Source organism: Streptomyces sp. NPDC057565 (genome assembly GCF_042801455.1).
Taxonomy (GTDB): Bacteria; Actinomycetota; Actinomycetes; order Streptomycetales; family Streptomycetaceae; genus Streptomyces; species Streptomyces yanii.
On record NZ_JBHVFU010000038.1, the window covers coordinates 1428 to 86015 of the forward strand.

Below are 84588 nucleotides of genomic sequence, written 5' to 3' on the forward strand. Positions count from 1 at the left end.
CTTTGTTTTTTTTCCTGCCCCTCTCTCTCGCGGCTGCGTCCCGCGGGGGCCCCCCGGATTGGGCCGGGGGGGGGGCCCGGCCCGGGCCGTCCCCGCCCACCGGCACAATCGCCTCATCCCACCGGCGAGAAGTCCCGCGCCCCGATGAACTCCGGGCGCCTCGCCGGCGCCGCGAACGGTTCCTCGGCGGCGTTCTCCACACTGTTGAAGACGATGAAGACATTGCTGCGCGGGTACGGGGTGATGTTGTCCCCCGAGCCGTGCATGCAGTTGCAGTCGAACCAGGTCGCCGAACCGGCCGGACCCGTGAAGAGCCGGATGCCGTGCCGGTCGGCCATCCTGGTCAGCGCCTGGTCGGACGGGGTGCCGGCATCCTGCATCCTCAGCGACTTCTTGTAGTTGTCCTTCGGTGTCCTGCCCGCGCACCCGAGGAACGACTTGTGCGAACCGGGCATGATCATCAGCCCGCCGTTGGTGTCGTGATTCTCGGTCAGCGCGATCGACACGGACACCGCCCGCATGTGCGGCAGACCGTCCTCGGCGTGCCAGGTCTCGAAGTCCGAGTGCCAGTAGAACCCCGAAGCGCCGAAGCCCGGCTTGACGTTGATCCGCGACTGGTGGACGTACACGTCCGAGCCGAGGATCTGGCGGGCCCGGCCCACCACCCGCTCGTCGCTGACCAGTCGGGCGAAGACCTCGCTGATCCGGTGGACCTCGAAGACCGAGCGGATGTCCTGCGACGTCGGCTCGATGACCGAGCGTTCGTCGGCCCGGATCGCGGGATCGGCGATCAGCCGGTCGAGCTCGGCCCGGTAGCCGTCGACCTCGGCGGGCGTGATCAGCTCGTCGACGGTGAGGAAGCCGTCACGCTCGAAGCCCTGCAGGTCCTTCACGGCGACCGGGCCCGGGGTGCCGGGCGCCGACCAGATGACCGGGTCCTGGCGGGGCGTGATCAGCTCGGCGGAACCCCGGGTGGGATAGAGGTCGGCGCGTACATCGGTGGTCATCGTTCAGCCCTCCTCGGTCAGCAGGGGATAGACGCCGTTCTCGTCGTGGTCCTCCCGTCCGGTGACGGGAGGGTTGAAGACGCAGACGCAGCGGAAGTCGGTCTTCGGGCGCAGCGTGTGATGCTCGTGCCCGTTCAACAGATACATCGTGCCGGGGGAGATCCAGTGCTTCTCGCCGGTCTCGTCGTTGGTGAGCTCGGCCTCGCCCTCGGTGCACAACACGGCCTCGATGTGGTTCGCGTACCACATCGACGTCTCCGTGCCCGCGTACAGCACGGTTTCGTGGAGCGAGAAGCCCACCTTCTCCTTGGCGAGCACGATGCGCTTGCTCTCCCAGGTGCCGGAGGCGGCCTTCACATGCCGGTCGGTGTTCTCGATGTCACTGAACGATCGGACGATCACGGTGAGTCGGTGCCTTTCTCTTCTTTTCTCTTCGGTGTCTCTGCGCGCCGGGGTGTCACGCGGTTTCGCGGACGCTGCGGGCCAGCGTGCGCAGGCCTTCGTCCAGTTCCTCGGGGGTGACGGTCAGGGCCGGCAGCAGCTTCACGACCTCGCTCTGCGGGCCGGAGGTCTCCACAAGCAGCCCCAGCTCGAAGGCGCGGGCGCAGACCGCGGCGGCGCGCGACGCGTCGGTGAACTCCAGCCCCCAGACCAGGCCGCGGCCGCGGAACCGGGCGCCGAGCGGGGCGTGTTCGGCGCAGATCGCCAGCAGTGCCTGCTCGATCTGTTCGCCGCGGGCCAGGGTCTGCTTCTCCATCTGGCCGTCCGCCCAGTAGGCGTCGAGAGCGGCGGCGGCGGTGACGAACGCGGGATTGTTGCCGCGGAAGGTGCCGTTGTGCTCGCCCGGTCCCCAGACGTCCAGCTCCGGGCGGAACAGGCAGAGCGACATGGGCAGTCCGTAACCACTGATGGACTTCGACAGGGTGACGATGTCCGGCGTGATGCCGGCCTCCTCGAAGGAGAAGAACGCGCCCGTACGGCCGCAGCCCATCTGGATGTCGTCGACGATCAGCAGCATGTCGCGGCGGTGGCACAGATCGGCCAGCGACCGCAGCCACTCGGGCCGCGCCACATTGATGCCGCCCTCGCCCTGCACCGTCTCGACGATCACGGCGGCGGGCTGGTTGAGACCCGACCCCTGGTCCTCGAGGAGCCGCTCGAACCAGAGGAAGTCCGGGACCTGGCCGTCGAGATAGTTGTCGAACGGCATCGGCGTGCCGTGCACCAGCGGGATACCGGCCCCGGCCCGCTTGAAGGCGTTGCCGGTGACGGCGAGCGAGCCGAGCGACATGCCGTGGAAGGCGTTGGTGAACGAGACGACCGACTCGCGTCCCTTCACCTTGCGGGCCAGCTTCAGCGCGGCCTCGACCGCGTTGGTGCCGGTCGGGCCGGGGAACATCACCTTGTACGGAAGGTCGCGCGGGCGCAGCACCACGTTCTGGAAGGTCTCCAGGAAGGAGCGTTTCGCGGTGGTCGCCATGTCGAGGCCGTGGGTAATGCCGTCGCGCTCGATGTAGTCGATCAACGCACGCTTCAGCACCGGGTTGTTGTGGCCGTAGTTGAGGGATCCGGCACCGGCGAAGAAGTCGAGGTACGTGTGGCCGTCCTCGTCGGTCAGCCGGGAGCCCTGTGCACGGTCGAACACGGCGGGCCAGCCGCGGCAGTAGCTCCGCACCTCCGACTCCAGGGTCTCGAAGACGCTCAGGGCGGGCGGGGTGATGGTCACAGGGGATCTCCTGCTTGAGGGGGGTGGGAGGGCGGCGCTGCGGTCTTCGCCGCGCTCAGGCGTGGAACGGACCGATGCGGTAGAGCACTTCCGGCAGGTGCGTTCCCTCGGGGAACAGCCCGCCGTCGAACAGCACTTCGCGCTCCAGAGCCACGTCATGGCGGAGTGCGTAGGAGGTGAACAGCCGGTCGGACGCGGTGTTGTCCGGGGTGACGGTGGTCTCGACGGAGGCCAGGCCCTGCGCTGCGGCGACCCGCGCGGTCAGCGAGTCCAGCAGCTTGGCGGCCAGCCCGGTCCCGCGGTGGCCGTGGTCGACGGCCACCTGCCAGACGACGAGCGTCTCGGGGCGGTCGGGCCGGATGTATCCCGTCACGAAGGCGACCGGTTCGCCGGTCTCGTCGCGGGCGACCACGGAGGTCGCGGCGAAGTCACGGCACCACAGCAGATAGCTGTACGAGGAGTTGAGGTCCAGGACCTCGGAGTCACGGGCGATACGCCAGATCGCGGCTCCGTCCTCCACTCGCGGGGTGTCGATGGTGAGGAATTCGCTTCGGGCACGTGCAAAATCTGCTGGTGCGGCGGTCATGCGAATTGAATTTACCCAGCAAATTCTGAAATTGCATCGACGCAGAGGGTTGGGTGGAACGGGCCCGTGTGTTATCACGCGGGCGCGTGCCCCGGCGCGAAGCGGTGAAGATTTCTGTCGGTATGTCCGTCATTTATCCGGCAAATCTTCCCCGGATGTGGAGTCGGTCACAGAGTCGTAACTCCCGGGAGACGTGGTCGAATTGTGTCGATCAGTGCTGCCGAAACTTCAGGGTTTAGGGTGCGGGGAAGCGGGCAAAAGAATGCGGGGAGCTGCTCTTGATTAACAGCTCCCCGCATTGATGAATTCGTGACGGTCAGCCGCCGGATCCCCGATGACTGACCCTCCTGAATTTATTCGCTCGGCCAGGTTTCCGTAACGGCCCTGCGGGCAGCTTCGAAGTCGACCGGCCGGCCCTCGTCGGCCAGCGCCGCCCCCAGAGCCGCGAGCGAGGACTGCACCGCGCCCCGCGTCGCGTCCACACCGTAGTGATTGACCCGGATCATCTCCTTGGACAGTGCCCCGCCGCCCGCGATCAGCGGCAGCGACGGGTCGGCCGCAAGTGCCTTGGCGACCAGCCCGGCGGCGTCGATCCCCGCCGGGGCGCGCAGCGTCGTGGCGACCGGCGCCGCGTCCCGCGCCTCGTGCACGTACGGCGCCAGCCCGCCGCTGAGCGCCACCGCGCCCGCCCGCGTCGCCGCGGCGGCCGCCGCGTGCCGGGCCATCAGAGCCTCCAGCCCCTCCGCCTCGATCCGCTCCACGCACGCCTCGAGCGCCAGCATCTCCAGCTGCGCGGGGGCGTGCAGGAGAGCCTTGCGGCCGCCGTCGATCCAGCGCTCCTTCCAGTCCAGGAGCGAGAGGTACGAGTGGCGGGGGGCCTCGGGGTTGGCGGCGATCCGTTCCCAGGCGCGCCCGCTCACCGACACCGCCGACACCCCGGCCGGGCCGCCCATCGCCTTCTGCGCGCCGATCACGCACAGGTCGACGCCCCACAGGTCCGGCAGCAGCGGCTCGGCGCCCACCGAGGCGACGGCGTCGAGCATGAACAGCGCCCCGTGCGCCCGGACGACCTCACCGATCTCCGCGACCGGGTTGGTGTTGCCGGTCGCCGCCTCCGCGTGGACCAGCGAGACGAAGTCGATCTCCGGGTGCGCGGCGAGCGCCTGCGCGACCTGGTCGGCGGTGACCGCCGTGTGGAACGGCACCGCCAGATCGATGACATTGGCACCGCAGTCGCGCAGCCAGTTCCCGAAGGTCTGCCCGTACGGCCCCGTGACCACGTTCAGTGCGGTCGAACCGGGCCGGGCACCGCCCCGGATGCAGCCTTCGAGGGGAAGCAGCGCCTCGCCCTGCATGATGACGACGTCCTGCTCGGTGGCGAGGAGACCGGCCACCCGGCGTTCGATGGCGGCGAAGTGCGCGGCGGTGAGCGGGGCGAGGTCGAGGAAGGGGTGCGTCACGGTGGTGCTCTCTTCGGATCGGGTCGGCCTGCGGTTCGGCGTACGAACAGCGCTTCCGTCGAGAGTACCGAGGCCGTCATCGGCCGCCTCGTACAGTGCTGCCATGAGTGATCACACGGTGCAGCCCGTGCTGCATGTGAAGGGGCGGGTACTCGTCGGTCCCGACGACGTACGGGACGAGCTGTGGGCCGTCGACGGGCGGATCTCGTACGAGCGGCCGCCCGGCGCGGACGCGGCGGAGACCGTCACCGGCTGGGTGCTGCCGGGCCTCGTGGACGCCCACTGCCACGTGGGGCTCGATCACCACGGCCCGGTCGACGCCGCCACGAGCGAGAAGCAGGCGCTCACCGACCGGGAGGCCGGCACGCTGCTCATCAGGGATGCCGGATCGCCCTCCGACACCCGGTGGATCGACGACCGCGAGGACCTTCCCAAGATCGTCCGGGCCGGACGCCATATCGCCAGGACCCGCCGGTACATCCGGAACTACGCCCATGAGATCGAGCCGGGCGACCTCGTCGCATACGTCGCGCAGGAGGCGCGGCGCGGCGACGGCTGGGTCAAGCTGGTCGGCGACTGGATCGACCGGGACGCCGGTGACCTGACCGCCTGCTGGCCGCGCGGCGAGGTCGAGGCGGCCATCGCCGAGGCGCACCGGCTCGGCGCCCGGGTCACCGCGCACTGCTTCGCCGAGGCCGCTCTCGTCGATCTCGTCGAGGCCGGGATCGACTGCATCGAGCATGCGACGGGCCTGACCGAGGACACCATCCCGCTCTTCGCCGAGCGCGGTGTCGCGATCGTCCCGACGCTGGTCAACATCGCCACGTTCCCGGACCTCGCGGCCGGCGGCGAGGCCAAGTTCCCGCGCTGGTCGGCGCATATGCGGCGGCTGTACGAGCGTCGCTACGACACCGTGCGCGCGGCGTACGACGCGGGCGTGCCGGTCTACGTCGGCACCGACGCGGGCGGCTCGCTGGCCCATGGTCTGGTGGCGGCGGAGGTCGCCGAACTGGTCGCGGCGGGCATCCCGCCCCGCGAGGCGCTCTCGGCGACCGCCTGGGGTGCGCGCGCCTGGCTCGGGCGGCCGGGTCTTGAGGAGGGCGCCGCGGCGGATCTGGTGGTGTACGAGGAGGACCCGCGGGCGGATGTACGGGTGCTGGCGGCGCCGCGCCATGTGGTGCTGAACGGCCGTGTGATCGGCTGACGCCGCCGCGGTGCCGCGTTGACAGTCAGTGACCGAACGGAGCTCGCGTTCGTTGAAGCAACTCGGCACACACCCCGACGCGGTCGGTCGGCTCCTCGCAAACGCTCGGCTGATCGGGTGACTCCGAGGGCCGTACATGCCGAGATAATCGAATGCAGACACGGAGAACCCCCTTTGGGGTGAACTCGCCACAGGCAACTGCCAGTTCACCCTCTGTACGTAAAGATTCACGGAGTCGAGGCCACCGGTGCCCGCGATGTCCCCCCTTGGACGGCGCCGGTGGCTCCATGTCTCTTGTGGGGGTTCCACCATCTTGAACAGCAATACCTTCCGACTCGCCGCACTGGCGGCTGCCGCCGCGCCCGTCGCCCTGCTGGTTGCCGCCCCGGCGCACGCCACCGGCTCCACCACGACCACCGGCGAAGGGAAGGCGAGCGCGGTCGTGCTCCGCACCGCACTCGACGTCTCACTCCTGAACAAGACGGTCGACGTGCCGCTGAGGGCCACACTCAACGAGGTGCACGCACCGGCGAGCGCCGAGGAGACCGCGCTCAGCGTGCGGCTCGACGGCGTGGCGCACGGCCGCCCGGTCGACGTGCTGCGTGCCGACGTGGCCACGGCGGACGCGACCGTCGACAAGCACAGGGCCGAGGGCTACAGCAACCTGGCGAAGGCCCGCGTCCATGTGCCCGGACTGCCGCTGCTCGCGGTCGTCGAGGTCGAGAAGGCCACCTCGAAGGCGGTCTGCGAAGTGGGTCACGAGCCCGTTGCCGAATCGAATGTGCTGGGCCATGTCAGGGTCCTCGGCCGGAAGGTCACGCTGACGGCGGGCGGCACGACCCGGGTGGCGGTGCCCGGCGTCGGCGAGGTCGTCCTCGACCTGTCGAAGACGCAGACCACGTCGCGCACCGCCGCGGCGACCGCGCTGCAGCTGAAGGTGTCGGTCAACCCGTTCAAGCTCAATGTCGCCGACGTCCAGGGCGAGGTCACGCTCGTCGAGGCGACCTGTGAGACCCCGAAGGCGGCCGCTCCCAGCGCCGAGCCCACCGAGCCGGCGGGAGGCAACTCCGGCGGCGAGGTGAAGCCGCAGACCGGGACCGGCCACGCCCCGGCAGCGGTCGACACGAGCCTCGCGGAGACCGGTGGCAGCTCCACGACGCCGTACCTCGCGGGCGGAGCGGCGTTCCTGCTTGCGCTGGGTGCGGCCGCGACCGTCGTGGCACGCAGGCGCGCCCAGGACTGACGCCGACCGGCCCGAGGGGCGGGACCGGGGGAAATCAGGGGGCATGGGGGAGCGGCGCTCACACAGGGGGGAGCGCCGCTTCCCGTCAGCGGTTCCTGGGGGAGGCGAGCACCTGGAGCGCCTGATCGAGTGCCTGCAGAAAGCGGTTGGTCGTCACGCGGTCGCGCACGGCGAGCCGCAGCCACTGCGGACCGAGCCCCGGGAACGTATCGCCGCGCCGCGCCGCGAACCCCAGCGCCCGCAGCCGCTCCCGCACCTCCGCAGCCCGCTCCAGCCGCACCAGCACGAACGGCCCTTCGGCGGGTTCCGCCACCCGCACTTCGGCGAACTCCATGAGCCCGGCGATCAGATGGGCCCGGTCCACCGCGATACGGTCCGCCGCGGCCGCCGCCTCCACCAGCGCCCGCGGCTCCATGCACGCCTCGGCCGCCGCCAGCGCGGGGGATGACACCGGCCACAGCGGCTGCGCCTCCTGGAGCGTGCCGATGGTCTCCGGGGACGCCAGCACGTAGCCGATCCGCAGCCCCGCCAGCCCCCATGTCTTGGTGAGGCTGCGCAGTACGACGAGGCCCGGGACGTCCGTACGTCCGCACAGCGCCTCGCGCTCGCCCGGCACCGCGTCCATGAACGCCTCGTCGACCACCAACGTCCGCCCGGGGCGTGCCAGTTTTTCCAGCGTGGCCGCCGGATGCAGGATCGACGTCGGGTTGGTCGGATTGCCGACCACCACCAGATCCGCCTCCTCGGGCACGGCCGCCGGATCCAGCCGGAAACCGTCCTCCGCGCGCAGCAGTACCCGCCCCACCGTGTGCCCGGCCGCGCGCAACGCAGCCTCGGGCTCGGTGAACTGGGGGTGCACGACGACCGGCCGCCGGGCCGGCAGCGCCCGCGCGATCAGCACGAACGCCTCCGCCGCACCCGCCGTCAGCAGGACCCGATCCGACGGCAGCCCGTGCCGTTCCGCGACCGCGGCCCGTGCACGGTCCCCGTCCGGGTAGGCGGCGAGCGTGGAGAGGGACTCGGTTATTCGCTCCTTCAGCCAGGCCGGGGGCGTATCGGTACGTACGTTGACGGCGAGATCGGTCAGATCCCGGCCGCGGACCTCCACGTCGCCGTGGTGCCGCAGATCGTGCTGTCCGTCCGCGCGGTTGACATCGGGTCTCTCAGTAGGAGTGTGCATGACTTCCAGAGGGTGTGGGGGGCGGGCTCATGACGATGGGGATGGAGCGACGGCAGGACGACTATGTGCCCGGTACCGCACTCGACGCAACGGTCGGATCCGGACGCGCGTGCGAAGCCCGCCGGGCCACCGCACAGGTCACCCTCCCCACCCGCCCCGCGGGGTTCGACTTCCGCTTCGGTACGAGGAGTTCGTCGGCGCGGACGAGAGCCGCCGCCTCCGCGACCGACGCCGAACCGACCGCGGCGAGCACGGTGCCCGACGGGTTCGGTACGGCGACCGCGGCGAGTTCCTGCGCGCTGTACCCGCGTACGGGAACGCCCAGCCGCGCCGCCGCTCCGACGATCCCCGGCTCCTCGGTCTTCGAGTCGAGGGTCGCCAACTCCACGACGCCGTGGGGCGACAGCCCCGCCTCGTGCAGTACGGACGAGACGAGCTCCAGCACTTCACCGGCCGGCGCGCCCCGGCCCGCGCCGATCCCGACGACGAGCAGAACCATGGGGCGAGATCCTTCCGGGAACCGGAGCGGGACAAGGAGCAGCTCCGGGACGCGCGGACCGCGGTCGATCGGCCGGCAGGAGCCCATGGCGGTGTTTGTCGCGCTCGGCGCGTTCCTGATGACCCTGGTGGGCGGTTGGGTCGCCCGGCGCGTCACCGCCCGCCGCCACCTGGTGCTCGGCCTCGCGGGCGCACTGATGCTCGGCGTCGTCGGCCTCGGCCTGCTGCCGGAGGCGGTCGAGGCCGCGGGTGAGCGCGTATTCGGCGTCCGGGCGGCTCTGCTCCTGTTCGCCGGCGGCCTTCTCCTCGCCCACCTGGTGGAGCGCCTCCTCGTCGTACGCCAGGCGGCACACGGCGCGATCGAATCCAGCTCCGCAGCGCCCGGCGCTTCCACGAGGGGTGGTGGCGCACTGCTGTACCTCGCCGCCGCCGAGATCCTTCCGGAGGCACACCACGCCCACCCGGCCCGCTCCACACTCCTGTGCACCGTGGCGGGGGTCGCCTTCATCCGGCCGGCGGTGGGCATCGCGGACCGACGGCGTCACCCCGCGGCCCTCTCGACGAACCGCCGCGCGACGCCCGGCGCCGAGGCCCAGTGCGTATGCAGATAGCTGGCATGGACGCCCTGCTGCACGAAGCCCTCCACGCGCCGTTCCGGCAGATGCATGCCCCAGGCGGGGGAGGCACCGGCGCCCGGCTCCAGCACCGTGCGGTGGAACTCGTGCCCACGCAGCCGTGTGCCGACCGCGGCCAGCGGACTGTCGGTGAGTGCCACGGCCTCCCGGTAGCCGAGTGTCAGCCGCTTCGACATCCGGCCGTCGGCGTCGAGCACCCCGCACATCGGCAGTCCGTCGAGCGAACGCGAGAGATAGAGCAGCCCGGCACACTCGGCGGCAAGGGGAGCCCCGGCGGCGGCGAGATCGGCAACGGCCTTGCGGAGCGGTTCGTTGGCGGACAGCTCGGGGGCGTACACCTCCGGGAACCCCCCACCGATGACGAGCCCACGGGTGCCCTCGGGCAGGGCTTCGTCCCGCAACGGGTCGAACGTCACGACGTCGGCCCCGGCGGCGGTGAGGAGCTCGCTGTGCTCGGCGTAGGAGAACGTGAAGGCGGGTCCTCCGGCCACGGCGACGACCGGCCGGCCACGATCCGGCCCGCCCGGGCCACCGTCCAGCCGTTCCGGGCCACCCTCACCGTCGGCGTCCCTGCCTCCGCCCGCCTCCCGCACGGCCCCCGCCGGATCCCACGCCCCCGAGACGGCCGGAGTCCGCGGTGCCGACCGAGCCAACGCCATCAGCGCATCCAGGTCACACCCGCTCCGGACCTGCGCCCCCATCGCCGCGACAGCGGCGACCGCGTCGCCCCGTCGCTCGGCCACCGGCACCAGCCCCAGATGGCGCGAGGGCGTGGCCACCTGCTCGGCCCGCCGCAGCACCCCCATCACCGGCACACCGGACTCCTCCAGCGCCTCCCGGAGCAACATCTCGTGCCGGTCCGAGCCGACCTTGTTGAGGATCACCCCGCTGATCCGTACCTGCGGATCCCACGAGGCGAAGCCATGCACCAGCGCCGCCACCGACCGCGACTGCGACGACGCATCCACGACCAGCACCACCGGAGCCTGCAGCAGCTTCGCGACATGGGCGGTCGACGCCAGCTCGCCCCGTCCGGAGGCCCCGTCGTACAGCCCCATCACGCCCTCGACGATCGCCAGGTCGCACCCAAGGGCCCCGTGCGCGAACAGCGGAGCGACCAGCTCGGGCCCGCACATGTACGCGTCGAGGTTGCGCCCCGCCCGCCCGGTGGCCAGCGAGTGATAGCCGGGGTCGATGTAGTCGGGCCCGACCTTGTGCGGCGACACGGCGAGGCCGCGCTCCGCGAAGGCCGCCATCAGTCCCGTCGCCACGGTGGTCTTGCCGCTGCCGGAGGCCGGCGCGGCAATCACCAGTCGCGGAATGGTCACCACTCGATGCCCCTCTGGCCCTTCTGGCCGGCGTCCATCGGGTGCTTCACCTTGGACATGTCGGTCACCAGGTCGGCGGCCTCGACGAGCTTCTCCGGGGCGTTGCGCCCGGTGATCACCACATGCTGCGTCCCCGGACGGTTGCGCATCACCTCGACCACCTCGTCGGTGTCGATCCAGCCCCAGTGCATCGGGTACGCGAACTCGTCGAGGACGTACAGCTTGTACGTCTCGGCGGCCAGGTCGCGCTTGACCTGCTCCCAGCCCTCGCGGGCCTTCTGCTCGTTGTCCGCGTTGTCGCCGTGCAGGCCGCGCTGGACCCACGACCAGCCCTCGCCCATCTTGTGCCAGGCGACCGTGCCGCCCTCACCGCTCGCGCCGAGGACCTTCAGCGCGTTCTCCTCCCCGACCTTCCACTTCGCCGACTTGACGAACTGGAACACCCCGATCGGCCAGCCCTGGTTCCAGGCGCGCAGCGCGAGCCCGAACGCGGCCGTCGACTTGCCCTTGCCGATACCGGTATGGACGAAGAGCAGCGGACGGTTGCGGCGCTGGCGCGTCGTCAGCCCGTCGTCCGGCACCGTGGTCGGCTGTCCCTGCGGCATTAAGCGGCCCTCCTGTTGGATCCGTTGGTTCCCTGAACGTCCCTGACGAGCCCGGCGATCGAGTCGGCCCGCAACTCGTCGAGCGTGACGGCGGTGCCCCCGAGATCGCGCGCCAGGGAGCCGGCCAGCCCGAGCCGCACGACCCCCGACTCGCAGTCCACGACGACGGACGCCGTGCCCTCGGCCTCGTGCAGCCGCGCGGCGCGCGCCGCCAGGGCCACCGGCTCCGGACCTCCGGTCGCCCGGCCGTCCGTCACCACGACCAGCAGTGGCCGCCGCGACGGATCGCGCAGCCGCTCCACCCGCAGTACGTCATGTGCCTTCAGCAGCCCGGCCGCGAGGGGAGTGCGCCCACCGGTCGGCAGCGTCTCCAGCCGCGCGGCGGCCGCGTCCACGGACGAGGTGGGCGGCAGTGCCACGTCGGCGCCCCTGCCGCGGAAGGTGACCAGACCGACCTTGTCCCGCCGCTGGTACGCGTCCAGCAGCAGCGACAGCACCGCACCCTTCACGGCGCCCATCCGCTGCCGGGCGGCCATCGACCCGGACGCGTCCACGACGAAGAGAACGAGGTTCCCCTCGCGTCCCTCCCTGGTCGCCTGCCGCAGATCATCCCGCCGCACCACCAAACCCCGGCCCGACCGCCCGCGCGCACGCTGGTGCGGGGCGGCAGCCTGTACGGTCGCGGCGAGATGCAGTTTGGTCAGGGCCCCCTCGGGCCGCCGCGCCCCGGTCGTACGCCCGTGTTCGGTACGCGCCCGGGAACGCCGCCCCGCCGCGCCCTCGCCGAGACCCGGCACGCTCAGCATCTTCGCGCGGAACGGCTCGGCGGCACGCACGGGCTGCTGCTCGCCACCGTCGGCCGGCCGCCCCTGCGAGGGAAGTCCGGGCGTGTCGCCGTTCCCCGCCTCGGGCTGCGGCGGCGTGTCGGGCCCGTCCCCCCGCGGGGGACGCCCACCCCCACCCGGCCCGTCCGGATCGGGATCGTCCCCGCCTCCGTCCCCGTCACCGCTGTTCTGCTCCAGAGTGTCGTCGAGCTTGTCCTCGTCGAGACCGGGCGCGTCGAACGGATTGCGGCGGCGCCGGTGGGGGAGCGCGAGCAGGGCGGCCTGCCGGACGTCCTCGGCGAGCACGTCGGTACGCCCCGCCCACGCGGCCAGCGCGGTCGAGGTGCGGGCCATCACGATGTCGGCGCGCATCCCGTCGACCTCGAAGGCCGCACAGGTGGCGGCGATCTGCCGCAACGCACGGTCCCCGAGCACCACATGAGGAAGAAGCGCCCGCGCCGCGGCGATCCGCTCCCGCAACTCCCCTTCCTCCTGGGCCCACCGGGCGGCGAACCCGGCCGGATCGTCGTCGTACGCGAGCCGCCGCCGTACGACCTCGACCCGTTGATCGGTGTCGCGTGACGCGGAGACCTCGACGGTCAGCCCGAACCGGTCGAGCAACTGCGGCCGCAGCTCGCCCTCTTCGGGGTTCATCGTTCCGACGAGCAGGAACCGCGCGGCATGCCGTACGGAGACGCCTTCGCGTTCCACGTACGAGGCACCCATGGCCGCCGCGTCCAGCAGCAGATCCACCAGGTGGTCATGGAGCAGGTTGACCTCGTCGACGTACAGGATTCCGCGATGCGCATCGGCGAGCAGCCCCGGCTCGAACGCCTTGACCCCCTCGGCGAGCGCCCGCTCGATGTCGAGCGCCCCGACGAGCCGGTCCTCGGAGGCGCCCACCGGCAGCTCCACGGTCCGCGCCGCACGCGACACGCCGCCCCCGGCCTCGTGGGGACCATCGGGACACGCCGGATCGGGTGACACCGGGTCACACGAGAACCGGCAGCCGGAGACGACATCGACCTCGGGCATGAGCGCGGCGAGCGCCCGCACGGCGGTGGACTTGGCGGTCCCCTTCTCCCCACGCACGAGCACACCGCCGACGGCGGGCGATACGGCGTTCAGCAACAATCCGAGTCGCAGATCGTCCTGCCCGACGATGGCAGTAAAGGGATACGGGGTACTCACAGAGCCTCCTTGACGACGTCATCCATCCGCGGGCCGCATTCCAGCCCGTCAGGCGTTCGAGGACCGGGGCCCGGGGCGGAGCCCCGGTTGGGGGAAGGGGCGGGGCGGGGAGGAAAGCCCGCCGCAGGCGTTCCCCTCACGCCGACCCCCCAGCCACCCCAGCCCCACGGCCCCCACGGGCCGCCGGCACCTCAGGCGCCCCAGGGCCCACAAAGGGCAGTCCCTCCGGCACCCCCGCCTCGATCAACCGCATCAACGCCCCCGTGTCCGCGTGCTCCTCGATCAGATCCCCCAGCCGATCCAGCTGCTCCTCCCGCAACGCCCCGAAACTCGTGTCCGGTGCGGCCACGAACCGCCGTCCCGCCGCCCGCGCGACCTCCCCCAGGAACCGCCGCCGGAACGCATCGCTCTCCAGCGACCCGTGCCAGTGCGTCCCCCACACCGTGCCGACCCGGCACCCGTCCAGGAACGGCTCGCCGCCCCGCACATCGGCGACCCCGTGGTGGATCTCGTACCCCTCCACCGGCTCCCCGAGCGCCGTACCGACCGGCCGGGCGAGGGTCTTCTCGCGGTCGAACCGGATCCGCACCGGCAGCAGTCCGAGCCCGTCGACCCGCCCCGCCCGCGACTCCACCTCGTCCTCGATCCGCTCCGCGAGCACCTGGAACCCGCCACAGATGCCGAGCACCGGACGCCCCTGCGCCGCCCGCCGCAGCAGCGCGTCGGCCAGCCCCCGTTCCCGCAGCCAGGCCAGCGCCTTCACCGTCCCGCGCGTGCCGGGCACGATCACCAGATCCGCGTCGGCCAGCTCCTCCGCCCGGTCCACGAACCGGACCACGACACCCGGTTCGGCGGCCAGTGCGTCCACATCGGTGAAGTTCGACATCAGCGGTACGGCGCACACCGCGACCCGCAGCACGTCCTCGCCGTGCGGCGGCGCGACGACCGACTCGCGTACGGCCCCGCGCAGCGAGACCCGCAGTCCGTCCTCCTCGTCGATGCCCAGGCCGTGGGCGAACGGCAGCACTCCGTACGTCCGTCGCCCGGTCAGCCCGTGCAGCATGTCGAGACCCGGCTCCAGGAGCGACACGTCGCCGCGGAACTTGTTGACCAGATAGCCGGCGATCAGCGCCTGGTCCTCGGCGCCGAGCAGTGCCGTCGTGCCGAAGAACGAGGCGAAGACGCCACCGCGGTCGATGTCGCCGACGACGACGACGGGGAACCGCGCGGCCCGCGCGATCCCCATGTTCACGATGTCGGTGCGCCGCAGATTGATCTCGGCCGGGCTGCCCGCCCCCTCGCAGATCACTGCGTCATAGGTGCCCCGAAGCTGCTCCAGGCAGTCCACGACCGTACCGAGGAGGGATTCCTGTCGCCCCCCGTGGTAACCGCGCGCGCTCATCTCGCCCACCGGCCTGCCCATCAGGACGACCTGACTGGACCGGTCGCTGCCGGGCTTGAGCAGTACCGGGTTCATCAGCGCGGTCGGTTCCACCCGCGCGGCCTGCGCCTGCATCGCCTGCGCTCGCCCGATCTCCGCACCCTCGCGGGTCACGAACGAGTTCAGCGACATGTTCTGCGCCTTGAACGGCGCGACCTTCACGCCCTGGCGCACCAGCCACCGGCAGATGCCTGCGGTGACGACGCTCTTGCCCGCGTCCGACGTGGTTCCGGCGACCAGCAGTCCGCCGCTCATTTCCCGCTCCGTCCCGCGGCCGGACGCCGCCCCGAGGGCGACCACCGTCCCGCGATCAGCCGGCCCGCCGCGCACACGCCGAGGGCCAGCACCCCCACCCGGCGCGACAGCCGCACCGCGCGCTCGATGTCCCCGGTCTCCACCGCACGGCCGGTCGCGCCGTTCAGTACCGGCCGGTGCTCGACACGTCCGCCGTACGCGAGGGTCCCGCCGAGCCGTACGCCGAGCGCCCCCGCGAACGAGGCCTCCACCGGACCCGCGTTGGGGCTCGGATGCCTGCCCGCGTCCGCCCGCCAGGCCCGCAACGCTCGACGTGGCTGCCCCCCGGCAACCACGGCGAGCACGGCGGTGAGCCGGGCGCCGGGCCAGCCCGCGACGTCGTCCAGGCGGGCCGAGGCCCAGCCGTAGCGCAGATGGCGGGGCGACTTGTGCCCGACCATCGCGTCGAGGGTGTTGACGGCGCGGAAGGCGACGAGTCCGGGTACGCCACCCAGCGCGCCCCACACCAGCGCGCCGACCACCGCGTCCGAGGTGTTCTCGGCCACGGACTCCACCACGGCGCGCGCGATCTGCGGCCCGTCGAGGGAGTGCGGGTCGCGCCCGCACAGATGGGGGAGCCGCTCCCGGGCCAGCTCGATGTCACCGGCGGCGAGCGCGCCACCGATGGCGCGCGCCTCGCGACCCAGCGAGGTGCCGCCGACGACGGACCAGGTGGCGGCCGCGGCCAGGGCGACGGAGGCGGCGGGATGACGGCGTACGGCACGGGCGGCCAGCGCGGCTCCACCCGCGGCGCCTCCGGCGCAGACCAGGGTGTGCAGGGCGCCCCACCCGCGGTGGTCGCGCCACAGGCGCCGTTCGACGCCTGCCGCGGCCCGCCCGAATGCGGCGACCGGATGCCCCCGGCGGGGATCACCGAGCAGCAGATCGCCGATCAGACCGGCGGCGGCGCCGTACGCGAAGATGCGGTCGGCTCGCACGGCTCAACCGGCCGAACTGCCTCGAAGGACCTTCGTACAGCCGGCTCCTGGTGGGAGCGGCACAGAAACGGCGGACGCACGGCAGCCGGGCATGGCGATATGTCCTCACTCAGGGTCCGCGCCCTGGTTCGACGTGACCGGCGGCGAGAGTCTCCTGGCTCCCGGATCCGCAGTTCCCCCGGCCTTCCAGCCCGCATGCGCGAGCCGTGACTTCCGGTGTGGGGGACTGCTCCCCGGTGACAGTGGCGGGACCGCGCCGGATTCGCACCGGCTTCCTCTGCTGTCGCCGTAAATGGCTCCGGCAGTCCACCACGCTGCGCGAACGCCCGTCAACCTGGCGTTGACCTGCGGCGGTGCAGTGTGCGCAGACGCACATCGGGCCGGACACACGTGAGGTGTGTCCGGCCCGACGGGGGAGCGCGGGAAGGGGCTCAGGCGACGATCAGATAGATCCCGTACGCGACCGCGGCCGCGCAGAGCCCGAAGCAGAGGTACGCACCCGCACGGGCGAGCACCAGGGAGCCTCCGGTGGAGCCGCCCTGCGCGGCCGGTTCGGCCTGCTTGGAGAGTCCGACGATGCCCAGGGTGAAGAGGCCCACCAGTGCGACGGTGACGACGAGCGAGACGCCGAAAACGGAGCCGAGAGCTGCCCAGTCGATGTTCATGGTGATCTGTCCTTACACCGTGGCGGGCCGCGCCGGATCGGCGGCGACGGTTCCGGGCTGGGCCGGGATGGTGGTCTTGAGGTCCGTGGTCGTGTCCACTGCCGTGGCGACCGCGGCCGCCCCGGCGGGCGGCGGGGTGACGGCCGCGATGGCGGTGGTGATGACACCCGCCGGCTCGGCGTCCTCGCCGTCGGGCGCGACATCGTCGTGCCCGACCGGCTTGCGCCGGGACACCAGCCAGATCGCTCCGGAGCCCGCGACGAGCAGGACGGCGACGACGGTGACACCCCAGGTGCCCTGCTTGGTGAGGAACTCCGCGCCCGCGCCGACCAGACCCGCGGCCGGCAGGGTCAGACCCCAGGCGACGAACATCCGGGTGGCGGTGGACCAGCGGACCACACCGCCCCGGCGGCCGAGCCCCGCACCCATCACGGCGCCGGAGCAGGACTGGGTGGTGGAGAGGGAGAAGCCGAGGTGCGAGGAGGCCAGGATGACTGTGGCCGCACTGGTCTGGGCGGCGAAGCCCTGCGGCGGCTTGAGCTCGGTGAGGCCGCTGCCCATGGTGCGGATGATGCGCCAGCCACCCAGATAGGTGCCGAGTGCGATGGCCAGACCGGCGGAGACGATGACCCAGACCGGCGGGTTCGAGCCGGGGGACAGGACCCCACCGGTGACCAGGGCCAGGGTGATGATGCCCATGGTCTTCTGCGCGTCGTTGGTGCCGTGGGCGAGCGAGACCAGTCCGGCCGAGGCGATCTGGCCGGCCCGGTAGCCCTTGGCGGTGGCCTTCTCCTGGGCGTCGTTACGGATCCCGCCGCCGATCCGGTAGGTCAGCCTGGTCGCCAGCAGTGCGGCGAGACCGGCGACGACCGGGGCGGCGACCGCGGGAAGCAGCACCTTGGTGACGACGGTGCCGCCGTCGACCGAGGACCAGCCCGCCGACATCACCGCGGCACCGATCAGGCCGCCGAAGAGTGCGTGGGACGAACTGGACGGCAGCCCGACCAACCAGGTCAGCAGATTCCACAGAATGGCGCCGACGAGGGCCGCGAAGATGACTTCTGTCCGTAGCCCGTCCTCGTTGATGATCCCGCCGGAGATCGTTTTGGCGACCTCCACCGACAGGAACGCGCCGACGAGGTTGAGAGCGGCGGACATGGCCACCGCTGTCTTGGGTTTGAGGGCACCGGTCGAGATGGTGGTCGCCATCGCGTTCGCGGTGTCATGGAAACCGTTCGTGAAATCGAACACTAGAGCTGTCACGATCACAATCGCGAGTAGCAGCGTGATGTGTTCCATTTACCCAGGCAATCGTTCGACGTCATTGGCACGTGGAACGTAGGCAACCTGGGTGAACGGAAGATGAACTGAGTGGGGCCCTGTGGTGACCCAAAACGGAGTTGAGTCGTTCTCTTTGTCGGACCACCGACAGCCGATGCGGGGCGCAGCGCCTGCCGTGGCCGGATTTCGCCTCTCCCGCCCCGCGTTGCGCCCCGCGATCCGAGGCCGGGAAACCCTCGAAAAGAGATGTGGGTCACCCGGGGTCCCCTATCGCGACGGCCCCGCTGACAGGATTCCCCCATGAGGGATCATCACGAGGGCGCACACGACGGCCATAACGGCCATAACGGGCACGACGCGAACGATGCGCGCGACGCGATCGAGCAGGCCTGGAACGGTGTCGTCGCCACCGCCCGCAGGACCGCGACGGAGGGCCTTGTCGTCGGCACCTCGGGCAATGTGTCGGCGCGGGTCGGCGACCTCGTCCTGGTCACGCCGAGCGGTGTGCCGTACGACCGGCTCGGCCCCGGCGACACCGTGGCCGTCGACCTCCACGGCAACCAGGTGCTCGGCGTCCTTGCCCCGACCAGCGAACTCCCGCTCCACCTGGCGGTCTACCGCCACACCGACGCCGCCGCCGTCGTGCACACCCACGCCGTGCACGCCACGGCCGTCTCCACCCTCGTCCCCGAGGTCCCGCTGGTGCACTACGCCGCCGCCATGCTCGGCGGCCCCGTCCGTACCGCGGCCTATGCGCGCTACGGAACGCAGGAGCTGGCCGACCACATGCTGGCCGCCCTGCGCGACCGCACGGGCTGTCTGCTCCGCAACCACGGAACGGTCACCTACGGATCCACCCTCGACCAGGCCTACGACCGCACCGCCCAGCTGGAATGGATGTGCAGGCTCTGGCTCACCGCGAGCTCGGTACCCGGCCACACCCCGTCCCTGCTCTCCCTCGCTCAGCTGCGCGACGTGCAGGACGCCCTGAAGGGGTACGGACAACCCGGCTGACCGGGAGCGGGCGGCCCGGTGAGCCACCGGACGGCCCCCGTCCACTGGCCGGGCACGGCACACCCCCCGACACTGAAGCAGTGCGCCCGGCTACAGCGACGGCAGCGGCCGTCACCACCATCCTCGGCGTCGGCGCGGCAGCGGTCGTGGCCGGCCGGTACGCCAGCGACGTCGCCCTGAGGGCGCCGTCCGGACGTCCGCTCCCTGCCGACCGGAAACTCACCGTGCACGCCACGGCGGCCGGGCAGGTCACACTGACCCGCTCCTTCGCCGCGCTCCGGCCCGGTACGTACGGACTGGTGGGCGACGGCGTCCAGGCCGTCGTCGGCCCGGTCATCGAGCAGGCGCCGCACGCCGCCGACACAGTCGTACGCAGACTGGAACGCGTCAACGACGGCAGCCTGGAACCCGGCGCCCAGGTCCGGATCACCCCCGCGCTGTACAGCGGCGACCCCGGCACGGCACTCGGCCTCGACCACAGGGACGTCGAGATCCCCGGTGAGCTCGGCATCCTGCCCGCCTGGTTCGTGCCCGGCCCCCGGGACACCTGGGTCATCACCGTGCACGGCCTCGGCACCACCCGCGAACACCCCATGAACATCATGGAGTTCCTGCACCGGCTGCGGCTGCCGGTCCTCGGCCTGGCCTACCGCGGCGACCCCGGAGCCCCGCGCTCCCCGGACGGACTCGCCCACCTCGGCGAGTCCGAATGGCGCGACCTGGACGCGGCCGTCCGCTTCGCCATGCGGTACGGCGCGGAGAAGGTCGTCCTGCACGGCTGGTCCACCGGCGCCTCCATGGCGCTGCACGCGGCCGTCAACTCCGCGCTCCGCGAGCGGATCTGCGGCCTCGTCCTGGACTCCCCGGTGCTCGACTGGGCCGCCACCCTGCGCGCCCTGGCCACCGCCCGCGGCGTCCCGGCCCCGCTGCTGCCGCTCGCCCTGCGCGCCGCCCAGGGCCAGACCGGTCTGCGCGGCTCCCGGCTCCTCGACACCTCCCTCCCGCAGGCCCTGCGCGCCCCGACGCTGATCTTCCACGGCCCCGACGACACCCTGGCCCCCTGGCAGCCGAGCCGGGAGCTCGCCGAGCGCCGTCCCGACCTGGTCGCCCTGCATCCCGTACCGCAGGCTCCGCATGCGGCGATGTGGAATGCCGATCCGGCCCGTTACGAAGAGGCGCTGCGGCGCTTCCTGACCCCGCTGATGTGAGCTGATGCGAGGGATCGGCCGGTTGGTACCGGTCGGGCCCGCAGCCCCCTTCCGCCGCGAATCCGGGTTCCGTTTGGGCTTTCGGGCCGTCAGAGGCAAGACTGCTCCCCGTGACGTCCCGTACCCCGCGCGACTCCAGGCTGCGACTTGTCCGCCCGCGACCTCTTGCCACCGCCCGCAAGGCCGTGACCACCCGGCGCACCAGGCCGGCCCCCCGCCCGCCCGAGGGCACCCCGCCCCGTGCGGAACTGGCCCGCCAGGCCAGGGCCGCGCTCGCCGACGCCGTACGGATCGCCCGCTGGGCCGCCGACAGCGCGAGCCCCGGCACGGCCCCGCTCGCCGCCCACGCTCTCGAACGGGCTGCGACCGCACTGGAATTGTCCCCGGCACAGGTCCGCTCCGGCTGGGACCGGGCCCGCCTGGCCGGCCTCGTCGAACTCCACGGCGAGACCGCACGCCCCGGCTGGCGGCTGCGCGCCTGGGATCGTGACGACTCCGCCGTGCTCCGTGGCTGGGTGGCGCTCTTCGACGCCTGGTCGCTCGTCCACCCGGCGCCCGAGGGCATCGAGTCCACCGCGGTCGCCGAGGCCGTCGAGGCCGTACCCCAGGTGCTCTCCCTCCTGCAGCTCTCGGCGGGCCCGGTCACCGTGCCCGCCCTCCTCGATCTCCTCGGCCAGCGCGTCGCCGAACTCCACGAGGAACGGTGCGAGGTGCCCTACGGGCCGGAGGCACCGGCGGAACCCGCTCCCACCGCGCACCCCGCCGCCCTGGTCGCGCTGCTCCTCGACTGGGCACTGGAGGGACTGGCCGCCGTCGGCGCACTCACGCTCGGCGTCGGCCATGCCACCCTCACCCCGCTCGGCAACTGGGCGGTCTGGGTCAAGCTGGAACAGATCTGCGTCGCCGCCCAGAGCCCGGCCGGGAACATCGAGCAGTCCGCCGCCGACATGCTGCTCGGCTGCGCCCGGCTCACCCCCGGACCGGCCCGCGCCGAATACCGCGCCTGGCTGGCCGCCCGCCCCGTCGGCAGCGCCGTCGCCGAACTGCTCGCCGTCGCCCGCGGCGAGGACGCACTGCTGCGCGGACTCGCCTTCGAGGCGCTCCGGGTCGTCGGCGCCCCCGCCGAGCCAGTGGTGCGCTCCGTCGTCACCGACCCCTCACTGCGCCCGTACGCGCTGCTCTGGCTGGCGGAGTACGACGGAACCGACCCCGAGGACGCCCAGGAGGTCCTCAGCCGCGAGGAAGCCACCTGGCTCTGGGTCGACACCGCGGCGGCCGTCGCCGACCACGGCGAGACGGCGCTGCTGGTCCGTCATCTCGACTCCGCCGTCCAGGGCACGGTGCCTGCGCTGCTGGACGAGGTCCGGGCCGTCGGCCACCCGCGCACCGTCCAGGTGCTGGTGGCGCTGGCTGCCGCGCATCCGGACCCCGCACTGGCCAAGGCCGTCCGCCGGGCCGCCTTCCAGGTGCACACAGGCGGCGCGTAGGAATCAGGGGGAGCGCCCGGGGACGCGCACGCGGTCAGTCCGCGGACCCGGGGGCGTACGTCCCGAAGCTCCACACATTGCCCTCCGCGTCACGCGCCATGTAGTCGCGCGACCCGTAGTCCTGGTCCGTGGGCGGCATCAGGATCTCCACCCCGTACTCCACGGCGCGCGCATGGTGCGCATCGACCTCGTCCACCACGACGTACACCCCGCTCGGTCCCGCATCCGCCATCGCCTTGGCGAAGGTCCCCCCGCGCCCCTTGGAGCCCAGCATCACCCTGCCGTTGCCGCAGGACAGCTCCGCGTGCAGCACCGTGCCCTTCTCGCCCTCGTACACCGCTTCCTCGGTGAACCCCAGCCCCTCCGTCAGCGTCCTGATCGCGGCCTTCGCGTCGTCGTACAGAATCGTCGGGTAGATCGTCGGAACCCCGGCCGGTGCGCCCGCCATGGCGCTCACCTCTTTCCACTCTCCATTGTGATCCGCGTCTCAGTCTTCCCTCGGTCACCGGCCGTGGCCGGCACACCGGAAGGTGTTGCAGTCGGCCATGTCGCCGCTGCGGAAGCCGGTGGTGAACCACTGCTGCCGCTGCGCCGCCGAGCCGTGCGTCCAGGACCGTCCTCGCGTCCCCGTAGCGAGCGCCCGGGCGGGCGAGCTCCGGGCGCCAGAAGTCCTGCACGCTGTTGACCACGGCGACGGTGCGGCAGTCGTCCCTGGTGTTCGCGTCCTGACCGGTCCGGCAGCTCTGCTCGACCTGCGCCGCCGACGACGCGGTCGCCGTCGTACCCGAGTCGCCCGACGAAGGCCCGGTTGGTCCGGGCCGACACCGAAGAGCAGCCCCGGGATCAGGGCGGTGAGACCGGCGACAGCGCCGCCCACCGTCGCCTTTCCCGCGGGGATCCGGCTGCCGCGTACGTCACCGACCTCGGAGGTGTCCAGATCGGCGTCGTCGTCGAACTGCATGGGGCCACCACTTCTCCGATCCGGCCGCGGCTGCCTCACCGCACTGCGCCGAGTATCGGATAGTTCACACCGCTATGCCTGTTCTGGTGGCCGGATGGAGGCAGGGGGCGGCGTCGGAGGGCATCCTGGGCGAGTGATCGGCAAATGCCGTAGGAGCATGCGGAAAAGCAGTTGCACACCGCCAGTAGAATGGCCCGTATGGCAATTCTCCTTGTGCATGAGTAGCGGCGTCGAGTCGAGACTCTGAAGTCGTCCCGTCCGCCGTCCATCACCGCCCTGGAGTTTTTCCGTGATCACCGCTTCCGGTATCGAGCTGCGTGCCGGCGCCCGCATCCTCATCGAGTCCGCCAGCTTCCGTATCGCCAAGGGCGACCGCATCGGCCTCGTCGGCCGCAACGGAGCGGGCAAGACCACCCTCACCAAGTGCCTCGCCGGCGAGGGCGCACCGGCCGGCGGCACCATCGCCCGCTCCGGTGAGGTCGGCTACCTCCCGCAGGACCCGCGCACCGGTGATCTCGACGTCCTCGCCCGCGACCGCATCCTGTCCGCCCGTGGTCTCGACGAGATCCTGCGCAAGATGCGTGAGAACGAGGATCGGATGGCGAACGGCAAGGGCGCCACCCGCGAGAAGGCGATGAAGAAGTACGAGCGGCTGGAGACGGAGTTCCTCACCAAGGGCGGTTACGCCGCCGAGGCCGAGGCCGCCACCATCGCCGCCGCGCTCAGCCTGCCCGACCGCGTGCTCGGACAGCCGCTCCACACGCTCTCCGGCGGTCAGCGCCGCCGTGTCGAGCTGGCCCGCATCCTGTTCTCGGACGCCGACACCCTGCTCCTCGACGAGCCGACGAACCACCTCGACGCCGACTCCATCGTCTGGCTGCGCGACTACCTGAAGAGCTACCGCGGCGGCTTCGTCGTGATCTCCCACGATGTCGACCTCGTCGAGACGGTCGTCAACAAGGTCTTCTACCTCGACGCCAACCGCTCGCAGATCGACATCTACAACATGGGCTGGAAGCTCTACCAGCAGCAGCGCGAGGCCGACGAGAAGCGCCGCAAGCGTGAGCGCCAGAACGCCGAGAAGAAGGCGGCTGCGCTCAACTCGCAGGCCGACAAGATGCGCGCCAAGGCGACCAAGACCGTCGCCGCGCAGAACATGGCCAAGCGCGCCGAGCGGCTGCTCTCCGGCCTGGAGGCCGTCCGGGTCTCGGACAAGGTCGCCAAGCTGCGCTTCCCCGAGCCCTCGCCGTGCGGCAAGACCCCTCTGATGGCGGAGGGGCTGTCCAAGTCCTACGGTTCGCTCGAAATCTTCACCGACGTGGACCTCGCCATCGACAAGGGCTCCCGCGTGGTCATCCTCGGCCTCAACGGTGCGGGCAAGACCACCCTGCTCCGGCTCCTCGGCGGTGCCGAGAAGCCCGACACCGGCGAGGTGATCGAGGGCCACGGGCTCAAGCTCGGCTACTACGCCCAGGAGCACGAGACCCTCGACCCGGAGCGCACGGTCCTGGAGAACATGCGCTCCGCCGCCCCGGATCTCGACCTCGTCGAGGTCCGCAAGACGCTGGGCTCGTTCCTCTTCTCCGGTGACGACGTCGACAAGCCGGCCGGCGTGCTCTCCGGCGGGGAGAAGACCCGTCTGGCGCTCGCGACCCTGGTGGTCTCCTCCGCCAACGTGCTGCTCCTCGACGAGCCGACGAACAACCTCGACCCGGCCAGCCGCGAGGAGATCCTCGGCGCGCTGCGCACGTACAAGGGTGCGGTCGTCCTCGTCACGCACGACGAGGGTGCGGTCGAGGCGCTCCAGCCGGAGCGGATCATCCTGCTGCCGGACGGCGTCGAGGACCTGTGGGGTGCGGACTACCGGGACCTGGTCGCCCTGGCCTGATTCCCGCTCCGGGTGGTTTCCTCGCCCGCTGTCGAATGATCCACTCCGACTGGATCATTCGGCCTACGCGTGATCCATCATCTGTGTGAGGACCTCTCATACCTCGACGCGGCGCCCGGCAGATACCTGCCGGGCGCACCCGTGTGGGGCCCTGCCCCCTCGTACGGCCCTGACCTGGCTGTTCGTCTCAACTCCGCTCCGGACCGCCCCTGAAGCCCGTCGGAATGGGAGATTCCGCTCGTGAAGGCGTATTCCCGGGGTGCGAAACCGGTTGTACGGACCTTGCCGAATGGGTGGCCAGGAAGCCCTCGAGGGGTGATCATGAGAATCCAGAGCGCACTTCCCATGAGGAGGCACGGGTGGCCGAGACTCTGAAGAAGGGCAGCCGGGTGACCGGCACCGCGCGCGACAAGCTCGCGGCAGACCTGAAGAAGAAGTACGACTCCGGTGCGAGCATCCGGGCGTTGGCCGAAGAGACCGGCCGCTCCTACGGATTCGTCCACCGGATGCTCAGCGAGTCCGGGGTCACGCTGCGGGGACGCGGCGGAGCGACACGGGGCAAGAAGGCTGTCACGGCCTGACGGCCTCAGGCCCTGTCGTCGAACTGTCGTCTGCCGCCCTTGGGGCGAGTGCGGCAGGTCGACGACGGGACCTGGGCGGATCGGGACACGTCGCAGGACGGACATGCCCCGAGGGCTCACCGGTTTCGGGCGGTGGCCACCCGGTCGACCATGTGGCCGACCGGGTGGTTACTGTTCAGTCACTTAGCTCGACATGCTGACTGCACCCGACCCGGAGGCGCCCCATGACCTCGCTCGACTCTGTGCTCGACCAGGACGGCGTACGACTCACCGTCGATGACGCGGTTGCCACGGTGACCCTCACCAATCCGGCCAAGCGCAACGCTCAGTCCCCCGCTCTGTGGCGGGCGTTGACAGAGGCCGGACGGGCGCTGCCCGGCAGCGTGCGGGTCGTCGTGCTCCGTGGCGAGGGCAAGTCCTTCTCCGCGGGGCTCGACCGGCAGGCGTTCAGTCCCGAGGGGTTCGACGGTGAGCCGTCCTTCCTCGACCTGGCGCGCGGCAAGGAGTCCGAGCTCGACGCGACCATCGCCGAGTACCAGGAGGCGTTCACCTGGTGGCGCCGCAACGACATCGTGTCGATCGCGGCGGTCCAGGGGCATGCGATCGGTGCCGGCTTCCAGCTCGCCCTCGCCTGCGATCTGCGGATCGTCGCCGAGGACGTGCAGTTCGCCATGCGTGAGACCAGCCTCGGTCTGGTCCCCGACCTCACCGGCACGCACCCCCTGGTGCACCTGGTCGGATACGCCCGCGCCCTCGAAATCTGCGCCACCGGCCGCTTCGTCCACGCGGAGGAGGCCGAGCGCACCGGTCTCGCCAACCTCGTGGTCCCCGCCGATGAGCTCGACGCGGCGACCCATGAACTGTCCGCGGCGCTGCTGGCGGCCCCGCGTGACGCCGTCGTCGAGACCAAGGCGCTGCTGAGCGGTGCGGTCTCGCGTACGTACGAGGACCAGCGCACCGCCGAGCGCGCGGCCCAGGGCCGCCGCCTCCGCGACCTCGCGGGCCTCACCGACTGAGGCTGTCGGGCTACCTCCGCGCGGGCGGTCGTGCCCTGGCACGCACGCACCAGGCCCCGCCCGCTTCCCGGTCGAAGGCAGCCCGACAGCCTCTGAGGAAACGGAACAGGGCGGTCCCCCGGCGGGAGCCGCCCGGTCGGTCCGCGTGCGCGGCGGTGGCGACGACTCAGGGCCGGTTCACGTGCCCCGGGGCCGTGACGATCCCGGTGGCTCGGTGTCCACCACCGCGACGGCCGGTCCGTTCATCCCGTGTCCACCACCGCGGTGACCAGCACGGTCACCGGCGGATGTCCGTCCACGGCGTCCGCCACCGCCGTTCGCACCGCCCGTGCCACATCGAGCGCCCGGTGGTTCGCGTCCGTCGCCAGCTCGACCCGCACATGGTCCGCGGCCGTATGCACCGCGCTGCCCAGCACACGGGTCAGTGTCGCGACACCGGGGACCGCGGCCGCCGCCGTCCCCGCCGCGCCCTCCGGCTCCGCCCCGCGTACCGCGGCAGGCTCCGGGGCCGCCCGGTCGGGGACCGTGTCCAGCAGCTCCGTCACGCGCAGATCCACCTCGCCGACCACCAGTCCGAGCCGTTGCGTGGCCGCCGTTCCCAGGACCGAGCGCAGGGCGGCCGCGGCGGCGGGCAGCGGCCGGTCGGCCGTCGCCGACATCGTCGCCTCGATCCGCAGCGGTCCGGGCGGCAGCCCGCTCGGCGGCGACGGCAGCGCCGGGTCCGGGGCCGCGTCCGGGTCCGCCACGGTGATCCGTACGTCACCGAGCACCGGGCCGGGACCCGATGCGCCCACCGAGCGCCGCAGCACCGAGACCACGGCCCGCTCCGCGATCCATGCACCGTCCGCCGGACCACCCAGGGGGAGCAGTCTGCCCAGGCCGAGCCTCTGCCGTACCGCCGCCGTCCATCCGTCGGCCCTGTGCGGGCTGTCAGCCGTCGTCATTGCCCCAGCCTGCCGCATCCACGGCGCGAGGCGGGGCAAGCGCACTTAATGTGGGCAAGGAAGTCCAACCCTGCCCCGAAGGGAAGAGTGGCGATGACCGAGACCCCGCAGCGGAACCGGCCCGAGAACCCCGACAGCGCGACGGGGGACGACAGCCGAAGGAGTCCGCTGACCAAGCGCGGTGGAGGAGATCCCGCCACCCGCGGCCGTACCACCATCGCGGACGGTGTGGTCGAGAAGATCGCCGGTATGGCGGCGCGCGACGTGCTCGGTGTCCACGCGATGGGCAGCGGTCTGTCCCGTACCTTCGGTGCGGTGCGCGACCGGGTCCCCGGCGGCGGCAAATCGGTCACCCGCGGCGTCAAGGCTGAGGTCGGCGAGTCGCAGACCGCCCTTGACCTGGAGATCGTCGTCGACTACGGCGTGTCGATCGCCGATGTCGCCCGTGACGTACGGGAGAACGTCATCGCGGCGGTCGAGCGGATGACGGGTCTCGAGGTCGTCGAGGTCAATATCGCGGTCAGCGATGTGAAGCTGCCCGACGAGGAGGGCGAGGACCATTCCGAGCCACGTCTCCAGTAGGCCTCCCACCCGAGGCAGTTGAGGAGCGCACGATGAGCATGGCTGTGGTCGGCATGGTGGCCGGCATGGCGCTCGCATTCGCCGGGTACTTCGGCGGGTTCGGCGCCTTCCTGCTGGTTGCCGCATTGGGAGCGATCGGGTTCGTCGCCGGTCGCTTCCTGGACGGCGATCTGGAACCCGGCGACTTCTTCCGGAGTCGCGAGCGCGGCGACCGACGGCGGTGACGGCGTTGTCGGGGGTGTTCGGCAGGGTCCCTGCCGCGGAGCGGGGCGAGACCCGGATCGCCGACCGGGTCGTCGCGAAGATCGCCGCACAGGCGGCGAAGGAGGTTGTCGTCGAGCCGCCGCGGGAGGGTGCCTCGCCGCGCGCCACTGTCACGGTGCACCGTGAGACCGCCCGGGTGCGGGTCAGTCTGGAGCTCGGATATCCCACCGACATCGGCCGGCAGTGCGGTGCCGTGCGTCGGCATGTCATCGAACGGGTAAAGGCGTTGGCGGGGATGGAAGTGCCCGAAGTGGCCGTACAGGTCGAGCGCCTGCACCCCGCGGGAGCGAGCGCCGTGGCACACGGGAGGATCCGATGACCGAGCCCCAGGAGCCGGACAACAGCACGCGGCGCCCGCCCGCCGACGACCCCGTGGAACGCGGAGGTGGACTGGCCCTCGACCAGTCCGCCTCCGCCGCGGCGTACGATCCGGCGTCGGTGAAGGAGCGCAGCGGTGGCGGCGCCGACCGCTTCTGGTCCGCGCGCCGCATCCCGGCCGGGCTCCTCGCGCTGGTGGTCCTCGGCGGGTCCGGCCTGCTGCTGTACGACGTGGCCGCGGTACGGACCCATCACCCGGCCATGCAGTGGCGCCGCGCGCTCGCCGACGACCTGGCGGAGCGGCCGCTGAACAATGTGTGGGTGGTGGCCGGTGCAGCGGTCGCGGTGGCGATCGGTGTGTGGCTGATCGTGCTCGCCGCCACGCCCGGTCTGCGCGACGTGCTGCCGATGCGTCGCGACCGTCCGGGGGTACGGGCCGGGCTCGACCGGACCGCCGCCGCCCTGGTCCTGCGCGACCGGGCCGTGGAGGTGTCCGGCGTGCAGTCGGTGCGGGTCCGGATGGGGCGCGCCAAGGTCGCGGTGCGTGCCGTGTCGCACTTTCGTGAACTCGACGACGTGCGGGCCGACTTGGACACCGTACTGGGCGCGGGGATCGAGGAGCTGGGCCTGGCGAAGCCGCCGAGCCTGTCCGTGCATGTCCGCCGTCCGGCGAAGAAGGGGTGACCGCGGTGCTCAGGACTGTCAACCGGGTACTGCTCGTGCTGGCCGGACTGGTGCTGGTCTGCGGCGGCGGCGCGGTGCTCGCCGCCGGGCTCGGCCTTTCCGTGCCGTCCTGGTGGCCGTGGGACGGCAGGACCGATGTGCTGCTCAGCAGGGCAGACCGGGACCGCTGGCGCGCCGAGGGCTGGTGGTGGCCGACCGTCCTCGTGGTCCTCGCGGTCCTCGTCGTCCTCGCGTTGTGGTGGTTCCTCGCCCAGCTCCGCCGCGCCCGTCTCGCCGAGGTGCTGGTCGACAGCGGCGACGGCGAGGGGGCGCTGCTGCGCGGCCGGGCCCTGGAGGGCGTGCTCGCCGGGGAGGCGGGGACGCTGGACGGGGTGGCCCGCGCCCAGGTGATGCTGGTCGGCCGGCGCAGTACGCCGCGGGCGCGGATCCGGCTGCTGATGGAACCGCACGCGGCACCGGACGAGGCCCTCGGCCGGCTCACGGACGAGGCCCTGGCCCACGCGAGGGACTCGGCGGGTCTGGCGGAACTGCCGGCAGAAGTGCGGCTGAGGGCCGTCAAGCACCGTGCGGAACGGGTGAGCTGAGGACGGGGACGTCCGGCAGCGGCAGAATCGAGCCGCCCGGAGGTCCCTCGCCCGCCCTTGTGGCATGGGGAGGGGAGGACGGGAAAGGCCGCCGGACGGCCCCGGTACCTCCGACCCCCCTCAGAACCCGTGCCGCGACCCGCCGTCCACCGGCACCATGATCCCCGTCAGATACGACGCCGCGGGCGACAGCAGGAACGCCGCCGTCCGCCCGAACTCCTCCGGCGTGCCGTATCGGCGCAACGGAATCCGCGCCTCGGCCGCCGCACGCGAAGCCTCCGCATCGCCGGACAGCGAGTCCAGCTCCCGCACCCGGTCCGTGTCGATCCGGGCCGGCAGCACGCCCACCACACGGATGCCCCGTGGGCCGAGCTCGTCGGCCAGGGACTTGGCGAACCCGGCCAGACCCGGACGCAGACCGTTCGAAATGGTCAGCCCGGCGATCGGCTCGTGGACCGAGCCGGAGAGCACGAAGCCGATGACCCCGCCCTCGCCGAGCGCCGCGGCCGCCGTGCGCGCCAGCCGTACCGCGCCCAGGAACACCGAGTCGAACGCCGACTGCCACTGCTCGTCCGTGTTGTCGGCGACGAAGCCGGGCGCAGGTCCGCCGACGCTGATCAAAATGCCGTCGAGCCGCCCGAACCGCTCATGGGCGGCGTCCACCAGACGCTGCGCCGCGCCGGGCTCCCCGTTGTCGGCGGCCATGCCGACCACGTCCGGTCCCAGTTCGGCGGCGGCCGCCTCGACCCGCTTCCCGTCCCGCCCTGTGATGATCACCTTCGCGCCGTCCGCCGCCAGCTCCCGTGCGGTGGCATGGCCCAGCCCCCGGGTCGCGCCGGTCACGATGTACACACGGTCCTTCAGTCCAAGATCCATGGGTCCTATCCTGCCGCGTCGGCATCCAGCATGTCGCACCCGGCCAGGGCAACGGCGGTACCCACCAGTCCGATGTGGCTGAACGCCTGCGGGAAGTTGCCCAGTTGCCGTCGTGCCACGGTGTCGTACTCCTCGGCGAGCAGCCCGACATCGTTGCGCAGCGCGAGGAGCCGCTCGAAGAGTTCCGTGGCTTCCTCGGTGCGCCCGGTCAGGCGCAACGCGTCCGCCAGCCAGAACGAGCACGCCAGGAACGCCCCTTCGCCGCCCGGCAGCCCGTCGATCGAGCCGCCGTCCGTGCTGTAGCGGCGGACCAGCCCGTCGCTGCCCAGCTCGGCCCGGACCGCGTCGACCGTCCCGACGATCCGCGGGTCGTCCGGCGGCAGGAAGCCGGTCCGGGCGATCAGCAGTGTCGCGGCGTCCAGCTCCCGGGAGCCGTACGACTGCGTGAACGTGTTCCGCACCGGGTCGTACCCCTTCTCGCACACCTCCCGGTGCACGGCGTCCCGCATCGCCCGCCACCGGCCGGCGTCCCCGGCCAGCGACGGGTTGGCCTCCAGGGTGCGCACCGCGCGGTCGGCGGCGACCCACGCCATCACCTTCGAGTGCACGAAGTGGCGGCGCTGGCCGCGGATCTCCCACAGTCCCTCGTCCGGCTCGCGCCAGGTGGACTCCAGGAAGCCGAGCAGGCTGAGCTGCAGGCTCCAGGCGTGCGGTTGGTCGGCCAGGCCTGCCTCACGCGCCAGTCGGAGCGAGTCGATGACCTCTCCGTACACGTCGAGCTGTCGCTGCCGGACCGCCGCGTTGCCGATCCGGACCGGGCTGGAGTTCCCGTATCCGCGCAGCCACGGCAGCTCCGCCTCGGGCAGCCGTCGTTCGCCCGACAGGCCGTACATGATCTGCAGGTCGGCCGGGTCCCCGGCGACGGCGCGCAGCAGCCAGTCCCGCCAGGCGGCGGCCTCCTCCACATAGCCGGCCGAGAGCATCGCGTTGAGCGCCAGGGTGGAGTCGCGCAGCCAGCAGAAGCGGTAGTCCCAGTTCCGTACCCCGCCGATCTCCTCCGGCAGCGAGGTGGTGGGGGCTGCCACGATGCCGCCGGTCGGAGCGAAGGTGAGCGCCTTGAGGGTGATCAGCGAGCGGATCACGGCCTCCCGGTACGGGCCCCGGTACTTGCAGCGGGATGACCACTCGGCCCAGTCGGACAGGGTGTTCTTCAGCGCCTCGTGCGGATCGACGAGATCGGGGCGCGGCGAGTGCGAGGGATGCCAGGTCAGTACGAATGCCACCTGCTGGCCCGCGGAGACGGAGAACGACGAGCAGGTGGAGAACTCCTGGCCCCACGTCTTGACCGGCGGCTCGCTGCGCAGCCAGACCGAGTCGGGTCCGGCGACCGCCACCCGGTGGCCCTGCGAGCGGCGCATCCACGGCACGATGGAGCCGAAGTCGAAGCGCAACCTGATCACGGAGGCCATGTCGACGGTGCCGCTGACCCCCTCGACGATCCGCATGACATCGGGTTCCTGGTCGCGCTGCGGCATGAAGTCGATGACCTTGACGGTGCCCGTGCGGGTCTCCCAGAACGTCTCCAGGACGAGGGAGTCGCCCACGTAGCCGCGCCTGGTGCAGGTGTCCGCGCCCTTGGGGGCGATGCGCCAGTGGCCGTTGTCCTCGTCGCCGAGCAGGGCGGCGAAACAGGCGCCCGAGTCGAAGCGGGGCAGACAGAGCCAGTCCACAGAACCGTTCCTGCCGACCAGGGCGGCTGTCTGCAGATCGCCGATGAGGGCGTAGTCCTCGATGCGTGGGGTCACGTTCTGCCGTGTTCCCGAACCGGGGCCCTGCTAAGCAGCCGATGTCCCACAAGCGGCCGCATGCCCGACACGGCCGGCTCGTGAACACGGTGGCGGGCCGTCGCCGGGCAGTCCGCTCAGGCAGTCGCGGGCGCGGCTTTCTCCGGCTGTTCCGGCTCGGGATCGCCCGCTCCCTCGGCTTCGGCCTTGGCTGCGGCCTCCACCCGGTCGCGCTTCTCGCGCCGGGCCAGCACCACGTACCCCACAGGGACACCGGCGGCGAACAGCCACCACTGGACCGCGTACGCCATGTGCGGACCGATGGAGCTGTCGTCCGGCGCCTCGATCAGCTCCGGAACGTCGCCGGACGGTTCGGGCGCGGTCTGCTCGATGTACCCGCCGAGGACCGGCCGGGAGAGCGCCTTGGCCTGCTGGGCGCTGTTGATCAGCATCACCTGGCGGTCCGGCAGGTCCGACAGGTCCTTGATACCGCTGGTGCCCGTCGTCTCATCGGCCTTGAGCCGTCCCGTGACGGTCACCTCGCCCGTGGGCACGGCCGGGATGTCCGGGAAGGCGTGCTGGTCGTCGGCGGTGGGGATCCAGCCCCGGTTGACCAGGACCGTACCGCCGCCCTTGAGGTCGAGCGGGATCAGTACGTGGAAGCCGACGCTGCCGTCCGTGGAGGTCCGGCGGCGCACGACGACCTCGTGCTTCGTGTCGTACGTCCCCGTGGCCGTCACCGCACGCCAGTAGTCGGAGCGCGGGACCGTGTGACCGGGGGAGGTGAGCGTGGCGACCGGAACCGGCTTCGCCTTCAGGTTGTGCGAGATCAGGGAGTTCTGCGCCACCCGGTGCTCATGCCGGTGGAGCTGCCAGAAGCCCAGCTCGACCATCGTGGGAATGAGGACGAGGGCGAGGAGGGCGAGGATCAGCCACTGCCGGGTCAACAGGAAGCGGTACACCCCATGACGGTACAACTGCGTCATGGGGTGCACCGCGGAGGGGGTGGCGGACGGGGCCGCGCGGACGGGGCTCAGACTTTGTCGACGATGCCCACCTTCCCTTCGGCGCGAGCGCAGTGCCCGCCGCAGAACCAGTGCCCGTCGACCTCGACACCCTGGCCGATGACCTGGACCCGGCAGTGCTCGCAGATGGGTGCCATCCGGTGAATGGCGCAGGCGAAGCAGTCGAAGACATGCACCGCGCCCTGCGCGTGCACCTCGAACGACATGCCGTAGTCGTTTCCGCAAACCTCACAACGTGCCATGCGCCACAGGGTGGGACGCGGCGACGCCGGGCGGCGAGCGGTGGACGGGCGAGTCGCCCCCGGTTCACTCCGATGACGGCGTCGGCAGAGCCGGAACCACGGGCGCCCCGGTCGTCGTCGACACCTCGGCCACATCCCTCAGCAGGTGGGTGAAGGCGCTCTCGTCCACGATCGGCGTGCCGAACGCCTTGGCCTTCACCGTCTTCGACGTCGCCGCGTCCGGGTCATTGGTGACCAGCAGGCTGGTCAGCCGGGAGACGCTGGTCGCCACATGCAGCCCGGCCTCGACCGCCCGGTCCTCCAGCAGCTCACGGTCGATGGAGGTGTCCCCGGAGAACGCCACGCGCATGCCCTGCATGAGCGGTTTGTCCTTGTCGTACCGCCCGGGGTTCGGATACGGGCAGGCGGGCCGCTTCCGGGAGGGGCGCCAACTGTTCCGGCTTCCGTACGGGGGCTGATAGCCGACCCTCGGGGTCACCGGGGAGTCCGACCACTCGGTCAGCGGGCGGCACTCCAGCAGCGGCAGCCGCACCCCGTCGCGCGCCGCCGCATGCAGACTCGGCCGGAACGCCTCGGCCAGCACCCGGGCGTCGTCCAGCGCGTGGTGCGCACGCTGCTGCACGACTCCGAAATGCGCGGCCAGCGACTCCAGCTTGTGGTTGGGCAGAGGCAGCCGCAGCTCCTTGGAGAGCGCGATCGTGCAGAGCCGCTGCTCGACCGGGGCGACGACCGCCGCGCGGGCGTACTCCCGGGCCAGCATCGACCAGTCGAAGGCGGCGTTGTGCGCGACCAGGACCCGGCCCGCGAGACGCTCCGACAGGGCGGCGGCGACCTCCGGGAAGAGCGGGGCTCCCTCCAGGACATCGCTGGTCAGCCCGTGGATCCAGACGGGGCCGGGATCCCGCTCCGGGTTGACGAGGGTGTACCAGTGGTCCTCGACATTGCCCTGCGCGTCCAGCCGGTAGACGGCAGCGGAGATTATCCGGTCGTCGCGGGCGAGTCCGGTGGTCTCCACGTCGACGACCGCATACCCCTGCGGGTAGGCGGTCGGCCACGGTGCTGCGGTCTGGCGGTCGTCGAGCATGGTCACAGAGAATACGGGCCGGTACTGACAGTCCCCTATCCGGGAGCCCTCTGTTCGACCGGTCCCGGGCCGCGGCTCCTACGTCCCGCCGGCCGCCAGCAGCCCGTTCACCAGCGCCCGCACGGACGCCGTGAACAGCCGGTCCTGGTCGGCGGGCCCGGCCAGTGCCCGCGCCAGCGCCGGGTCGTGCTCCGCGGTGGCCACGCCCCACAGATCACCCTCGCCGGGGGACTGGACGGGGGAGCGTTCCCGGTTGCGTTCGACCAGCAGGAAGCCGACCGTCTGGAACTGCACCGCCCGCACCGCGTCGGCGGCCCGCGCCCCGCGCAGCCCCGCGGCGTGCACCTCATGGACGAGCGCCTGCTGCGCGGGCAGGAACATCCGTTCCGTCAGCCCGCGTTCATGGACCATCGCGATCAGATGGGGGCGGGCGCGCAGTTCGCGGCGCAGCCCCCGGGCGACCGAGACGATCCTGGCCACCGGGGTCCGGCCGGTCGGACGGATGGCGCCCATCTCCTGGACGGTGCGTTCCACCAGGGCGTCGAGCAGCGACTCGCGATTGCCGACATGCCAGTAGATCGAGGTGACCGCCGTGCCCAGCTCGGCGGCCAGCTTGCGCATCGTGAGGGCCTCCGGGCCGTGCTGCCGCACCAGGGCGGCAGCGGCCTCCAGCACCTCTTCACGGGTCAGCGACGATCGCGACACAGTGCTCCCAGCTTCCCGGACTCCGTTACGTGCACGCCTATTCACCCTTCATCCAGTTCGGTGTAACTGTGTTACAGAACCCGGGCACGGACAACCGAGAAGGGTGGTACGTCCATGGCACGTGTACGGTACGGCGCGCGCACGGCCGCCGAGATCGCGGCGGCCCGCACAGCCCGCTCCAGGCTCCCCGACATCTGGTCCACCGGCGTGGTCGCCGTCTGGGAGAGCGACCCCGACGCGGTGGCGGCCGTCCTCCCGCCGCCTCTCAAACCCGCTGGACGCCCGCTCGTCCGCGCCAACATCAGCAAGGTCGACCTGCCCGGCCATCCGCTCGGCGCGGGCTCCGTCGCCGTCGCCGCCGTGCACGACGGGCACGAGGGCTGGTACCCGCTCGTCATGCCGATGACTCATGAGCGGGCGCTGATCGGCGGCCGTGAGGTCTTCGGTGAACCGAAGAAGCTGGGCGAGGTGACCGTCGAGCGCGACGGACTCGTCGTCCGGGCCGCGCTCGTCCGGCACGGCATCGCGTTCGTCGAGGTGCGCGGCGCGGTCGCCGAACAGTTGCCGCTGCCCGAACCGGCGGAGAAGCTCGACTTCTACTTCAAGTTCCTGCCCGCCGTGGACGGCGAGGGCTTCGACGCCGATCCCGTCCTCATCCACTGCACCCGCCACGAGAAGGTCCGCAAGCTGGAGCGGATCTCCGGCGATGTGGTGCTGCGCGAGTCGATGTACGACCCGGTCGCCGACCTTCCCGTACGCCGGCTGATCGATCTGACCATCGGTGAGAAGACCAGCGACCAGCAGGGCAGGGCGGTCGAGCGGGTGAGCGCCGAGGCGCTGCTGCCGTACATCCACCAGCGCTACGACGACCCGCAGCAGATCCACGACGGTCCGCCGCAGGGGAGCGTCCGATGAGGCTGGAGCAGGGGCAGGTCGCCGTCGTCACCGGGGCGGCGAGCGGTATCGGGCTCGCCATGGCCCGCAGGTTCGCGGCCGAGGGGCTGAGCGTCGTCCTCGCCGATGTGGAGGAGAGCGCGCTCGACAAGGCGGCGGGCGAGCTGCGCGAGGACGGTGCGCGGGTGCTCGCCCGGGTGGTCGACGTCAGTGAGCGGGACTCCGTACAGGCGCTCGCCGACGCCGCGTACGACACCTTCGGCGCCGTCCATGTGCTGTGCAACAACGCGGGGGTCGGCTCCGGCGCCGAGGGCCGGATGTGGGAGCACGAGCCGAACGACTGGAAGTGGGCGTTCGCGGTCAATGTGTGGGGCGTCTTCCACGGCATCCAGGCCTTCGTACCCCGGATGATCGAGGGTGGCGAGCCGGGCCGGGTCGTCAACACGTCCTCCGGCGACGGCGGGATCGCACCCCTGCCGACCGCCTCCGTGTACGCGGTCACCAAGTCCGCCGTCGTCACCATGACCGAGTCGCTGTACGCGCATCTGAAGGCGGAGAGCGCGGCGGTCGGCGCCTCGGTGCTCTTCCCGGGCCCGCACATGCTCCGTACCGGACTGTGGGAGTCGCACCGCAACCGACCCGAGCGGTACGCCAAGGAACGGCCGCGCCGGACCCCGTACCGCAGCCTCGACCAGTGGGAGTCCGCCATGCGGGCGGCGGGCCACGAGGTCGAGTTCACACCCGTGGAGGAGGTCGCGGGAACCGTCGTGGACGGGATCCGTGCCGACCGATTCTGGATGCTGCCGCCGAGCGAGCACAGCGACCGGCAGATCCGCGCCAGGTCGCAGTCGATGCTCGACCGGGCGGACCCGTCGTACCTGGAGAGCTTCATACTCGACTGAGGGGCGAGCGATGACCGACCCGTATCTGATCATCTCCTCCGACTGCCACGCCGGGCTGCCCACCGAGGAGTACCGGCCCTATCTGGACGCCCGCTTCCACCGGGAGTTCGACGACTTCCTCGCCGGGCGGGAGCGCCGGCGCGAGGAGATGACCCGCCTCGGCGTACGCAACGAAGCCTTCGCCGACAAGTGGTTCCACGACAACGAGGAAGGTCTGAGGGGAGGTTGGGACGCCACCCGACGTCTCAAGGAGCTGGACGGGGACGGGGTGGCGGCCGAGGTCGTCTTCCCCGACGCGGACGCCGTCGACAGCCGGACCGCCGCCCCGTTCGGCGTCGGCCTCGGTCTCTCCGGCGACCAGGACCCGGAACTGGGCATGGCAGGCGCGCAGGCCCACAACCGCTGGCTCGCCGAATTCGTCGCACAGAACCCCGAACGGCACTGCGGTGTCGCCCTGTTGCCCGTCACCGGCGACGTCGACCGGGTCGTTGCCGAGATCCACCGTGCGAAGGAGTCAGGGCTCGGGGCGCTGATGATCCCCTCCATGTGGGTGGACAAATCCCCTTACCACGACCGCCGTTACGACCCCGTCTGGGCGGCCGCCGCCGAAACGGGGATGCCGGTCGTCACCCACTCCGGCGCCGCCCCGCGCCACGAGTACGGCGACCACCTCGGCATCTACGTCTCCGAGGTCACCTGGTGGCCGTCCCGGCCGCTCTGGTTCCTGCTCTGGTCGGGCGCCTTCGAACGCCACCCGGGGCTGAGGTTCGGCGTCGCCGAGTCCGGCTGCTGGTGGCTGCCGAACCTCCTCTGGTTCATGGACCGGCTCTACCTCGGCGCCCACGGCGGAAAGAAGCTCTCGCCGTTCGCCGAACTGAAGCGGCCCCCGCACGAGTACCTGGACCGCCAGGTCTTCATCTGCGCCACCAACACCAAGCGTCGCGAGCTCGCCCAGCGGTACGAGATCGGGGTCGACAACATCCTGTGGGGAAGCGACTTCCCGCACCCCGAAGGCACCTGGCCGAACACCGCGAACTGGCTGCGCACCACCTTTCACGACATCCCGGTCGCCGAGACCCGCCGGATGCTGGGCCTCGCCGCCGCCGAGGTCTTCGGCTTCGACACGGCGAAACTCGCACCGATCGCCCGGCGCATCGGCCCGACCCCCGACGACCTCGGCCAGCCCGCGGACCAGGCGGCGGTCGAGGCGTCCTGGGCGCGTTCGCGCGAGGTCGGCCGGCACTGGCTGACGGACCACGACTTCCCGGTCCTGGGGGTTCAGTGATGGAACGGCACACGGACCGCTACACGGTCATCTCCGCCGACTGTCACGCGGGCGCCGACCTCCTCGACTACAAGCCGTACCTGGAGAAGAAGTACCACGACGACTTCGACGCCTGGGCGGCCGGCTATGTCAATCCGTACGAGGACCTCCTCGCCGACACCGCCGACCGCAACTGGAACTCCGGGCGCCGCCTCGCCGAACTGGCGGCGGACGGCATCGTCGCGGAGGTCGTCTTCCCCAACACCATTCCGCCGTTCTTCCCCTCCGCCTCCCTGATGGCCCCCGTACCCTCACCGGTGGAGTACGACCAGCGCTGGGCGGGCCTGCGCGCCCACAACCGCTGGCTCGCCGACTTCTGCGCCGACGCGCCCGGCCGGCGGGCGGGTGTCGCGCAGATCCTCCTGGGCGACCCGGCGGAGGCGGTCCGCGAGGTCCGCCGCACCAAGGAAGCGGGGCTCACCGGCGGCATCCTGCTTCCCGGCACCCCGCCCGGCTGCGGCATTCCGGAGCTGTACTCCCAGGTGTACGACCCGCTCTGGGCGGTCTGCGAGGAACTGGACGTACCGGTGAACCACCACGGAGGGTCGGCCTCCCCGCCGCTCGGAGACGAACCGGCGGCGCGCGCCGTCTTCATGGTGGAGACGACGTGGTTCTCCCACCGCGCACTGTGGCATCTGATCTTCGGCGGGGCATTCCGCCGCCACCCCGGGCTGAAACTGGTCCTCACCGAACAGGGCTCGGGCTGGATCCCGGGCGTCGTCGAGATGCTCGACTACTACCACGGCCGCCTGGTCGCGGCCGCCGGCCGGGCGGCAACCGCCGAGTCCAAGTTCGGTGCGGGGCTTGCCGCTTCGATGGGGGCGAGCCCGGGCGAGGTCTGGCGCGACAACTGCTTCGTCGGCGCCAGCTTCATGCGTCCCCACGAGGTGCCGCTGCGCGACCGGATCGGCCTCGACAAGATCATGTGGGGTAGCGACTACCCGCACGACGAGGGGACCGCCCCCTACTCACGGGAGGGCCTGCGGATCGCGTACGCCGGACTCCCGCCCGACGAGATCGCGGCGATGGTCGGGGGCAACGCGGCCCGCGTCTACGGCTTCGACCTGGCCGCGCTCGACCGTATCGCCGCAACCGTCGGCCCGACGGTCGAGGAGATGGCCGAGCCCCTGACGGAGGTCCCGGCCGACGCGACCAGCCCGGCCTTCGCGCCGGGCGGGTCGGTCCGCGTCTGGTGACGGGACGGGGTGAGACCATCCCCGGGTGACGGATACCCAGGCGCATGACGAGTTCCACGGCAATGGCCTGGGCGCGCGACTGAACTGGCTGCGCGCCGCGGTCCTCGGCGCCAACGACGGCGTGGTCTCCACCGCGGGCCTCGTCGTCGGTGTCGCCGGAGCCACCGACGACCGCGGCGCCCTGCTGACAGCGGGCCTGGCCGGGCTGCTGGCCGGTTCGATGTCGATGGCAGCGGGTGAATACGTTTCGGTCTCCACCCAGCGCGACTCGGAACAGGCTGCGCTGGCCACGGAGAAACGGGAGCTGAAGGAGACCCCGGAGGCGGAACTCGCGGAACTGACCGGCCTGTTGGAGGGCAAGGGCCTCAGCCACGATGTCGCCCGCGAAGCCGCCCTACAGCTCACCGACCGCGACGCGCTGCGCGCCCACGCGGAGGTCGAGCTGGGCATCAACCCGGACGACCTGACGAACCCCTGGCACGCGGCGGGCGCCAGCTTCCTGGCGTTCACGGTGGGTGCCCTGCTGCCCCTGCTGGCGATCGTGCTGCCGCCGTCGTCGGTACGCCTGGTCATCACGGTCCTGGCGGTCCTGGCCGCGCTGGCACTCACGGGGTGGTGGAGCGCACGGCTGGGCGACGCGGCCGTGGGGCGCGCGATACTGCGGAACATGGGCGGGGGAGCGGTGGCGATGGCGGTGACCTATGGGGCGGGCGCAATGCTGGGGGCGGTGGGGGTCTAAGGGGAGTTCACGGCATCCTCGTACGGGGCCCATGAGGGCCTCGTGTGCGGATCGCGACGCGGCTGGTCGCAGGCGGGAGGCCGGAAATCCGGCGTGGTATCGCGAAGGGGACCGGAAGTTCAACTTCCAGTCCCCTTGGCGTAGTTCACCGCCCGCGTGGTGCGCTCGGCGCGGGTGCGCTCAGTCGGTCACGGCTGCGGTCTCGGTCGCGCCCGACTCGGTGCCGTCGGCGTAGAGGGCCGTGACGCGGTAGTAGACCGTGGTGGCGGACGGCTGGGGGCGGTCGTACCAGTCCCAGCCCGTGGAGTCACCTCTGAGCACCGTGCCGAGGATGTCGAAGGTCCCGCTCTCGCGGTTCCATCGGCGGACGGTGAAGGACGTAACCGGACTGCCGTCCGTGTTCTCGTCGTTGGTGAGGAGCCAGTGGATGCCGCCGTTCGAGTCGATGCTGAGCTGGATCGGGGCGCCAGTCGCGGGCGGGGCTGTGGGGCGGAGGTCGAGTTCGGTGACCTCGGCGGCAGCGGCGCCGGTGTCGGGGGTGAGCTGGTTGCCGTACTGGTCGACGGCGACGACGGCGTAGCGGACCTGCTGGCCGTCGGCTGCCACCCTGTGGTGGAACGTCGTCGCCTCGATCTCCCGGGGTCGCAGGGTGTACGGGTCGATCAGCGGCCGGTACGTCCACTGCCCGTCGACGAACGTCCCGCGCAGCACGCGGTAGTGGTCGAAGCCGGGAGAGGTGTCGGCGTCCCAGGACAAGGCGATGCCGTTCTCCTTCGGGACCGCGGTCAGTCCGGTGACCGGGGCAGGGGCCGTCGTGTTCCCGGCGACGGTGATGACGACGTCCTGGGACGGAGTGCCCGCGTTGCCCTCGTGGTCCAGCGCGACCCCCCAGTAGTAGTAGGTGGCGCCGGGCGGCGGCGCCGGGTCGGTGAAGGTGGTGCCCATGACCCACCGGCCCACCTCAGTACGCGTGCTGCCGGCGGTACCGCGCGGCTCGGTCGACCGGAACACGGCGTAGCCGTCGAAGTCGTCGCTGGTCCGCTCGGAGGGGTCCCAGGTGAGCGTGACGCCTGCCTCGTCCTCGTGGGCGCGCGCGTTGAGGGCGGTGTCCACCGGCCCCGTCAGGTCGCGGGTGTAGTACATCGCCGTGCCCGAGGCCGCCGACTCCAGGCCGTGCGTGTCGACGGCGGTGACGACGTAGTAGTAGATGTCGCCGGTCTGCGGCAGGGGCCCGGTGTAACCGCCGCCCGACAGCTTGTCGCCGTTCAGCAGGTTCTCGGGGGTCAGGGCGACCGGGGAGGACGTCGAGCGGTACACGCGGTAGCCGGCGAGGTCGGACTCCGTGTTGCTGTTCCAGTAGAGGGTGACCTTGTCCGGGTAACCCATGGCCCAGTTGTCCTCGACGCCCTTCGGGGCAGCGGGGGCGGTCCGGTCGAGGGTGGTGATGCCGAGGTCGGCGGTCCCCGAGGAGGTGTTGCCGGCCTTGTCGTAGGCGCGGACCTCGTAGTAGTAGACGTTGCCGTCCTTCGGGACGGTCGTGTCGGTCCACGAGGTGGACGTCGTGGTCGCGATCGGCTTCGCGGGGTAGGAGGCGCCCTTCAGCCGCCGGTACACGCGGTACCCGGCGAGGTCCATCTCCTTGTTCTTGGCCCAGCTGACCTTCGTGGACATGGTCGCCGTGCTGTAGGTGACGGTGGTCCCGGTCGGGACGAGCGGCTTGACCTTGTCGACGGTCGCCGAAGTGCGCGGGGAGTAGGAGAACTTGACGTTGGCGGCGCCGGTCCAGTTGACGAAGTCGACGCGGAGGCTGTGCTTGCCCGACGGGATGGTCACGTTGACGGTCTTGGAGACGGTGGTGGCGACGTTCTTCCACAGGTCGACCTTGCGGACGCCGTCGAGGTAGACGCGGATGCCGTCTCGGGAGGAGGCGGCGAACGTGAACGGTCCGCCGGATCCGAAGTCGCGGGTCGTGGACCAGCGGACACCGAAATTGTTGGCGGGCATGCCCTTGTAGCCGGGTGCGCCGGTGCCCCAGTTCTGGTCGATCGCCGCGTCGCAGTCCGTGCCCTTGGGGGTCCCGGAGAAGGTGGTGTTCGCGAAGAACGTCCGCTTGAAGACGGGCGATGCGCAGGTCACGGCGGCGGAGGCGGGGGTGGCCGCGGTGAGCAGGCCGCCCGCGGTGGCGAGTACGACGGCGCTGGCGGTGGCGACCGTTGTGCCTCTGGGTCGGTTCATGCGTTCCTTCGGTCTTGATCGTCGGCGGCAGGATGCGATCGCCGACGATCATGACTCGCGAGGGACGCGTTTGGTTGTAGGTCCGGCTCGGTTCTCCCCGACGGCTCACCGTTCGGCTCCCCGGAACCGCGGCCGAGCCCGCTCTGCGGGGGCAATTCGGTTGCGCAGGGGCGGGTCACCCGGGCGAGGATGCCGCATGAGCAGAGAGACGGACGAGGTACGCGAAGCCATCGCGGGCGAGCTGCGACTGATGGACCCCGACGTGCGCACATCACGATCGCGGGCCCGGAAGCTGCTGGATCCGGATTTCGTGGAGGTTGGCGCCTCGGGCCGACGGTGGACGTACGAGGACATGCTGGCCGCGCTGCCCGAGATGGACGGTGCGGCAGAGGACGGCCCGCGCTTCGAGCCCTCGGACATGACCGGTGTCCTGCTGGCACCCGGGCTGGTGCACCTCACCTACGAGACCGTGATCGGTGGAAGCCGGGCACGACGGAGTTCACTCTGGCGCAGGCGGAGCGAGAGCGCGACGTGGCAGATGTACTACCACCAGGCCACACCGATCCCGCCCGAGGCCGCATGAGCGGAATCGTGGGACGCCCTTCTTGGCAGAAGGTGCCAAAGGTTGCTGACATCGCGTCTCGCATACTTGTTGGTAACAACGTCTAGTCCCGGGCCGACCGGCAGCTCTACGGTGCTCGCATGGAGCCGAACCTGCCCGATGTCGTGCTGTGGTCCATACCGGCCTTCGTCCTGCTCACCGTTGTCGAAATGGTCAGCCACCGCATCCACCCCGACGAGGACGCCGCCGGGTACGAGACCAAGGACGCCGTCACCAGCGTCACCATGGGGCTCGGCAGCCTCGTCTTCGACCTGCTGTGGAAAGTGCCCATCGTGGCGATCTACACCGCGGTCTACGAGCTGACCCCGCTCCGCGTCCCCGTCCTGTGGTGGACGGTCCTGCTGATGCTGCTCGCGCAGGACTTCCTCTACTACTGGTCCCACCGCGGCCACCACGTCATCCGGATCCTCTGGGCCTGCCATGTGGTCCACCACTCCAGCCGGAAGTTCAACCTCACCACCGCGCTGCGCCAGCCCTGGACCTCGCTGACCGTCTGGCCGTTCTATGTGCCGCTCGTCGCGTGCGGGGTCCATCCGGCGGCGCTGGCGTTCTGCTCCTCGGCCAATCTCGTCTACCAGTTCTGGGTTCACACCGAACGGATCGACAAACTGCCGCGGCCCTTCGAGTACGTACTGAACACGCCCTCCCACCACCGGGTGCACCACGCGTCCCAGGGCGGCTATCTCGACCGGAACTTCGGAGGCATCCTGATCCTGTGGGACCGGCTCTTCGGTTCCTTCACCGCCGAGACCGAGCAGCCGGTCTACGGGCTCACCAAGAACATCGCCACCCACAACCCGTTGCGTGTCGCGACCCACGAGTACGCCGCGATCGCCCGGGACGTACGGGCGGCGGAAAGCTGGGGCGAGCGGGCCGGGCGGGTCTTCCGCGGGCCGGGGTGGCAGCCGGCGTCCAAGGCCTCCGCCACCGTTGTCCCCGTACCCGGTCGCACCGGATGAGCGCCGTCACGGTCACCGATCAGCGGGCGCGCCTCGTACGCCCCCTGCTCATCGCCTTCCTCGTCGCCTCCGCCGTCGATCTCTTCGGTGTCCTCGCCGATGTCGGCATCGCGCACCTCGTCGCCAAGCCGCTGCTCATGCCGCTGCTCGCCGGGTACGCCGCCGCCCGCCGCGGCCCCCGGCCGCTGATCGCCGCGCTGCTCTTCGGCTGGGGCGGCGACACACTCCTGCTGCTGGACGCCGACGCCGCCTTCCTCATCGGCATGGGCTCCTTCGCCGCAGGTCACGTCTGCTACCTGTGGCTCTTCGGGCGCGCCCGGAGTTCCGTACTGCTGGGTGTCGCGTATGCGGCCGTCCTGGCCGGCTTCCTCGTCCTGCTCTGGGGAGGGCTGCCCGCGGACCTGCGGATCCCGATGGCCGGGTACAGCCTGCTGCTCACCGCGATGGCCTACCGGTCCAGTACCTTCGGCCGGTACGCGGCCGTCGGCGGGGCGCTCTTCCTGCTCTCCGACGCGCTGATCGCCACCGGCATCGCCGACCTGCCCCAGCTGCCCGCCCCCGACTTCTGGATCATGCTCACCTACATCGCGGCGCAGTTCCTGCTGACCGTCGGAGCGCTTGCACCGGGTGCGAAATGGGCCCTTGTCACCCCTGGGGCGTACCGTGAGCGGAGTATCAGCATCTGAGATCAGCAAGGACCCCCACGCATGCGCGCCACCGTCATCCACGCCCCCCACGACATACGTGTGCAGGAGGTGCCGGACCCGACGATCCAGCAGCCCACCGATGTGGTGCTGCGGGTCCTGCGGGCCTGTATCTGCGGCAGCGACCTGTGGGCGTACCGCGGCGAGTCCGCCCGGCAGCCCGGCCAGCGGATCGGCCACGAGTTCCTCGGGATCGTCGAGGAGGCGGGCTCGGGGGTCGCCGGATTCGCGGTCGGCGACCTGGTCGTCGCCCCCTTCGTATGGTCCGACGGCACCTGCGAGTACTGCGCCGAAGGCCTGATGACGTCCTGCCCGCAGGGCGGCTTCTGGGGCTCGGTCGGCTCCGACGGCGGTCAGGGCGAGGCCGTCCGCGTCCCGTTCGCCGACGGCACACTGGTCAAGCTCCCGGCCGCCGCCGCGTCCGACGACCGGCTGCTCACGGCGCTCCTGGCCCTGTCCGACGTGCTGGGCACCGGACACCACGCAGCCGTCGGCGCGGGCGTGAGGCCTGGCTCCACGGTCGCGGTCGTCGGTGACGGGGCGGTCGGCCTGTGCGGCGTCATGGCCGCCAAGCGGCTCGGCGCCGAGCGGATCATCGCGCTGGGCCGCCACCAGGTGCGTACGGACATCGCCCGCCGCTTCGGCGCCACGGACGTCGTCGCCGAGCGCGGCGAGGCGGCCGTCGCCGCCGTACGTGAACTGACCGGCGGCGCGGGCGCGCATGCCGTGATCGAGGCCGTCGGCACCGAGCAGTCGATGCGCACGGCGGTCGAGATCACCCGCGACGGCGGTTCGATCGGCTACGTCGGCGTGCCGCACGGCAGCGGTACAGGGCTGGATCTCGGCGTCATGTTCGACCGGAACATCGCCCTGCGCGGCGGCGTCGCCCCCGTGCGTGCGTACATTCCGGAACTGCTCCCCGACGTCCTGTCCGGCACGATCGACCCGTCGCCCGTCTTCGACCTCACCATCGGCCTCGACGAGGTCCCCGCCGGCTACCGGGCGATGGACGAGCGTACGGCGCTGAAGGTTCTCATCAAGCCGTAGCGGACTCCGGCATTGACCGGTGCGGGCCCGGCGGCGGACGGGACATGTCCGCCGGGCCCGCACCGGTCAGCGGGTGCCGACGGTGGCAGCCGCGGTGACACCCCACACCGGGGAATCCGCGCCCAGCAGGCCCGGCGGGCGCGACCAGTCCGCCGGGCCGCCCGCGAAGGACACCGGCGGCAGGGCGTACCGCAGGCGTCCCATCGTGCTGTCCGTGATGCCGAGGTACTTCTCGGGGTCGTACGTCTCCGCGACGCCGTCGGCCGACTGCTCCGGGAGACCGTTGCACAGCCAGTGCGCCGTCTGCCCGAGCGCCAGTCTCAGCAGCCGCGAACCGCCGTCGTCGTGCTGCTCGGACAGTGCCCGCAGCACCCCCGCCGCCAGCAGGTACCCGGTGCCGTGGTCGAGGGCCTGCGCGGGCAGCGCGCCCGGTGCTCCCGCGTTCCCCTCCAGCGCCGCTATGCCGGTGGCCACCTGCACCAGGCTGTCGAAGCCGCGCCGCTCGTGCCACGGCCCGTACCGGCCCCACGCGGACACCTGCGCGAGGACCAGACCGGGACGGCGTGCGGCGAGTGCCTCCGGAGTCAGGCCGTACGCCTCCAGCGCACCCGGCCGGTATCCGGTGACCAGTACATCGGCGCCGGCGAGCAGCTCCTCGAACGTCGCCCGCCCGGCCCGGTCGCCCAGGTCCAGGGAGACCGACCGCTTGCCGAAGCCCGTGTCGCTGTGGGCGTCCTGACTCTCCGGCAGCTGCGGCGCATCGATCCGCAGCACGTCCGCGCCCAGCAGCGCCAGCGTGCGGGTCGCGACCGGACCGGCGAGGACCCGGGTCAGGTCCAGGACCCGGAGCCCGGCGGCGGGCAGCAGCGGCGAACCCGACAGTGGGGAGAGGCGGCGCGGCGTCACCGGGCCCGGCCCCTCGGTCCGCTCGAGCGTGAGCAGCGGGCGTGCGGCGATCGCGGCGCCCTGCTCGTGCGCCGCCCACTCCTCGGGGGTGCGCAGCGCGACCGCCAGACCGCCCGCGGTGTACACCGTCTCCTCGATCTCCACCGACCGGCGCTCGGCGAGCACGGCCGCCACCGTGTCCACCCCGGCGTCGTCGGGCAGACCGAGCGCGGTGAGCAACCGGGTGCGGTGGTGCGGGTAGTTGGCGTGGGTGCGGACCCAGCCGTCGGCCGTCCGCCAGAACCGGGACAGCGGGGCGAACGTCGTCGGCGCGCGCCCGTCGATCCGCAGATGCCGCTCGCTGAGGAACGCCGTGCCCACCGCCCCGTCGTCGATCCGGACCTGCGGTACGGGACCGGAGCCGCCCCCCGTGCGGCGCGCCGCGAGTTCGGCGGCGGCCAGCGAACAGACCGCGACAGTGGAGCGGGCCAGTTCCAGGACGGGCAGCCGCGCGGGCAGCGCACCGGTCGGCCCGCCGAAGCCGATACGGCCGAGAAGCGCGGGGTCACCGCCGAGAGCGGCCCAGGCCTGCTCCGTACCGGAGCTCTGTACGTGTGTCATGTCCGCACTATGGCACTGAGTGCCACTCTTACGTAAGGAAGGGCCGGGGACACCCCCGGCCCTTCCCGCTTTACGCCTCCCGACTACGTGCCGGTTACCTGCGGACCGCGTCCAGCGCGTCCACCACACCGGCACCGTAGAAGCCGTTGAGGTTCTTGGAACCCTCGCAGACGGCGTCGATCTTGCCGTCGTTGTTGATGTCGTACGGAGCGCCGCACGCGGTCGCGTCCGCCTGGGACATCAGCAGCGCCTTCACCGCGGCCGCTGGGGCGTGCGGGTGTGACGACTTGATCAGGGCCACCACGCCCGCGACATGCGGGGAGGCCATCGACGTACCGGCCTTGTAGCCGTACTTGCCGCCCGGCAGCGTCGACAGGATCAGACCGCTCGTGGCCGGCGGTGCGGGCGTCTGGTAGATCGTCGAGTCACCGCCCGGGGCAGCCACATCGATGATCCCGTTACCGTAGTTGGAGTACGAGGCCTTCAGGCCCTTGGCGCCGGTCGCGGAGACCGTGACGACACCCGGCAGCATCGTCGGGATGTCGAGGCACTCCCGCGGGTCGATGGTCCGGGTCACCGGCGTGGTGTCGTTCGGGCTGGTCGAGTCCTCCAGCGCGTCGGCGGCCAGGTCCTGGCGGCTGTTGCCGGCCGCGGCGACGTTGACCGTGCCCTTGCGCTCCGCGTACTGGCTGGCGCGGGTGACCGCTTCCACCAGGGCGCCCTGGTCCGGGTCGTTCTTGCAGTTGAAGAGCCAGGGGTCGGTGTAATAACTGTTGTTCGTGACGTCGACGCCGTGTTCGGCGGCCCAGACGAAGCCGCAGACGACGGCCTCGGTGTAGAAGAACCCGCTCGGGGTCGACACCTTGATACCCGCCACCTTCACGCCCGGCGCAACACCGGTCACGCCGATGCCGTTCTTCGCGGCGGCGATGGTGCCCGCGACGTGCGTGCCGTGGTCGCTCTCGCCGGCCTGCGGACGCCAGGCGCCGTCTGTCGTGTCCGGCGCGCCGCTCACACAGTTCGCCGACGCCCCGCGGTCGAAGTTCGGCGCCAGATCCGGGTGCGTGTCGTCGACACCCGTGTCGATGACCGCGACCGTGACGTTCCTGCTGCCCAGCGACACCTGGTGTGCCTGGTCCGCCTTGATGGCGGGCAGGTCCCACTGGAGGGGCTCCATCGGATCCTGGTCGCCCGTGGCCTCCGCGGCAGCGGTCCGCGCCTCCTCGGCGGAGAGCGGCTGCTCGACCCCGATGTCCTTGGTGGCCTGCGGAACGATGGGGTTGGTGCGGGTGGCCCCCGCCGACTCGACGCCCTCGACCCGACGGATCGACTCCGCGAAGTCCGGGTTCTGCGAGTGGACGACGATGACGCCGATCTGCTCATAGGCGATCACCACCGTGCCGCCGGCCGCGGCTATCGCCTTCTTCACCTGCGTGACGGTGCCGTGACTGGCACGGGTGTTGACGACGTACGACAGCTTCGGGCCGTCCGTCGAGACCGCCGCCGTGGGCAGTCCGTCCGACGGAGCGGCGGATGCGGCGCTCGTCGGCAGGAAGCCGAGTGAGGCCGTGAGGGCCAATCCGACGGGCAGCGTCAGTACGCGGGTCCGTCTGGATCCCAGATGAGCCATGGGGTCTCCACATCATCCGTGTCAGCCGGCCGGACACAGGGTGTGTCCGGCCGTGTGCATGAACGGTGAAGCTATCGCTGATCATCCGGCTCATCAATGAATTGGCGTCATTCAGTTCGAAGTGTGGAGCGCGGCCGCCGAGCGACCACGGACTTCGACATCACGAACAGCCCGACCAGCGGCTGCTCCAACGCGTACGACATCCGTTCCGTCGGCACGCACGAGGCCGGGCATGTTTGTGAATGAGCCATGTCGGAGCCGGGCACGGGAACCTCACCTTGTACACCAACTCGCTCAGGTGCTCGACGAAGGCGAGGACGCTCGGCAAGGGAGATCCTCGGTCTTCGGAGCATCAACCACGGAGGACGACTGTGAGCTGGGGCGGACGGACTTCAGGCGTGCTGCTGGCGGCAGCCGTCATGGTGTCGACAGCCGCATGCTCGGCCACCGGCAATTCCTCGGGATCGTCGAGGAGGCGCGCTACCGGGCGATGGGCGAGCGCACGGCGCTGAAGGTGCTCGTCAAGCCGTGACGCCATGACGACGGGGCCGGACGGGAAGTGCTTCCCGTCCGGCCCCGGTTGCGCAGAGGTGCGGAGCCGACTACTTGACGGCGTTCAGGGCGTTGACGACGCCGTGGCCGTAGTAGCCGTTCACCTTGTTGTCGCCCTTGCAGGTCGTCGCGTCGACCAGCTGGCCGGCCGAGTTGTAGACCTTGGACGGGCAACCCGGGTTGACGGCCTGGGCCTTCAGCAGCTCCTGCAGCTGCGCAGGCGTGGCCTTCGGGTGCGTGCTCTTCAGCAGGGCCGCGACGCCCGCGACATGCGGGGTGGCCATCGAGGTGCCCTGCTTGTAGCCGTACTGGCCGTTCAAGACCGTCGAGAGCACACGGCCGTTGGCGTCCGGGGTGGCCGGGATCTGCCACCTGTCGCCGCCGGGGGCGGACACGTCGGCGACGCCCAGGCCGAAGCTGGAGTAGTACGACTTGAAGCCCTTGACGCCGGTCGCGGAGACCGTGACGACGCCCGGCAGCTGGGTCGGGATGTCGAAGCACTTGTGCGGGTCCACGGTGCGCGGTCCCGGGGTGGTGTCGTTCGGGCTGGACGGGTCGAGGATCTCGTGCGACGCCAGGTCGTAGTTCTCGTTGCCGGCCGCGGCGACATTGAGGACGCCCTTGCGCTCGGCGTACTTCGTGGCGCGGGTGAGGGCGTCGAGCAGAGCCTTCTGGTCCGGGTCGTCCTGGCAGTTGAAGTACCAGGGGTCGACGTAGTAGCTGTTGTTGGTGACCTCGATGCCGTGCTCGGCGGCCCAGACGAAGCCGCAGACGACCGCCTCGGTGTAGAAGAGGCTGGTGCCGGGCTCACTGACCTTGATGCCGGCCACCTTGACACCGGGGGCGACACCGGTGACGCCGATGCCGTTGCGGGCGGCGGCGATCGTACCGGCGACATGCGTGCCGTGGTCACTGCCGTCGGTGTACGGACGCCAGGCGCCCTCGGTCGTGTCGGCCACGCCGCCGACGCAGTTGGCCGACTGCTCCCTGGAGAAGTTCGCCTTGAGGTCCTCATGGGTGTCGTCGACACCTGTGTCGATCACGCCGACGGTGACCGAGGTGCTGCCATCGTTGATCTTGCTGGCCTCGTCGGCCTGGATGGCGCGCATGTCCCACTGGTTGGGCTCCAGCGGCTCCTGGCCCGGGCCCGCGGCCGCGGCGGCCTTCGCGGCCTCCTCGGCGGTCAGCAGCTCGGTGCTGCCCTCCTCGGTCGTGGCGACGGACCGGAGCGGGGCGGTGCGGGTGGCACCGGCCGACTCGACTCCCGGGGTGTTGCGAATGGTCTTCGCGAAGTCGGGGTTCGAGGAGTGGACGACGATCACGCCTATGCGGTCGTGCGACGTCACGATCGTCCCGCCGGCCGCGGCTATCGCTCGGCGGACCACACCCGTGCTGTGTACAGGGGTGGTGTTGACGACGTACGACAGCTTCGGGCTGTCCGTCGAGACCGCCGCCGTGGGCAGTCCGTCCGACGGGGCGGCGGATGCCGCACTCGTCGGCAGGAAGCCGAGCGAGGCCGTGAGGGCCAATCCGACGGGCAGCGTCAGTACGCGGGTCCGTCTGGATCCCAGATGAGCCATGGGGTCTCCACATCATCCTGTCAGCCGGCCGGACACAGGGTGTGTCCGGCCGTGTGCATGAACGGTGAAGCTATCGCTGATCTTCCTGCACATCAATGAATTGACGTCATTCAGTTCGAAGGGTGCCGCCGATGGGTGATGCGGAGAAGTGGCAACTCGCGGTGAACCGCTTCGCCGCGCCCCACGTGCCGTTGTCAGGGGGAGTCGCACCACCAACCCCTCGATATCGAGATTCTGTTGTGAAATCCACCGCCCCCACCACCGCACCCGCGTCGCGAGGAGAATCCGTGGCTACCGATGCATCGCCGCCCAAAGCCGGCCCGGACACCGGCCCTGCCCAGCCCACGACAGAACGGTTCGTCGAGGTCCAGGAGAGCGCGGAGTTCGCCGAACTGCGCCGCGCTCACCGCTCGTTCGCCTTCCCGCTGACCATCGCGTTCGTGCTCTGGTACCTGCTCTACGTGCTGCTGTCGAACTACGCCGGCGGCTTCATGGGCACCAAGGTGTACAGCAACATCAACGTGGCCTTCGTGTTCGGCCTCGCCCAGTTCGCCACCACCTTCCTCATCGCCTGGTTCTACGCGCGGCACGCCGCGGCGAAGCTCGACCCCAAGGCCGAGGCCATCAAGTCCCGTATGGAGGCCGACGCATGAGCGCCGCGTACCACTCGCACCCCGTGATCCAGCTCGCCGCCTCGTCCACCGCCGAGCACCGGCCGCTGATCATCACGCTCTTCGCGGTCTTCGTCGCCGCGACCCTGGGCATCACCGTCTGGGCCGGCCGGCAGACCAGAAGCGCCTCCGATTTCTACGCGGGCGGCCGCCAGTTCACCGCCTTCCAGAACGGGCTCGCGGTCTCCGGCGACTACATGTCCGCCGCCTCGTTCCTCGGTATCGCCGGTGCCATCGCCCTCTTCGGCTACGACGGCTTCCTCTACTCGATCGGCTTCCTCGTCGCCTGGCTGGTCGCCCTGCTGCTCGTCGCGGAACCGCTGCGCAACTCCGGCCGCTACACGATGGGCGACGTCCTCGCCTACCGGATGCGGCAGCGTCCGGTCCGTACCGCCGCGGGCGTCTCCACCATCGTCGTCTCGATCTTCTACCTGCTGGCGCAGATGGCGGGCGCGGGCGTGCTCGTCTCGCTGCTCCTCGGCATCACCAGCGACGCCGGAAAGATCCTCATCGTCGCGCTGGTCGGCGTCCTGATGATCGTGTACGTCACCGTCGGCGGCATGAAGGGCACCACCTGGGTGCAGATGGTCAAGGCCGTCCTGCTCATCGCCGGCGCCCTCCTGATGACCTTCCTGGTGCTGCTCAAGTTCGACTTCAACATCTCCGACCTGCTGGGCACGGCCGCCGAGAAGAGCGGTCACGGAGCGGCGTTCCTGGAGCCCGGCCTCAAGTACGGCGCCACCGGCACCTCGAAGCTGGACTTCCTCTCCCTCGGTATCGCCCTGGTCCTCGGCACCGCCGGACTCCCGCACATCCTGATCCGCTTCTACACCGTCCCGACCGCCAAGGCCGCCCGTAAGTCGGTGAACTGGGCCATCGGCATCATCGGCGCGTTCTACCTGATGACGATCGCGCTCGGATTCGGCGCCGCGGCGCTCATCGGCCCGGACGAGATCAAGGCGAAGAACCCGGCCGGCAACGCCGCGGCTCCGCAGCTCGCCGAGTACCTCGGCGGTGTGGGTACGACGGGCGGAGCGGTGCTGCTCGCCGTGATCTCGGCCGTCGCCTTCGCCACGATCCTCGCCGTCGTCGCGGGCCTCACCCTCGCCTCCTCGTCCTCCTTCGCCCACGACATCTACGCCAACGTCATCCGCAAGGGGAAGGCCACCGAGAAGGAGGAGATGCGGGCCGCCCGCTGGGCCACCGTCCTCATCGGCGCCGTCGCGATCATCCTCGGCGCCTTCGCCCGCGACATGAACGTCGCCGGCCTGGTGGCACTCGCCTTCGCGGTCGCCGCCTCCGCCAACCTCCCGACTCTCCTCTACAGCCTCTTCTGGAAGCGGTTCAACACCCAGGGCGCCCTGTGGTCGATCTACGGCGGTCTGGCCAGCTCGGTGATCCTGGTGCTGTTCTCGCCGGTCGTCTCCGGCAACGCGAAGACATCGATGTTCAAGGGCGTCGACTTCGCCTGGTTCCCGCTGGAGAACCCCGGGCTGATCTCCATCCCGCTGGGCTTCCTGCTCGGCTGGCTCGGCTCCCTCCTCTCGAAGGAGGAGCCGGACAAGGGCAAGTACGCCGAGCTGGAGGTCAAGTCCCTCACCGGCGTCGGTGCCCACTGACGAGAGGGAATCAATCGAAAAGTTCGAGCCACACACCACGCTGTTCCCGCGGCCGCGTCGTAGAGTCCTACGACGCGGCCGCGCCGCACCTCGTGGCAATCGGGCCACCTGCGTGTCGCAGGTCTCGCGTAGTCTCAAAGGAGTCAGATCCGCAACCGGGGATCCACCGGGGGAGGGGGCACCATGCTCATCGACACCTACGATCGCGTCGCCACCGACCTGCGTGTCTCGCTGACCGACCGCTGCAACCTCCGGTGCACCTACTGCATGCCCGAAGAGGGACTGCAGTGGCTGGCCAAGCCGGACCTGCTGAGCGACGACGAGATCGTCCGGCTCGTCCGCATCGCCGTCACCCAGTTGGGGATCACGGAAGTCCGCTTCACCGGCGGCGAGCCGCTGCTGCGTCCCGGTCTCGTCTCCATCGTCGAGCAGTGCGCGGCGCTGACGCCCCGCCCGAAGATGTCGCTGACCACCAATGGCATCGGGCTGAAGCGCACAGCGGCCGCCCTCGGGTCCGCCGGACTGGACCGGGTCAATGTCTCTCTGGACACCCTGCGACCCGACGTCTTCAAGACCCTCACCCGACGCGACCGCCACCACGACGTGCTGGCAGGCCTCGAAGCCGCCCATGAAGCAGGTCTCACCCCGGTCAAGATCAACGCCGTGCTGATGCCGGGGCTCAACGAGGACGAGGCCCCCGACCTGCTCGCCTGGGCCGTGGAGCACGGATACGAGCTCCGTTTCATCGAGCAGATGCCGCTCGATGCCCAGCACGGCTGGAAGCGCGACGGCATGATCACGGCAGGCGACATCCTCGCCTCGCTGCGCACCCGCTTCGCCCTCACCGCCGAGGGCGAGGACGAGCGCGGCTCCGCCCCCGCCGAGCGCTGGCTCGTCGACGGCGGACCCCACCGGGTCGGCGTCATCGCCTCCGTCACCCGCCCGTTCTGCCGGGCCTGCGACCGCACCCGGCTCACCGCCGACGGCCAGGTGCGGACCTGCCTGTTCGCCCGCGAGGAGACCGACCTGCGCGGCGCGCTGCGGTCCGAGGCCCCGGACGAGGAGATCGCCCGGATCTGGCGTCTCGCGATGTGGGGGAAAAAGGCCGGATCCGGTCTGGACGATCCGTCGTTCCTGCAGCCCGACCGCCCGATGTCGGCGATCGGCGGCTAGGTGTACTCGGCCCTCAGTGCCCCTCGGCCGAGGACTCCCACTCCGTCAGCGTCACGACATCCTTCAGGAAACCTCGTACCCCCAGGAACGAGGAGAGGTGCTCCCGGTGCTTGTCGCAGGCCAGCCAGGTCTTACGGCGCTCGGGGGTGTGCAGCTTCGGATTGTTCCAGGCCAGCACCCATACGGCGGCCGTACGGCAGCCCTTGGCGGAACAGATCGGCGTGGTGGCAGCGCTCTCGGCGGCATGTTCGGGGGAGTTCACGGGCTCAACCCTAGGGCCCTGCGAGAGCCGGAGAAAAAACGACGCCGAGCAGCCACGGGGGGAGCTGCCCGGCGTCGGTCTGTCGCTCCGACGGGGGATGCGGAGCGCGTAGGCAGTATGTCACGCGGACCGGGGTGCGGTGCACCTGAACTGCATGATTGGTCTGAAGGTTTTCTTGAGACTTCGGCATGCCGTGCGCTCAACTGTGCTCATGCGGCTCCGCCCCACCGTCGGCCCGGTCGGCCGCCGGCCGGGATTCCGCGGGACCGGCCACCGGGGCGGCGTCGAGCATCGGCCGCGCGGGCGGCGGAACGAAGGTCGAGGGCAGCGAAGGAGGTGTCTCCCGGCCCGCGTTGGCGATGACGACGGCGATGTACGGAAGCAGCGCACCCAGGACGAGCGCCACGATGGCCACAGGCCTCTCGATGTTCCACAGCACTGCGGCCAGGATCACCGAGACCGTCCGTACGGACATCGAGATCACATAGCGGCGCTGCCTGCCGCGCACATCGTCCGCGAGGCTCTGCCGTGCTCCCGTGATCCGGAAGACCTCCGCCCCGCTCCGCTTCCGCATCACGTTCCACCACCCTTCCCCGGGCCCTCCGCGAGCCGCTCCCACGGTACGCCCGGCCTCCCACGGGTTCGAGACCGGGGCACGCCGTATCCATGCATAACCGCACCCTCGTGGCACGGGCGAACCTGTCCGACATGCGGAGTGCCGTCGATGGGCCGAGACTGGGCGCACATGCGCGACAGCGCGCCGCATGAGGAGGCGACATGGGCTGGTTGTGGGCAATCATCGTGGGTCTGGTCCTCGGTCTGATCGCCAAAGCGATCCTGCCGGGCAAGCAGAACATCCCACTCTGGCTGACGATCATTTTCGGCATGATCGGCAGCGTCCTCGGCAATTCCGTCGCTACCTGGATCGGCGTCAACGAGACCAAGGGCATCGACTGGACGCGCCATCTGCTGCAGCTGATCGGCGCCGTGGTCGTCGTCGGAGTCGGCGACATGCTCTGGACGTCGATGCGCGGTACCAGACAGAAGGCCTGATCCGGCACGCGTGCAGCACTGTGCGGCCGGGCGCGCATGTCGCGTACCCGGCCGCACAGTGCTTCCGTCTCCGGTCAGCCGGCGATGACCTCGATGGCCGCGAGGTTCTTCTTGCCCCGGCGCAGCACCAGCCAGCGCCCGTGCAGCAGTTCCTCGCGGGCCGGTGCGGCCTCGCCGTCCGCGACCTTGACGTTGTTCACGTAGGCCCCGCCCTCCTTGACCGTGCGGCGGGCCCCCGACTTGCTCGGTGCCAGGCCGACCTCCACCAGCAGGTCGACCAGCGGGCCGAGCTCGGTGACCTGCGCGTGCGGCACCTCGGAGAGCGCGGCGCTCAGCGTCGCCTCGTCCAGCTCGCCCAGGTCGCCCTGGCCGAAGAGCGCCTTCGACGCCGCGACGACCGCCGCGCACTGCTCGGCGCCGTGCACCAGCGTCGTCAGCTCCTCCGCCAGCGCGCGCTGCGCCGTCCGGGCCTGCGGGCGCTCCTGGGTGAGCTGCTCCAGCTCCTCCAGCTCGGTACGGCTCTTGAAGCTGAGGATCCGCATGTACGGCGAGATGTCCCGGTCGTCCACGTTCAGCCAGAACTGGTAGAACGCGTACGGTGTCGTCATCTCCGGGTCCAGCCAGACGGCCCCGCTCTCGGACTTGCCGAACTTGGTTCCGTCCGCCTTCACCATCAGCGGGGTGGCCAGCGCGTGCACCTCGGCGCCCGGCTCCAGGCGGTGGATCAGGTCGATGCCCGCGGTGAGGTTGCCCCACTGGTCGCTGCCGCCCTGCTGCAGCGTGCAGCCGTACCGTCGGTACAGCTCCAGGAAGTCCATGCCCTGCAGCAGCTGGTAGCTGAACTCCGTGTAGCTGATGCCCTCCTGGGACTCCAGCCGGCGGGCGACCGAGTCCTTGGTGAGCATCTTGTTGACCCGGAAGTGCTTGCCGATGTCCCGCAGGAACTCGATCGCGGACATGCCCGCGGTCCAGTCCAGGTTGTTCACCATGACCGCGGCGTTCGCGCCCTCGAAGGAGAGGTACGGCTCGATCTGGGACCGCAGCCGCGTCACCCAGTTCGCGACCGTCTCCGGGTCGTTCAGCGTGCGCTCCGCCGTCGGCCGGGGGTCACCGATCTGGCCGGTGGCCCCGCCCACCAGGGCGAGCGGCCGGTGCCCGGCCTGCTGCAGCCGGCGCACGGTGAGCACCTGCACCAGGTGGCCGACGTGCAGGCTCGCCGCGGTGGGGTCGAAGCCGCAATAGAACGTGACGGGACCGTCCGCGAGCGCCTTACGCAATGCGTCCTCGTCAGTGGACTGGGCGAACAGCCCGCGCCACTTCAGCTCGTCGACGATGTCCGTCACGGTCGTTTCTCTCCTTGCACGGTTTCGATTGATGCCGCGGTCAGTCTATGGCGGTCATACGCCGAGGCTGACCGAGCTCATGTTGAAGTCCGGGATCCGCAGCGCCGGCATGGCGGCCCGGGTGAACCAGTCGCCCCACTCGCGCGGCAGCGTCTTCTCGGTGCGGCCGGCCTCGGACGCCCGGGAGAGCAGGTCGACGGGCGACTCGTTGAACCGGAAGTTGTTCACCTCGCCGACCACCTCGCCGTCCTCGACGAGATACACCCCGTCGCGGGTCAGTCCGGTCAGCAGCAGCGTCGCCGGGTCGACCTCCCGGATGTACCAGAGGCAGGTCAGCAGCAGGGCGCGGCCGGTCGTCGCCGCGACCATCTCGTCGAGAGAGCGCTCACCACCGCCGTCGAGCACCAGGTTGTCGATCGCGGGGGCGACCGGCATCCCGGTCAGTTCCGCCGTGTGCCGGGTGGTGGTCAGACGGTCCAGCCGGCCGTCCCGGATCCAGTCGGTCCTCGACAGCGGCAGACCGTTGTCGAAGACCGAGCCGCTGTCACCGGACGCATGGGCGATCACGAACGGCGCCGACTCGAGACCCGGCGCGTTCGGGTCGCTGCGCAGCGTGAGCGGAAGCTCGGACAGCGTCTCGCCGAGCCGGGTGCCGCCACCCGGCTTCGAGAAGACCGTCCGGCCCTCGGCGGCGTCCCGGGCCGTCGACGACCACAGCTGATAGATCAGCAGATCGGCCACGGCGGTGGGCGGCAGCAGCGTCTCGTACCGCCCGGCGGGCAGCTCGATACGGCGCTCAGCCCAGCCGAGCCGCTGGGCCAGCTCCGCGTCCAGCTCGGCCGGGTCGACATCCTTGAAGTCCCGGGTGGCACGGCCCGCCCACGCGGATCGCGACCGGTCGGGCGACTTGGCGTTCAGCTCCAGCGTGCCGTTCGGCTGGTCGTGACGCAGCCGCAGCCCCGTCGACGTGCCCAGATATGTCGAGGTCAGCTGGTGGTGCGCGAAGCCGTACAGCTCACGGCCGCCGGCCCGGGCGCGGGCGAAGGCGTCACCGAGCGCCGGGGCGAACTCCGCGAAGACGTCGGAACCCGTCTCGGCCGGCGCGTCCGTGAAATCGGGGGACGACGGCACACCGGTGATCAGCGGCTGCGCGTCCTCGGCCGGACCTGCGCCACGCGCGGCGGCCTCGGCGGCCTGCACCAGCGGCTCCAGGTCCTCGGCGGTGACGGCGGACCGTGACACGACTCCGGAGGCGGCGCCCTCGGCGCCGTCGACGGTCGCGATGACGGTCAGGGTCCGCCCCCGGGTCACCCCGTTCGTGGTGAGCGAGTTCGCCGCCCAGCGCAGATTGGCGGAGGACTCCTCGTCGGCGATGACGACACAGCCGTCGGCGGTGGACAGTTCGAGCGCGCGCTCGACGATCTCGTACGGCTTGCTGATGCGGCTCATCGGCCCGCCTCCTGCGTCGTGTTGAGGATGTTCACGCCTCGGAAGAGGGCGGAGGGGCAGCCGTGCGAGACGGCCGCGACCTGGCCCGGCTGGGCCTTGCCGCAGTTGAAGGCGCCGCCCAGGACGTACGTCTGCGGGCCGCCGACCTTCTCCATCGAGCCCCAGAAGTCCGTCGTCGTCGCCTGGTACGCGACGTCGCGCAGCTGTCCGGCCAGCTTGCCGTTCTCGATGCGGAAGAACCGCTGTCCGGTGAACTGGAAGTTGTAGCGCTGCATGTCGATCGACCAGGACCGGTCGCCGACCACATAGATGCCGCGTTCCACCCCGCCGATCAGATCCTCGGTGGACAGGCCGCCCGGGTCCGGCTGCAGCGACACGTTCGCCATCCGCTGCACGGGCACATGGCTCGGCGAGTCCGCGTACGCGCACCCGTTGGACCGGCCGAGACCCGTCAGCTTCGCGATCCGCCGGTCCAGCTGGTAGCCGACCAGAGTCCCGTCCTTGATCAGGTCCCAGGACTGGCCCTCGACACCCTCGTCGTCGTACCCGATGGTCGCGAGTCCGTGCTCGGCGGTCCGGTCGCCCGTCACATTCATCACCGGGGAGCCGTACGCCAGCTTGCCCAACTGGTCGAAGGTGGCGAACGACGTCCCGGCGTACGCCGCCTCGTACCCCAGCGCCCGGTCCAGTTCGGTGGCATGCCCGATCGACTCATGGATCGTCAGCCAGAGATTCGACGGATCGACCACCAGGTCGTACGTCCCCGCCTCGACGCTCGGAGCCCGCATCTTCTCGGCGAGCAGCCCCGGGATCCGCTCCAGCTCCGCGTCCCAGTCCCAGCCGGTGCCGGTGAGGTACTCCCAGCCGCGCCCCACCGGAGGGGCAATGGTCCGCATCGAGTCGAACTCACCCGTCGTGCCGTCCACGGCGACCGCGGTGAACTGCGGGTGCAGCCGGACCCGCTGCTGGGTGGTGACGGTGCCCGCCGTGTCCGCGTAGAACTTGTTCTCGTGGACGGTCATCAGCGAGGCGTCCACATGCGCGACGCCCTCGGCGCCCAGGAGCCGGCTGCTCCACTCGGCGAGCAGCCCCGCCTTCTCCTCGTCCGGTACGGAGAACGGGTCGATCTCGTATGCCGAGACCCAGGTCCGCTCACCGTGCACCGGTTCGTCCGCCAGCTCCACGCGCTCGTCCGAGCCCGCCGCCGCGATCACCTTCGCCGAGAGCTTCGCCATGGCGACCGCCTGGGACGCCACCTTCGCCGCGGCGTCCATGGTCAGATCCACCCCGGACGCGAACCCCCACGCCCCGCCGTGCACCACCCGCACCGCGTACCCGAGGTCGGTGGTGTCCGAGGTCCCCGAGGGCCGGGCGTCCCGCAGCCGCCAGGACGCGCTGCGCACCCGCTCGAAACGGAAGTCCGCATGCGTGGCGCCCAGCGCGCGGGCCCGGGCGAGCGCTGCGTCGGCGAGGGCCCGTAGCGGCAGGGCCAGGAATGACTGATCTACCTCATGGGGCACGTCGGCTTTCCCCTCTCGACCTGTGCGATGTGTCTCCGCAGTGAATCATGCGGCGTGGGCCCGCCAAGGGCCCCCGATTTTCCGGTATTTTTCCGCGACGGTTCCGACGCCGACCGCTGCCGCACTGTAGGAACCCCACAGCGCCTCGTGGGAGCCACTGTCAGGGGCCGAGTCCTTGGAAAGCGCACGGTACCGATAGATTTTCGAGGTACCAGACCGCTATCGAAAGGGTGATCCGTTGAGCCGCTCGGTTCTCGTCACCGGAGGAAACCGGGGCATCGGCCTCGCCATCGCCCGCGCTTTCGCCGACAACGGCGACAAGGTCGCGATCACGTACCGCTCGGGTGAGCCGCCCCGGATCCTCACCGAAGCCGGGGTCCTGGCCGTCCGGTGCGACATCACCGACGTCGAGCAGGTGGAGCAGGCATACAAGGAGATCGAGGAGAAGCACGGTCCGGTCGAGGTGCTGGTCGCCAATGCCGGTATCACCAAGGACCAGTTGCTGATGCGGATGTCCGAGGAGGACTTCACGTCCGTACTCGACACCAACCTCACCGGCACCTTCCGGGTCGTCAAGCGTGCCAACCGCGGCATGCTGCGTGCCAAGAAGGGCCGCGTCGTCCTCATCTCCTCCGTCGTCGGCCTTCTCGGCTCGGCGGGGCAGGCCAACTACGCCGCGTCCAAGGCCGGCCTGGTCGGCTTCGCCCGGTCGCTGGCGCGTGAGCTCGGCTCGCGGAACATCACTTTCAACGTCGTCGCGCCCGGTTTTGTCGACACCGACATGACCCAGGCGCTCAGCGAGGAGCAGCGCAAGGGCATCGTCGCCCAGGTGCCGCTGGCCCGCTACGCGCAGCCCGAGGAGATCGCCGCCGCGGTGCGCTTCCTCGCCTCCGACGACGCGTCGTACATCACTGGAGCCGTCATCCCCGTTGACGGCGGATTGGGCATGGGTCACTGACCACCATGATCGGAATTCTCGACGGCAAGCGCATCCTCATCACCGGTGTGCTGATGGAGTCCTCCATCGCCTTCCACACCGCCAAGGTGGCCCAGGAGCAGGGTGCCGAAGTCATCCTGACCGCCTTCCCCCGGCCCACGCTGACGGAGCGCATCGCCAAGAAGCTGCCCAAGCCGGCCAAGGTCATCGAGCTGGACGTGACCAACACCGAGCACCTGGACCGGCTCGAAGGCCTGGTCCGTGAGGAGCTCGGTTCGCTGGACGGCGTCGTCCACTCCATCGGCTTCGCGCCGCAGGACGCGCTCGGCGGCAACTTCCTGAACACCCCGTTCGAGTCGGTCTCGACCGCGATGCACGTGTCGGCGTTCTCGCTGAAGTCGCTCGCCATGGCCTGCAAGCCGCTGATGAGCGAGGGCGGCTCGATCGTCGGCCTCACCTTCGACGCACAGTTCGCCTGGCCGCAGTACGACTGGATGGGCCCGGCCAAGGCCGCGCTGGAGGCCACCTCCCGCTACCTCGCCCGCGACCTGGGCAAGGACGACATCCGCTGCAACCTGATCTCCGCCGGACCGATCGGCTCGATGGCGGCCAAGTCCATCCCGGGCTTCTCGGAGCTCGCGGACGTGTGGAACACCCGCTCCCCGCTGTCCTGGAACATGGCCGACCCGGAGCCGGCCGGCCGCGGTGTCGTCGCCCTGCTCTCGGACTTCTTCCCGAAGACCACGGGTGAGATCATCCACGTCGATGGTGGCGTGCACATGATGGGTGCCTGACCCCGTACGACCCGGCACGATCCGGCCGCGTACCACCTCCGAGCGGGTGGTGCGCGGCCGGCGTGCGTCTGCGCCCGGTCTTCCCCCGCTCAAGTCGAAAAGACGGTCGTTCCACCGCAGAATGTGGTGGAACCGGACTTTTTGGTCAGGCTGCGGAGGTGATCGCTGTGCGCACCACGCGTCGCCGAACCTGGGCCCTGCTGGCGGCCTCGGCCGTCGCCGTCGCACTTGTCGCCCCCATCGGCATATCCGTCGTGGGGCGAATAGGCGCCGGAGCGTCCGCACCCGCCGGCCCCACGCCTGACCCCTCCGGCGCCGAATGCCGTACGACGATCCAGGGCTCCCAGGTGGTCGCCTACTGCCACAACCCGTATCCCTCCATCGACCGGGTGCAGCTGCACACCGAATGCGGCCGCTGGTGGGACATCGACGCGGACGGCATACCCGTCGACGTCGCACCCGGACGGACGGTGCGGCTCGACGACCGCTGCTGGAAGGAAGTCGCCTCCGCCTGGGTCACCCACCGGCGGATATAGGTCCACCCCTCCGGGTCAGCTCCGTTCCACCAGACAGCTCAGTGCGTGGCTCGCTGCCTCGGCGGCCGCGGTCTCCGCGTCGCCTGCCCGGATCGCCTCGACCAGTCGCCCATGGTCCATATGGTTCTCCGGCCGCAGTTCGTGCCCGACATCGACCCGCAGATAGTCGCGCAGCAGATCCGCCAGATCGGCATAGAGACCCGTCAGTACGTCATTGTGCGAGGCTGCGACCACGGCCAGATGCAGCGTCGCATCCGCCGCCACGAACGCCTCCGCGTCCCCCGCGGCCCAGGTCTCCTCGCGGCGCGCCATGAGAGCGTCCAGCTGCTTCAGATCCCGCTCGGTGCGCCGGACGGCCGCCAGCCGGGCCGCCGACGACTCCAGTGTCGAGCGCAGCTCGGCGACATGGCGCGGGTCGGCGGAGGCGAAACGGCGCTGCATCACCCCGGCCAGTTCGCTGGTGGCGACGACATACGTGCCCGACCCCTGACGGATGTCCAGCAGCCCGTTGTGCGCGAGCGCACGCACCGCCTCACGGACGGTGTTGCGGGCCACCCCCAGCTGCTCGACCAGCTCGGGTTCGGTCGGAATCCGCGAACCGACGGGCCACTCGCCCGAGGTGATCTGATTCCTCAGCTGGGCAATCACCTGGTCGGCGAGTGCCGAACGTCGCGGAGACGTCAGCGCCATGATGCTCCTTGCTCGGTTCCTTGGGTCTGCGGATTCTCGGGTCTGCGGGTTTCCCGAAGGTTTCCGAAGCTTCTCAGACGATTGGACAACCAATCATCCCATGATTCTATGATGGGCCCCATGTCCGACGACGAGACCCAGCACCAGCCCCTGACCCTGAAGAGGCACACCACCGCGGCGAACATCCCCCTGGACGCCCCGGCCCCGCAGACCGCCGCAGGCCCAGCCCCCTGGCTGCTCCGCCTGGTCGCCGTCGGTCTCGTCCTCACCGCGCTCAACCTCCGCCCCGCCATCACCAGCCTCGGCGCCCTCCTCGAAGAGGTACGGGACGGGCTGCACATGAGCGGCAGTGTCGCCGGTGTCCTCACCTCCGTACCGCCGCTCTGCTTCGCCGTCTTCGGCATCATGGCGCCGCGCCTCGCCCGCCGCTTCGGCCCCGGCGCGGTCGTCTGCGCCGGCATGGTCGCCATCACGGCCGGACTGCTGATCCGGCCCCTCGTCGGCTCCACAGCCGGGTTTCTCGCCGCCAGCGCCCTCGCGCTCATGGGCATCGCCGTCAGCAATGTCCTGATGCCGGTGATCGTCAAGCGCTGGTTCCCGGACCGGGTCGGCTCCATGACCGGCCTCTACTCCATGGCGCTGGCCCTCGGCACCTCACTGGCCGCGGCCGTCACCGTGCCCATGACCGATGCGCTCGGCGGCAGTTGGAAGGCCGGTCTGGGGATCTGGGCCGTGCTCGGGGCTGCGGCGGTCCTGCCCTGGATCCCGCTGGTACGGGACCGGCGCGGCGCCCAGGGACAGCCCGCCGCCCAGCAGCACCAGGACGTCCCGGCCCTGCGGATCACCCGCTCCCGCACCGCCTGGGCCCTCGCCTGCTTCTTCGGCCTCCAGGCCACGGCCGCGTACATCACCATGGGCTGGATGCCGCAGATCTTCCGCGACGCCGGGGTCTCCGCCGGTACGGCGGGGGTGCTGCTCGCCGTGACCATGGCCATGGGCGTGCCGCTCGCCTTCGTCATCCCTCGGGCCGCCGCCCGGATGCGCAACCAGGGCCCGATCGTCGTCGTACTCGGCGCCTGCGGCCTCATCGGCTACGCCGGTCTCTACCTTGCACCGGCGGGCGGCGCCTGGGCCTGGGCGCTCCTCCTCGGCATAGCCAACTGTGCCTTCCCGCTCGCCCTCACCATGATCGGCATGCGGTCCCGGAGCGGCGCCGGAGTGGTCCGGCTGTCGGCGTTCGCCCAGTCCACCGGCTATCTGATCTCGATCCCCGGCCCGCTGCTGGTCGGCGTGCTCTACCAGCACAGCGGCGGGTGGGGGCTGCCGATCGCGCTGATGGCGGGCCTCATGGTGCCGCAGATGGTGGCGGGAATTCTGGCCGGGCGGGACCGGACGATCGAGGACGAAAGCTGAGATGCGAGACTGGCTCCATGCCAGTGCTCGATCCGAATCCCCAGAACGGTCAGAAGAAGCTTCTCCTCGTGCTCGGAGTGATGCTCCTGATCACGGTGATCATCGGAGTGATCGCTTCGATTGCCTCTCCCTGACACCTGCCCGGGTGCCGCGCCCCACGTCCCCGCCGGGGACGGTGGGGCTAGCACCACCATCCCCTAGGGGGCCAGGGTCAGGGTGAAGTGGGTGGGTCACCGGATGGGACGGGCGCCGCCGGATCCGTAGGTTTCAGGTATCAGAACCGATGACCCACGGAGGCGGACATGTCGGCCCGTACGTACACCCGGTCCCCCCGCCCCGCGTCGGCCGGGGTCGAGATCCGGCTGCCGTGGTGGGCCATCGCGCTCCCCTCGGTGGCCTTCGCGGCCCTCCTGCTGATGATCGTGGGATCCGGCCAGGCGCACGCGGCGACGGGCGACCCGGCGATCGGTCGGTTGCTTCAGCGAATCGTGGACCTACTGATCCTCTGAGGGCGTTCACCCGCAGCGGGGGAGCCCCTCAACACCCTGCGACGGGCGGAACATTTCATGCGAAGCTGAGGTGTATGAGCGTCGATACACCTCGCAGGATCGTCCTTCTCAGACATGCAAAGGCGGAATGGTCGCAGGACTCCGACCACGAGCGGCCGCTCGCGGAGCGCGGCCGCAAGGATGCGCCGGTGGCAGGCCGCAAACTCGTCGATTCCGGCATCGTCGTCGACCTGGCACTCTGCTCGACCGCCGCCAGGACGCGCGAGACCTGGAAGCTGGCGGTACACGAGATGCCACAGCGTCCCAGGACCGTGTACGAGGAGCGGCTCTACGAGGCCTCGCTCGGCGAGCTGATCGCCCTGCTCAACGGAACCCCCGACGACGTGCAGAACCTGCTCCTCATCGGCCACAACCCCGGGATGCACGCTCTCGCCGACGCGCTCTCCTCATCGGCGGAGGGCGACACCCTGGCCCGGATGAGCCGCGGCGGATTCCCGACCGCCGCATTCGCCGTCGTCGAGTTCTCCGGTTCCTGGAAGGGCGTGGAGCACGGCGTGGGCAAGCTGGTCGAGTACTGGACGCCGAACGACTGATCGCGACGTCGTACGCGGATGGGCCCGGCACGGGTGAGGTGCCGGGCCCATCCGCGTACACGGAGCGGTCGATCGGTCAGGCGAGACCGTCGGCGGCCTCGACCTCTTCGCGGGTGATCCCGAGCAGATACAGCACGGTGTCCAGGAACGGCACGTTCACCGCGGTGTGCGCGGCCTCGCGGACGACCGGCTTGGCATTGAAGGCGACCCCGAGACCGGCCGTGTTCAGCATGTCCAGGTCATTCGCACCGTCGCCGATCGCGACGGTCTGCGCCAGCGGCACCCCGGCCTGCTCGGCGAAACTGCGCAGCAGCCGGGCCTTGCCCGCCCGGTCCACGACGTCGCCGACGACCCGTCCGGTGAGCTTGCCGTCGACCACTTCCAGAGTGTTGGCGGAGGCGAAGTCGAGCCCGAGCCGTTCCTTCAGGTCATCCGTGACCTGGGTGAACCCGCCGGAGACGACGCCCACTTGATAGCCGAGTCGCTTCAGTGTGCGGATCAGAGTGCGCGCACCGGGAGTCAGTCGCACCTCGGCGCGCACCTTCTCCACCACCGACACATCGAGCCCGGCCAGCAGTGCCACTCGCGCGTGCAGCGACTGCTCGAAGTCGAGCTCCCCACGCATCGCCTGCTCGGTCACCTCGGCGACCTTGTCCTCACAGCCGGCGTGCGCCGCGAACAGCTCGATGACCTCGTCCTGGATCAGCGTCGAGTCGACATCCATGACGACCAGCCGCTGCGCCCGGCGGCTCAGTCCGGCGGACACGACCGCCACATCGACGCCGATGCCGGCGGCCTCGGTCGCCAGCGCGGTCCGCAGCTCCGCGGTTCCGGTGCCGGACACGGCGAACTCGACGGCCGTGACCGGGTACTTCGCCAGCCGGAAGATCCGGTCGATGTTGCCGCCGGTCGACGTGATCGTGGCCGCTATGGCAGCGGTCGACTCGGCGGTCAGCGGGTGTCCGAGCACAGTCACATGGGAGCGCCCGTATCCACGCGGCCGGTTGTCACCGGTACCGGAGATGATCTCGGCCTGCAGCTTCAGCGATTCGGCCCAGCTGTGCACGGTCGCCCGCAGGTCGCCCTCGGTGGTACCGCCCGCGGTGGGGGTGGTGACCAGTGCGCACAGAACGATGCGGCCACGGGTGACGACCTGCTCGATGTCGACGACATCGACCGCATAGGCGGCGAGCGTGTCGAAGAGCCCGGCGGTGATTCCCGGACGGTCCTTCCCGAAGATCTTCACGAGAAGGGTGGGGGTGTCGGTGCCCTGACGGGACTCAGGGGCCTCAGAGGGCTCGGGAGACGGGGAGGACTGAGGGGACTGAGATGCGCTCATGGTGTTCCCACCGTATCGGTCTCCCTCACCCCCTCGAACCCCCGTCCCGCGGACCGGACAGCGGAAACGGTCCCCGGCCGACCCGTCCCGGCCCCTGTCCGCGGCGGGAGTGAGCGGCCCTGCACGGCGCGTGTCCGAGGCGACCGGCCATTCGAGCCCCGGGGGTCCCGCATGCCCTCAGGGCAGGATGAAGCTGCGCCCCGTCCGGGGGCCGGGCGCTCTCGGGCCCTGCGGCAGTCGGGGACAACTCGGTCAGCCGGCTCCGGGCGGCCTGCCCGGCGGCGGCAACCCTTCCACGTCCCCCGGCCCGGGTCCGGGTCCGGGCCCCGGCGGCGGCACAGCCGGCCGTACGGGCGGACCGATCGGCCCCACCACCGTCGGCGCACCGTGAATCCCGTCCCTCGCCGGATCCGGATACGGACGCAGGTACGGATTGGTCTCGTCGTGCGGCGGCCGGTACACCCGCGACGGTATGTACGGTCCGGGCCCCCCACCGCCACCGCTGTCTCCGCCGGCCGGCCCCGCCCCCGACGGAACCGCCCCCGCCAACCAGGCCACCGCCGCCCCCACACCGCCCGCGCCCGCACCCCACACCGCACCCAGCAAGGCAGCCGTCCCCGTCCGCCCGTGCAACTCGATCCCTGCGCCGAACGCGTCGAGGCCCAGCACCGAGAGCGACGCATCCGCGGACACCTGCGTCAGCCACACCAGGAGCGCCAGCGCCGACGCTGTTACGCCTCCGAGCCGCACCGCACACCGCCCCACGAACCCGGCCCCGGTCAGCTCCCCCCCCGGGGCGTACGGGTCGCGGCCAGCACCCCCGCGTACAGCATCATCACTGCGGCGGCGACCGCCAGCAGCCAGACCCGGCCGGCCAGCCCGGCCAGCCGCCCGACCGTCACCGGCTCGTCGGCGGACACCCGTAACAGCTCGTCCAGCGGATCGGGCAGCACCTTGGCCGGCTCACCGGTCGCCTGCCCGTCCCACGGCACGAAGAGGCCGAGCGGCACCCCGAGCCACGCCCCGTTCGGCGCCCCGAGCAGCGCGGCGCCGACGATGCGTTTCGGGTGGGCGTCGCCGACAGCCGCGTACGCCGCGGCAGCGCACCCGGCGACCACCGCGACCAGCAGAACCGACACGACCGCGGACGCCGCAGGCCGCACCGTCCGGTCCAACCCTGCCAGCCCGGACGGCAACGGGGTGCGGCGCGAGGCGAGCAGGGCGATGACCAGTACTCCGAGCACCCAACACGCGCCACCCGCGAGGGACTTGGACGAGTCGACGGTGAACCCGACCTGTGCCTGCGCCCGGACGAGGTCCGCCAGCCGGTCCGGCAACAGTCCGACCGGATCACCGAGCCCGCCGGGCAGACCGCCACTGCCTCCCGCCCCTGGCACCCCGTCCAGCTCCAGCGCCCCGCCGTCGATCGTCACGACATCGTGACCTGCCCAGGCGAGCCCGCCGTGCACGGCGACGAACATGACCGCCACCGCCCCTGCACGGAACGCGAGTTCGGCACCGGAGACGACCGCTCCCACCCCGCGCAGCGACCGCAGGAAGAAGAAGGAGAGCAGCAGTGCACCGACCAGCCCCACCCCGAGCGGTGTGACGGCGAGTGCGGTGTGCGCCTCGGCGTCGTCCAGCCCGAACGCCGAGACACTGCCGGACGGGGAGACCGATCCACCCGCTCCCAGCACCACGACGGCCGCCGTCATCGGTCCCAGCGCCCCGGCCGAGTCGGCCCCGAGCAGATGCAGCCCGAGTGCCGCTGTCCCCGCCATCCCGGCCATCGCCCAGCTGACCGAGGCGATGGCCGCCAACACCACGTCACCCCACGGGATACGCCCCGTACTGCCGTCCCCGCTCCCGCGTGCGTACCTCGCCATCAGGGCCCCCTCAATCCGCGCCGAGATGCCCTGAGTTGACCTGGTCACTCATGATCCGTACACACTCGTGGGCGCTTCCCACTCTCCGAGCCTGTTTCTCCTCCGTCAACGGTGCGGCGCAGCAGGTCTCGATGGGGTCTTGACCCCGCCCGACTTTCGTATCGGTGACTGCTCCTGGAATAGTTCCCCACGATGTTCAGCATCCCTAGACTCCCTGTGATGGGGGTAACTCGGGGGACAACTAGTGGGGCGCGGAGTGCCGGAACTCGTACTGGAATTGAATGGAAGGACCTGGACGCTCGATCCGTCCAGGCCATACACCCTCGGTCGCGATCCACAGGGCGACCTGACGATCGACGACGCCAGGGTTTCGTGGCGGCATGCCACGATCAGCTGGACGGGCCGGAGTTGGTTCATCGAGGACCACGGTTCCACCAACGGCACCTATGCGCAGGGCCGGCGAATCCACCAGATGGAAATCGGGCCGGGCTCGGCCGTGCACCTGGGCAACGCCACTGACGGACCGCGGCTGAGCTTCAGCGGCGCCGCCGATGTGTACAGCGGTCAGGCCGCGGGCGCGCAGCAGGCCCCCGCTCAGCAGCCCCAGCAGGGTGGCGCGGGCCGGCCGGGACAGCAGCAGGACCCCGCGGCGCACCAGCAGCAGGCATGGCAGCAGCAGGGCGCGCCGCAGCAGCCTCAGGTCCCGCACCAGCAGGGCGTGGCGAAGCCGCCCGCCGCGGGTGGACCCGGTGGTGCCGCGGGGGCTCCGCCGGTCTACGGGGACCGCAGTCCGACGACGTTCCACCAGGTGGCCCTGGGCAGGGTCATGCGCATCGGTCGTGCCCTGGAGAACGAACTCGTCGTCTCCGACCTCCAGGTCTCGCGCCACCACGCCGAGTTCCACGCGACACCCGACGGCCGCTTCGAGATCCGCGATCTCGGTTCCCACAACGGCACGTACGTCAACGGTCAGCCGCTCCAGAAGTCCGGCTCCGCGCTGATCGGCCCGAACGACATCGTCGGCGTCGGTCACTCGACCTTCCGTCTGGTCGGCGACCGGCTGGAAGAGTTCGTCGACACCGGTGAGGTCTCCTTCTCCGCCCGCCACCTCACGGTGACGGTCGACGGCGGGAAGCAGATCCTCAAGGACGTCTCGTTCGGCGTCCCGGAGAAGTCGCTGATCGCGGTCATCGGCCCCTCGGGTTCCGGCAAGTCCACCCTGCTCAAGGCGCTCACCGGCTACCGGCCCGCCAACCAGGGTGACGTCCTCTACGACAACCGGAACCTGTACAAGCAGTTCGCCGAGCTGCGCCAGCGCATCGGTCTGGTCCCGCAGGACGACATCCTGCACAAGGAACTCACGGTCGCCAAGGCCCTCAAGTACGCGGCCAAGCTCCGCTTCCCCGCGGACACCACCGAGGCCGAGCGCCAGTCCCGGATCCATGAGGTCCTCACCGAGCTCAAGCTCGACATCCACAAGGACAAGAAGGTCACCTCGCTCTCCGGTGGCCAGCGCAAGCGTGTCTCGGTCGCCCTGGAGCTGCTCACCAAGCCGTCGCTGATCTTCCTGGACGAGCCGACCTCGGGCCTCGACCCGGGCATGGACCGCGATGTCATGCAGCTGCTGCGCGGCCTCGCCGACGACGGCCGTACGGTCCTCGTCGTCACGCACTCGGTGGCCGAGCTGGCGATCTGCGACAAGCTGCTCGTGATGGCGCCGGGCGGCTCCGTCGCCTACTTCGGTCCGCCGGAGGAAGCGCTCAACTTCTTCGGCTACACCACCTGGGCCGATGTCTTCTCCGCGTTCGAGAACTATCGCGACTACGACTGGGCGGGCCGCTGGCGCGGTTCGCAGCACTACCAGATGTACGCCGCGGACATCGACGCCGTCGCCGCACAGTCCGTACACATGCCGCCCCCGCAGCAGATGCGCCCGCCGAAGCCGCAGGGCTGGGGGACGCAGCTGTGGACGCTGATGCGCCGGTACGTGTCGGTGATCGCGTCCGACAAGGGCTTCATGGGTCTGATGGTGATCCTCCCGGCGGTGCTCGGCATCGTCAGCGTGGTCATCCCGGCCGACTTCGGCCTGGCCCCGCCGAAGCCGCCGTCCCGGTTCAACGGAGATGCCGGAACGATCATGCTGATCCTCGCGGTCGGCATGTGCTTCTCCGGTGCGGCCAACTCCGTACGAGAACTGATCAAGGAACGCGTCATCTACGAACGGGAACGGGCCACCGGCCTCTCCCGCTCCGCCTATCTGATGTCCAAGGTGATCGTCCTCGGCGTGATCACGGCCATCCAGGGCGTCATCATCTGCGGGATCGGCTTCGCCACCCGCGATCTGCCCGAAGAGGGTCTGATCATGCCGCCGGCCGTCGAGCTCTGCGTGACGATCATCGCGCTCGGCTTCACCTCGATGATGTTCGGTCTGGTGATCTCCTCGCTGGTGAAGACCTCCGAGAAGACCATGCCGCTGCTGGTCATGTTCGCGATCGTCCAGGTCGTCTTCACCGGCATCCTCTTCCAGGTGTACGGATCGCCCGGCCTGGAGCAGTTCGCCTGGCTGATGCCGTCCCGCTGGGCCATCGCGGGCGCGGGCTCGACGCTCGACCTGGCGCACCTGATGCCGCCGTGGGACCAGAAGAACCCGACCGACCTGGACCCGCTGTGGGAGCACACGGCCGGTCAGTGGGGGATGAACATCTCGGTGCTGCTGTTCCTCGGCATCATCTGCGGCTTCGCGGTCGCGCGACTGCTGCGCCGCCACGAGCCCGAGGTCATGCGCAAGTAGACGCGGGCACCGCGCACGGAACGCCGAAGGGCGGCACCCGATCCGGGGTGCCGCCCTTCGGCGTATGCGTGTGCGCGGTGCCGTGCCGCGTCGATCAGTACGCGCTGTTGACGTTGTCGATCGAGCCGTACCGGTCGGCGGCGTAGTTGGCCGCGGCGGTGATGTTGGCGACCGGGTCGTAGATGTTCATCGAGGTACCGGGGACGTGGTACGCGTTGAACGTCGGCTGGATGACCTGCAGCAGACCGCAGGACGGGGTGCCGTTCTGGGCGTTGATGTCCCAGCCGTTGATCGCGTTCGGGTTACCGGTGGACTCCCGCATGATGTTGCGGTGCAGACCGTCGTACGAACCCGGGATGCCCTTGGCCTTCATGATGGCCAGCGCCTCGGAGATCCAGCCGTCCAGGTTGTTGGCGTAGACCGGAGTACGGGCGACGGAGCGCGTGGTGACCTGGGTGGACCGCTTCGCGGCATCGGCCTTGGCCTTCGCGGCGGCCTCGGCCTTCGCCTTGGCGGCAGCCTTGGCCTTCGCGGCGGCCTGGGCCTTCGCCTTGGCTGCGGCGACCAGCTTCGCCTTGGCCGCGTCAGCGGCCTGCACCAGCTTCTCGGCGGTGGAGTGCTGCTCGATGATGCTGGCCTGGATGGTCCTGGCCTGCGGGGCACTGGGGGCGAGGCTGAAGACCACCGGAGCGGCGGAAGCGGCCTGCGGCTCGGTCTGCGGCTTGGCCGGCGTCTCGGCGTGGGCCGGGACGAGGGAGAGCGAGAGAGCGGCGGCGGCGACGGCGGAGACGCCCGCCACGGAGAGCTTCTGGGTCTTGTTCAGGCAGCGAATACGGCGGGGGATGCTGGACGCGGACATTCAGTCGTACCTCTTCGAATCGCTGGAGTCCTCACGGAGGACGAGACGGAAGCGACGATTCGCATCTCCGTCGGGGACGAGTGCAATTCTTAGCGGCCGCAAAATCCCGTGGCAAAGGAGTGACGTACGAAGCTGGGTAGTGGATCAGGGGAGCGCTCGAACGGGACGGTCCGCGCTCGTGACCACTCATGTGGCCCTTATGTATCCACTAGCCGACTTCGTAAGTGACGTGGGTCCTATGCGCGGCCTCACATCGGCCGCGTAACAACTTCACCAATCGTTGCTTCGGCAATTCAGAGCGTGAGACTCCGTTTCGGGGAGCAGGAGATGCACGTCCCCGAACTCATGCCAGAGGTACCCGTGCCGCAGCGCCTCCGGGTATGCGCACTGCAGCGCGGCCCGCCCCGCGACCGCCTCCAGCATCAGCAGATGCGAGGCCGCCGGCTCGTGCAGCCCGGTCAGCAGCCCGTCCACCACCCGCACCCCGCGCTGCGGCGTCACCACCAGATCCGTCCAGCCGGCCGCCGGTCGCACCACCCCGTCCGCGCCCGCAGACGACTCCAGCGCCCGCACCGCCGTCGTACCGACCGCGATCACCCGCCCGCCCGCCGCCCGTGCCGCGTTGACCAGCCAGGCCGTCGTCCGCGGCACCTCGAAGCGCTCCGGGTACGGCGGCTCGTACGCCTCGGCCGACGCCACCCCGGTATGCAGCGTCAGCGGCGCGAACTGCACCCCGCGACGCACCAGCGCGGCCACCAGCCGCGGCGTGAACGGCCGCGCTGCGCTCGGCATCTCCGCCGAACCGCTCCCGTCGGGGGCCTGAACCGCGAACACCGTCTGATACGCGGACAACGGCTGGTCCCGCTCCGTGTACCCGTAACGGATCGGCCGCCCGTACCGCCGCAGCAGCCCCGGCACCTCCGTCGACACCCGCGCCCACCACAACCTGGCGCCCGCCGCCGCACCGCCCAGCGGCTCCTGCAGCACCAGCCGCGAGCCGCCCGGCAGGTGGACGACCGTCCCCGTCGGCCCACCGCGGCGCGGCACCGTCGCCCCCGTCCCGTCGGGGTGGCGCAGCTCCACCGCCCAGCGCCCGTCGTCACCCCGCGTCGAGAAGTGCACGACCACCCGCGCACCGCCGGTCCGCCCGTTCACCGCGGCGGGCAGCGTCGCAGACGTATTGACGACGAGCACGTCCCCGGCCCGCAACTGCTCCGGCAGCTCCCGGAACGCATGGTGCGACACCTCCCGGCCCCGGGACACCAGCATCCGTACGTCATCACGCCCCGCGCCGCGCTGCTCCGCCGGCACCCGGGCCGAGAGCTCCGCGGGCACCGTCAACGCGTCCAGGGCGGTCACAGCTCCACCACTGTCTCTGGTGTCTCCGTCAGCGCAGGTGCCGCATACCGTCCGCTCGCCGGCCGGCGGTCCAGCAGACGCAGGAACGCGGGCACCACGCTCTCAGGACGCGGTCGCGGATCCTCGTCCTCGGGTACCGCCGCCGCATACAGATCGGTCTGCATGTCGCCCGGATCGACCGCCCACACGCGCAGCCCCGGCTCCTCCACCCCCAGCACCGCGGCCAGCTGGTCGAGCGCCGCCTTCGACGCCCCGTAACCGCCCCAGGTCTCGTACGGCTCCGCGGCCGCGTCCGAACTCACCATCACGACCGCGCCCGCCGCCGACGCCCGCAGCAGCGGCAGCGTCCCCTGCACGAGACCGAGCGCCGCCACCACATTGGTCTCCAGCGCCTGCCGGAGCCCGCCCAGCGACAGCGCGTCGAGCCGCACGAGCGGCTCCGCACCCAGCGCACTCGCATTGCTCACCAGCAGATCGAGCCCGCCGAACTCACCGGCGGCGGCCACCAGTGCCCCGCGGTGTGCGGCATCCGTGACATCCCCGGGTACGGCCGCCACCCGCGCCCCGCACGCCGCCAGCTCCTTCGACGTCTCCTCCAGCGCGCTCGCGGTCCTGGCGTCCAGCACCAGATCCCAGCCCCGCTGAGCGAGCGCGGCTGCCAGCGCACGCCCCAGTCCCTTCGAAGCGCCCGTGATCATCGCGACAGGCATGCCAACCGTCCCCTTGTTACCTAGGCGATCACCGATGGACCTCGGCACCCCCAACGTAGGAATGTCGCCGTGCCCCGCGCCTCGTCCGCGAGCCGCACCCCCGCAAGGCACTTCGACCTAGGGCCGACGCCCTAGGCACCGGCCGTCCACAGGCCGATCCGGAGCCCCACCCCCGCCGGTACGGTGAGGCCATGAGCCACAGCCCACCGTCGGGCCTCGCAGCGGTGAGTGACGCGCTGCTCGCCATGAGCCGCCACCTCGAAGTGCGTGACGTCCTGAAGACCATCGTCGCCTCGGCCCGCGAACTGCTGGACGCCGAGTACGCGGCCCTGGGCGTCCCCGACGACCACGGCGGCTTCGCCCAGTTCGTCGTCGACGGCGTCAGCGACGAGCAGTGGAAGGCCATCGGCCCGCTGCCCCGGCAGCACGGCATCCTCGCCGCGATGCTCCACGAGGCGAAGCCGGAGCGCCTCGCCGACGTCCGCAAGGACCCCCGCTTCGAGGGCTGGCCGGCCGCCCACCCGGACATGTCCGACTTCCTGGGCCTGCCCATCAGGGACGGCGACGAGATCATCGGCGCGCTCTTCCTCGCCAACAAGCGCTGCCCCAAACCCCAGGGCGGCTGCGGCTTCACCGCGCAGGACGAAGAGCTGTTGTCGATCCTCGCCCAGCACGCGGCGATCGCCCTCACGAACGCCCGGCTGTACGAGCGCAGCCGCGAGCTCACCATCGCCGAGGAGCGCTCCCGCCTCGCCCACGAGCTGCACGACGCGGTCAGCCAGAAGCTGTTCTCCCTGCGGCTGACGGCCCAGGCGGCCGCCGCCCTCGTCGACCGCGACCCGGCCCGCGCCAAGGGCGAGCTCCAGCAGGTCGCCGCTCTGGCCGCGGAGGCAGTGGACGAGTTGCGCGCCGCCGTCGTCGAACTGCGCCCCGCAGCGCTCGACGAGGACGGTCTGATCGCCACGCTCCGCACCCAGGTCCAGGTCCTGGACCGTGCCCACACCGCCAGGGTCACCTTCGAGAGCCTCGGTGTACGAGCTCTGCCCGCCGCCCAGGAGGAGGCGCTGCTCCGGGTCTCCCAGGAGGCCCTGCACAACGCACTGCGCCACTCGGGCGCCGAGCGGGTCGACGTCACGCTCGCCCGTTGTGGCAGCGGCACGGTGCTGCGGATCACGGACGACGGCAGCGGATTCGAGCCCACGGCGACGCGGCAGGCGGGCCGCCATCTGGGTCTGGTGTCGATGCGGGACCGTGCGAGTGGTGTCGGTGGCAGGCTCACCGTTGAATCGGCGCCCGGCAAGGGCACCACGATCGAGATGGAGGTCCCCGGTGGCTGACAAGATCATCAGGGTGCTGCTGGTCGACGACCACCAGGTGGTCCGCCGCGGTCTGCGTACGTTCCTGGAGATCCAGGACGACATAGAGGTCGTCGGCGAGGCGGCCGACGGCGCCGAAGGAGTCGCCCGCTCCGAGGAACTCCGCCCCGACGTGGTGCTGATGGACATCAAGATGCCGGGCACCGACGGCATCGAGGCGCTCCGCAAGCTCCGCGAACTGGACAACCCGGCCAAGGTGCTGATCGTCACCAGCTTCACCGAGCAGCGGACGGTGGTCCCCGCCCTGCGCGCGGGCGCCTCCGGTTACGTGTACAAGGACGTCGACCCGGAAGCGCTGGCCGGCGCCATCCGCTCGGTCCATGCGGGCCATGTCCTGCTCCAGCCGGAGGTCGCCGGGGCTCTCCTCGCCCAGGAGGACTCAGGCACCGGGACCGGCCGGGGGAGCACCCTCACCGAACGGGAGCGGGAGGTCCTCGGCCTGATCGCCGACGGCCGCTCCAACCGCGAGATCGCGCGGGCCCTGGTTCTCTCCGAAAAGACCGTCAAGACGCACGTCTCGAACATCTTGATGAAGCTGGATCTGGCGGACCGTACCCAGGCGGCGCTCTGGGCCGTCCGCCACGGGGTGGCGGGCTGATCAGCGCCGAAGCGGAGCGGTTCCCTCCGGGCTGAGATTCATACTGTCGGGTGTATGTCACCCGAACGGCGCATCCTGTCGGGCCCGGGGGCGTTCTCCATGGCGTGCTGCGGCGGCCGGCCGCAGCGACGCGAGGAGGATCCTGAAGTGAAGAACCTGAAGAAGGCCGCTGCCGTCACCATGATCGCCGGTGGCATCATCGCCGCCGGCGCCGGCGCGGCCTCCGCCACCGGTCACGGCGCGGGCGCCCACGGTGTGGTGACCCACTCCCCGGGCGTGCTCAGTGGCAACGTCATCCAGGCCCCGGTCCACGTCCCGGTGAACGTGGTCGGCAACACGGTCAACGTGATCGGCCTGCTCAACCCGGCCTTCGGCAACGTCGGCCACAACGGCTGACCACCCCGGTTCCCCCGATGCCGGACGGCCCCGAAAGGGACCCGTCCGGCATCAGCCATGCCGCCCCACACCACAACTCACGGCCCATCACCACCGAGGATCGAGCCGCAACGGGTCGAGCCGCACCCCCCGCACGATCAAGCCCGTCCAGCGATCGAGGACGGACGGGCCACCGGACGCCCCGGTCCCCGTTCCTGCGCCTGAGCGCTGTCCCGAGATCCCGACGCCGTGCGCTGATCCGCCGGGGATCACGGGACAACCCTCACCCCCGCTCCCGTCCCTCCACATACGCGTTGTAGGCCGCCACCTGCGCCCGCCGAGCCACCCGCTCCACCGGCCGCAGCGCCGCCCCCCGGGCCGCGATCTCCGACGCGCTCACCGCCCCGCCGTGCCCGTTCTCGTACGCCAGCGAGATCAGCAGCCCCACCCGCTGCGCCAGCTCCAGCACCCGTACCGCCCGCGGCGGATATCCCGGAGCGAGCAGCTCCCGCCCCCGCTCCGCCCGCGCCCGGTACGCATCCAGCGCCGCCTCCGCCACCGGACCGGACCCGGCCACATCGAGCCGCGACAGCGCCGCCGTCGCATCCCGCAACGCCTCCGCGAGCTCCCGCTCCGCCTCACTCAGCGACGGCACATCGGCCGGCGGCGCCTCCCGCACCGGCAGACAGCACCACACCACCTCGACGTGCAGATCACCGGCAGGCCCCGCCTCCCGCACCTCGGGCACCAGTCCGTACGGCGCACCGGACGCGATCACCGCCTCCTCGGCCTCCAGCGCCCGCGCATTGAACTCGGGCGGGCCGCTGAGCCCGAGCGGATGTCCCGGCACCGGCAGGGCGACCCGGAAGCCCGTCACTCCCAATCCGCGCAGTCGCCCCAGGGCCAGCGTGAGCCCGACCGGTCCCGCCTCACCCGGCAGCCCCTCGACGCGGTGCACCGCGTCCTCTCCGACAATCGCGAGCGCAGCGTCGTCCGGTGAGACAAGTCCGGCCAGAAGCGCGTTTCCCCATGAGGCCAGCAGCCCCGAGCGTGGTTCCGAAAGCATGGGAACAGCCTAGGGAACCGGACCTAAGAGCTGGAGCACTCTTGGGGTGGCGTAGGTTTTCCCTGGGAGCTGTGCCCACAGGCACGCGACGATCTCGAGACTGCATGGGGAGACAACGCGCTCATGAGCGATGTACTGGAGCTGGTGGACGTATCCGTGGTCCGCGACGGACGCGCTCTGGTGGACGACGTCTCCTGGTCGGTCAAGGAGGGGGAGCGCTGGGTCATCCTCGGCCCGAACGGCGCCGGCAAGACCACCCTCCTCAACATCGCGTCCAGCTACCTCTTCCCGACCAAGGGCAGCGCCACGATCCTCGGCGAACAACTCGGCGGCGTCGGCACCGACGTCTTCGACCTGCGCCCGCGGATCGGTATCGCGGGCGTCGCCATGGCCGAGAAGCTGCCCAAGCGCCAGACCGTCCTGCAGACGGTGCTCACCGCGGCGTACGGCATGACCGCCACCTGGCACGAGAACTACGACGCCGTCGACGAGGACCGGGCCCGCGCGTTCCTCGACCGGCTCGGCATGACCGAGTTCCTCGACCGCAAGTTCGGCACCCTCTCCGAGGGCGAGCGCAAGCGCACCCTGATCGCCCGCGCCATGATGACCGACCCGGAGCTGCTGCTCCTCGACGAGCCCGCCGCAGGTCTCGACCTCGGTGGCCGCGAGGATCTGGTCCGCCGCCTCGGCCGGCTCGCCCGCGACCCGTTGGCCCCCTCCATGATCATGGTGACGCACCATGTCGAGGAGATCGCCCCGGGCTTCACCCACGTCCTCATGATCCGCCAGGGCAAGGTCCTCGCCGCGGGCCCCATGGAGACCGAGCTCAGCTCCCGCAACCTCTCCCTCTGCTTCGGTCTGCCGCTCATCGTCGAGCACACCGGCGACCGATACACCGCACACGGCCTCCCGCTGTCCTGAACACCGGCGTCCTGAACGCACTGTGCCCCGGATGTCCTGATCGAAGCCCTGTCGGCGAGGGACTCACGGTCCTACCATGACCGGGTGGACATCGATGCGTGGGTGTGGTGGCTGATCGGCGCGGTCGGGCTGGGCATTCCGCTCGTCCTGACCGCGATGCCCGAGTTCGGGATGTTCGCCGTCGGAGCGGTCGCCGCGGCGGTCGTCGCCGCGCTCGGCGGCGGCATCGTGGCCCAGGTCCTGGTCTTCGTGGTCGTCTCCGTCGCTCTCATCGCGGTGGTTCGCCCGATCGCCGCCAGGCACCGCGCCGACCGGCCTCAACTGGCCACCGGCATCGATGCGCTGAAAGGCCGTCAGGCCGTCGTCCTGGAACGGGTCGACGGCAGCGGTGGCCGGATCAAGCTGGCCGGGGAGATCTGGTCGGCCCGTGCCTACGACGGAGATCAGAGTTTCGAACCCGGCCGGCAGGTGGATGTCGTGGACATCGACGGTGCCACGGCCGTTGTCATGTGACCGAACCGCTCACACGGCGGACCTCGGTCTGCCAGACTCGATGTCGATCATCATGAGATCCGGACCTCATGAGATCCGACCCCGATCATCGCGATCCGTCGGCAACCGAAGGGCACGAGGAACACGATGCAACCGATCATCATCGTCCTGATCATTCTGGTGGTGCTCGTCTTCATCGCCCTGATCAAGACGATCCAGGTCATCCCGCAGGCCAGCGCCGCCATCGTGGAGCGCTTCGGCCGCTACACCCGCACGCTCAACGCAGGCCTGAACATCGTCGTTCCGTTCATCGACACCATCCGCAACCGGATCGACCTCCGCGAACAGGTCGTCCCGTTCCCGCCCCAGCCGGTGATCACCCAGGACAACCTGGTCGTCAATATCGACACCGTCATCTACTACCAGGTGACGGACGCGCGGGCCGCGACGTACGAAGTCGCCAGCTACATTCAGGCGATCGAGCAGCTCACCGTCACCACCCTCCGCAACATCATCGGTGGCATGGACCTGGAGCGGACCCTGACCTCCCGCGAGGAGATCAACGCCGCCCTCCGCGGTGTCCTCGACGAAGCCACCGGCAAGTGGGGTATCCGCGTCAACCGCGTCGAGCTCAAGGCGATCGAACCGCCGACCTCCATCCAGGACTCGATGGAGAAGCAGATGCGCGCCGACCGTGACAAGCGTGCCGCGATCCTCCAGGCCGAGGGAACCCGGCAGTCCGCGATCCTCACCGCGGAGGGCGAGAAGCAGTCCGCGATCCTGCGCGCCGAGGGTGAGGCCAAGGCCGCGGCCCTGCGCGCCGAGGGCGAGGCCCAGGCCATCCGGACGGTCTTCGAGTCCATCCATGCCGGCGACCCGGACCAGAAGCTCCTCTCGTACCAGTACCTCCAGATGCTCCCGAAGATCGCCGAGGGCGACGCCAACAAGCTCTGGATCGTGCCGAGCGAGATCGGCGACGCTCTCAAGGGCCTCAGCGGCGCCTTCGGGAACCTCGGCAGCGGGGTCCCCGGCTTCAACACCGGCAAGGAACGCCGCGAGGAACCCCCGGTCGACTGACGCGTACACACCATCGTGCATGATCAGTGCATCAAGCACTGATCATGCACGGGGGAATCGGAATGTCCATCTGGGAAATGCTCGCCGTCTTCGGCGCGGGCATCAGCGCGGGCGCGATCAACACGGTCGTCGGTTCCGGAACGCTGATCACCTTCCCGGTCCTCCTCGCCACCGGCCTGCCCCCGGTCACCGCCACCGTCTCCAACGCCCTCGGCCTGATCCCCGGCTCCATCAGCGGCGCCATCGGCTACCGCAAGGAACTCGCCGGACAGCGGCGCCGCGCCCTCAAATTGAGCATCGGCGCGCTCATCGGCGGCCTGACCGGCGCCACCCTACTGCTGGCCCTGCCTTCCACGGCGTTCGAGACCATCGTGCCCATCCTGGTCGCCCTGGCCCTCGTCCTGGTCATTCTGCAACCTCGCATCAGCAAAGCCGTCCAGCGCCGCCGCGAGCACAACGGCACCACCGCCCGGTCCGACGGCGGCCCCCTCCTCGGCGTCGGACTGATGCTCGCCAGCGTCTACGGCGGCTACTTCACCGCCGCCCAGGGGATCATCTACCTCTCCCTGATGGGCATGCTGCTCGACGACACGATGCAGCGCCTCAACGCCGTCAAGAACGTGCTGGCAGCGGTCGTCAACAGCGTTGCCGCGCTCTTCTTCCTCTTCGTCGCGGACTTCGACTGGACGGCCGTCGTGCTGATCGCGGTCGGCTCCGCGCTCGGCGGCCAGATCGGCGCCAAGGTCGGGCGCCGCCTCAGCCCCACCGTGCTGCGCGGCTTCATCGTGGTGGTCGGCACGGCCGCCATCGTTCAGCTGGTGCTCCGCTGAACCCGAAAGCCCGCCTCCACACGGAGACGGGCTTCCGATACGACGATCTGCGTAGACGACCTACGCCCGCTATGCGGCGGTCCGGTCCAGCCACTCCGGCAGCGCCGACCGCTCACCGGCCCCCATCGCCAGCAGCATCGCCTCCGCGGGCGACGGTACGAAGGGCTGCCGCAGCAATGGCATCCCCGCCTGCTCCGGCGTCCGGGCCGCCTTGCGGTGATTGTCCTCGGCACAGGACGCCACCGTATTGAGCCAGGTGTCCTGGCCGCCCTGGGCGCGCGGCACGACGTGGTCGACAGTCGTCGCCCGTCGCCCGCAGTACGCGCACCGGTGCTGGTCCCGTATCAGCACACCCCTTCTGGACCACGGCGCCTGTCTTCGGAACGGCACCCGTACGTACCGGCAGAGCCTGATCACCCGGGGTACCGGAATGTCCACGGCGGCACCACGCATGCGGAGATCGGGATGCGACTGCTCGACAACCGCCTTGTCCTGCAGAATCAGCACCACCGCACGGTTCAGTGTCACCGTCGACAGCGGCTCGAAGCTCGCGTTGAGAACCAGCGTGTCCCGCATCTCGCCCACCTCCCGTGTGCCGCCCACCCCCTGGCAGGCCCGGATCAACTCTGGCTGGGCGGGCCGGGATGGACAACGCAATAAAAAATGCCCTGCCCTGATCTCTCCAAGACCAGGGCAGGGCAAACAGCAGGAGAACTCTCAGCTCATGGGGTACTACGCGGGACCGGTGTACTCACCGATCAGCTGAGCACGGCCCAGTGTGTGGAACCGCAGATTGAACCCGACCACGGCGGGCGACGCATTACTGTCCGGCCCCAGCTTCTCGCTGTCCACCGCATACACGGTGAAGACGTAGCGGTGGTTCTCCCCGGCCGGCGGCGCGGCGCCGCCGAACTCCTTCGACCCGTAGTCGTTACGGACCTGAACGGCACCGGCGGGCAGTCCCTCGAACTTCCCGCTGCCCGCACCGGCCGGCAGCTCCGTGACCGATGCCGGGATGTCGAACACGACCCAGTGCCAGAATCCGCTGCCCGTCGGAGCATCCGGATCGAAGCAGGTCACGGCGAAACTCTTTGCCTCCACCGGGAACCCTTCCCACCGCAGCTGCGGCGAAGTGTTCCCGGCCGCGAACACCTGGGCGTCCGCCAGCACGGCCCCGGGAGCAAGATCTTCGCTCACCACCGTGAACGAAGGCACCTCGGGATGGAAGTCATGCGGCAGCGGCGGCCTCTTCGGCTCGGTCACGTCAGCACCTCTCCTGATCGGCTCTGGAGTCTCGCCACCGACCCTAGAGCCAGTTGCGCCGACCGCCGACCTGGGCGAGCCACTGATTGAGGTATGCCGCCCAGTCGGTCCCCCGGAAGTCGTTCAGACCGACCTTGAACGCCCGGTACGAGTCGCTGCCCTCACTGAAGAGCCCCGCCTTCTTGTCCATCTCCAGCACGACATCCATCTCGCGGTCGTCCGCGACGAACGTCAGCTCGACCTGGTTCAGCCCGCGGTACTGCTGCGGCGGGAAGAACTCGATCTCCTGGTAGAAGGGCAGCCGCTGACGCGTGCCGCGGATGTGACCACGCTCCATGTCCGCGCTGCGGAATCCGAAGCCCAGCTGGCCGAACGCGTCGAGGATCGCCTGCTGCGCCGGCAGCGGGTGGACGTTGATCGGGTCGAGGTCGCCCGAGTCCAGCGCCCGCGCGATCTCCAGTTCGGTGGTCACACCGATGTTCATGCCGCGCAGGTGCTGACCGCCGAACATCGTGATCGGCGTCTCCCACGGGATCTCGAGCCCGAACGGAACGACGTGCACGGCACCTGCCTGCACCTCGAACGCCCCACCGAGCTGCAGCTTGGTGAACTCGATGTCCTGCTTCATCTCCTGGTCGTTGCCCTCGACCTCGACGCGCGCCTGCAGACCGACCGAGAGTCCCTCGATCTGCTGCGCCACGGAACCACCCTGGATCCGCACCTCGCCCTGGACGACGCCGCCCGGCACGACGTTGACCTCGGTCAGCTCCGTCTCCACCGAAGCACCACCGGCACCCATGCTCGCGAGCAGCCGCTTGAAGCCCATATTTACTCCTCCTTGGTCTGACCCCTACATACGCGCCACGACCGTAGTCGGTTCCCGGTAACCTCGAACGCCATGATCGAGGGCCTGGACCGTACGCCGCTGACGCGGGATTTCTTCGACCGCCCCGTACTGGAGGTGGCACCCGACCTGCTGGGCCGGACCCTGGTACGCATCACAGGCGACGGCCCCATCGAACTCCGCCTCACCGAGGTGGAGGCGTACGCCGGCGAGATCGACCCCGGCTCGCACGCCTTCCGTGGCCGCACCGCGCGCAACAGCGTGATGTTCGGACCACCCGGCCACGCCTACGTCTACTTCACCTACGGCATGTGGCACTGCCTCAACCTGGTGTGCGGCCCCGAAGGCGTGGCGAGCGGTGTACTGCTCCGGGCGGGTGAGGTCCAGGTGGGTGCTGAACTCAGCCGTAAGCGTCGAACCTCGGCCCGCAGTGACCGAGAACTGGCCAAAGGCCCGGCCCGTCTGGCTACCGCCCTCGACATCGACCGAGGCCTGAACGGCACTGACGCCATCGCCCACTCGGGTGCTCCCTTGTCCGTACTGCACGGCACCCCACCACCGCGCGACCTGGTACGCAACGGCCCCCGCACCGGCGTGGGCGGTGACGGAGCCGCACACCCCTGGCGCTTCTGGATCGACGGAGACCCCACGGTGAGCCTGTACCGGCCCCACGCACCACGCCGCCGCGCAACTTGACTCGCCCCTGCCGGTCACCTAACGTAGTCCGAGCCGCTTGAACGGGTACTGTTGTCGGCACGGTCCATCGGACCGAGGTTGAGCACCCGGAAGCGACCAACCACTACCTTCGATTCACCCTGACGGGTGCGAATTCGGCATGCCGTAATTCGATCCCATCGGCTCGATTATGAGCTGCCAAGGAAATCGACTAAAGTAGCGGACACGCCGAAAGGCAAAGGCCACTCCAAAGGCCACCGGAATCAAATTCGGACCGGAAACGGAAACGAAAAAGAGTCTGGTAAGGTTGGAACCGCCGGAA

General features: G+C 70.6%; 80 protein-coding genes, 7 pseudogenes and 1 riboswitch. Of the genes and pseudogenes, 43 read left to right on the forward strand and 44 right to left on the reverse strand.

Going from position 1 to position 84588, the window contains the following annotated elements; all coding sequences use genetic code 11:
- Positions 1–113 precede the first annotated feature (113 nt).
- From thpD to ACFU8W_RS37085, 5 genes are all read right to left on the reverse strand, one after another.
- Complete coding sequence (thpD, locus tag ACFU8W_RS37065) at positions 114–1007, reverse strand: ectoine hydroxylase (RefSeq protein WP_384047200.1); 894 nt, start codon at positions 1005–1007, stop codon at positions 114–116.
- A gap of 3 nt (positions 1008–1010) precedes the next feature.
- Positions 1011–1409, reverse strand: coding sequence for an ectoine synthase (locus ACFU8W_RS37070; RefSeq protein WP_037691652.1), 399 nt, complete (start codon positions 1407–1409; stop codon positions 1011–1013).
- Between the two features lie 55 nt (positions 1410–1464).
- The gene (gene ectB, locus ACFU8W_RS37075) at positions 1465–2733 is read right to left on the reverse strand and encodes a diaminobutyrate--2-oxoglutarate transaminase (RefSeq protein ID WP_384047207.1); all 1269 of its coding nucleotides are present in this window, start codon (positions 2731–2733) and stop codon (positions 1465–1467) included.
- Between the two features lie 55 nt (positions 2734–2788).
- Positions 2789–3253 (reverse strand): diaminobutyrate acetyltransferase, encoded by a 465-nt coding sequence (gene ectA / locus ACFU8W_RS37080; RefSeq protein ID WP_384047373.1) that lies wholly within the window; start codon positions 3251–3253, stop codon positions 2789–2791.
- Positions 3254–3672: 419 nt separating this feature from the next.
- Positions 3673–4779 carry an alanine--glyoxylate aminotransferase family protein gene (locus tag ACFU8W_RS37085; protein ID WP_266990811.1) on the reverse strand — a complete coding sequence of 369 codons (1107 nt, stop codon included), beginning with the start codon at positions 4777–4779 and terminating at the stop codon, positions 3673–3675.
- A 103-nt stretch (positions 4780–4882) separates the two neighbouring features.
- On the opposite strand from ACFU8W_RS37085, the gene ACFU8W_RS37090 reads away from it, so the two are divergent.
- Both ACFU8W_RS37090 and ACFU8W_RS37095 read left to right on the forward strand, forming a co-directional pair.
- Entirely contained in the window at positions 4883–5983 is a 1101-nt protein-coding gene (locus ACFU8W_RS37090) for an amidohydrolase family protein (protein WP_384047211.1), read from the forward strand.
- A gap of 313 nt (positions 5984–6296) precedes the next feature.
- The gene (locus ACFU8W_RS37095; RefSeq protein WP_384047214.1) at positions 6297–7226 is read left to right on the forward strand and encodes an SCO1860 family LAETG-anchored protein; all 930 of its coding nucleotides are present in this window, start codon (positions 6297–6299) and stop codon (positions 7224–7226) included.
- Positions 7227–7311: 85 nt separating this feature from the next.
- Here ACFU8W_RS37095 and cobC read toward each other — a convergent pair.
- Both cobC and ACFU8W_RS37105 read right to left on the reverse strand, forming a co-directional pair.
- A pseudogene (gene cobC / locus ACFU8W_RS37100) lies at positions 7312–8358 on the reverse strand (Rv2231c family pyridoxal phosphate-dependent protein CobC); the annotation flags it as partial.
- 151 nt (positions 8359–8509) lie between these two features.
- Positions 8510–8905, reverse strand: a pseudogene (locus ACFU8W_RS37105) (cobalamin biosynthesis protein); the annotation flags it as partial.
- Between the two features lie 85 nt (positions 8906–8990).
- Here ACFU8W_RS37105 and ACFU8W_RS37110 point away from each other — a divergent pair.
- Positions 8991–9434: pseudogene (locus ACFU8W_RS37110) on the forward strand (hypothetical protein); the annotation flags it as partial.
- A gap of 11 nt (positions 9435–9445) precedes the next feature.
- Here the strand turns inward: ACFU8W_RS37110 and ACFU8W_RS37115 are convergent.
- From ACFU8W_RS37115 to ACFU8W_RS37145, 7 genes and pseudogenes are all read right to left on the reverse strand, one after another.
- Positions 9446–10870: a cobyrinate a,c-diamide synthase gene (locus tag ACFU8W_RS37115; RefSeq protein WP_384047217.1), complete on the reverse strand. Its 1425-nt coding sequence runs from the start codon at positions 10868–10870 to the stop codon at positions 9446–9448.
- A complete protein-coding gene (cobO, locus tag ACFU8W_RS37120) occupies positions 10864–11472 on the reverse strand; it encodes a cob(I)yrinic acid a,c-diamide adenosyltransferase (protein ID WP_345513722.1) in 609 nt (202 codons plus the stop codon). The genes ACFU8W_RS37115 and cobO overlap by 7 nt, the downstream gene beginning before the upstream one ends.
- Positions 11472–13487, reverse strand: a complete 2016-nt coding sequence (locus ACFU8W_RS37125) for a putative cobaltochelatase (RefSeq protein ID WP_384047221.1) — start codon at positions 13485–13487, stop codon at positions 11472–11474. Before ACFU8W_RS37125 ends, cobO begins: the two co-directional genes overlap by 1 nt.
- A pseudogene (locus ACFU8W_RS37130) lies at positions 13484–15183 on the reverse strand (cobyric acid synthase). The gene ACFU8W_RS37125 and the pseudogene ACFU8W_RS37130 overlap by 4 nt, the downstream one beginning before the upstream one ends.
- Positions 15180–16160, reverse strand: a complete 981-nt coding sequence (locus ACFU8W_RS37135; RefSeq protein ID WP_384047224.1) for a cobalamin biosynthesis protein — start codon at positions 16158–16160, stop codon at positions 15180–15182. The pseudogene ACFU8W_RS37130 and the gene ACFU8W_RS37135 overlap by 4 nt, the downstream one beginning before the upstream one ends.
- 147 nt (positions 16161–16307) lie before the next feature.
- Positions 16308–16439, reverse strand: a riboswitch (cobalamin riboswitch).
- A gap of 152 nt (positions 16440–16591) precedes the next feature.
- On the reverse strand, positions 16592–16825 hold the full coding sequence (locus ACFU8W_RS37140) for a hypothetical protein (RefSeq protein WP_345513719.1): 234 nt from the start codon (positions 16823–16825) through the stop codon (positions 16592–16594).
- Positions 16826–16837: 12 nt separating this feature from the next.
- Entirely contained in the window at positions 16838–18124 is a 1287-nt protein-coding gene (locus ACFU8W_RS37145; protein WP_384047228.1) for an anion permease, read from the reverse strand.
- A 282-nt stretch (positions 18125–18406) separates the two neighbouring features.
- Between ACFU8W_RS37145 and ACFU8W_RS37150 the strand changes: the two genes are divergently transcribed.
- The 3 genes from ACFU8W_RS37150 (at position 18407) to ACFU8W_RS37160 (ending at position 21815) form a co-directional block, all read left to right on the forward strand.
- Positions 18407–19120 carry a class II aldolase/adducin family protein gene (locus tag ACFU8W_RS37150; RefSeq protein ID WP_384047231.1) on the forward strand — a complete coding sequence of 238 codons (714 nt, stop codon included), beginning with the start codon at positions 18407–18409 and terminating at the stop codon, positions 19118–19120.
- A gap of 80 nt (positions 19121–19200) precedes the next feature.
- Positions 19201–20328, forward strand: coding sequence for an alpha/beta hydrolase (locus ACFU8W_RS37155; RefSeq protein ID WP_384047234.1), 1128 nt, complete (start codon positions 19201–19203; stop codon positions 20326–20328).
- A gap of 185 nt (positions 20329–20513) precedes the next feature.
- On the forward strand, positions 20514–21815 hold the full coding sequence (locus ACFU8W_RS37160) for a hypothetical protein (protein ID WP_384047376.1): 1302 nt from the start codon (positions 20514–20516) through the stop codon (positions 21813–21815).
- A gap of 34 nt (positions 21816–21849) precedes the next feature.
- On the opposite strand, the gene ACFU8W_RS37165 is transcribed toward ACFU8W_RS37160, so the two are convergent.
- From ACFU8W_RS37165 to ACFU8W_RS37175, 3 genes and pseudogenes are all read right to left on the reverse strand, one after another.
- The gene (locus ACFU8W_RS37165; RefSeq protein WP_384047237.1) at positions 21850–22263 is read right to left on the reverse strand and encodes a VOC family protein; all 414 of its coding nucleotides are present in this window, start codon (positions 22261–22263) and stop codon (positions 21850–21852) included.
- Positions 22264–22317: 54 nt separating this feature from the next.
- Positions 22318–22389 (reverse strand): annotated as a pseudogene (locus tag ACFU8W_RS37170) (hypothetical protein); the annotation flags it as partial.
- Between the two features lie 4 nt (positions 22390–22393).
- Positions 22394–22776: pseudogene (locus ACFU8W_RS37175) on the reverse strand (hypothetical protein); the annotation flags it as partial.
- Positions 22777–23065: 289 nt separating this feature from the next.
- On the opposite strand from ACFU8W_RS37175, the gene ACFU8W_RS37180 reads away from it, so the two are divergent.
- The 3 genes from ACFU8W_RS37180 (at position 23066) to ACFU8W_RS37190 (ending at position 26261) form a co-directional block, all read left to right on the forward strand.
- Positions 23066–24664, forward strand: a complete 1599-nt coding sequence (locus tag ACFU8W_RS37180) for an ABC-F family ATP-binding cassette domain-containing protein (protein WP_384047240.1) — start codon at positions 23066–23068, stop codon at positions 24662–24664.
- Between the two features lie 359 nt (positions 24665–25023).
- The gene (locus ACFU8W_RS37185) at positions 25024–25245 is read left to right on the forward strand and encodes a helix-turn-helix domain-containing protein (RefSeq protein WP_345513711.1); all 222 of its coding nucleotides are present in this window, start codon (positions 25024–25026) and stop codon (positions 25243–25245) included.
- A gap of 224 nt (positions 25246–25469) precedes the next feature.
- Positions 25470–26261, forward strand: a complete 792-nt coding sequence (locus ACFU8W_RS37190) for an enoyl-CoA hydratase/isomerase family protein (protein ID WP_384047244.1) — start codon at positions 25470–25472, stop codon at positions 26259–26261.
- Between the two features lie 242 nt (positions 26262–26503).
- Here the strand turns inward: ACFU8W_RS37190 and ACFU8W_RS37195 are convergent, their stop codons facing one another.
- Entirely contained in the window at positions 26504–27205 is a 702-nt protein-coding gene (locus ACFU8W_RS37195) for a hypothetical protein (RefSeq protein ID WP_384047247.1), read from the reverse strand.
- A 93-nt stretch (positions 27206–27298) separates the two neighbouring features.
- Here ACFU8W_RS37195 and ACFU8W_RS37200 point away from each other — a divergent pair, with 93 nt between their 5' ends.
- Genes ACFU8W_RS37200 through amaP form a run of 5 tightly spaced genes read left to right on the forward strand, consistent with a single transcriptional unit; the run spans position 27299 to position 29637 of the window.
- Positions 27299–27787 (forward strand): Asp23/Gls24 family envelope stress response protein, encoded by a 489-nt coding sequence (locus ACFU8W_RS37200; RefSeq protein WP_345513708.1) that lies wholly within the window; start codon positions 27299–27301, stop codon positions 27785–27787.
- A gap of 32 nt (positions 27788–27819) precedes the next feature.
- Positions 27820–28011, forward strand: a complete 192-nt coding sequence (locus tag ACFU8W_RS37205) for a hypothetical protein (RefSeq protein ID WP_345513707.1) — start codon at positions 27820–27822, stop codon at positions 28009–28011.
- 5 nt (positions 28012–28016) lie between these two features.
- Entirely contained in the window at positions 28017–28370 is a 354-nt protein-coding gene (locus tag ACFU8W_RS37210) for an Asp23/Gls24 family envelope stress response protein (RefSeq protein ID WP_384047251.1), read from the forward strand.
- Positions 28367–29053, forward strand: a complete 687-nt coding sequence (locus tag ACFU8W_RS37215) for a DUF6286 domain-containing protein (protein ID WP_384047254.1) — start codon at positions 28367–28369, stop codon at positions 29051–29053. Before ACFU8W_RS37210 ends, ACFU8W_RS37215 begins: the two co-directional genes overlap by 4 nt.
- On the forward strand, positions 29050–29637 hold the full coding sequence (gene amaP / locus ACFU8W_RS37220; protein WP_384047257.1) for an alkaline shock response membrane anchor protein AmaP: 588 nt from the start codon (positions 29050–29052) through the stop codon (positions 29635–29637). The genes ACFU8W_RS37215 and amaP overlap by 4 nt, the downstream gene beginning before the upstream one ends.
- Before the next feature lie 120 nt (positions 29638–29757).
- Here the strand turns inward: amaP and ACFU8W_RS37225 are convergent, their stop codons facing one another.
- The 6 genes from ACFU8W_RS37225 to ACFU8W_RS37250 form a co-directional block, all read right to left on the reverse strand.
- Complete coding sequence (locus tag ACFU8W_RS37225) at positions 29758–30513, reverse strand: SDR family oxidoreductase (protein WP_384047260.1); 756 nt, start codon at positions 30511–30513, stop codon at positions 29758–29760.
- 5 nt (positions 30514–30518) lie between these two features.
- Entirely contained in the window at positions 30519–32318 is a 1800-nt protein-coding gene (locus tag ACFU8W_RS37230; protein ID WP_384047263.1) for a glycoside hydrolase family 15 protein, read from the reverse strand.
- Positions 32319–32434: 116 nt separating this feature from the next.
- Positions 32435–33259 (reverse strand): SURF1 family protein, encoded by an 825-nt coding sequence (locus ACFU8W_RS37235; RefSeq protein WP_384047379.1) that lies wholly within the window; start codon positions 33257–33259, stop codon positions 32435–32437.
- Positions 33260–33330: 71 nt separating this feature from the next.
- Positions 33331–33564: a hypothetical protein gene (locus ACFU8W_RS37240; RefSeq protein ID WP_026249933.1), complete on the reverse strand. Its 234-nt coding sequence runs from the start codon at positions 33562–33564 to the stop codon at positions 33331–33333.
- 64 nt (positions 33565–33628) lie between these two features.
- The gene (locus ACFU8W_RS37245) at positions 33629–34654 is read right to left on the reverse strand and encodes a DEDDh family exonuclease (RefSeq protein ID WP_384047268.1); all 1026 of its coding nucleotides are present in this window, start codon (positions 34652–34654) and stop codon (positions 33629–33631) included.
- A gap of 72 nt (positions 34655–34726) precedes the next feature.
- A complete protein-coding gene (locus ACFU8W_RS37250; protein WP_384047271.1) occupies positions 34727–35353 on the reverse strand; it encodes a TetR/AcrR family transcriptional regulator in 627 nt (208 codons plus the stop codon).
- Positions 35354–35467: 114 nt separating this feature from the next.
- On the opposite strand from ACFU8W_RS37250, the gene ACFU8W_RS37255 reads away from it, so the two are divergent.
- Genes ACFU8W_RS37255 through ACFU8W_RS37275 form a run of 5 tightly spaced genes read left to right on the forward strand, consistent with a single transcriptional unit; the run spans position 35468 to position 40408 of the window.
- Positions 35468–36268, forward strand: coding sequence for an acetoacetate decarboxylase family protein (locus ACFU8W_RS37255; RefSeq protein ID WP_384047274.1), 801 nt, complete (start codon positions 35468–35470; stop codon positions 36266–36268).
- The gene (locus ACFU8W_RS37260) at positions 36265–37149 is read left to right on the forward strand and encodes an SDR family NAD(P)-dependent oxidoreductase (RefSeq protein ID WP_384047277.1); all 885 of its coding nucleotides are present in this window, start codon (positions 36265–36267) and stop codon (positions 37147–37149) included. The genes ACFU8W_RS37255 and ACFU8W_RS37260 overlap by 4 nt, the downstream gene beginning before the upstream one ends.
- A gap of 10 nt (positions 37150–37159) precedes the next feature.
- Positions 37160–38434, forward strand: a complete 1275-nt coding sequence (locus ACFU8W_RS37265) for an amidohydrolase family protein (protein ID WP_384047280.1) — start codon at positions 37160–37162, stop codon at positions 38432–38434.
- Positions 38434–39669, forward strand: a complete 1236-nt coding sequence (locus tag ACFU8W_RS37270; RefSeq protein ID WP_384047283.1) for an amidohydrolase family protein — start codon at positions 38434–38436, stop codon at positions 39667–39669. Before ACFU8W_RS37265 ends, ACFU8W_RS37270 begins: the two co-directional genes overlap by 1 nt.
- 25 nt (positions 39670–39694) lie before the next feature.
- Positions 39695–40408, forward strand: coding sequence for a VIT family protein (locus tag ACFU8W_RS37275; RefSeq protein WP_384047286.1), 714 nt, complete (start codon positions 39695–39697; stop codon positions 40406–40408).
- Between the two features lie 180 nt (positions 40409–40588).
- Here ACFU8W_RS37275 and ACFU8W_RS37280 read toward each other — a convergent pair whose 3' ends face one another.
- Complete coding sequence (locus ACFU8W_RS37280; protein WP_384047289.1) at positions 40589–42643, reverse strand: fibronectin type III domain-containing protein; 2055 nt, start codon at positions 42641–42643, stop codon at positions 40589–40591.
- A 196-nt stretch (positions 42644–42839) separates the two neighbouring features.
- On the opposite strand from ACFU8W_RS37280, the gene ACFU8W_RS37285 reads away from it, so the two are divergent.
- From ACFU8W_RS37285 to ACFU8W_RS37300, 4 genes are all read left to right on the forward strand, one after another.
- On the forward strand, positions 42840–43226 hold the full coding sequence (locus tag ACFU8W_RS37285; protein WP_384047292.1) for a DUF4440 domain-containing protein: 387 nt from the start codon (positions 42840–42842) through the stop codon (positions 43224–43226).
- A 119-nt stretch (positions 43227–43345) separates the two neighbouring features.
- Positions 43346–44224: a sterol desaturase family protein gene (locus ACFU8W_RS37290; protein WP_384047296.1), complete on the forward strand. Its 879-nt coding sequence runs from the start codon at positions 43346–43348 to the stop codon at positions 44222–44224.
- Positions 44221–44910, forward strand: a complete 690-nt coding sequence (locus ACFU8W_RS37295) for a lysoplasmalogenase (RefSeq protein ID WP_384047299.1) — start codon at positions 44221–44223, stop codon at positions 44908–44910. The genes ACFU8W_RS37290 and ACFU8W_RS37295 overlap by 4 nt, the downstream gene beginning before the upstream one ends.
- Before the next feature lie 21 nt (positions 44911–44931).
- Positions 44932–45975: a zinc-dependent alcohol dehydrogenase family protein gene (locus tag ACFU8W_RS37300; protein ID WP_345513688.1), complete on the forward strand. Its 1044-nt coding sequence runs from the start codon at positions 44932–44934 to the stop codon at positions 45973–45975.
- Between the two features lie 66 nt (positions 45976–46041).
- On the opposite strand, the gene ACFU8W_RS37305 is transcribed toward ACFU8W_RS37300, so the two are convergent.
- The 3 genes from ACFU8W_RS37305 to ACFU8W_RS37315 all read right to left on the reverse strand — a co-directional run bounded on the left by ACFU8W_RS37305 (position 46042) and on the right by ACFU8W_RS37315 (position 51243).
- Positions 46042–47481 (reverse strand): CoA transferase, encoded by a 1440-nt coding sequence (locus ACFU8W_RS37305; protein ID WP_384047303.1) that lies wholly within the window; start codon positions 47479–47481, stop codon positions 46042–46044.
- Between the two features lie 94 nt (positions 47482–47575).
- Entirely contained in the window at positions 47576–49111 is a 1536-nt protein-coding gene (locus ACFU8W_RS37310; protein WP_345513686.1) for a S8 family serine peptidase, read from the reverse strand.
- 602 nt (positions 49112–49713) lie between these two features.
- Positions 49714–51243 (reverse strand): S8 family serine peptidase, encoded by a 1530-nt coding sequence (locus tag ACFU8W_RS37315; protein ID WP_384047307.1) that lies wholly within the window; start codon positions 51241–51243, stop codon positions 49714–49716.
- A 287-nt stretch (positions 51244–51530) separates the two neighbouring features.
- Here ACFU8W_RS37315 and ACFU8W_RS37320 point away from each other — a divergent pair, with 287 nt between their 5' ends.
- The 3 genes from ACFU8W_RS37320 (at position 51531) to moaA (ending at position 54706) form a co-directional block, all read left to right on the forward strand.
- A complete protein-coding gene (locus ACFU8W_RS37320) occupies positions 51531–51896 on the forward strand; it encodes a DUF485 domain-containing protein (protein WP_345513684.1) in 366 nt (121 codons plus the stop codon).
- Positions 51893–53533 (forward strand): cation acetate symporter, encoded by a 1641-nt coding sequence (locus tag ACFU8W_RS37325; RefSeq protein ID WP_345513683.1) that lies wholly within the window; start codon positions 51893–51895, stop codon positions 53531–53533. Before ACFU8W_RS37320 ends, ACFU8W_RS37325 begins: the two co-directional genes overlap by 4 nt.
- A 183-nt stretch (positions 53534–53716) precedes the next feature.
- The gene (gene moaA, locus ACFU8W_RS37330; protein ID WP_384047312.1) at positions 53717–54706 is read left to right on the forward strand and encodes a GTP 3',8-cyclase MoaA; all 990 of its coding nucleotides are present in this window, start codon (positions 53717–53719) and stop codon (positions 54704–54706) included.
- A gap of 13 nt (positions 54707–54719) precedes the next feature.
- Here moaA and ACFU8W_RS37335 read toward each other — a convergent pair whose 3' ends face one another.
- Complete coding sequence (locus ACFU8W_RS37335) at positions 54720–54968, reverse strand: hypothetical protein (protein WP_384047315.1); 249 nt, start codon at positions 54966–54968, stop codon at positions 54720–54722.
- Positions 54969–55167: 199 nt separating this feature from the next.
- Positions 55168–55542, reverse strand: a complete 375-nt coding sequence (locus ACFU8W_RS37340; protein ID WP_384047318.1) for a DUF3099 domain-containing protein — start codon at positions 55540–55542, stop codon at positions 55168–55170.
- 203 nt (positions 55543–55745) lie between these two features.
- Here ACFU8W_RS37340 and ACFU8W_RS37345 point away from each other — a divergent pair, with 203 nt between their 5' ends.
- Complete coding sequence (locus ACFU8W_RS37345) at positions 55746–56021, forward strand: GlsB/YeaQ/YmgE family stress response membrane protein (RefSeq protein WP_345513679.1); 276 nt, start codon at positions 55746–55748, stop codon at positions 56019–56021.
- A gap of 74 nt (positions 56022–56095) precedes the next feature.
- Here the strand turns inward: ACFU8W_RS37345 and tyrS are convergent, their stop codons facing one another.
- The 3 genes from tyrS to ACFU8W_RS37360 are packed head-to-tail and all read right to left on the reverse strand — an operon-like array spanning position 56096 to position 60333.
- The gene (gene tyrS / locus ACFU8W_RS37350; protein ID WP_384047321.1) at positions 56096–57364 is read right to left on the reverse strand and encodes a tyrosine--tRNA ligase; all 1269 of its coding nucleotides are present in this window, start codon (positions 57362–57364) and stop codon (positions 56096–56098) included.
- Between the two features lie 54 nt (positions 57365–57418).
- Positions 57419–58813, reverse strand: coding sequence for a metallopeptidase TldD-related protein (locus ACFU8W_RS37355; RefSeq protein ID WP_384047324.1), 1395 nt, complete (start codon positions 58811–58813; stop codon positions 57419–57421).
- Positions 58810–60333, reverse strand: a complete 1524-nt coding sequence (locus tag ACFU8W_RS37360; RefSeq protein ID WP_384047327.1) for a TldD/PmbA family protein — start codon at positions 60331–60333, stop codon at positions 58810–58812. Before ACFU8W_RS37360 ends, ACFU8W_RS37355 begins: the two co-directional genes overlap by 4 nt.
- 238 nt (positions 60334–60571) lie before the next feature.
- Between ACFU8W_RS37360 and fabG the strand changes: the two genes are divergently transcribed.
- The 3 genes from fabG (at position 60572) to ACFU8W_RS37375 (ending at position 62600) form a co-directional block, all read left to right on the forward strand.
- Complete coding sequence (gene fabG / locus ACFU8W_RS37365; protein ID WP_384047330.1) at positions 60572–61291, forward strand: 3-oxoacyl-[acyl-carrier-protein] reductase; 720 nt, start codon at positions 60572–60574, stop codon at positions 61289–61291.
- 5 nt (positions 61292–61296) lie between these two features.
- Positions 61297–62064: an enoyl-ACP reductase FabI gene (gene fabI, locus ACFU8W_RS37370; protein ID WP_266987197.1), complete on the forward strand. Its 768-nt coding sequence runs from the start codon at positions 61297–61299 to the stop codon at positions 62062–62064.
- A 167-nt stretch (positions 62065–62231) separates the two neighbouring features.
- The gene (locus ACFU8W_RS37375) at positions 62232–62600 is read left to right on the forward strand and encodes a hypothetical protein (protein ID WP_384047334.1); all 369 of its coding nucleotides are present in this window, start codon (positions 62232–62234) and stop codon (positions 62598–62600) included.
- Positions 62601–62615: 15 nt separating this feature from the next.
- On the opposite strand, the gene ACFU8W_RS37380 is transcribed toward ACFU8W_RS37375, so the two are convergent.
- Positions 62616–63290: a FadR/GntR family transcriptional regulator gene (locus ACFU8W_RS37380; protein ID WP_345513673.1), complete on the reverse strand. Its 675-nt coding sequence runs from the start codon at positions 63288–63290 to the stop codon at positions 62616–62618.
- Positions 63291–63410: 120 nt separating this feature from the next.
- Between ACFU8W_RS37380 and ACFU8W_RS37385 the strand changes: the two genes are divergently transcribed.
- The 4 genes from ACFU8W_RS37385 (at position 63411) to ACFU8W_RS37400 (ending at position 65805) form a co-directional block, all read left to right on the forward strand.
- Positions 63411–64703 carry a CynX/NimT family MFS transporter gene (locus tag ACFU8W_RS37385; protein ID WP_384047337.1) on the forward strand — a complete coding sequence of 431 codons (1293 nt, stop codon included), beginning with the start codon at positions 63411–63413 and terminating at the stop codon, positions 64701–64703.
- A gap of 17 nt (positions 64704–64720) precedes the next feature.
- The gene (locus tag ACFU8W_RS37390; protein WP_266987204.1) at positions 64721–64837 is read left to right on the forward strand and encodes an SGM_5486 family transporter-associated protein; all 117 of its coding nucleotides are present in this window, start codon (positions 64721–64723) and stop codon (positions 64835–64837) included.
- A 168-nt stretch (positions 64838–65005) separates the two neighbouring features.
- Positions 65006–65212: a hypothetical protein gene (locus ACFU8W_RS37395; RefSeq protein WP_266987206.1), complete on the forward strand. Its 207-nt coding sequence runs from the start codon at positions 65006–65008 to the stop codon at positions 65210–65212.
- A 74-nt stretch (positions 65213–65286) separates the two neighbouring features.
- Positions 65287–65805, forward strand: coding sequence for a histidine phosphatase family protein (locus tag ACFU8W_RS37400; RefSeq protein WP_345513670.1), 519 nt, complete (start codon positions 65287–65289; stop codon positions 65803–65805).
- Positions 65806–65881: 76 nt separating this feature from the next.
- Here the strand turns inward: ACFU8W_RS37400 and serB are convergent, their stop codons facing one another.
- Positions 65882–67144: a phosphoserine phosphatase SerB gene (serB, locus tag ACFU8W_RS37405; RefSeq protein WP_345513669.1), complete on the reverse strand. Its 1263-nt coding sequence runs from the start codon at positions 67142–67144 to the stop codon at positions 65882–65884.
- A 252-nt stretch (positions 67145–67396) separates the two neighbouring features.
- Positions 67397–69030: pseudogene (locus ACFU8W_RS37410) on the reverse strand (streptophobe family protein).
- A gap of 244 nt (positions 69031–69274) precedes the next feature.
- Between ACFU8W_RS37410 and ACFU8W_RS37415 the strand changes: the two are divergent.
- Complete coding sequence (locus ACFU8W_RS37415; protein WP_384047342.1) at positions 69275–71821, forward strand: FHA domain-containing protein; 2547 nt, start codon at positions 69275–69277, stop codon at positions 71819–71821.
- A gap of 94 nt (positions 71822–71915) precedes the next feature.
- Here ACFU8W_RS37415 and ACFU8W_RS37420 read toward each other — a convergent pair whose 3' ends face one another.
- From ACFU8W_RS37420 to ACFU8W_RS37430, 3 genes are all read right to left on the reverse strand, one after another.
- The gene (locus ACFU8W_RS37420; protein WP_384047345.1) at positions 71916–72680 is read right to left on the reverse strand and encodes a transglycosylase SLT domain-containing protein; all 765 of its coding nucleotides are present in this window, start codon (positions 72678–72680) and stop codon (positions 71916–71918) included.
- Positions 72681–72950: 270 nt separating this feature from the next.
- The gene (locus tag ACFU8W_RS37425; protein ID WP_384047348.1) at positions 72951–74039 is read right to left on the reverse strand and encodes an S-adenosylmethionine:tRNA ribosyltransferase-isomerase; all 1089 of its coding nucleotides are present in this window, start codon (positions 74037–74039) and stop codon (positions 72951–72953) included.
- Positions 74036–74749 (reverse strand): SDR family NAD(P)-dependent oxidoreductase, encoded by a 714-nt coding sequence (locus ACFU8W_RS37430; protein ID WP_384047351.1) that lies wholly within the window; start codon positions 74747–74749, stop codon positions 74036–74038. Before ACFU8W_RS37430 ends, ACFU8W_RS37425 begins: the two co-directional genes overlap by 4 nt.
- Before the next feature lie 191 nt (positions 74750–74940).
- Between ACFU8W_RS37430 and ACFU8W_RS37435 the strand changes: the two genes are divergently transcribed.
- The 3 genes from ACFU8W_RS37435 (at position 74941) to ACFU8W_RS37445 (ending at position 77119) form a co-directional block, all read left to right on the forward strand.
- Positions 74941–76086 (forward strand): GAF domain-containing sensor histidine kinase, encoded by a 1146-nt coding sequence (locus tag ACFU8W_RS37435; protein ID WP_384047354.1) that lies wholly within the window; start codon positions 74941–74943, stop codon positions 76084–76086.
- On the forward strand, positions 76079–76723 hold the full coding sequence (locus ACFU8W_RS37440; RefSeq protein WP_345513660.1) for a response regulator transcription factor: 645 nt from the start codon (positions 76079–76081) through the stop codon (positions 76721–76723). The genes ACFU8W_RS37435 and ACFU8W_RS37440 overlap by 8 nt, the downstream gene beginning before the upstream one ends.
- A 147-nt stretch (positions 76724–76870) precedes the next feature.
- Complete coding sequence (locus ACFU8W_RS37445) at positions 76871–77119, forward strand: chaplin (protein ID WP_384047382.1); 249 nt, start codon at positions 76871–76873, stop codon at positions 77117–77119.
- Between the two features lie 262 nt (positions 77120–77381).
- On the opposite strand, the gene ACFU8W_RS37450 is transcribed toward ACFU8W_RS37445, so the two are convergent.
- On the reverse strand, positions 77382–78164 hold the full coding sequence (locus tag ACFU8W_RS37450) for a hypothetical protein (protein WP_327247125.1): 783 nt from the start codon (positions 78162–78164) through the stop codon (positions 77382–77384).
- A gap of 123 nt (positions 78165–78287) precedes the next feature.
- On the opposite strand from ACFU8W_RS37450, the gene ACFU8W_RS37455 reads away from it, so the two are divergent.
- The 4 genes from ACFU8W_RS37455 (at position 78288) to ACFU8W_RS37470 (ending at position 81484) form a co-directional block, all read left to right on the forward strand.
- The gene (locus ACFU8W_RS37455) at positions 78288–79085 is read left to right on the forward strand and encodes an ABC transporter ATP-binding protein (protein WP_345513659.1); all 798 of its coding nucleotides are present in this window, start codon (positions 78288–78290) and stop codon (positions 79083–79085) included.
- 84 nt (positions 79086–79169) lie between these two features.
- On the forward strand, positions 79170–79598 hold the full coding sequence (locus ACFU8W_RS37460; RefSeq protein WP_266987230.1) for an NfeD family protein: 429 nt from the start codon (positions 79170–79172) through the stop codon (positions 79596–79598).
- Positions 79599–79724: 126 nt separating this feature from the next.
- Positions 79725–80654, forward strand: coding sequence for an SPFH domain-containing protein (locus ACFU8W_RS37465; RefSeq protein ID WP_327247127.1), 930 nt, complete (start codon positions 79725–79727; stop codon positions 80652–80654).
- A 62-nt stretch (positions 80655–80716) separates the two neighbouring features.
- Positions 80717–81484 carry a sulfite exporter TauE/SafE family protein gene (locus tag ACFU8W_RS37470; RefSeq protein WP_345513657.1) on the forward strand — a complete coding sequence of 256 codons (768 nt, stop codon included), beginning with the start codon at positions 80717–80719 and terminating at the stop codon, positions 81482–81484.
- A 69-nt stretch (positions 81485–81553) separates the two neighbouring features.
- Here ACFU8W_RS37470 and ACFU8W_RS37475 read toward each other — a convergent pair whose 3' ends face one another.
- The 3 genes from ACFU8W_RS37475 to ACFU8W_RS37485 form a co-directional block, all read right to left on the reverse strand.
- Complete coding sequence (locus ACFU8W_RS37475) at positions 81554–82060, reverse strand: HNH endonuclease (RefSeq protein ID WP_327247129.1); 507 nt, start codon at positions 82058–82060, stop codon at positions 81554–81556.
- 156 nt (positions 82061–82216) lie between these two features.
- The gene (locus tag ACFU8W_RS37480) at positions 82217–82747 is read right to left on the reverse strand and encodes a YbhB/YbcL family Raf kinase inhibitor-like protein (RefSeq protein WP_384047361.1); all 531 of its coding nucleotides are present in this window, start codon (positions 82745–82747) and stop codon (positions 82217–82219) included.
- A 43-nt stretch (positions 82748–82790) separates the two neighbouring features.
- On the reverse strand, positions 82791–83573 hold the full coding sequence (locus ACFU8W_RS37485) for a sporulation protein (RefSeq protein WP_384047364.1): 783 nt from the start codon (positions 83571–83573) through the stop codon (positions 82791–82793).
- A gap of 72 nt (positions 83574–83645) precedes the next feature.
- Here ACFU8W_RS37485 and ACFU8W_RS37490 point away from each other — a divergent pair, with 72 nt between their 5' ends.
- Complete coding sequence (locus tag ACFU8W_RS37490; RefSeq protein WP_384047367.1) at positions 83646–84287, forward strand: DNA-3-methyladenine glycosylase; 642 nt, start codon at positions 83646–83648, stop codon at positions 84285–84287.
- Between the two features lie 114 nt (positions 84288–84401).
- On the opposite strand, the gene ACFU8W_RS37495 is transcribed toward ACFU8W_RS37490, so the two are convergent.
- A partial coding sequence (locus ACFU8W_RS37495) for a hypothetical protein (RefSeq protein WP_384047370.1) occupies positions 84402–84588 on the reverse strand: 187 nt, incomplete at its 5' end.

Coding starts and splice junctions, on each gene's coding strand:
- thpD (WP_384047200.1), bottom strand. CDS start 1,007: ATGACCACCGATGTACGCGCCGACCTCTATCCCACCCGGGGTTCCGCC.
- ACFU8W_RS37090 (WP_384047211.1), top strand. CDS start 4,883: ATGAGTGATCACACGGTGCAGCCCGTGCTGCATGTGAAGGGGCGGGTA.
- cobO (WP_345513722.1), bottom strand. CDS start 11,472: ATGCCGCAGGGACAGCCGACCACGGTGCCGGACGACGGGCTGACGACG.
- ACFU8W_RS37140 (WP_345513719.1), bottom strand. CDS start 16,825: ATGAACATCGACTGGGCAGCTCTCGGCTCCGTTTTCGGCGTCTCGCTC.
- ACFU8W_RS37145 (WP_384047228.1), bottom strand. CDS start 18,124: ATGGAACACATCACGCTGCTACTCGCGATTGTGATCGTGACAGCTCTA.
- ACFU8W_RS37150 (WP_384047231.1), top strand. CDS start 18,407: ATGAGGGATCATCACGAGGGCGCACACGACGGCCATAACGGCCATAAC.
- ACFU8W_RS37165 (WP_384047237.1), bottom strand. CDS start 22,263: ATGGCGGGCGCACCGGCCGGGGTTCCGACGATCTACCCGACGATTCTG.
- ACFU8W_RS37190 (WP_384047244.1), top strand. CDS start 25,470: ATGACCTCGCTCGACTCTGTGCTCGACCAGGACGGCGTACGACTCACC.
- ACFU8W_RS37195 (WP_384047247.1), bottom strand. CDS start 27,205: ATGACGACGGCTGACAGCCCGCACAGGGCCGACGGATGGACGGCGGCG.
- ACFU8W_RS37200 (WP_345513708.1), top strand. CDS start 27,299: ATGACCGAGACCCCGCAGCGGAACCGGCCCGAGAACCCCGACAGCGCG.
- ACFU8W_RS37205 (WP_345513707.1), top strand. CDS start 27,820: ATGAGCATGGCTGTGGTCGGCATGGTGGCCGGCATGGCGCTCGCATTC.
- ACFU8W_RS37215 (WP_384047254.1), top strand. CDS start 28,367: ATGACCGAGCCCCAGGAGCCGGACAACAGCACGCGGCGCCCGCCCGCC.
- ACFU8W_RS37225 (WP_384047260.1), bottom strand. CDS start 30,513: ATGGATCTTGGACTGAAGGACCGTGTGTACATCGTGACCGGCGCGACC.
- ACFU8W_RS37240 (WP_026249933.1), bottom strand. CDS start 33,564: ATGGCACGTTGTGAGGTTTGCGGAAACGACTACGGCATGTCGTTCGAG.
- ACFU8W_RS37255 (WP_384047274.1), top strand. CDS start 35,468: ATGGCACGTGTACGGTACGGCGCGCGCACGGCCGCCGAGATCGCGGCG.
- ACFU8W_RS37260 (WP_384047277.1), top strand. CDS start 36,265: ATGAGGCTGGAGCAGGGGCAGGTCGCCGTCGTCACCGGGGCGGCGAGC.
- ACFU8W_RS37265 (WP_384047280.1), top strand. CDS start 37,160: ATGACCGACCCGTATCTGATCATCTCCTCCGACTGCCACGCCGGGCTG.
- ACFU8W_RS37270 (WP_384047283.1), top strand. CDS start 38,434: ATGGAACGGCACACGGACCGCTACACGGTCATCTCCGCCGACTGTCAC.
- ACFU8W_RS37280 (WP_384047289.1), bottom strand. CDS start 42,643: ATGAACCGACCCAGAGGCACAACGGTCGCCACCGCCAGCGCCGTCGTA.
- ACFU8W_RS37285 (WP_384047292.1), top strand. CDS start 42,840: ATGAGCAGAGAGACGGACGAGGTACGCGAAGCCATCGCGGGCGAGCTG.
- ACFU8W_RS37290 (WP_384047296.1), top strand. CDS start 43,346: ATGGAGCCGAACCTGCCCGATGTCGTGCTGTGGTCCATACCGGCCTTC.
- ACFU8W_RS37295 (WP_384047299.1), top strand. CDS start 44,221: ATGAGCGCCGTCACGGTCACCGATCAGCGGGCGCGCCTCGTACGCCCC.
- ACFU8W_RS37300 (WP_345513688.1), top strand. CDS start 44,932: ATGCGCGCCACCGTCATCCACGCCCCCCACGACATACGTGTGCAGGAG.
- ACFU8W_RS37305 (WP_384047303.1), bottom strand. CDS start 47,481: ATGACACACGTACAGAGCTCCGGTACGGAGCAGGCCTGGGCCGCTCTC.
- ACFU8W_RS37310 (WP_345513686.1), bottom strand. CDS start 49,111: ATGGCTCATCTGGGATCCAGACGGACCCGCGTACTGACGCTGCCCGTC.
- ACFU8W_RS37315 (WP_384047307.1), bottom strand. CDS start 51,243: ATGGCTCATCTGGGATCCAGACGGACCCGCGTACTGACGCTGCCCGTC.
- ACFU8W_RS37325 (WP_345513683.1), top strand. CDS start 51,893: ATGAGCGCCGCGTACCACTCGCACCCCGTGATCCAGCTCGCCGCCTCG.
- moaA (WP_384047312.1), top strand. CDS start 53,717: ATGCTCATCGACACCTACGATCGCGTCGCCACCGACCTGCGTGTCTCG.
- ACFU8W_RS37340 (WP_384047318.1), bottom strand. CDS start 55,542: ATGCGGAAGCGGAGCGGGGCGGAGGTCTTCCGGATCACGGGAGCACGG.
- ACFU8W_RS37345 (WP_345513679.1), top strand. CDS start 55,746: ATGGGCTGGTTGTGGGCAATCATCGTGGGTCTGGTCCTCGGTCTGATC.
- ACFU8W_RS37355 (WP_384047324.1), bottom strand. CDS start 58,813: ATGAGCCGCATCAGCAAGCCGTACGAGATCGTCGAGCGCGCGCTCGAA.
- fabI (WP_266987197.1), top strand. CDS start 61,297: ATGATCGGAATTCTCGACGGCAAGCGCATCCTCATCACCGGTGTGCTG.
- ACFU8W_RS37380 (WP_345513673.1), bottom strand. CDS start 63,290: ATGGCGCTGACGTCTCCGCGACGTTCGGCACTCGCCGACCAGGTGATT.
- ACFU8W_RS37385 (WP_384047337.1), top strand. CDS start 63,411: ATGTCCGACGACGAGACCCAGCACCAGCCCCTGACCCTGAAGAGGCAC.
- ACFU8W_RS37390 (WP_266987204.1), top strand. CDS start 64,721: ATGCCAGTGCTCGATCCGAATCCCCAGAACGGTCAGAAGAAGCTTCTC.
- ACFU8W_RS37395 (WP_266987206.1), top strand. CDS start 65,006: ATGTCGGCCCGTACGTACACCCGGTCCCCCCGCCCCGCGTCGGCCGGG.
- ACFU8W_RS37400 (WP_345513670.1), top strand. CDS start 65,287: ATGAGCGTCGATACACCTCGCAGGATCGTCCTTCTCAGACATGCAAAG.
- serB (WP_345513669.1), bottom strand. CDS start 67,144: ATGAGCGCATCTCAGTCCCCTCAGTCCTCCCCGTCTCCCGAGCCCTCT.
- ACFU8W_RS37420 (WP_384047345.1), bottom strand. CDS start 72,680: ATGTCCGCGTCCAGCATCCCCCGCCGTATTCGCTGCCTGAACAAGACC.
- ACFU8W_RS37430 (WP_384047351.1), bottom strand. CDS start 74,749: ATGCCTGTCGCGATGATCACGGGCGCTTCGAAGGGACTGGGGCGTGCG.
- ACFU8W_RS37435 (WP_384047354.1), top strand. CDS start 74,941: ATGAGCCACAGCCCACCGTCGGGCCTCGCAGCGGTGAGTGACGCGCTG.
- ACFU8W_RS37450 (WP_327247125.1), bottom strand. CDS start 78,164: ATGCTTTCGGAACCACGCTCGGGGCTGCTGGCCTCATGGGGAAACGCG.
- ACFU8W_RS37455 (WP_345513659.1), top strand. CDS start 78,288: ATGAGCGATGTACTGGAGCTGGTGGACGTATCCGTGGTCCGCGACGGA.
- ACFU8W_RS37465 (WP_327247127.1), top strand. CDS start 79,725: ATGCAACCGATCATCATCGTCCTGATCATTCTGGTGGTGCTCGTCTTC.
- ACFU8W_RS37470 (WP_345513657.1), top strand. CDS start 80,717: ATGTCCATCTGGGAAATGCTCGCCGTCTTCGGCGCGGGCATCAGCGCG.
- ACFU8W_RS37475 (WP_327247129.1), bottom strand. CDS start 82,060: ATGCGGGACACGCTGGTTCTCAACGCGAGCTTCGAGCCGCTGTCGACG.
- ACFU8W_RS37485 (WP_384047364.1), bottom strand. CDS start 83,573: ATGGGCTTCAAGCGGCTGCTCGCGAGCATGGGTGCCGGTGGTGCTTCG.
- ACFU8W_RS37490 (WP_384047367.1), top strand. CDS start 83,646: ATGATCGAGGGCCTGGACCGTACGCCGCTGACGCGGGATTTCTTCGAC.